Raw genomic sequence first — 109,688 nt, 5'->3', positions numbered from 1 at the left:
CACGCTCCCGCCATCTCATAGGCCTTATGTTCATTGCAGAGCGATGCCGGGACAACCGTAAATTCGACCCGCAATCCATGACTAAAACGAATGAATCCGCGAACCCTCACCCCCTCGATGTCGTTGCTGCTGGCGTTTGAAGCCGCCGCACGCCATGAAAGCTACACCCGCGCCGCCCACGAACTGTCGCTGACCCAGAGTGCGGTCAGCCGTCAGGTGCAGATTCTGGAAAAGATGCTCGGCATGCGCCTGTTCAGCCGTGAAGGCCGGCGGGTGATCCTTACCGACGTCGGGCGCATGTATCAGCGCGAACTGTCCGAAGCCCTCGGGCAGATCCGCAGCGCGACGTTGCAGGCCATGGCGTTTGGCTCGGGGATTCACAGCCTGCGCCTGGCGACCTTGCCGACTTTCGGCTCGAAATGGCTGCTGCCGCGCCTGAAGGATTTCTACACGGCGCACCCGGGCATGACCGTGCACCTGCACTCGCGGATCGAGGCCATCGACTTCGACACCAGCGAAATCGACGCGGCGATTTGTGTCGGCGGCGGTGACTGGCCGGGGCTGACCGCCCACCGCCTGCACACCGAAGAACTGGTGGTGATCGCCAGTGCGCAATTGTCCGACGCCGAACGTCTCGCGGCCAACAAGGATATCGCCGGGCAGCTTCTTCTCAATGTCAGCAGCAACGCTCAGGCGTGGTCCGAGTGGTTCAGCCATCACGCCCTGCCCCATCGCAGCATGCGCATCGGGCCGAGCTTCGAGATGACCTCGCACTTGATCCAGGCCGTGCGCGCCAATATCGGCATCGGGCTGGTGCCGAGGATTCTGGTGGAGGATGAATTGCACAACGGTGAGTTGCTGCAACTGGGCGAACCGATCAGCAGCCGGCGCAGCTATTACCTGGTGTACCCGGCGCGTAATGAGTCATTGGCGTCGTTGAAGGCGTTTCGAGATTGGCTGGTGCAGACGCTTTGAGATGATGCCGGCCCGTAATGGGCCGGCATTCAAAGCCTAGTGCATGCTGGAAAGAGGCTTGCGATCAACTGTCACCGCGCATTACGCATCCTGCAGAATCAGATCCGCGCCCTTCTCTGCCACCATCAGCACCGCTGCATGGGTGTTGCCCGATGTCACGTTGGGGAAGATCGACGCATCGACAATCCGCAACCCCTCGAGGCCGTGCACCTTGAGGCGCTTGTCGACCACCGAACTCTGCTCGTCCGCGCCCATCGCGCAGGAGCCACACAGGTGATAGATCGAGCCGCAGTTGTCGCGGAAGTACTGCAGCATCTGCTCGTCGGTTTCCACCGCCGGCCCCGGCAGGACTTCATCGACCGTGATGCCCCTCAATGACGGAGCGCCCATGATCTTGCGCATCAGGCGACTGCCCTGGATCACCTCGTCGATGTCCTTTTGCGTGCTCAGGTAGTTCGGGTCGATCAATGCCGCATCACGTGGATTCTTCGAGGCAATCGTGATGTGCCCGCGACTGGTCGGGCGACACGGGTTGAAGCACAGCAGGAAACCTGAATACGGCTCGGGCTTGAGGCTGGCCTTGTTGTTTTTCGGAATCTGGTACGACAGCGGGTTGAAATACAGCTGCAGGTTCGGATGGCTCTGTTCCGAGTTACCCCGGAAGAATCCGCCAGCCTGATTGACGCTCATCGCCAGCGCGCCCTTGCGGGTCAACAGGTACTTCACGCCGAGTTTGAACTGGCCGAACAGCGAGCTCAGCTCATCGTTCAGGGTCGGGATATTGGCCTTGTAGTAGTAGCTGACGCACAGGTGATCCTGCAGGTTCTGCCCTACCGCCGGCAGGTGTTTCACCACCGGAATCTGATGTTTGGCCAGCAAGGCGCGATCCGCCACGCCGGACAGTTGCAGGATCTTCGGCGTGTCGACCGCGCCGGCGCACAGGATCACTTCCTTGCGCGCCGTGAAGGTCCTCACCACGCCATGCTGGGTGATGGAAATGCCGGTGGCGCGCTGCTGGCTTTCATCGAACAGGACACGATCGACCAACGCGTAATGCTCGACCGTCAGGTTCGGCCGGCTCAGCGCCGGGTGCAAATGGGCGAAGCTGCTGGAGCTGCGCTGACCGTTGCGGGTGTTGACGTCGTAGATGCCCGCGCCTTCGAATTTCGGCCCGTTGAAATCGTCGCTGCGCGGGTAGCCGAGTTCATCGCAGCCCTTGAGGAATACATCGCAGATCGGGTGAGTCTGACCGGCCATCGGGGTGATGCTGATCGGGCCGCTGCCGCCGTGGTATTCGCTGTCGCCCAGCGGATGGTTTTCCAGTTTGCGGAAGTACGGCAGCACATCCTTGAAGCCCCAGCCATCGTTGCCGTTGGCTGCCCAGTCGTTGAAATCATGGGCCTGACCACGCACGTAGATCATCGCGTTGATCGAGCCCGAACCGCCCTGGACCTTGCCGCGCGGGGCGTAGATTTCGCGATTGCCCAACTGCTTCTGCGGCTGGCTGTAGTACATCCAGTTGAAGGTCGGGTTGTAATACATTTTGGCGAAGCCGACCGGAATCTTGAACCACAGGGAACTGTCCTTGCCGCCCGCCTCCAGCAGCAGCACCGTGTGTTGGCCCGAGGCCGAGAGCCGGTTGGCCAGCACGCAGCCAGCGGCGCCTGCGCCAGCGATGATGTAGTCGTATGTCATGCACGGTTACCGCGTAAGTCTTTTTATCGAACCCGCCCGTTGCCGGGCGGGGAAATCCCGTCAGCCCTTGGCCGGCGATGTGTCTTTGACGTCGGCCGGGGTCGGGGCCATTTGCAGGTGCAGGCGTTCGCCGGTGTACGGCGAATGCTTGCGCACCACGTCCATGTTCAGCTCCACGCCCAGGCCCGGCTCGGTGGACGGGATGATGTAACCGTCCTCCCACTGCAACGGCTTTTTCAGGACCTCGGCGTGGAAGCCGCCCCAGGTCTCGATGCTTTCCTGGATCAGGAAATTCGGCGTGCAGGCCGCGAGCTGGAAACTCGCCGCCGCGCCAATCGGCCCGTTGTACAGGTGCGGGGCGATTTGCGCGTAATAGGCCTCGGCCATGCTGGCGATCTTCTTGCCTTCCAGCAGACCGCCGCAGCGCGCCACGTTCATCTGCAGAATCGACGCACCGCCGGCCTGCAACAGCTTGAAGAACTCGTACTTGGTGGTCAGGCGCTCACCGGTGGCAATCGGAATGCTGGTCTTGGCCGCGACTTGCGCCATGGCCTCTTCCTGGCCCGGCGGCACTGGCTCTTCGAACCACAGCGGGTCGTACTTCTCCAGGCGCTTGGCCAGACGAATCGCCGAAGACGGCACCATTTGCCCGTGAGTGCCGAACAGCAAATCGCACTTGTTGCCCACCGCTTCGCGGATCTTGCGGCAGAAGGTTTCGCAGCGTTCCAGCACTTCCAGCGAAATCTGGTGCCCGGAGTACGCGGTGTACGGCCCGGCCGGGTCGAACTTCACAGCGGTGAAGCCCTTGTTCATGTTGTCGATGGCGCACTCTGCCGCCAGATCCGGGTCGTCGTAGTCGTACTCGCCACGGCTGTTGACCGGGTACAGGTAGGTGTAGGAACGCAGGCGTTCATGGACCTTGCCACCGAGCAGTTCATAGACCGGCTTGTTCGCGGCCTTGCCGATGATGTCCCAGCAAGCCATTTCCAGGCCGCTGACCACGCCCATCATGGTCAGGTCGGGACGCTGGGTGAAACCGCTCGAATAGGCCTGACGGAAGAAGCGTTCGATGTGGTGCGGATCCTGATTCAGCAGGTAGCGTTCGAACACGTCTTCGATGATCGGCAGCATGGCTTTGGGGCCGAAAGTTGCGGCGTAGATCTCGCCGACGCCTTCGATGCCGCAGTCAGTCTTGAGCTTGACGAACAGCCAGTACATGCCGCCGATGTGCGGTGGCGGTACGGCGACGATATGGGTTTCAAGGGCGACGATTTTCATCTCAGGCACCTGTCTTGTTCAAAGAGGTCTTGTTCAAGGATTTGCGATTGATCCGGGCACGCAGGGTCACGGCAGCCAGGGTGCCGATCAGACCGATAGCGGCGATGTAGCCGAAGTACAGCTTGTAGCCGAGGGCGCCGGGGAAATGCTCAGTGAGGTAGCCGTTGATCAACGGGATAAAGGCATCCGGCATGTAACCGACCACCGAGACGATGCCGATGGCCAGTCCGGTGATGCGCAGCGGAATGTTGCAGCTGTCGAGGATCGCCCAGTACAGACCGCGAATCGCGTAGGTCATCAGGCCGATGAAAATCACTGTCGCGATCAGCAACCCCATGCTGTTGAGCGCCGGGAACACGATCAGGCCGACAATCGCCAGACTCGCCAGCAACAGCGCAACGATCAGCACCGAGATGTTCGAAAACTTGTCTCCCAGCCAGCCGCCACCGATGCCGCCGATCGGGCGCATCCACAGTTTGATGGTGGTGATAGTGCCGGCCATCACGGCGGTCAGGCCGCTGCCTTGCAGGTAGTCCGAGAAGCTGTAGGTGGCCCAGAAGATGTGATAACCGCAGAACACGATCGCGGTGACCAGCCACAGTTCAGGGATCTTCACCAAAGTTGCCAGGTCAGTGAGCAGGTTGAACTTGCCCTTCTCCACTGGTGGCGTGTCCTCCATCGACTTCGGGTCCTTGATCAGCACCAGCACACAGCCGATGGCAATACAGGTGAAGGCGTAGAGGTAAACCACGTGCTTGAAACCTTCGGCGGTGGACTCGCCACGGGTTTCGGTGGCGTAGGCGAACAGCCCCAGCGCAACGGTTGCCAGCAATGCTTCGACCAGTCCGCGACCGCCATCGAGAATGCCGAAGAAACGACCCTGTTCGGTGTGATGGGCAATCATCTTCACGCGCTTGAGCACCGAGGCCCAGAACGTCAGGCCGGTGGTCAGACCCCAGCAACCGAAGATGATCATCAGCCCGGTCATCGACGGCGCCGTCGAGTACCACAGCCCCAGCACGCCGGTTGCCACTAGCGAGAAGAAGATCAGGAAACGCGGCGCGATACGGTCGGCCAGCCAGCCGCTCGGCAAGTAGCTGAGCAGGAAAATCGTGCCAAGCATCGAGTACAGATAACCCAGCTCGCTGTGGTTGATCTGGAACACCTCGAGCATGGTGGTCTGGTAGACCTGGCGCAGGTACAGAATCGGGTAGATCGCACCGGCGGCGAGCACCAGCAACATCAGTTGGAAATAGCGACTTCCCTTGTCGCTCTGGCTTTTCGAAGCCGAATTGGAACCCTGAACAGCGGCAGCAGAGGATGCATGCTTGGACATTGAAGTGACCTCGGGCAACCCGTGCTCCGGGCGCCCCTGATAATTGTTTTTATAGGTGTAGCGTGAGGCGTGATGCGGTGGATCAGTACTTCATGACCACGAGTCGGGTCTGGGTGAATTCGAGCATGCCGTGCTTGCCGTCATCGCCGCCCAGGCCCGAACGTTTCCAGCCGGCGTGGTAGCCCTGGTACGGATCGGCCGGGGTGCGGTTGACGTACAACTCGCCGGCTTCGATGGCGTTGGCGACTTTCTGCGCGGTGCGGTAGTTCTCGGTGTACAGCACCGACGACAGGCCGAACTGGTGGTCGTTGGCCATGGCCAGCGCTTCGTCGATGTCGCGGTACTTGAGCACGGGCAGCACCGGGCCGAAGATTTCTTCCTGGACGATTTCCATGTCCTGACGGCAGCCGCTGAGCAGCGTTGGCGGGTAGAAATGCCCCGGGCCTTCCGGCAGCACACCGCCGCTTTCGAGGACGGCGCCGTCGGCAATTGCGCGCTCGACCATGGCGTGGATGTTCTTCTGCGAACTGGCGTTGACCAGCGGGCCCATCAGGTTGGCGTCTGTGGCGCGGTCGCCGAACTTCACGGCAGCGATTTTCGCTTTGAGCAATGCGAGGAAACGCTCGTAGACGCTTTCCTGCACATAGACCCGCTCCACCGCCGTGCACAGCTGGCCGCAGTGAGTGGTTTTGGAGGCAATGATTGCGCTCGCGGCCGCTTCAAGATCGGCGTCGGCTTCGATGATTGCCGGGGTCTTGCCGCCCAGTTCCAGCGACGGTTTGGCGATGTTGGCCTTGCAGTAGTCGAGGACAATGCGCCCGGCGTTGACGCTGCCGGTCAGAGTGATCAGGCCCACGGCTTTATGCGTGCAAACGGCTGCAGCGGTGGCGTGATCCATGGTCAGGATGTTGATCACACCGGCCGGCATGCCCGATTGCTCCACGGCTTTGGCGATTTCGAATGCCGAGGTCGGGGTGTTGTTGCTCGGGCGCACCACCACAGTGTTGCCGGCAATCAGCGCCGGAGCGATTTTGCGCAACAGGGTGTAAACCGGGTAGTTGAACGGAATCAGGCACGCGACGACGCCAATCGGCTCGCGGTGCAGAAACAGGTTTTCGTCGGGGCTGTCGCTGGGAATGATCTCGCCTTCGATGCGGCGCGCCCACTCAGCGTGGTAACGGGTGATCTGCGCGGCATAACGGGCTTCGTTGCTGGCATCGCTCAGGCTTTTGCCGGATTCGGCGGCCAGAGCGGCGCCGATGGCTTCGGCGCGATCTTCAAGGGCAGCCGCAAACGCTCGCAGGTGCTCGGCGCGTTCGATGCTGGTGAGTTTGCCCCAGGTCTTTTGCGCCTTGGCGGCGGCATCGACTGCCGCCGTAGCTTCTTCGGCGGTGGCAGCCGAAACATGACCCACCAACGCTTCGGTGGCCGGGTTGTAGACCGCGATCAGCGCCGCGCTGGCCGGCTCGATGAAGTGGCCGTTAACAAAATTTCGCTCGACTCGCATGTGCATCGCCCATCGTTTGTTTTTATCGATGCCGCCAGTCTTGTCATCGACAGCGGGTTCAACAAACGATTTATCCGGCGATCAAACATTCGAAAAAGGCACGTTACTCAGAAAATTGCCTTCGAAGGCTCAAGCTGGCGCTGCGCCAGCCAGATCTCTTCCTGCAACCACTGACTGAACGCCTGCAATTGCGGCATCTGCGTCTGTTCCGGGCGGGTCACCAGCCAGTAGGACTGGTGGCCTTCCACATGCACGTTGTGCACCTGGGTCAACTGCCCGCTGGCCAGTTCCGAGGCGACCATGTGCCAGTCGGCAATGGTGATCCCCAGACCATCGACCGCCGCTTGAATCGCCAGGTCCAACAGGTCGAATTCATAACCGCCCTGGGTATCGACACCCGTGATGCGCGCCGCGTCAAGCCAGTGTTTCCAGGTCAGGTAACGCTGATCCTCGCGGGCCAGCACATGCAGCAGCGTCAGGCGATTGAGGTCGATGCCCTGATCGCCGCCCTCCCGCGCATACAGGGTCGGTGCGCACACCGCGATGTGCCGCTCCTGAATCAGCAGCGAACTGTCGAGCCCGTCCCACTCGCCGTCGCCAAAACGGATCGCGCAATCGAGGGTGCTGGTTTCCGCGAGACTGTCCTGCAAGCGGGTGGTGATGCTCAGCTCCAGCTCCGGATGCTGCTCGCGCAAACGCCCCAGGCGCGGCATCAACCAGCGGCTGGTGAAGGTGGGTGGCGCATTGATGTGCAAGCGGTTGGCGTGGGTTTTCTGCTGGATGCTGCGCACGGTCAGCTCGATCTTGTCGAACGACTGGTGCAACGCCCGCAGCAGAATCTTGCCGGCACCGGTCAGTTCGAGATGGTGATGACGGCGTTCCAGCAGACTCTCGCCGAGCTGCTCTTCCAGTTGCCGCACCTGACGGCTGACCGCGCTCTGGGTGACGTTGAGCAACTCGGCGGCGCGGGTGAAGCTGCCGGTGCTGCCGGCCACTTCGAATGCTTTGAGTGCATTCAGGCCGGGCATTTTGCGTTTCATACAAGGCACTCGAAAACCACTGACAAGGCGCAAAGCATCCCACGACATTGGCGAATTGTCCTACAGGATTTTCTGAGTAACATGCATTCGATGCAGGTTTCCCCACCGTTTTTATCGTTTGTTCAACATCCCGCAGATAGCAAAACTGCGCGGCATCTCTAATAAAAACAATCGAGAGCCGCTCCATGCCCTTCCCAGCCTCTTTGCGCCTGCGCACAACTTCCATCGCTCTGTTCTGCAGCTTTGCCGCCCCGGCCATGGCGGTACAAGTCACCGACAATCTCGACCTTGGCGGCGCCATTCGTGCCCGCTGGGACGTGGACCCGGATCGCGACATCCAGAAGTTCGGCCTCGACACGGTGTTCCTCAGCGCCAAGTACAACTCCGACACCTGGATCGGTGAAGCGCAATACCGCTTCTACGGCCGCTCCTACCCGTACCAGTACACCAAGAACTACGGCGATATCCGCTTCGCCAAGTTCGCGTGGGTCGGCTACAAGTTCAATCCCGACCAGCAAGTGCAAGTGGGCCTGAACACCGTGCCGTTCGGTTTGCAGCCTTACTTCGGCAGCACCTTCTACGAAACCCTGGGCAACGTCATCGGTCTGGAAGACGTGCAACAGATCGGCACCAAATACATCCAGCAAAGCGGCGACTGGAACCTCCAGGCCGGTTACTACCTGCGTCCGGCCTGGCAAGGCAAAGGCACCAGCAAAGGCGTGACGTATTCGAGCGTGGTGTCCGAAGCCGACAGCTACGTGGCCGACGGCAGCAACAACCAGGAACGCAACACCGTGGTGCTGCGAGTGGCCAGGTCGCTGGATCTGGGGCCGTGGAAATCCGAGGTCGGGATCTCCGGCCTGACCTCGAGCATCGAGAACAAGGACACCAACAATGACGGCCGACGCAACGCCGTGGCCGTGCACTACATGGGCAAGAACGGCCCGTGGGGCGTGCAGTTGCAGGCGGCGCGGCAGCAGATGTCGCCGCGCAACCCCGGCAGCGATGAAGTGGTGACCCTTGGTGGTTACGACGGCACTTACAACGTCGCCAGTCGCGGCAATCTGTACGTGGCCGACCTGAGTTACGACGTGGGCGGCAAATACCTGTTTGACCAGATCAGCGGGATCAAGCTCTACGCCAACTACAGCGCTTTCGACAAGTCCGCCAGCGGCTTCAAAACCTCCGAGCGGATGATCCTCGGCACCTCGTTCTCGGTCAGCAAGTTGTGGGTCGCGACCGAATGGCTGTTCGGCAAAAACGATCCGTACATAGGAGGCAGCAGCTACACCCAGAGCCTTGGCGCGGGCGGGCTGGATCAGTGGGAGAACCAGTTATATGTGAACGTCGGGTATTACTTCTGACGTTCGAAAAAATCGCAGCCAGGGCTGCGATTTTTTTTGCCTGCCCGTTGCGAATTCACCTTGCATCCGCGCCGCCCCGATAGTCAGATAGCCCTCACCCCAAAACAACAAAAACCGCCCGATCCGGAGTCCCGCCTCCATGCGTCAACTGCCCTCGCTCAACACCCTGCGCGTGTTCGAAGAAGTCGCCCGTCATCGCAGTTTCAGCCAGGCCGCTATCGGGCTGAACGTCACCCAGGGCGCGGTCAGTCGCCAGATCAAACAGCTTGAAGACTACCTCGGCGTGGCGCTGTTCGTGCGCACGCCTCAAGGGCTGTCGCTGACCGAAGCCGGCAGCAATCTTTCCCCGCATCTGGCCGAGGCCTTCGACCACATCGAACGCGCCTTGCAAGCGGTGCGTGTGCCGAATCTGCGCCAACGCTTGAAAGTGCTCGCACCGCCCACCTGGGCCACGCGCTGGCTGTCGCCACACCTGCGCGCGTTCTGTCAGCGCTACCCGGACATCAACCTCAGCGTGACCAACCAGATCGGCCACGACAGCCTCACGGAAGTCGATTGCCACATCCGCTTCGGCCTCGCGGCAGCGCCCCATTGCTCCAGCCAATTGCTGGTGATGGAACGGCACATCGCAGTGGCCAGCCCGGAACTGTTCAACGGCGATCAGCCGCCGGATCTGCGGGAATATCCATTGCTGCACATCCTGCACGACGGCAAGCGCTTGAAGGTCTGGGAGAACTGGCTGGCGGCCATGGGACGGGATGACATCGATGCCGGGCAAGGGCTGGAATTCAGCACCCTGGACCAGGTGATCCACACCGCGCTGGCCGGCGGTGGCCTGGCGGTGATCGACCGGCAGATGATCGAAAAGGAACTGGCCAACGGCAGCCTGCTGCCGATCACCCCGATTGAGGTGATCGGCCCTTATGGGTATTGGCTGGATGTGGCGAATGACAAGCAGGGGTTGTCGAAGGTGAAGCTGTTTACCGAATGGCTCGGAATTGTGTCTAACCCCTGAAGCCCCTCACCCTAGCCCTCTCCCGGAGGGAGAGGGAACTGACCGAGTTGTTTATGCGAAATACATCGACCTGAACTATCGAGCCGAACTCAGGACTCGAGAACCATGAAGATCTGCTCCCTTTCCCCCTCTCCCCTTTGGGGAGAGGGCTGGGGTGAGGGGTGGATCTCAAGCAAATCACAATAGTGGCTGCTCACCGTTATTAAAATCACACAGAAGCAGCTACTTTCCCAGCCACAACACCTCCCCCCTCCACCGGACTCTGCGCCTTGCAAGCCTGACTCAACGTCAACGACTTGGTCTCCGGCGCCCAAGCCCAGGACAGCAACGCACCAACCGCCAGAATCGCCGCAAGAATCCCCATGGTCGGGCTCAAACCGATCCCCGCCACACTCACCGGCAGCAGGAACGTACTGATCGCCGAACCCAAACGACTCACCGCCGTCGCCAGACCAATCCCGCTGGCCCGCACTTCCGTCGGGAAGCTCTCCGCCGGGAACACGCCCACCAGGTTGCTGACCGCCGACAACACCAGCGTGAACAAGCCGAACACCAGCACCATCAGCCACGCCGCGCTGCCCGGCAACACCGCCAGCAGAAACAACGCCACCGCCAGAATGATGAACGAGTTGATCAGGAACCCGCGTCGAGTGAATTTGATCGTGCACCAGATGCCGATCAAGGCACCAAGGATCAGCAGCATGTTGAGCATCAGCTCGGTACCAAAACCCTCGGCCAGGCCCATCTTCTGCAGGATCGACGGCAGGAAGGTGTAGATGGCGAAGTACGGCATGACGATGCAGACGAAGAACAGGCAGTTGAACGCCGTGCGCTTACGGTACTCAGGGCTGAACAGCACCGCGTAGCCCGAGCGGGTTTCCGTGGATTGGCTCTCGTCCAGCTCGACGTTGTCGCCCAGGTGTTTTTTGACGATCGCCCGCGCCTCGGCGATGCGCCCCTGATTGACCAGCCAGCGCGGTGATTCCGGCGTGCCGATCCGCGCGATCAGAATCAACGCGGCGGGAATCGCCGATGACGCCAGCATCCAGCGCCAAGCGTCATCACCGAGGCTGAGCATGGCCGTGCCAACGAAGGTCGCCGCGACGTAGCCGAAGGTCCAGATCACGCTGAACGAACCCAGCAACACACCGCGATGCTTCTTCGGCGCGAACTCGGCGAGCATTGCGTGGCCGACACTGAAATCGCCGCCCAGGCCGATGCCGATCAGCACCCGACACAGGAACAGGCTCATGGCGGTTTCGACGTAGAACTGCATCACCGAGGCAATGGTGATCAGCACGAAGCTGACCAGGAAGATTTTCTGCCGGCCGACCTTGTCCGAGATCCAGCCGAAAAACAGACTGCCGAGAAACAGCCCGATCAGCGCCGACGCACCGATCAGGCCCTGCCAGAACGCATCAAGGTGCATCTGCGGGCTGAGCAAGGTGAACGCGATGCCGATCAGGCCAAGGATGTAGCCGTCGGTGAAGTGCGCGCCGAAGGTCAGGCCGGCGATTTTTAGGTGGAAGCGCCCGATGGGCAGGTCATCGATCTTTACGGGTTGAGCGGACATGTTCGTCTCCAATTGTTGTTATTGACGGAGAAACGGAAAGCTCTGGGAGAAACCTGCGGGAGCGAACTCCCACAGGATTCAGGGAGGTCTAGAGACCGCCCATCAACAGGTATTTGATCTCCAGATAGTCATCCAGACCGTACTTCGAACCTTCACGCCCAAGGCCCGATTCCTTGATGCCACCGAACGGCGCCACCTCCGTGGAGATGATTCCTTCGTTGATGCCGACCATCCCGGCTTCCAGCCCTTCGGCCATGCGCCAGACACGGCCGATGTCGCGGCTGTAGAAATACGCCGACAGACCGAACGGTGTGTCGTTGGCCCGCGCCAGCACTTCGGCTTCGTCCTTGAAGCGGAAACATGCGGCCACCGGGCCGAAGGTCTCGTCCTGAGCGATGAGCATGTCGCCACTGGCTTCGGTGAGGATGGTCGGTTCGTAGAACGTGCCGCCGAGGGCATGACGACGACCGCCGCACAACAGCGTGGCGCCCTTCTCCAACGCATCACTGACGTGGGCTTCGACCTTGGCCAGCGCAGCGGCGTTGATCAGCGGGCCTTGCTCGGTGTCACCGTCCAGCGCACTGCCCACGCGCATCGCCGCCACGGCTTCGGCGAGTTTGCCGGTGAAGGCTTCGTAGACGCCGTCCTGAATGAAGAAGCGGTTGACGCACACGCAGGTCTGCCCGGTGTTGCGGAATTTCGAGGCCATCGCGCCTTTGACGGCCGCATCGATGTCGGCGTCGTCGAAGACAATGAACGGCGCGTTGCCGCCCAGTTCCAGCGAGACCTTTTTCAGAGTGTCGGCGGCCTGGCGCATCAGCAGTTTGCCGGTGCGGGTCGAGCCGGTGAACGACAGCTTGCGCACCACGCTGGAGGCTTGCAGCGCACCGCCGATGGCCACCGCATCGCCGGAAACGATGTTGAATACGCCCGCCGGAATCCCGGCCTGCTCGGCCAGTACCGCCAAAGCGAATGCCGACAGCGGGGTTTCTTCCGACGGTTTGAGAATCATCGTGCAACCCGCCGCCAGCGCCGGGCCGACCTTGCGGGTGACCATCGCCAGCGGGAAGTTCCACGGGGTGATTGCCGCGACCACACCGATGGCTTCCTTGGTGACGATGATCCGCGCATCGGCCTTGTGGCTCGGGATCACATCACCGTAGGCACGCTTGGCTTCCTCACCGAACCACTCGAGAAAACTGGCGGCGTAGACCACTTCGCCCTTGGCTTCGGCCAGCGGTTTGCCCTGCTCGCGGCTGAGCAAGGTCGCCAGTTCCTGCTGGTTGGCGAGCATCAGATCGCTCCAGCGTTTCAGGCGCTGACTGCGTTCCTTGGCAGTGAGTTTGCGCCACGCCGGCAGGGCACGATTGGCCGCCTCGATGGCGAGGTTGGTTTCCTCGGCACCGGCCTTCTGCACCTCGGTGATCAACTCGCCATTGGCCGGATTGCGCACCGGATAAGTGGCGCCGCCCGAACCCCACTGGCCGTCGATGAAGTTGCCGTGACGAATCAACCCGCTCATGCCACCGCCCCCTGCAACGTGAAGCGTTCATGCCCCGGACGCGCCGTGCGCAGGATGCGTTTGCCGGCGGTGTAGTCATTGATCACGTCGCACGGGGTGTAGTTGCGCTCCAGCTCGTGCAGTTCTTCGGCGTCGAGTTTGGTTTCCAGTGCGGCGAGTGCGCTGTCGAACTGTGCGGTGGTGTCGGCGCCGACCAGCATGCAGTCCACGCCCGGATGATTGGCGACCCAGGCCTGGGCGATCTGCGCGTTCGACACGCCACGGGCACGAGCCACGCGCTGCACCGAATGAGCGATCTCGAACGAGGCTTCGTCGCTGTACATCTGCTGGGTGAAGAAGTCGGTCTGGTTGCGGGTCGATTGCACATCACCGGTCAACAGGCCACGGGCCAGCGGACTGAACACCGACACACCGATGCCCTGATCGCGGCAGAACGGAATCATCTCGCGCTCTTCTTCTCGGTAGGCGCAGTTCAGCTGCAGCTGCATGTTGATCGGCTTGACCCAACCGTTGCGCTCGCAGGCCATGAGGATCTTCGCGAGTTGACCGGTGAGCATGGTCGAGACGCCGATGTAACGCGCCTTGCCGGAACGCACGATGTCGTTCAGTGCGCCCATGGTTTCCTCGACCGGGGTGTTCACATCGAAGTAATGCAGCATGAACACGTCGACGTAATCCATGTCCAGACGTTTCAGCGAGGCATCGATGCTGTCCATGATGTGCTTGCGCGAATGGCCACTGGCGTTGATCGCGTTGCGAGTGCCGTAGCCGACCTTGGTGGTGATCACCAGGTCTTCGCGACGGGCCAGACGCTTGACGATGCGCCCCACCACTTCCTCGCCGACACCAGCAGAATAGAAGTCTGCCAGGTCGATGAAGTTCACGCCGTTGTTCAGGGCGTGGGCGACGATCGGCTCGCTTTGTTTTTCATTGAAGATCCACGGTTTCCAGTCCGGAGTGCCCATGTTCATGGTGCCCAGGCACAGACGGGAGACTTGCAGGCCGGAGTTGCCCAAACGGATGTATTGCATGGCGCGGACCTCAGGCTTTTGGCGTGTAGAAAGGGTTGCTGATGTGGTTGACCACATCCTTGAGCTGCGTGGTTTCCGGCTTGCCGGTCAGGGCGGCGCGGATCGCGGTGCGGCAGGCGTTGTAGTTGTTCAGGTAGACCGCATCGAGGTCATCGCAGGCCGGGTTGACCCAGTTGGCGGTGACGATCGCCCATTCGTCTTCGGCTTCCGGCGGCAGCGTGCCGTCGAGCAGCGCTTCGAGCACAGCCTTGGCGATGCCGGCCTGGGAAGCGCCCCACGTCGCGTTGCCGTGCAGGTCGCTGCTGATGGCAGCCTTGTTGACGTACAACGTCATCGGTTTGACCGGAATGTTCGGCTGGGCGATCACCATGAACGGGCAATGACCCTGGCTCGGCGACGCCAGGCTGTTGGCAAACGCCTGCCCCGCCGGGCCGTTGCGCGGGCCGATCAGGATGTTGATGTGCGCGGCGTTCACGCCCGGGCCTTCGAAACCTTCACCGATGTACAGGTCGAGTTCTTTCATCTGTCATTACTCTTTGCGATGCAGAGGGATTTTTTGGGGTGATCGACAGCTCACGCGGACCGAAAGGCCAACGGGATCAATAACGGACGTGGGGAGACGCGAAGGAAGAATCGGGACATGGCTGCAAACGCTCTCTGGTTGTTATTGATGAGCTGTGTTTGCGATTTTTTAACACCGGGTATCGGGGCACCCGTAACCATTAAAAATCATGGGGCAATGACTTTTAGTCATAGCCTTTTGTGATGGCGAAAAAAATCCCGCTCGGGAGCGGGATTTTTCGGACTGTGCGGATTACGCGACGACAGGAATCATCGGATCCGCAGCGGCCAGCGCGATGGCGCGGTCAGCGGCCGGCGGGTAAATCCACTGGGTGTTGATCTGGGTCTTGAGCGACTTGCCCTCCTCCTTGACCAGTTTCACCTGACGATCCCAGCCCTCGGTGTACACCGCGCCCCAGGCGCCGAGGTCGAGGCAGGTCACGTATTTCGGCTGACTGTAAGGCGTTGGCTCGACACCCAGAATCTGCGCCGCGACGTTGTTGCCGGCATAGCGGCCGAGAGAAATCGCATGCTGGCAGGTCATCAAGGCGAAGTTGCCGATATCGTCGGTGGCCGCGTATGCCACGTCGCCGGTGGCGAAGATGTCGTCCTGGCCGATGACTTTCAGGTGCGCATCAACATGCAGGCGACCCTGACGATCACGCTCGGCTGGAATCTGCTCGGTCAGGGAGCTGGCGCGCACACCGGTGGTCCAGACCACGGTTTTTGCCTCGATGCGCTGGCCGTCCGACAGGGTTACGCCGTTTTCATCGACCGACAGCACCGACACACCCAGTCGCCATTCGACGCCTAGCTCTGTGCTCGCTTCGGCAATCGACACGCTGATGGCTTCGCCCATGGCCGCGCCGACTTTCTGCCCACGGTCGACGATGATCACTTGAACGTCTGCCTGCTCGCCCAACACTTCCCGCAGACGTGCCGGCATTTCGGTCGCGGTTTCGATCCCGGTGAAACCGCCGCCGGCGACCACTACGGTGTTGCGCGCCGGGCTGACAGGCTGATCGGCCAGGGACTTCAGATGGTTTTCCAGGCGAATCGCGGCTTCGATCTGGTCAACTTCGAACGCGTATTGCGCCACGCCCGGGGTGTCCGGCAAGGCCAGACCACTGCCGGAAGCCAGCACCAGTTTGTCGTAGTGAAAAACCTGAGCAGTGCCGTTGGCATCGGTGTAGCCCACGGTCTTGGCGTTCACGTCGATGGTGTTCGCGGCGCCCTTGATGAAGTTGACACCCACCGCATCGAACAGATCGCCCAGCGGCGCGGCCAGTGTGTGGGCATTCGGCTCGTAGAAACGCGGACGCACACGCAGTTCCGCCTGCGGCGCCAGTACGGTTACATCGATGTTGTCTCGATTGTGAATGTCCACCAGACGCGTGGCGCTCAATGCCGTCCACATGCCACCGAAACCTGCGCCGATGACCAGAATGTGCTGTTTCATTGTTGTCTCCAGGCCCGAAGCCAAGTCGTAGAAAGAGGTCAAGAATTCACGCTTATCGGGAGTCGGCACGCTTGTGGCTTCTGCAAGCGCCGAACGTTGCTCACCGGATAACGGCGACTGTATTGGTCGCCGTTATATCCAACAAGTCAGATTATCCGATCATTCGAATCGAAATTGTCGATAGCTAACAGGGCCTCTTCTGACGACACAAAAACCCTAAAAATCGCCAGACACAGAGAATCCAAGGGCTTTAAGGCAACGAGTCAGGCGCTCATCAGATTTGTCCGCCACGAATTACCCTGCTAACATCTGCGACAATTACAGTCGGAGATAGCTATGTCGCTTTACAGTGCGGGCGTCGAGTACGGCATCCATTGCCTGGCGTTTCTGGTGGGCAGCGGCGGTGACAGTCGCGAAGCGAGCGTGCGCGACCTGGCGGACTTGCAAGGGGTGCCGCTGGATTACCTGGCGAAGATCTTCACCAAACTGGCCAAGGGCAAACTGGTGGTGGCGACCGGCGGCGTACGCGGCGGCTTTACGCTGGCACGCCCGGCGGATGAAATCACCCTGCTCGATATCGTCAACGCCATCGACGGCCCGAAGAACATTTTCGAATGCCGCGACATCCGTGGGCGCTGCGCGCTGTTCGACGGCTCGCCCCCGGAATGGGCCTTGGACGGAACGTGCTCGATTCATGGGGCGATGATGGTTGCGCAAAAGCGCATGGAAGAGGCCCTCGCCCAGCAGACCATTCTCGACATCGCCAGAAAGGTCGGGCGCAAGGCACCGGCAGAGTTCACCAGCCAGGTGGAAAACTGGATGCAGGATCGTCGTGACAAGAAGACCGGCGGCTCGGGCATCCCGCTCACCGACATCACCGACTGAGCCATTCCGGCAGGCAGGCGAAAAAAAAGCAGAAACCGATCACACGGTTTCTGCTTTTTTCATTTCAGCCGTTCTGCCCTCAGAGGCAATCACGCACCGATTTGCGCAACGAGCCAGACTTGGCCCACGGTGGCCCCTGGTACAGCGACACGCGGCTGCCGTCCTTGTATTTGACGATATCGAGAATCTCGTCGGCGGTGACGATACTCGGCGCCTTGATCCGGTAACCGTTGGAAATCGCGACCTGCGAGGTCTTGGGAATGTCCTGCTGCCACAGCGGCAACACACATGCGGCGTAGTCCTTGGGAGCCTTGCCACTGACCTTGCTGAAGTTCGGTTCGCCCGGCACCAGTGATGCCGGCAGTGAACAACCGGCCAACGCTGCCATCAGCAGGCCCCCGATCAACATCCGCATATTGAATCCTTCATTTTAAAAAAGGCGAATTTACCTTTTAACTGTTCGAACATCCATCGTGGCGCAATGCTTTGACCCCGAAAACCGGGTTCTGCGGCGCCGCAGCAGTCAATTGCTCCGACCAACGGCAACTTGTTCACGCCCGTTCAGCTTACTGACCAGAACCACTTGCCCTGCTCCCGGAAAATGCGGCTACTATTTTCTACCGAGAATGTTCCGGAGGTGATCATGCGGCTCAATGAATACGAACACGAACTTCAACGTGACCTGCAAAGCGTGGCATCGGACCTGAGATGGTCGGCCGTCGACCTCAAGCGCATTGCCGAGCAGTTGCGCAAATCCGGCAACGAAGCGGATGCGCAAACCGTGCTCAGGTCCTGCGAGGTGCTGCAAAGCGATGAAGAACGTTTGCAACTCTATGCCAGGGAAGTGAAGGCCCGCGCCATCAGCCGAACGAAAGTCCACTGACACCCCACAACAAAAAGCCCCGGACAATCCGGGGCTTTTTCATTGCAGGCCTTCAGCCTGCCTTGCGGCCGTGCGTGCGACTCTTGTAACCCGGAAGTGCAGCGGCATACGCCAGTGCCTCCTCCCGGCTGGCGAAAGACGCCAGTCGATCACCCTGCGTGCAGACCCGCCACGGGCCGTTGTTCACACTGAGTACGTCGTAGCCGTTCATGTGCATTCTGTTCAGTATCGCCATGCTCATAGGCACCTCCTGTCGACTATCGATAGTCCAACTGCACGTTTTTACCTTACACCGGGTACAACGCCGTGTGCCGACCAGACGTCGCCCCATGTCGGCGTCAAGTGTCTGGCACTTTTGCGCCTTTCGACCACTCAGACATTACGAGCGCGTCTAAACCACGGCACGGCTTGAATATTGCATTTTCATGACCGATTTATGACAACCGGCAATCGGGTAACAAATGAAAGTACGTGCAACCATCATCTGCGAGCAGGATCGACACATTCTCCTGGTGCGCAAACCCCGATGCCGCTGGAATTTGCCGGGGGGCAAAGTCGAACCCGGGGAGACCAGGGCCGACGCCGCGACGCGTGAGCTTGAGGAAGAAACCGGCCTGCTCGCCGATGGCATGCTGTATCTGATGGAGCTCGAGGCTGGCAGCACGCGCCACCACGTCTACGAGGCGTCGGTGCTGAATATTGATGAAGTTCGGCCACAGAACGAGATCGTCGATTGCATCTGGCATCCGCTGGACGCGGTGCAGAACCTGAGTATCAGTGAGGCGACCCTGCAAATCGTCCGCGCCTTTCAGCGGCGGCTCTGAGTCAACCGGCGAACGCCCGGCGCCCGGCACTCATTTCAGTGCGCAACTCACCGATGAAGTTGGAGATGTCACGAATGGTGACCAGATGCTCCGGCGACACGCCGTTGAGCAGCAAATCGACACGCCCGCTGTCCGGTTCGTAAACCTTGATCTGCAACAAGCCCTGCCCCGTTTCCGTGCAGTCACAGTAAAGGGGCGAAAAGCCGGATTCGACGATGCGGCAAATGTCGGCAATGGCAAGCATGGGCGGACGCCTCGCAGGCGATGGATCGGTCGATCGATTGAGCATAGATGAGCTTTTTCGACCTTGCGCGAGCGTCCGGCCGCAGAAAATGCCAACCGCTTCACATCTTTGCGCGATGCCGATCAGTTGGCGTCGCGGCCCCAGATCCAGTTCCAGACCCCCGGCAGGCGCACCGGATCCGAGCTTTTCTGAACCGTTCGCGCCAGCGCTGCTTTCTCCAGTTGCGCGTGATCGTCGTAGAACGGTTTATCGGCCAGGCGCACGCCGGTGGCCGCTGCGCTGTCGAGCAGAATCTGCAGATACTCGCGGGCATGCCGCGCTGTGTAGCGGTTGAGGTCATGGAACGTCACCACCACCGGGATCACCCCGTCCACCGTCGGCAGCTCGCCGAGGGCAATCCGCTCACGCACTTCCGACAGCTGACGCAGCATGTTGGCGCGGCGTCTGGGGCTGCCATTGAAGCCCCAGATCTTGCCGTCGTTGGCGCTCAGATCCGTAAGCAATACATGCAGGCCGTGTAACTGATAGGCCGCAAACGTACGCTTGTCGTAATTCCAGAATGGCGGGCGCAACAGTACCGGTGGCGCGCCGGTGATCGCGGCGATGTCCGCCGTGCCGTTGGTCAGTGACGTTTCGAGTTCCTGTGGATCGAGCGATCGGTGGTTGGTGTGCCAGTGGGTGGCGGTGTGAAAACCCAGAATGTGCCCTTCATCGTGTTCGCGATGCATGATCCGCCGGCCGATCTCGCTGTTGCCGGCCCTCGGCGCACGGGTCTGGACGAAAAACACGGCTTTGATGTTGGGCTGCAACGGGTTGTCTTTCAGGCTGTCGAGCACGGTTTCGGTGGGGTTGTAGAAACTCGAAGCACTGGGGCCGTCATCAAAGGTCAGCAGAAACCTGACCGGTGCCTGCGCGTCCAGCCGTGATCGGGTTTGCGCGGTCATTTCGATGGGAGCAGCAATGCAACCGGCCAGCCCGGTGATGAGGGTCACAGCGCAGAAAAGCTTGAACCAGTGTTTCATGTTTTGCCTTGAGCCCGACCGTCGCGGTCACGTTGTCGATTGGCAAAACTCCCTCGCCGCTACTGCCTCCCTGCGGCCCACCGAAATGGGCCGAGGTTGGATAAAGATAACAGGGTTTGGTTCCGGCGCTCGCTCAGCGCGCCAGTGCCTGCTGGAACGAAGTATCGATGATGCCTGCCGTGGCCAGGGGAGCTGGCAGCGCCTTGACCTTGAACAGGAAATCCGCGGTGCCTTGCAGGTCTGCAGCGGCTTGCTGATCCACCGGACCGACGGTCATGTGCGCCTGGCGCAACCAGTGCCGCGACACTTCTTGATCGAGATTGGCCTTCTTCGCCCACAGGTCCGCGTATTCGTCGGTGTGGCTGTCGACCCAGGCCCGGGCCAGCTTCAGGCGTCCGAGAAAATCGGCGATCTCCTCGCGCTTGCTGTCGATGGATGGCGCGGAAGCCGCGATGGCGCTCAAGCCTGGCATCAGGTTTTTCGCGGTCAGAATCGGTCGCGCACCGGAAAACACGATCTGCTGGGAAATGTACGGTTCCCACACCGGAAAGGCATCGATGCTGCCCTGAGGCAACGCGGCGGCGGCATCGATCGGCATCAGTTTGACGAAGTCGACGTAGTTCTCCGGCAGGCCGCCCTGCTCCAGCGCTCGCAGGGTCAACTGCTGGCTCCAGGCACCCGGCCAGTAGGCGACTTTCTTGCCTTTCAGATCCTCGATGGATTTCACCGGCGAATCCTTGGGCACCAGCAGCGCGATGGTGTCCGGGTTCTGCCGCGACACGCCGATCAGTTTCACCGGCGCCTGTTTCGCGGCGAGGAACAGAAAACCCGAGTCGCCGAGAAAGCCCAGGTCCAGCGAGCCGGTCTGCAACGCTTCAGCCAGCGGGGCGGCAGCCTGGAAGTGTTTCCAGTCGACGGTGTAAGGCGCGTCCTTCAAGACGCCGGACGCTTCTACCGAGGCGCGGATGTTGTAGTAATTCTGGTCACCAACGTGCAGGACCACAGGTTCGGCCGCGTAGGCCAGAGGCGATGCAATCATGGCGCTGGTCAACGCAGCACGTAGGAAACGGGAGAGCTTCATGGCGAGTCCTGCAAAGGGGATTTTTATAGACCATAACGCTCTTACAAATCGGATTTGAAATTCGATTAGCGCATAAGCTCAGCACTGTCGATGAGCGCTGTTTGTCTGGCAACAGTGGCGCGGCACAGTGTTTTCCCTGCAACAGTTCAAAACACACAAACCCTCTCAGAATCCCATAAACACGGGGTTCAGGGCATATGGCACAGAGCCTGCAATATTCCATTCATGCAGGAAGCATTCGATAAAAATATCTTTTTTGACATAAGAATCTGTTGCCTTGCCGGAGCGTGCCCATGAAATCCCTATTACCGTTTTCCCGAGTCAAAACGCTGCTCGCGGCCTGCGCAGTAGCCCTGAGTCTGCAACCTCTCGTCCACGCCGCCGAAACGCCACCCGCTGAAGTGCATCTGGACTATGCCTATTACTCCCCTGTCAGCCTGGCGCTGAAACATTTGGGTTATCTGGAAAAAGCCCTGCCCCAGAGCAAAGTCAGTTGGGTGCTGAGCCAGGGCAGCAACCGTTCGCTGGAATACCTCAACAGCGGTGGCGTGGACTTCGCTTCGTCGGCCAGCCTCGCGGCGGTGCTGAGCCGTGCCAATGGCAGCCCGATCAAATCGGTGTACGTCTACAGCCGCGCGGAGTGGACCGCGCTGGTGGTGCGCAAGGATTCGCCGTACCAGACCGTCGCCGACCTCAAGGGCAAGAAAATCGCCGCCACCAAAGGCACCGATCCGTACCTGTTCACCCTGCGCAGCCTGCAACAGGCCGGTCTGAAAAAGGACGACGTCGAACTGGTGCACCTGCAACACCCGGACGGCCGAACCGCTTTGGAGAAAGGCGACGTCGACGCCTGGGCCGGCCTCGATCCGCACATGGCCGCCAGTCAGGTACAGGCCGGTTCACGCCTGCTGTACCGCAATCGCGACTTCAACAGCTACGGCGTGGTCAGCGTCACCGAGCAATACGCCAAGGAACACCCGCAAACCATCGAAACGGTGATCAAGGCCTACGAACAGGCTCGCGAGTGGTCGGTGAAAAACCCGGACGAACTGGCCCAACTGCTCGCCAGCGAATCCGGCCTGCCGCTGGATGTGGCCAAGCTGCAACTGTCGCGCACCGACCTGAGCAGCCCGCAACTCACCGCCAAGGACGTGCTCGCCTCGAAAGCTGCCGCGCCGATTCTGGTCTCCGAAGAACTGGTGCGCCGTGGGGTAAATGTCGATCAGGTGATCGATCAACTGATCGACACCGGTTTCCAGCAAGTCGCCGCCCAGTAACCAATCGGGCTCACAACAAGTCCGCGCCCGTCGCGGATTTGTCGTGAGCGGAGAACCGCCCATGAGCAATGACCTGCCCGCCCGCCTGGCCGCGCCGCTGCCGCGCCGACAAACCCTGCCGTTGAATCCGCTTTGGCGGCGGCGCCTCAAAGGGCTGGCCCTGCCGCTGCTGATCGTGATCGCCCTGGAGATCATCGTGCGCGTCGGCTGGCTGCCGTCCTATCAGATGCCTGCGCCGAGCGAAGTCGCCCTGACCCTCACCGATCTGGCCGAAGGCGCACTGTGGAAACACATCGGTGCCAGCCTGATCCGCGTGCTGATCGGGTTTACCATCGGCGCAAGTCTGGCGCTGGTGTTTGCCGCGTGGGTTGGTCTGAGCCGTGAGGCCGAGGCGTACCTTGAGCCGACCTTCGCCGCCTTGCGTTCAATTCCCAGTCTGGCCTGGGTCCCGCTGTTGCTGTTGTGGCTGGGTATCGACGAGACCTCGAAAATCGTCCTGATCGCCATCGGCGCGTTCTTCCGGGTGTATGTCAATGTGGTCGCGGCGATCCGCAATATCGACCGCAAACTGGTGGAAGTCGGCCATATCTATGGTTTCAGTCGCCTGCAACTGGTGCGCCGGATTCTGCTGCCCGCCGCCCTGCCCGGCCTGTTCACCGGACTGCGCAGTGGCATGAGCCTGGCGTGGATGTTTCTGGTGGCGGCCGAACTGATCGCAGCGACCAAGGGCCTCGGTTACCTGTTAAGCGACGGTCGTGAAACCTCGCGCCCGGACATCGTGCTGGCAGCGATCATTGTGTTAGCGCTGCTGGGCAAACTCAGCGATGGCTTGCTCGCCGCCCTCGAACGCCGCTGGCTGGCCTGGCGCGACACCTTCACCGGTCAGGGCAGCAAGGACTGATCCGCACAACTAAGCTGAACCTTCAGGCAGTGTTCGCCGGAGGCTCGGCCGATGTGCGGAAGACTTTCGCAATACCGCGGCATCCACGATTTCGTTGCGGTGCTGAGCATTCCCGATGCGCTGATCAATCACGTCGGCGATGCACCGCTGGCACACTACAACGCGGCGCCCACCACTGCGCTGGCCATTCTTCATCAACACGAACAACGCTTGTACGCCGATAACCTGCGCTGGGGCTGGCGCCCGCACTGGGCCAGGGATCGCGCTGCGCCGATCAATGCGCGGGTCGAAAAAGTCGTCCACGGCCCGTTCTTTCGTGCGATCTGGCGTCACCGCCTGATCGTGCCGGTCGACAACTGGTTCGAGTGGGTCGACGGGCCGGACAAGAGCCGTCAACCCTGGCTGATCCATCGGGTCGATCATCAACCGGTTTTCTGCGCCGCCATCGGCCAGTTTCCGACACCCGATGCGCAATCGAGGGAAGACGACGGTTTCGTGATCATCACCGCCGACAGCGAAGGCGGCCTGCTCGATCTGCATGATCGCCGGCCCATCGTGTTGTCTGCCGAGGGGGCGCGGGAATGGCTCGATCCCGCCACGCCCGTGGAGCGCGCCGAGCAAATGTTGCTGTTCGAAGGGTTGGGCAGCGAGGCCTTCGAATGGCACAAAGTCGGCAAAGCTGTCGGCAACTCACGCAATCAGGGCGCGGAACTGATTGAAGTGGCGGTCTAAATATTGTCCGGGGTGACACGTCTATCAAATAGTCGGAAGGTGCGAATCAGATTGATGCCACAGTGCAAGTGAAAACCGTTCGTTACAGTCAGTGTTTCAATCTCGAAACAATCATTGAATCAATCGTTTGATTAAAACCAACCGCCTGTCTGACATTTCAATCGTCATACATACATTTAGTAACACTACAGATAGCATGCGCGCCGCATTTCCTATTGGCATACCAGTTGACCAAAGAGTCAACAAACCGGGAATACCCTACAAACTTACAAGCCTTGCAGAGAACTAAGTTGCGCGACGATTTTGCAATCAAACAGGCCAACGGCCTGGAGTGTATTTATCTGTCCATGACAGAACGCTTTCAACTCGACTGTTTTATCGCCCACTACATAAAGACTCGAAACCTGCGTGACGTACCCGAGATCGACCGCATCCTGCGCACCACTCTCCAACACTATCCCTGCCACCCGCCGGTGATGGTCAACGAGCTGAATGCCTGGATCGACAAGACCTTGGGTTATCGGGCTTCACACCCCGACTTCACACAGCTGGACGATCTTTGATGAAACGAAAAAGCCCCGCAATCGCGGGGCTTTTTCGTAGTAGCGCTCAAGGTTTGAGCGGGCGTTCCTGGTCGCGATCGGACAACTCGCGGCTGTCGTCATGTTTCCAGGTCTGCTCCTTGTGTTTCTCCCGCTCGATCTCTTCTTCGCTCGGTTCTTCATCTTCTTCGGGACGTTTCTGCTCGGTTGCCATGTTCACCTCGCTGCCATAAGTCGTCAGTCATCCTTACAGCGTAGAACAAATTCAGACAGGCAACTTACAACCACCAGCGCAACAGAAAGAAGAACGCCATACTCAATAGCATGCTAAGCAACGTATTACGCGTGTAGATCACTAGTCCGATGGCGACTAAAGAACTCAGCAAATAGGGATTATCCCACTGCAGATTCAGCTGTTTATCCGGCATGAACACGATCGGCCCGCAAATCGCGGTCAACATCCCCGGTACGGCGAAACCCAGAAATTGCCGTGCGTTACTGCTCAAACGCACCGGCAAGCGCGGTTCGAGAAATACGTAGCGGTTGAGAAATACCAGAATCCCCATGCCGAAAATCACTGCCCAGACGATCATGTGCGCTCCCGATATAGCTTGTTGCAGATAAACCCTGCGGTCATTCCCGCCAGTCCCGACAGCACCAGCGCCGAGCCCCACTGCCAATAACTGAACAACACCGAGCAGAACAGCGACACCGCCACGCAAACCACGGTCGGCACGTTGCGCACCACCGGGGTGATCAGGGCGATGAAGGTCGCGGCAATCGAGAAGTCCAGCCCCAGGTGCTCAAGTCCCGGAATGCTGCTGCCGAGCACGATGCCGGCCAGGGTGAAGAGGTTCCAGGCGATATAGAACGTCAGGCCGACGCCGAGGGCATACCAGCGATTGAACTGCTGACGGTCGTGCTGACTGGTCAGGGCAAACAGTTCATCGGTGAGCAAAAAGCCCAGGCCAATGCGCCAGCGACCCGGCAACGGCGAAATCACATGGCGCATGCTCATGCCGTAAAGCAAATGCTGCGACGTCAGCAGCAGCGTGGTCAGCAATATCGAGAAAATCCCGGCACCGCCCTTGAGCATGCCGATCGCTACCAGTTGCGCAGCACCGGCAAACACGATGCTCGACAGGCCCTGCCCTTGCAGCGGCGTGAGGTTGGCTTCGATCGCCATGGAGCCGGCCAGCAGCCCCCACGGCGCGGTCGCCAGGGATAACGGCATGATCGCCGCGGCTCCGCGAAGAAAGGCACTGCGCGGAATTAATGAGTCAGACATAACGCTCTTCAACCGTGAGACAAGACCCCGGACTCTGCCAGTAAACGCCTTTTCATGGCTTGAACAATCTTGCGCAGTTGCCAGAAATCTCTCAGCCGCGCGCCGCCGACCGGCGTACCATTGCAGCCACTCACATCTTCGTCAGGGAGACGACATGCTGTATCGAATTGCCGCCGACGGGCTGGTGCTGTTTCACCTATCGTTCATTCTGTTCGTGCTGTTTGGCGGGCTATTGGTGCTCAAGTGGCACCGCGTGGCCTGGCTGCATCTGCCGGCCGCAACCTGGGGCGTGATGGTCGAGGTGTTGCACCTGACCTGCCCGCTGACTTACTGGGAAAACCTGATGCGCCACGCCGCCGGGCAAACCGAGTATGCCGGTGGTTTCATCGAGCATTACGTCTGGCCGATCATCTACCCGGCGGGGCTGACCCCGCAGATTCAACTAGCGCTGGGCAGCGTGGTGCTGGCGATCAACCTGCTGGTATACGGGCGTCTGATCCGTCAGTGGAAACTGCGTCGCGCCGCCCGCATTCCGTTTTAACGCGACTTCAAGGCTTCCAGCCAGGCCGGATCGAGGCGCGTCTGATCGGTGTCCAGACCGAGCGCCTCCATCCGAGCCTTGTGCGCCTCGACTTCCCGATGCAATTGCGCATGATCGCTGGAGTTGCCGTCCAATTCGTGCATTTGGGTCAGGCCAAGATGATAGAAACGCAGTACTTTCATCGCCGTCGGATTCCCCTTCTCGACCGCCGCCGTCACCTGATGCATGACGTTGGTCACGCTCATCAGGCTGCGCTTGAGCCGCCAGCCATATACCGCCGGGGCCATCCAGGTCTGATTCCAGAAACGCCCGCGCAACAACGCCGCCGTCAATAGAAATGCGCCGAACACCCCGCCGACATTGAACCGCAGATTATCCCCGCCCGGCTCGCCGAACAGCGCCACCGCCACGGTCGAAAACGCCATCGCCAGTAACAGGAACAGCAGCGCGATGATCAGCGTGCTGCGCCGGGTCTGCTGGCGATAAGTGATGGCATCGATCGGTTGAATCTCGAACATCGTGACAGGCTTCCATGGCTTGAAATAAAAAGAGGCCGGCGCATTATCGCCTCTGAGGCGGATTTAGCTATGCTGGAGCTCCTTTTCATCTTTTCAGCGTCCAACGGGGACATGGCGATACCACGCAGATCGTGCCATCTTCATTCATGGATACACACTATTCGGATGCCATTGGCCAGGCCGGCAATGACATCGTTTTAAGGATCACTGCATGACCCAACGACACGTAATCAATGCCTCGGTCAGCCCAAAAGGCAGCCTGGAAACCCTTTCCCAACGTGAAGTTCAGCAACTGAGCCAGGCCGGAACCGGCAGTACCTACACCCTCTTCCGCCAGTGCGCCCTGGCAATCCTCAATACTGGCGCCCATGTCGACAACGCAAAAACCATTCTGGAAGCCTACAAAGACTTCGAAATCCGCATCCACCAGCAGGATCGCGGCGTGCGCCTGGAACTGCTGAACGCCCCGGCCGACGCCTTCGTCGACGGCGAAATGATCGCCAGCACCCGGGAAATGCTGTTCAGTGCCCTGCGCGACATCGTCTACACCGAGAACGAACTCGATGCCCTGAGCATCGACCTGAGCACCTCACAGGGCATCAGCGACTACGTCTTCCACCTGCTGCGCAACGCGCGCACCCTGCGTCCGGGCGTCGAGCCGAAGATCGTCGTGTGCTGGGGCGGTCACTCGATCAACACCGAAGAATACAAATACACCAAGAAAGTCGGCCACGAACTGGGCCTGCGCAGCCTCGATATCTGCACCGGCTGCGGCCCCGGCGTGATGAAAGGCCCGATGAAAGGCGCGACCATCGCCCATGCCAAACAACGCATCCACGGTGGCCGCTATCTGGGCCTGACCGAACCGGGCATCATCGCCGCCGAGGCGCCGAACCCGATCGTCAATGAGCTGGTGATCCTGCCGGACATCGAAAAGCGCCTCGAAGCCTTCGTCCGCGTCGGCCACGGCATCATTATCTTCCCGGGCGGCGCCGGCACCGCCGAAGAGTTCCTGTACCTGCTGGGCATCCTGATGCACCCGGACAACGCCGGCCTGCCGTTCCCGGTGATCCTGACCGGGCCGAAACATGCCGCGCCGTACCTGGAGCAACTGGACGCTTTCGTCACCGCCACGCTCGGCGAAGCAGCGAAACAGCACTACGAAATCATCATCGACGACCCGGCCGAAGTGGCGCGCCAGATGACCGCGGGCCTCAAAGCCGTGAAGCAGTTCCGCCGCGAACGCAACGACGCGTTCCACTTCAACTGGCTGCTGAAGATCGACGAAGGCTTCCAGCGTCCGTTCGACCCGACCCACGAAAACATGGCCAACCTCAAGCTGCACCGCGACCAGCCGCCCCACGAACTGGCAGCCAACCTGCGCCGCGCGTTCTCCGGAATCGTCGCCGGCAACGTCAAGGACAAGGGCATTCGCCTGATCGAGGAACACGGGCCGTATCAGATCCGTGGCGACGCCGCGATCATGCAACCGCTGGACCTGCTGCTCAAAGCCTTCGTCGCCCAGCACCGGATGAAACTGCCGGGCGGCGCGGCGTACGTGCCGTGCTATCGCGTGGTTTCCTGACCGCAATCGATGCAGTTTGACCATGAGGGAGTGAGCTCGCTCCCTCATGGCTCATCGACACTACCGATCCGCCCTGCTCTCTGACACAAAAGCCCCGCTGATTCCCCACGACAGCCGTCATGTGGGCGTACTAAGCTGGGCGATTGATTTGTTCAGGGACGATCCATGAAACGTTTTGCCGCCTGCCTGCTGTCTTTTCTGGCCCTGACGGCCAATGCGGCAGATCTGCAACTGCTCACCGACAATCATCCTCCGCTGCATTTCCTTCAGGGCGATCAACTGGTGGGCTTCGGCGTGGATGTGGTGCAGGCCCTGGCCGCGCAGACCGGCGATCGCATTCACTTGCAGCAAGTGCCGCTGCTGCGCGCCCTGCGCATGGCCAGCGATACCCCGGACACCGGCGTATTTACTGTCCTGCGCACCGACGCACGCGACGACAGCTACCAATGGGTCGGGCCGTTGATCGAAGTCGAAACCGCGCTGTATGCCCACGACAATTTTCACCCACCGGTACGCAGCCTGCGTGAAGCCGATCACCTGGGCCGGATCACCGTGCCACGCAAATGGCTGGTCTACAGCTATTTGCAGGAACAGGACCTGACCAACCTTTACGGCGTGGAAACCCCGGAACAAATGATGCGTCTGTTCAGTCTCGGGCGGACCGACTTTGTGGTGTCCGACACCTTGTCCAGCGCCGCCCTCGCCCGCGAGCAAGGCATGGAACCGGGGCGTTTGCAGTACCAGTTGCCGTTGATGAAGCAGGACACCTACATCGCATTCTCCCGACAGACCGATCCCAAACAGGTCGCACGCTGGCAACAGGCACTGGATACGCTGCGCGCCGACGGCCGCCTGGAGAAAATGCGCCAGCGCTGGCTGAGCAATACCCTGCCGCGCTGATCACGCATCAACGCCTTTGATAACAACTATCTGAAAAGGTGTTTTTTCTTCTGGCGCCCGTGGCCATAAAGTGGCGGTCATCTTCTTCCCACTTTCTGGTGCACCCATGAAAGACTTCATTGCCCTCGGGTTCATCGTCGCGCTGATCGGCGCCACTTCAGCGATTGCCAACGCCCACGGCAACGGGCACGTCGTAGCCATGACCAGTGTCGGCCAGTCCGGCACATTGAACGTCGACACCGTCGGCCTTGGCAGCGAAGCCACGGGCAGCCTGGAGCAGACGCTCTACGTTGCGCAGAACGCCTCCGAGTACGGTTACGACTATTGAGCCACCAGCCGCGCCGCCAACGCCTTGGCCTGCGACGCGACATCGGTCACTGCGGTACTTTCCCACCACATCCCTCTGAGTGGCGGGCCCATCGCGAACAGTCTTTGTGACACCTTTCCCTGAGCATCCAGCACCGCGCCGTCCACCGCCGCCGCAATTCCCAATGCCAATGGCCCCGGTTGCACCAACCCACGGGCCAGCAACTGCTGCGGCAAGGGCCGGTCTACCCGGCGCCAGTCATACTCGATACCACTGGAGTTGATCAGCGCCGCGCCTTGCACCATGCGTGTCTCACTCTCACCCCGACGACGGACGCGAATGCCGACACCTCCGCCCGACACCGGCTCAAGACCTTTATAGGACGCGGCGTGAATACGCAGGCGCCCTTCGCGGTGCAGACGCTCGACCAGCTCCGCACTCAGCGGCGGCGAACGATGGTGATGGCTCTCCCACCACGGCCGCACATGCCGCACGAATTGCCGGCGCTGCGCATCGCTCGCCTGGCTCCACAGCCGACCGATGTGCGCGCGCACCGTATCCAGCGGCGCCTGCCAGTCGATGCCTTGGGCGATGGCGACCTGGCAATGCCGGCGCAATTCGCGCAGCAACTGGCGTGGCGTGCGGAGGCTGTGATCCTCGGCGAGAAAGTCCACCCATGCCGGCGGCTGTCGACGCACATGGGGCAGCAGTCCGTGCCGGGAAAACACTTCGATCGGCCCGCGATGCCCGGCCTGCTCCAGCGAGACCACGGCATCGACCATGGTCAGGCCGGAGCCGATGATCAACACCGTCGATTGCGGATCGAGCTGGCGCATGGCGCCCACATCCCACGGGTCGAGCGCGGCGGCATTGAGGCCGCTGGACTGCTTTTGCGGCGTACGGGCGGCGGGGAACATGCCGGTGGCGAGCACCGCAAAAGCGCCTTGCAGTCGCTGGTCGTCGCTCAAGGTGAGTTGCACCGAATCAACTGAAGCCTGTACATCAATCACCTCTGCGCGCACGTGCTCGACCGTCGAACCATGCTGCGCGCCCACCTGCTGCGCTTCGGCCAGACGCTGCTGCACATAGACGCCGAACAGGCCCCGGGGTGGAAACAGTTCGCTGACCGGTACATGTTGCTGATCGGATTCAGGCCAGCCGCCGCTGGCAATATGATTGGTCAGCCATTGGGTCAAGTCATCGGCATTGTCCGGGTCGACGCTCATCCGCGCGGCATTGCCGTTGAGCGTGTGGCCCAGCTCCACCGCACTGTACGCTTCGCCCCGACCCAGTTCGGCCCGGGGCTCGATCACCAGAATCCGTCGCCGCCCCGGCAGACGCAGCAATTGCACCGCCAGCATCGCGCCGCTGAGGCCACCGCCGACAATCAGGATGTCGGCCGTATCGGTTTGAGTCATGCCATTCTCGCTGCAGAGGGTTTGCTCAAGTCAGTGTCGTGCAGACGCTGCGAGCGAGTCTAGACAGACGCGACCTTTTTCTCCTGCCGATGCAGCTCGCCCAGGTTTCGATAGCCGCTGCCCGGATGGATCTGCGGCAATTTCGGTCCTTCGCCAAACAGCTTTTCGCGCAACGTGCCCGGCGTGTATTCGGTCTTGTAAACACCGCGTTTCTGCAACTCCGGCACCAGCAATTCCACGGCGTCGATGAAGGTTTCGTGGGTCAGCGCGTAGGCCAGATTGAAGCCGTCGACATCGGTTTCGTCGACCCATTCCTGCAACAGGTCCGCCACCGTTTCCGGGCTGCCGACGAACAACGGGCCGAAACCGCCGATGCCGACCCAGTCGGCCAGTTCGTTGGGGGTCCAGACCTTGTTCGGATCCGCCGTGGAAAACGCCTCGACCGCCGACTGAATCGCGTTGGTGTGCACATGCTTGAGCGGTTCGTCCGGTTTGAAGCGGCTGAAGTCGATGCCGGTCCAGCCCGAAATCAGCGCCATCGCGCCCTCGTAGCTGACCCAGGATTTGTACTCCTCGAACTTGGCTTTGGCCTTGGCATCGGTTTCGCCGAGGATCACCGTTTGCAGGTTGAAGATCAGGATCTTCGACGGATCGCGCCCTGCCTCCGCAGCGCGGCGGCGAATGTCGGCTACGGTTTTCTTCAGCAGCACTTTCGACGGCGCAGCGACGAAAACGCACTCGGCATGCTCGGCAGCAAACTGCTTGCCCCGGTTGGAAGCGCCCGCCTGATAGAGAACCGGCGTGCGCTGCGGCGACGGTTCGCAGAGGTGAATGCCCGGCACCTGGAAGTGTTTTCCGTGGTGGCGGATCTCGTGGATTTTGCTCGGGTCACTGAAAATCCGCCGTTCGCGATCCCGCAGAATCGCGCCCTCTTCCCAACTGCCTTCCCAGAGTTTGTAGCAGACCTCCAGGTATTCTTCGGCGAAGTCGTAGCGCGCGTCGTGTTCAGTCTGGGCTTGCTGACCGATGTTCTTCGCACCGCTCTCCAGATAGGACGTGACGATGTTCCAGCCGGCGCGGCCCTTGGTCAGGTGATCGAGGGTCGAGAGGCGTCGGGCGAACGTATACGGATGTTCGAAGGACAACGAAGCTGTCAGGCCGAACCCCAGGTGTTCGGTCACCAGCGCCATCGGCGGGATCAGTTGCAACGGATCGTTGACCGGCACCTGCGCCGCCTGCCGGATGGCCGCCTCGCCATTGCCGTTGTACACGTCGTAGATGCCCAGCACGTCGGCGATGAACAAGCCGTCGAATTTGCCGCGCTCAAGGATTTTCGCCAGATCGGTCCAGTACTCCAGATCCTTGTACTGCCAGGAACGATCCCGAGGGTGAGCCCACAGGCCCGGTGACTGATGGCCGACGCAGTTCATGTCGAAGGCGTTGAGGCGGATTTCACGGGGCATCAGACGGCACTCCCGATTTTCAGGAGGCATTTGGAGGTGTGATTTGAGGTGGTCATGTGAGGCGACTCCGTGGTTTCCGGATGAGGATCCAGAACCCTTAGCAGGAGTCGTGCCTGAATATATTTTCTTTATTTATCAATAGATTGATAGAACAACTTAAAGCAGTCTGCACGCAGAATAGAGCAAACTGTTTATCCGCTGTCGGCCCTGCAACAGTCAGATCACCACATTACGCACGAACCGCGCCGCGACGTCCCCGTCATTGCGATAGGTGTGCGGCTGGTTGCTGGCGAACATGAAAAACTCGCCGGCGGCGATGTGCTGCGGCTGGTCGCCGAGCATCAGGGTCAAGCAGCCTTCAAAGACGAAAATCTGCTCGCTCCAGCCCTCGGCGTCCGGTTGCGAGGGATAGACCTCACCCGGTTGCAGGCACCATTCCCACTGTTCCACCGCGCGGGTGGCGTTGGCCTTGGACAGTAAAACGGCTTTGCTGCCGGGAATGCTGCCGGCCCAGGCGAGTTCGTTGATACGGCCCGGATCGCGGTTGTCCGGGGCCTGGATCAGATCGCTGAACGCCACTTCGAGGGCTTCGGCGACACGATCGAGGGTGGTCAGGCTGACGTTTTTTTCGCCGGCCTCGATCGCGACCAGCATGCGCCGGCTGACCCCGGACTTTTCTGCGAGGGCCGTCTGGCTCATGTCGGCGGCGTGGCGCAGGCGTCGGACGTTCTGGCTGACGTGTTGCAGGACCGAAGCCCGCTGTACAGAATCTTTGTGCACTATATTGCTCACTGGCTGAGGTTGGGCAGTATACTGCGCAACATTTGGCGCATTGTGCGTCGCCTCTTCAAAAGTGCGCAAGGTCATGACGTCAGCCAACTCTCCTCAAACTCCCCTGCGGTTTTCCCGGTTCAGCAAAGCCGAGTGCGTGCTGGTGCTGATCACCATGCTTTGGGGGGGCACCTTTTTGCTGGTCCAGCACGCGATGACCGTCAGCGGGCCGATGTTTTTCGTTGGCCTGCGCTTTGCCGCAGCGGCGAGCATCGTCGCGCTGTTTTCGTGGAAACACCTGCGTGAGCTGACCTTGTTCGAACTCAAGGCCGGCGCGTTCATCGGCGTGGCGATCATGCTCGGCTATGGCTTGCAGACCGTTGGCTTGCAGACCATACCCAGCAGTCAATCGGCGTTCATCACCGCGTTGTACGTGCCGTTTGTGCCGCTGCTGCAATGGTTGGTACTCGGTCGTCGTCCCGGTTTGATGCCGAGCATCGGGATCATGCTGGCGTTTACCGGGTTGATGCTGCTGTCGGGGCCGTCCGGCGCTTCGTTGAATTTCAGTCCCGGTGAAATCGCCACACTGATCAGCGCCATCGCCATAGCGGCGGAGATCATCCTGATCAGCACTTATGCGGGCCAGGTCGATGTGCGCCGGGTAACGGTGGTGCAACTGGCGGTGACCTCGGCACTGGCGTTTTTGATGGTGGTGCCGACCGGTGAAGCGCTTCCGGACTTCTCGTGGTTACTGCTGAGCACCGCCCTGGGATTAGGTGCGATGAGCGCGGCGATTCAGGTGGCGATGAACTGGGCGCAGAAAAGCGTTTCGCCGACTCGTGCGACCTTGATCTACGCGGGTGAGCCGGTCTGGGCCGGGATCGCTGGTCGGATTGCCGGGGAGCGTCTGCCGGCGATTGCGTTGGTGGGCGCCGGGTTGATTGTGGCGGCGGTGATCGTCAGTGAGTTGAAGACCAAGGGCAAAACCACGTCGGACCTCGAAGAAGAGCTGAGCCGCGAAACCGAGCACTGATCGAGCCCACGCCAAAGCGTGGGTTCACGCATTTCCCCTCCCTGAAACAATGTGAACCAAACAATTTGCGGCTACTTTGTAGGATTCAGAGACATCCTCGCGTTTGGTGATCCGGGAGCTGGCACGTATGATGCTTCACAAACTTCCGCAGATTAGAAGCCTATGTCCCTGATAGTTCTACTGCTTCTGCCTTTTGTGGGCAGCTGTCTGGCAGCCGTGTTGCCGCACAACGCACGTAACGCCGAATCCCTGTTGGCAGGTCTGGTCGCTTTGATCGGTACTGTCCAGGTCGCCTTGCTGTTCCCGCAAATCGCCCATGGCGGCGTGATCCGTGAAGAGTTCATGTGGCTGCCCAGCCTGGGCCTGAACTTCGTCCTGCGCATGGACGGCTTCGCCTGGCTGTTCTCGATGCTGGTGCTGGGCATCGGCACCCTCGTTTCCTTGTATGCCCGTTATTACATGTCGCCGGATGACCCGGTGCCGCGTTTCTTCGCGTTCTTTCTGGCGTTCATGGGCGCCATGCTCGGGCTGGTGATCTCGGGCAACCTGATCCAGATCGTGTTTTTCTGGGAGCTGACCAGCCTCTTCTCGTTCCTGTTGATCGGCTACTGGCACCACCGCCACGACGCCCGGCGCGGCGCCTATATGGCGCTGATGGTTACCGGTGCCGGCGGATTGTGCCTGCTGGCGGGGGTCATGATCCTCGGCCATGTGGTCGGCAGCTATGACCTGGACAAGGTCCTGGCCGCCGGCGATCAGATTCGCGCACATGCCCTCTACCCCATCCTGCTTCCCCTCATTCTCATCGGCGCCCTCAGCAAAAGCGCCCAGTTCCCCTTCCACTTCTGGCTGCCCCACGCCATGGCGGCGCCGACACCGGTTTCGGCCTATCTGCACTCGGCGACCATGGTCAAGGCCGGGGTCTTCTTGCTCGCGCGGTTATGGCCGTCGCTGTCCGGCAGCGAAGAATGGTTCTACATCGTCAGCGGTGCCGGCGCCGCCACGCTGTTGCTCGGCGCGTACTGCGCGATGTTCCAGAACGACCTCAAGGGGCTGCTGGCCTACTCGACCATCAGCCATCTCGGCCTGATCACCTTACTGCTGGGCCTGAACAGTCCGCTGGCAGCGGTCGCGGCGGTGTTCCACATTCTCAACCACGCGACTTTCAAGGCTTCGCTGTTTATGGCCGCCGGGATCATCGACCACGAAAGTGGCACCCGCGACATCCGCAAGCTCAACGGCCTGTTCAAACTGATTCCGTTCACCGCCACTCTGGCGATGGTCGCCAGTGCGTCCATGGCCGGCGTGCCGTTGCTCAACGGTTTCCTGTCGAAAGAAATGTTCTTCGCCGAAACCGTGTTCATCAATGCCACAGCGTGGGTTGAAGCCGCGCTGCCCATCGTGGCGACCATCGCCGGAACGTTCAGCGTTGCGTACTCGCTGCGCTTTACCGTCGACGTGTTCTTCGGCCCGACCGCCACCGATCTGCCGCACACCCCGCACGAGCCGCCACGCTGGATGCGTGCACCGGTTGAGTTGCTGGTATTCACCTGTTTGCTGGTAGGGATTTTCCCGGCTCAAGTGGTCGGCCCGTTGCTGGCCGCCGCGGCGTTGCCGGTGGTCGGTGGCGTGCTGCCGGAATACAGTCTGGCGATCTGGCACGGTCTCAATGCACCGATGATCATGAGCCTGATCGCCATGTCCGGCGGCATCGTGGTCTACCTGTTGTTGCGTAATCAGCTCAAGCGTGGCCGCTTCAAGTTCCCGCCGCTGGTGGGCCGTTTCAACGGCAAGCGTCTGTTCGAGCGCAGCCTGGTGGCGATGATGCGCCTGGCCCGACGTCTGGAGCGGCGAATCGGCACCAAACGCCTGCAAACGCAGTTGTTCCTGATGGTATTGGCGGCAGTGCTCGCCGGGCTGATCCCGATGCTGCACAGCAGCCTGAGCTGGGGTGACCGGCCGAAGATCCCCGGCTCCATCGTGTTCGTGACCCTGTGGCTGCTGGCAATCGCCTGCGCCCTCGGCGCCGCGTGGCAGGCCAAGTATCACCGTCTCGCCGCCCTGACCATGGTCAGCGTCTGCGGCCTGATGACTTGCGTGACCTTCGTCTGGTTCTCGGCACCGGATCTGGCCCTGACACAACTGGTGGTCGAAGTGGTGACCACGGTGCTGATCCTGCTGGGCCTGCGCTGGCTGCCACGACGGATCGAAGAGGTTTCGCCGCTGCCGAGCAGCCTGCGCAAGGCCCGTGTGCGGCGTCTGCGCGACTTGCTGCTGTCGATTGCCGTCGGCGGCGGCATGGCGCTGCTGTCCTACGCGATGCTGACCCGGCAGACCCCGAACGACATTTCCTCGTTCTACCTGAGCCGCGCCCTGCCTGAAGGCGGCGGCAGCAACGTGGTCAACGTGATGCTGGTGGACTTCCGTGGTTTCGACACCCTCGGGGAAATCACCGTACTGGTGGCCGTGGCGCTGACCGTATTCGCCCTGCTGCGACGCTTCCGCCCACCGAAAGAAAGCCTGCAACTGCCAGCCCAGCAACGCCTGCTGGCGCCGGACGTGGTCACCGATCTGGTCAACCCGCGCTCGGCCAGCGACACCGCACTCGGCTTCATGATGGTGCCGGCGGTGCTGGTTCGCCTGTTGCTGCCGATTGCATTGGTGGTGTCGTTCTACCTGTTCCTGCGCGGCCACAACCAACCGGGCGGCGGGTTCGTCGCCGGCCTGGTGATGTCGGTGGCGTTCATCCTGCAATACATGGTCGCCGGCACCCAGTGGGTCGAGGCGCAAATGAGCCTGCGACCGCTGCGCTGGATGGGCACCGGGTTGCTGTTCGCCACGGTCACCGGTCTTGGCGCGATGCTGGCGGGTTATCCGTTCCTCACCACGCACACCTGGCATTTCAGCGTGCCGGTGCTGGGTGACATCCATATCGCCAGCGCCCTGTTCTTCGACATCGGCGTGTATGCGGTGGTGGTCGGTTCGACGTTGTTGATCCTTACCGCCCTCGCCCACCAATCGGTCCGGGGTCACAAAACCGCCGCCATCAAAGGAGCCGTCTGATGGAAGAAGTCATCGCAATCGCCATCGGAGTGCTCGCTGCCTCCGGCGTCTGGCTGATCCTGCGCCCGCGGACGTTCCAGGTGGTCATGGGCCTGTGCCTGCTGTCCTACGGCGTCAACCTGTTCATCTTCAGCATGGGTAGCCTGTTCATCGGCAAGGAACCCAACATCAAGGACGGCGTACCGCAGGATCTGCTCAATTACACCGATCCGCTGCCTCAGGCGCTGGTGTTGACGGCCATCGTCATCAGCTTCGCCATGACCGCGCTGTTTCTGGTGGTGCTGCTCGCTTCACGGGGCCTGACCGGCACCGACCATGTGGACGGTCGGGAGCCCAAGGAATGACGGCGATGACTCACCTGATCGCTGCGCCGATTCTGCTGCCGCTGCTGACCGCCGCCATCATGCTGATGCTCGGCGAGAAACACCGGCCGCTGAAGGCCAAGATCAACCTGTTCTCCAGCCTGCTGGGCCTGGGCATTTCCGTGCTGTTGCTGCAATGGACCCAGACCACCGGCGTACCCGGCTCCATCGGCGTCTACCTGCCGGGTAACTGGCAGGTGCCATTCGGCATCGTGCTGGTTGTGGATCGGCTGTCGGCCTTGATGCTGGTGCTGACCGGCATCATCGGCGTCAGCGCCCTGCTGTTCGCCATGGCGCGCTGGGACGGCGCAGGCTCAAGCTTCCACGCACTGTTCCAGATTCAGTTGATGGGCCTGTACGGCGCGTTCCTGACGGCTGACCTGTTCAACCTGTTCGTGTTCTTCGAAGTGCTGCTCGCGGCGTCCTACGGCTTGCTGCTCCACGGCTCGGGCCGGGCACGGGTGTCGTCGGGACTGCATTACATTTCGATCAACCTGCTGGCCTCGTCGCTGTTCCTGATTGGCGCGGCGCTGATCTACGGCGTCACCGGCACGCTGAACATGGCCGACCTCGCAATGAAGATTCCGCTGGTGCCGGAGGCCGATCGTGGCTTGCTGCATGCCGGCGCGGCGATTCTGGCGGTGGCGTTCCTGGCCAAGGCCGGGATGTGGCCGCTGAACTTCTGGCTGGTGCCGGCCTATTCTTCGGCCAGTGCGCCGGTGGCGGCGATGTTCGCGATCATGACCAAGGTCGGCGTCTACACCTTGCTGCGCCTGTGGACGCTGCTGTTCTCCGGGCAGGCCGGCGCCTCGGCCTACTTCGGCGGCGACTGGCTGATCTACGGCGGCATGGCGACCATGCTCTGCGCGGGCGTGGCGATCATCGCCGCGCAACGCCTGGAGCGCATGGCCAGCCTGAGCATTCTGGTATCGGCGGGGATTCTCCTGTCGGCGGTGGGTTTCGCCCAGCCGAACCTGATCGGCGCGGCGCTGTTCTATCTGGTCAGCTCGACTCTGGCACTCAGCGCACTGTTCCTGCTGGCGGAACTGATCGAACGTTCGCGCACCGCCATCGAAATACCGCTCGAAGACGAAAACGAGTTGCTGCCGCGTCCGCAGCAATGGCAACGACCGGTCAAGGGCATCAACCTCGACGACGATCAGCAAGCCGTCGTCGGCCAGGTGATTCCGTGGACCATGGCCTTCCTCGGCTTGAGTTTCATTGCGTGTGCGCTGCTGATCATCGGCATGCCGCCGCTGTCGGGGTTCATTGGCAAGCTGAGCCTGATCGGCGCCCTGCTCAACCCGCTGGGGCTCGGCACTGACGAACCGATCTCAACTGCTGCCTGGACGTTGCTGGCATTGCTGATCCTCACTGGCCTCGGCTCGTTGATGGCTTTCTCGCGATTGGGTATCCAGCGTTTCTGGTCGCCGGAAGAGCGCCCGTCGCCGGTGCTGCGCAAACTCGAATGCGTGCCGATTTTCCTGCTGCTCGGCCTGAGCATCGCCCTGACCTTCAAGGCTGAACCACTGCTGCGTTACACCCAGGCCGCCGCAGACGCCCTGAACAACCCGCAGCAATACGTGATGGCGGTGCTTGGTACGCGCGCCGTGCCAAGCCCGGAAGCCAAGGCTGCGCTGTTGGAGGTGCAACCATGAAGCGTCTGCTTCCTGCTCCGTGGCTGTCGCTTGCGCTGTGGCTGCTGTGGCTGGTGCTGAACCTGTCGATCAGCCCCGGCAACCTGCTGCTGGGGGCGGCGCTGGGTTTCTGCGCGCCGCTGATGATGCGCAAACTGCGCCCGCAACAGATCCACATCCGCCGGCCCGGTGCAATTCTGCGCCTGTTCCTGCTGGTCGGGCGTGACGTGATCATCTCCAATCTGGCGGTGGCCTGGGGCGTGCTCAACGCCGGTCGCCGCCCGCCTCGCTCACGCTTCATCAAGGTGCCACTGGATCTGCGCGATGCCAACGGTCTGGCGGCGCTGTCGATGATCTGTACGGTCGTGCCCGGCACGGTGTGGTCGGAACTGGCGCTGGATCGCAGCATTCTGTTGCTGCACGTCTGGGATCTGGATGACGAGGCGCAATTCATCCAGCACTTCAAGGTCACTTACGAGCGGCCGTTGATGGAGATTTTCGAATGAGCCCACTGCTGTCGAATGCGATTCTGCTGACGCTGTTCCTGTTCTCGCTGGCGATGGTACTGACGCTGATTCGCCTGTTCAAAGGGCCGTCAGCACAGGACCGGGTACTGGCGCTGGACTACCTGTACATCGTCGCCATGCTGATGATGCTGACGCTGGGAATTCGTTACTCCAGTGACACCTATTTCGAAGCGGCGCTGCTGATCGCGCTGTTCGGCTTCGTCGGCTCGTTTGCCCTGGCGAAATTCCTGCTGCGTGGCGAGGTGATCGAATGAACGCTGAATTGTCTCTGTGGGTGGAAATCCCGGTGGCGATCCTGCTGGTACTCAGCGGCGTGTTTGCCCTGATCGGTGCAGCCGGGCTGTTGCGGATGAAGGATTACTTCCAGCGCATGCACCCGCCGGCGCTGGCCTCGACCCTCGGCGCGTGGTGCGTGGCGCTGGCGTCGATCATCTGCTTTTCCGCGCTCAAGTCCGGGCCGGTGCTGCACGCGTGGCTGATCCCGATCTTGCTGTCGATCACCGTGCCGGTGACCACCCTGCTGCTGGCGCGTGCGGCGTTGTTCCGCAAACGTATGGCCGGGGACGATGTGCCGGCCGAGGTGAGCAGCCGACGCACCGAGAGCGGCAGCTAGATCCAGGCAACAGCCAACAGCCCGGCTCCCAGAATCAGACACAGCGGCGAGTAAACCCAAGTGTCGAGCCGGGCAAAGCGCGAACCTTTCACTTCCTTGAAAAAGCCCACCAGTTCCGAATCACCAATCGCCCTTGCAAACATCAGCAGCGCAATTGCGCTGATCACCCACTGCAACGCCCAGTGATGCACCGGCGAAAACCACCAGCCCACCCTCATGCACACCAGTGCGGCAATCAGTAGCAGGGCTGCCGCCACCGCCAACGTGATCCAGCCTGACGGCTTGAACGCCGGTCTGAGCGTCAGCCCGCCGTTATCCACCGGAACCTGCGGCACCACCGCCACAGCCGCCCACTCTCCACCCATCGCCCAATACACATGCATCAGGCTGATCGCCGCAAATATCGTCACCAGCCATTGAGCCAACACAAAGGTCATGGTCGAGAATCCTTTCAAGGGACTTGAACAAAACATCCTAGTCGGCATTTTTACATGTGCACGACCGGTCAGCGGTGCGGTAAAGTGCCGCCCCATGAAATTCACCCGTACCGATCGCTCACTGCTGGCCTGGATGCTCTATTGCTGCGTCCTGTTCAACGTGTTCGCCTGCAGCATCGGTCACGGACAAATGGTCGGGATGCAGCTCAACGGTATTGGTGGCCAGTTCTGCGCCGTCGACCCGAGCACCCAGGCGCCACTCGCGTCCAATCCTTCCGAAGAAAAACTGCCGACTCTGGCCAAAGCCTTTGGCTGTCCGCTGTGCTCCACCGGCGGCATGGGCCCGGCGTTCAACTCCAGCCTGACCCTGGCGATCCTGCCGGAACAACACAGCCCACCGCTGCCGGTCATCGTCAGCGCCGACCTCCCTGCCCGCTTCACCTGGCCTTCGGCCAACCCCCGCGCCCCGCCGCTCGCCTGAGTGTCTTTGCCTTTTTGATTTGTCAGCCCACTGCGCCAACGCGCGGCGTTCGCCTGTGCGCTGACTCCTAGACAAGCATTCAGGATTCAATCGATGAAACAACTTACCTTGCTGGCGAGCCTGTGCGGCTGCCTGTCCGTCAACGCCTGGGCACAATCCACCGTGGATCTGGCGCCGATCACCATTGACGGCGAGTCCGCCGCCGAACCGGGGCTGAGCCTCGACCAGTCCAGCGGCATGGCCTCGCGCCTCGGTTTGAGCGTACGCGACACCCCGGCCTCGGTAGCCATCGCCAACCGCAACGACATCGAGCGCCACGGTGCGCAGAACTTCCAGGACGCCGCCAACACCCTGCCCGGCGTCAACGCCAGTGCACCGCCGGGGTTTGGCGGATTCGTGTCCTATCGCGGTTTTACCAGCAGCCAGATCACCCAGATGTTCAACGGCGTCAATGTCTCTGGTGGTTTGGCGCGGCCGGTGGACTCGTGGATCTATGATCGGGTGGAGCTGGTCGGCGGCCCGTCGTCGCTGATCAACGGCGCCGGTTCGGTGGGCGGCTCGCTGAACTACGTGACCAAACTGGCCACTCGCGACGAGCAAGCCGCCGAAGGCCGGGTCAGCTATGGCACCTACGACACCACCGAAACCGCGTTCGGCCTCAACCACGCCCTCAGCCAGCCCGGCGCCGACGTGCAGCATTACGCCCGCCTCGACGTCAGCCACAACACCAGCAACGGCTACATCGACCGTCAGGAACGCGATGCCTGGAGCATGGCGTTCTCTCTGCTCAGCGACCTGACGCCAAACCTGTCGCACACCCTGGCCCTGGAATACCAAGACGAACACGAAGACAGCCCGTACTGGGGCACCCCGGTGCTCAACCCCAAGGCCGGCGAGTTGAAAATCGACCGCCACAATCGCTTCAACAACTACAACGTCGAGGACGGCCGCTACGAGCAACGGACGATCTGGGTGCGCTCGATCATCGATTACCGGATCAATGACAGCACCACCCTGCGCAACACGCTCTATCACCTCGACAGCCAGCGTGATTACCGCAACCTCGAAACCTACCAGTACAACGCCGACAACAGCGCCGTGAACCGCTCCACGGCGTATCAGGTGCGGCATCAGGGTGAGCAGGACGGCAATCAGTTCGAACTGCGCCACGACAACACGCTGTTCGGCCTCGACACCACCTGGTCCGGCGGCTTCGAGTACAAGGTCAACCAGACCACCAACTCGCCGCTCAACGTCAAAGGCGCGAGCACCGTGGACCCGAACAATTATCGCCCGGGGCACTTCTATGACATTCCGGGCACGAAGCCGGGTTTTGTCAGCGACAAGACCAACGAGGTCACCACCAAGGCGTTGTTCGCCGAAAACCGCGTGGCACTGACCGACAAACTCTCGTTGCTCACCGGCCTGCGCTATGACGACATCGACCTGGACGTGACCAACCATCGCACGGTGACGGCGAGCAACCCCCGCCACCTCAAGCGCAGTTGGGAACCGGTCACCGGGCGCGTCGGCCTGACCTACCAGTTCATTCCATCAGCCAACGTTTATGTGCAATACAGCACCGCCGCCGAGCAACCCGGTGGTACTCAGGACTTCGATGTTTCAACGGGCAAGCAATGGGAAATCGGCAGCAAGTTCGACTATCTGAACGGTCGCGGGTCGGCGACGGTGGCCGCCTACACCATTGAGCGCAAAGACTTCGCGGTGACGGACCCACTGGACCCGACCAACAGCATTCCGGTCGGTCAACAGACGTCCAAAGGCATCGAGATTGCCAGCTCACTGCGGATCACTGACAAGCTGCTGGCCGAGGGCAATTTTGCCTGGGTCGATGCGCAGTACGATGAGTTCAACGAGAAGAACGCCGCCGGCGTGGTGGTATCACGCAAGGGCAACACGCCGACCAATGTGCCGGATCGGGTCGGCAATCTGTGGCTGACCTATGACTTTTCGCCACAGTGGCAAGGCGGGGTTGATGCGCGGTATGTGGCCTCGGTGTATGCGGACAACGCCAACACCATGACCGTACCGTCGTACACGTTGTTCGGGAGTTTCCTCAGCTACAAGGTCGATACGCACACCACCGTCACCGGCCGCGTGCGTAACCTGACGAACGAGGTGTATGCCGAATTCGCCCATGTGTCGCCGGCTTACTACCTGGGCACACCGCGCACCGTTGAACTGGCGGTGCAGACCCGGTTCTGACTCAACCTGGCGAGGGAGCAAGCCCCCTCGCCACTTCACTACAAACCTGCCTGCACCTTCTCCGCCACATCCTTCGGCAACCATGCCTGCCACACGTCCGGATGGGCCTTCATGAACGCCTCCGCCGCTTCCCGTGGCGGGGTGTGTTTCTCGCTCATATCGGCCAGTGCCTTGTTCAAATCATCGATCGGAAAATCGACCTTGCTGAAAAACGCCGCGATCTGCGGATATTGCTTCTGAAACGGTGCAGACACCCCGATCGACAGTTTCGAGGCCAATGAACGGGTCGGTTTCGGGTTGGGATTGTCAGCGTCGGTCAGGGTCTTCCAGGCCTCAGCGTCGAACGGCGGCTCTTCCAGTTGCACCAGTTTGAACTTGCCGAGCAACGGCGTCGGCGACCAGTAATAGAACAGTACCGGTTTGCCCCGGCGGATCGACGAACTGATTTCGGCATCCAGCGCCGCACCGGAGCCGCTGCGGAAATTGGTGAAGTCATCCTGCAGCCCATAAGCCGTGAGCTTCTGCTTGTTCACCACTTCCGACGTCCAGCCGATCGGGCTGTTGAGGAACCGCCCCTTGCTCGGGGTTTCCGGGTCCTTGAACACGTCCTTGTACTTCTTCAGATCACTGACACTGCGCAGGTCCGGCGCCAGTGGTTTGATGCCTTTGGCGGTGTCGCCCTTGATCACGTACTCAGGCACCCACCAGCCTTCGGTGGCACCCTTGACCGTATCGCCAAGGCTGGCGACCTTGCCTTCGGCCTCGGCCTTGACCCACACCGGACTGCGCCCGGCCCACTCCTCGCCGATGACCTGAATGTCATTGTTGGCCAGCGCGGTTTCCAGGGTAATGGTGGTGCCTGGCAACGTATCCGTCGGCAGGCCATAACCCTTCTCGACGATGATCCGCAGGACATCGGTGATCAGGCTGCCGCTTTCCCAGTTCAGGTCGGCGAAGTGAATCGGGGTCTGCGCCGCACTGACCGCCGGCACCGCAGCCATCAAGCCGAATGTGGCCATGAAAGCGGCCAGCAACCGTCGAAATCCGTTCATGCTTTTGCACCTCGTGCTGTTCACAGCAATAGCAGGAAGGCCTGGGGCCTCTGAATACTCAGTCAACTGACTGTAGACGAGGTTCCTGCTTTTTCAGGGGCATGACACGGACGAGGCTACTTTTCAGACATTTCCTTCAAGCGTTGAAGCTCGCGTCTGACCATGCTGGCGTATTCAGCAGGCTGCAAAGCGTAGATCTGCGAGGCGACCCAACCGAGCCAGGCACCCTTCAATTCGGCCTTTGCATCGAACAGGCGCCGGGCTTCGTCGCGGGCGCTATCGAGGTTCTGCAGATGGAAATCGGCGCGACTCACGCCCGTCACTCGCTGGCCTTGAAGGTCACCAGCTCGCCCTTGCGCCACTTGGCAGCCTTGGCGGTGACAGCCTTGAGGGTCTTGGTCAGGCCTTCCTGCAGCTGCTCATTGGCGGCGAACACGGTGACCGCGCTATGGCCTTCCTTGAACACAATGGCATGGCCATCGGCCGTGGTGACGAAGGCATAGTCGCCCAGGCCGTACACGGTCATTTTGATCTCGCGAAAACGGATGTCCATCTTGCCGCCTTCACGGCTGGGCAATACCGAAGCGCTGAAATGGTCGCCGACCTTGAGCTTGAGGCCGGGCTTGTCGTCGACCACCAATGCGCTTTCGGTGTCGATTTCGGCAACGTAAATGCCTTCGGCGTTTTGCTCGGTGATGTAAACAAAACGCGATTGAAACTGCTTGACCAGCTTTGCCCGCAAATCACCCAGCACGAACAAAGCATGCATATCGAGGTTACTGACTGCCAAAGAAACATCCCCACACTTGAAAGAGTGCCGCACGCGAAAAACGCGCACGACAGTAAAAACGGCCAGGCCGATGGTGTTGCGCAATGACTCGAATAAAAGCCTGAACGAGCCAAGTGCTCATTCAACGCGAGGTTCACAAGACTACTGGAATGCCACTCGCGAAACCTGCAAAGACGTTCTCCAAATGTTGAAGGAAAACGCCTCACGGTCGGCCAGAGAAAACTGACTACGAACTTTAGGGAAAAAACTCACCAAGAAAAGCACTTTTCCGACATATCGCACGCAAAAAATTGCTTTAGATAACGTCATGCCGTCAACAGGTGTTGGCGATTCTAGAGCAGCGACGCTGCTCGCGACTACCCGCAACCGTCTGTAAATGCGGGTCAATCCATGAAAAGGACTTCATATGTGCACTTTGACCCACTTTGCCGTGGCCCACGAACCACCCTTTGTCTTGAATGGCCCAAGCCTGGGGACTGACTACGCACCGGAACGATGTGGCCGGGAGCCACTGTTTCAGGTGGTCCCGGCCGGCAACGCCTTTTTCCATATCAGGGAAAAGTCGACAGGTCGCGTCAGAGGTTTCCGTGAGGATCACAACGCAGCCTGTGCTCTCGCCCGCTCGCTGGAGTCACGGGCAGCACACGGCCATTAAGCGCAATCAGTGCAGGCTGTCAGCGGATTCGGCTCCCAACTGCGCAAGCCACGCAGCCCTGCACTCCTCCGCCTCGCCACGACTGGCGAACGCCGTGCCCCGGCGCTCGCCATTGAGCAGTACCACCCAGCAGACGCTTTGCCCCATCGCACGCAGCCCGGCCGGAACACCGCTGCCGATCATCACCGCGACATCGACTCTGCATTGCATGCTGACCTCCCGAATTCATTAGCAACCTAACTATGCAGGCATGTTAATGATTTCAATCAAGAGGAAAAAGCAACGCTCGTGCACAGCTTAATTGCAGTTCCGGCAACAATGCCTCACCGCGGGTTCTCTGGTTTGTACCCAAGTCGCAACCCGCCCCAGTGCCGCCCCTTGACCATGATCGGCACCGACAAGTCGTGCATCAGCTCGCCGGTATCGCGAGTGTATGTCTGCAACAGCACCGGTTGCTGATGGCTGCCACAGCGAATACCGGTGCGGTCGGCGAACTTGCGCTTGGTGCGGTTGTGCACGGTATCGGTCTGCACATCGCCGGTCAGCGGTTGGCTGAACGCCTGGTTGTGGGTCGGTACATAACCTTGCTGCGTGCAGGCGATGGCGAACACCAGACCTTCATGACGCGGCAACAGTGGCTCCTGAATCGCCGGCAGTACCTGATCGGTGTAGCGGTCGAAACGAGTCTGGAACTTGGCAGGCTGAGTGTTCGGGATCGGCTGGTACTGGCGGTCGAACAAGTCATCAAGGCTGATCCGACCCTGTTCGACATCGGCCTCGAAACGCGCGGCAATCTGCCCCGCACCTTCACGGGCCAGGTCGTAGATGCGCTGGTGATAGTCATCCAGACCGACTTCGGCCAGGCGCTCGCTGATGGTTTCCGCCTGCCCCTCCATCTGCACCGCCGCCTCGGCCAGGCGCCGGGTCTGCTGATCGCTGATCGCCAGGTCGCTGCGCATCTGCTCGATGGCGGTGAACAGGCTGTCGAGTTGCTCGCGATTGGTCTCGGCACCGCGGGCGATTTCGCCGACCTGAGTTTCCACCCCGGCAGCCAGTCGCGCGATGTTTTCCAGGTGCTGGCCGGTGTGTTCGACCTGCTCGACACCGGTGTGCAAATCGTCGGAGAGCTGGCGGATCTGCTCCACCACCTGCGCCGTGCGTTGCTGGATGTCGGCGACCATCTCGCCCACTTCACCGGTGGCCGTTGCGGTACGAGCCGCCAGACCGCGCACCTCATCCGCCACCACCGCAAAGCCCCGCCCATGCTCACCGGCCCGGGCCGCTTCGATGGCGGCGTTCAATGCCAGTAAGTTGGTCTGGCTGGCGATGGACTGAATAACCAGCGTCACACGCTGAATGTCGTCGCTGCGCTGACTCAAGGCTTCGATAAGTTCACGACTGGCATTGGCGCGCTGACTGAGTTGATGCATTCGCGAAATGGAATCGACCAGTTCGGTCCGCCCCGCTGCGCTGCTGTGGTGAGCTTCACTGGCGGCGCCCAATGCTTCGCGGCTGAGTTGGGAAGTGGCTTGTTCGGTGGCGATCATCACTTCGGCGTTGTTGACGATCTGCGCGGCGGCGTCGAGTTGCGATTGCAGCTTGCCGGCCAGTTCCTTGACGGAAAACGCCACGCCGGCGGCTGACAGCGCGTTATGACTGGTGGTGTAGGAAAGATCGCGAGTCAGCTCGGACATCGCATTGCTGCTATCGACCGGTTGCGCATCGGGGACCGCTCGGGAGCGCAGGCGCGGCAGCCAGACGATCAGTACCGCCAGCGGCATGCCCACGTATAACGGCCATTCGCCCAGAGTCATCCCGGCCAGCAACAGCATCAGGGCGATGCTTTGCAGGGTCGGCGTCAACCAGCGATTCTTCGGCAAAACAACTGGTGCAGGCAGAGCCGCAACCAGAGATCCATCTCTCGTCATTTCGTTACCCCACGCTTGTTCTCATTGTTGTGGCTGCATTAAACGCCACTACAAGGCCATTATCCATGGTCCGTTAGTCGTGGGTCTGTGGCAGGTCAATGGAACGGTGCGGGGATTTCCGGCAGACGAGAAAAAGCAAAGATCGCAGCCTTCTGCCGCTTTAAATAAAAGCTGCAGAAGGCTGCGATCTTTTCGCGACGACCCACACTGAAGGGGTCGCCTCAGGAATCAGGCCTGACGCTGGTGCTTGTCGATCTGCTCGTGACGCTCTTGAGCTTCGATGCAGTACTTGGTGGTCGGGCTGATCAGCAGGCGTTTCAGGCCAATCGGCTCGCCGCTGTCGTCGCACCAGCCAAAGCTGTCTTCCTTGATACGCTCAAGGGCTTGTTCCAGTTGCGGCAGCATGCGCTGGTCGCGATCGATCGCGTTTACCAGCCAGGTGCGCTCTTCTTCCACCGAGGCGGCGTCCGCCGGGTCAGCCGGGGTGTCCAGGCTCTCGATGGCAATACGGTTCTGCTCAATGCGCTCATGGGTTTCGACTTTCATGTTCTGCAACAGCTCGCTGAAGAAAGCGTGTTGCTCGGCATTCATGTAGTCATCTGCCGGCATGGCCAGCAACTTGTCCTTTGTCATTGATATCTCTATAAAAAAACGTGCATTAAGGCGAATTAGGGAGCGTTCCGGCGAACCGCCTGCGGTCATCGGAAAGGCATCGTTTATTGCAAACGCCACCCGGCACTCAATTTACGAAGGGGCGGCAGTCTAAGGCCCGTTTGAGGCCTCAGCAACTGTAAATACAGGGAATTTGTCCGACAAAGCCCGGAAAGTGCTCTGACACAGGCTTCACGGCGGTCATCGGAGTGCGTTTATAGCAAGAAATTCAGTCGAGCGGATGTATATAGAAGACAAACGGCGGATGGCCGCGGCGGTTTGTCGCATTTTTCAGCCTTGAAGCGCTGTGCGGAGCATCGCTCACGCCGCAAGGTCAAGATTAAAGACTCAGGAGACTCACGAACAAACGGGATTCGAAAACTGAGCCTGTCGATTGGTCTTGTACTTGGCGACAGGCTTCGCGAATGGTTGAAAATCAACGTTGATCTTGAGTCGTCGAGAGCGACTGCGAAGACTGTTCAGACGATTGCTGCTTGCCCTTCTTCCGAGTGTCAACGACCGCTGAAGTCGGAACGATTTCCACCGATCTCAGCATGAGGGCGGGGCTCTTAAGGGCACCCAACGACTCAATGCTGTAGTTGATTCCGCGGTATCCAATCGCTACCGGCTGGGCAAACGACTGACGAAAAGTCACGCCCATCGCGGAGGATTTGACCACGGCGCCAGTCACTCCGGGCAAGTCCGGTGCAACTTGAGTAACCTGCTGACGCAACTGCGTGTTCACCTGCGCCAGCTGGGCTTCCACTTTATCGACTTCGGCTTGTTCGGGCGCGCTCACCGCGGCGGTATTACCTTCCGTTTTCGGCTGATCGGCCTTTTTCCCAGCGCTTGCTCGAAGTTGGGTCAGTTGCGCTTCCAGACTCTTTTTCCGATCACTCAGGTCGGACATGGCCAGGGTCAAGGCGGAAAACGTTGCGCCCTTCCCCTCCCCCGAGGAAACGGTCACATCAATGGATCTCGCAAGATAAACATCGGTCACGAGCACCAGAGCCGCGGGCAGATCGTCGGTGCTTTTGTTGCCGGCCTGTAACGACTCGGCGGCCTCTCGCATCATCTTGCGATCGGCATCGCTGTAGCGTTTCGGTGCCTCCACATCGAACTTGCGCCTGGCCTCCAGATAAGTGACGCCGTAGGTCTCCGCCGCTGGAACCGAGTAAGACACGCTGTATTGCGAGCGGCGCCCGCCGCCGAACAATGCCGCAAAAGCACTACCGGTGGCGTTAGCGCCCACCTCGTTTTCAGCCAATGAGGCAAAGGTAAAACCGGGAAACGCCACCTGGCTGTTGATCACCCTGTCACGAATCTTCAATGGCAACACTTTGGCGGTCTTGACCTTGTCAGTGCCCGAGCCACTTTCTTCATTGTCGGAGGATTGGAACATGATCGTCGGCGCCGACCGGTATAACTCCTCGCTCAGATCAATGTGATCGATACGTACCGACCCCAACACATAATCGGCTGGATCAAACTTCTGTCCTTTGGCGACGGCGCGGGCAATGAAGACATCGCCCACCTCAAACTGAGAGCGAGGCGGATAAATCGCGCGAATCCCTAACTGCTCAGTGTTCGCCGTCCAGTTTTGCGCCACTACACCTGGCGCGGGCTTCGAACTGCCACAACCGGTCAATGCCACCCCTACCAGGCAAACAATCCAATGTCTGGAACGCTTCATGCGATACCACTCCTGCAGTTTCAAAAAGCCTGACCCGGCGCATCGCTTGCGCACGGGTCTGCACCTCAACGATTTCGGGAACATGGATTAGAGAGAAGCCAGAGAGACGAGTGCGGAATCAGAAGACCTGAACTCGTTCGAACTTTCCATCCATGGTCGATGCTGGCACTTTGCACTATTCCTGCGCCAAAACCACGCGCAAGATCGATATTTCCCGACGCAGCACCTCTGTTTGAATTCTGTGTCGCTCACCTCATGCAAAAATGAGATACAGGCAAGTAGTCAGTCCACAGGCTTTGCCGCTAAATTCGTCATCCATCGATACAACATGTTGTCTATCCCAGGGAGCTGCACATGAAACTGATCGGAATGCTCGACTCACCCTACGTGCGCCGCGTGGCGATTTCCGCCAAGTGCCTGGGGATCGAACTAGAACACGACCCGGTGTCGGTGTTCCGCCATTTCGAGCGTTTCCAGCAGATCAACCCGGTGGTCAAGGCGCCGACCCTGGTCCTCGACGACGGTGAAGTGCTGATCGACTCGACGCTGATCCTCGATTACCTCGAAGCCCTGTCCGGCAAAACCCTGCTGCCCGAAGACCTCACCCAACGGGTAAAAGCCCTGCGCCTGATCGGTCTAGGCCTCGCCGCCTGCGAAAAAGCCGTGCAGCTCTACTACGAACGCAACCTGCGCCCGGCCGACATTCAATACCAGCCGTGGGTCGAACGCGTCGAAGGCCAACTCGCCGCCGCTTTCACAGCACTGGAACACGAACTCGGAAAACACCCACTGCCCACCGATGGCAACATCCAACAGGACGGCATCACCCTCGCCGTCGCCTGGAGCTTCACCGGTCTCGTCGTCCCCGACCAGATCGACGCCCAACGCTTCCCGCGCATCGCCCAATACACCGCGTACGCCGAAGGCCTCCAAGCGTTCATCAGCACTCCGATGACCTGATCATGAGCACAACCGAAACCGCCGCCCCGGCCCTGAAAGAAATCTTCAACGCCGAACGCCTGCAACACATCGCCACAGAAATGAGCGCCGTGTACCCGGCGTTCAAGGCCAAGGCGTTTCTGAAGCACGCCAACGACGGGCTCGCCGACCTCTCGGTCATGCAACGCATGGCCCGCGTCAGCGAATGCCTGCACGCCGTGCTGCCACTGGACTACGAAGATTCCCTCGCCGTACTACGTGAACTCGCCCCGCGCCTGAACAGCGGCTTCGTCAGCATGAGCCTGCCGCACTACGTCGCAAGCTACGGCGCGCACGCGTTCGACACCTCGATGGAGGCCCTGAAGTACTTCACCACCTTCGGCTCCTCCGAATTCGCCATCCGCCACTTCCTGCGCAGCGACCTGGAACGCTCGCTGGAACTGATGCACGACTGGGCAAGAGACGAAAATCACCACGTCCGCCGCCTCGCCAGCGAAGGCAGCCGCCCTCGCCTGCCATGGTCGTTTCGCCTGGAACCGGTGCAGGCAAATCCTCAATTGGCCGCCGGAATTCTTGATCGGTTGAAGGCGGATGAGAGTTTGTACGTTCGCAAATCCGTGGCGAATCACTTGAATGACGTGACCAAGGAACATCCGGAGTGGGTGCTGGATACGATTGAGGGGTGGTCACTGGAGAACAAGCACACCGCGTGGATTGCGAAGCATGCGTTGCGGAGTTTGATCAAACAGGGGGATTTACGGGCACTCACCGTTATTGGTGCAGGGGCCAAGGCTGAGGTTGAGTTGCTGGATGTGAAGGTTGAACCGGCGGTTGTGCGGCTTGGGGAAACGATTACGTTGTCGTTTACCGTCCGGTCGTTGGTGCCGGTGGAACAGCGGTTGGTGATTGATTATGCGATTGACTATGTGAAGGCGAATGGCGGGACCTCAGCCAAGGTTTTCAAGTTGAAGACGTTGGTGTTGGCGGGGTTTGGGAGTGAGGTTGTGACCCGCAGGCAAGTGATTAAGGATTTCACTACGCGCAAGCATTATGCGGGGGAGCATGCGGTGCATGTGATGGTTAATGGGGAGCGCTTGGCGAGTACTGCCGTTAATATCCTCACTTCATAAGCGCCAAAAACAGTTTGGCCATCAGGTAAAAAACCGGCGCAGCACATACATCGAGCAGTCCTCTTTCGGCCAGAAGCAGTCGTTCAATTTTGCTAAAACGCCTGCTCCATCAACCAAGGGCTACGATAGAGGCTTAACTCATGCCCGCACCATGCAATCTACTTGTCCAGACAGCAGCCAAATCCGTCCTGGCGCAGCTCGTAGACCATATCAAGCCAGGCTCGACTGAATCTTCAATCGCGAGAATTGCAGCTGATTTGCTGAGGCAGTCAGGGTATCCCGATACCTGGTATTACGATTGTCCGGCATTCGTACTACTCGGGTCGCGCAGTTTGATTTCTGTGTCAGGTCGAGACTATCAGCCGAGCAACGAAATGGTGGGTCTGGATAATCTTGTGACCATCGATCTCAGTCCCCGATCAGGGAGTGATTGGGGCGATTGCGCACGGTCATTCTATGTCGAGGACGGTGTTTGTCGGTTGATGCCACTCGGTGATGAATTCGCTCGAGGGTATGAAGCAGAGCATAGTCTGCATGCCCTCATGCGACGAACTGTCAGCCCTGAAACCACTTTCAATGAACTGTACGAGTTGGCAAGAAAATGGGGACTGATTTATTTTCTGAAAACTCACCAGCCCCCCTTTCATCTGAAAACACACGTTGACCATGACTTCAAAGCCACCTCGATGCAGTTACTCGACAAACACCCCATCGCGAGTGCTGTTCTACTGCCACTGATAAGCTGCAGCAACTCCAACTACTAAATGCCCAGGTGGAGAAAGTAACGGGCCCGCTTGACCAGGCCCAAAAATGCACGTTAGAGCCAGGCAAAGCTCCGATTTTTTTAACTTCTGCTCCCTCCCCCTTGCCTGCAATGGTGGCGTCGAGCCCCGAATGATAAGGTTCAGCTTCAAAATCACGGACGACACCTCGTGCACAAACGATCTCTTGCTGCAGCCGCGATAATCTTCACCATCAGCCTTTCCGCTCTTGCCTCCTCCGTTCCGCAGGAAGAGCTCGAAGAGTGCCAACGAATGGAAAACTCGGCCAAACAGGTCATGAAAAGCAGGCAGCAAGGCGTGCCCATGGCTTCGGTGTGGGAACTCGCCGAAGCGGCAGGCAAGCAGAGCGAGTATGTGGGTGAGTTATTCAAGACGCTGATTCGCGAGGCGTACGCGATTCCTCAGTACTCAAGCGAGAGCTTGCAGCAGAAAGCGATCAGCGATTTCCATTCCAATTTCTACAAGGCTTGCATCGTGACGGCGGAAAAGAGAGCAGACGCCAACGGTTGAGCTCATCGAACAAAAAAAGGGAGCAGATTCAGGTAATGAATCTGCTCCCTTTTTACTTAAGGGCAGCCTCTACGCTTTCAGCTCTACTTTATCCAGCGCCTGATTCACGGCCAGCCCCGCTACCATGACCACCTGTGCGATGCCCAGAGCAGTCTTGCGATGCGCAGGCTCAAGGATGGCGGCGAAGTTGCTGAGCATTTCGCTGGCGGAATCGAGGGATTCGCTGGCGTTGGCCAGCAGGGATTCGCTGTTGTAGGCGGGGTTGGCCAGGAACATGGGGTCGTGTGTGGTGTGGCTGCCCATGATGCGTTGTTGCGGGGTCAGGTAATGGTCGAGGGCGCGTTCGGCGGCTTCGTTGAGGGTTCGGGAGTCGGGGAATTTGTAGGGTGAGACTGGATCGGTTTCTGGCGGATTCGGTGTTGGTTTGATCATGGTGAAACTCCTGATTTTGATTAGGAGCTACCAGCATCACTTGCAGATGATGGGTGGCAGCCAAGTGCGGGTCTGCAAGACCGGGAAACCAGGCACCCGGCAGACCCGAGGGTCTCCCGCACAAAGCCGCCATTGAGCGGACACAAACGAGCGTCCTTTTGGCAGGGCTGTGCGACTGGTTTTTCCGGCGGGCTTGCAGACCCGATCACTGATGGGCAGTGACGGGAATCAAGTTACGGAGGGAGCCCCAGACGCACAAGCCGGCGGATTCTGTCTTAGGTGTAGGGAGTGGCGCAAGGCGTTGTGGGCATCGGGATGTGACGAGAGGCATTTCATAAACAGGCCACGTGTTTCGTGTTTAATTTCTGACAAAAGAGACTGTTTCGCAGTCCGACGGGAATACGTAAATCAGGCCGTCCGCTTTCACCCAAACACCGCCAGCCCCCTGTGTCTAAAAAGCCAGCCACCCTGCATAATCCGCGCAAATTCCTTCATCAATCCAAGTCCGACCGTCATGCCTGAAGAGTTCGAAGTCCCCAGTCCTCACGAGCAACACGTTGAACACACCACCCATCATGCCCATGCAAAAGGCGATAGTTTTGCCAGCAAGATTGCGGTCATGACGGCGATCATGGCGACGGTCGGCGCCCTGATGAGCTATCAAGCCGGCTCGACGGAGAGTGAGGCCGCCATGGACAAAAACAACGCGGCCATCCAGAAGACCGAAGCAGCCAACGAGTGGAACTACTACCAGGCCAAGTCCAGTCGGCAGAACCTGTCGGAGCTGGCCAGCCATCTTCCTGGGCTGGATTCCGCTCATTATGTTGCCGAGGCTCGGCGCTACGCGGAGCAGAAAGAAGACGCCCGCAAAAAGGCGGAAACTCTCGAGCAACAGGCAAGAGAGTGGGACGAGAAGTCTGAGCAGGTGCTACATCAGCATCACCGCTGGGCCCAGGCCATGACAGCGATTCAAATCGCCATTTCACTAGCGGCCATCACCCTGCTGACGCGCAAGGAATGGCTCAGACGCGTCTCGTTTGGCGCGGCGGGTTTGGGTGTCATGCTGGGCTCGCTGGCCTGGCTGCATATTTGAGTACGGCAGTGAGACGTCTGCCGGTTGAATCCACAGCCAGAAGCCGTCATTGCATGACAATGGTAACGTCCACTCCTTATCAAAATTCCTGAGAGATTATGAATAGAATCAAATCTTTTGTGAGTCCTACACTTTGCTCTCGTTGATGGATGTCTACATGCCCAACACATCGCAGAACGCGAGATTAAATAAGTTGCTGGCCGTGAGCGAAGCCCGTCTGGACAGGGCTGAATCCAAGGACGACCTATTGGAAGTGATCCAGGAGTTCGTCTCGTACAATGGCCCGCTCAAGTTCAATTACACACGCGCATGGTGGTTTTTTGGCACTGGCATGTTATTGATTGCGAGCACTGTGGCCCTTTATGGGTATCTGGATTCCCGTAACGTCGCTTCTTTTTTTTACCGGCTGCAAATTGATCCCGTCTTGTTCGGCATGGGCTCTGGCTTGCTTGGCATCGTGTCTGCCATTTGGAGTCTGCTATGGATGAAATCCAAATCTGATCGCTTGCCTGCACTCAGTAGCAAAATTGCTCGACTGTCATCCTACTTCCACAACGGATTGACTCACCTGCAAGAAGACTCGAGCTTGACCCTCAAAAAGCTGGATGCGCAGTTTAGTGATTACTGGCGGGGCAACTACAGCCGCGAGTTGATCGATTCGATGCAGGGTGTATTTACCGGCACGCTCCGCAACCTCCCTTACGAGTACCACCGGCTGCACTACATCAACAAACGAACGGAGAAAACCACTGTTACCGACGACCAGGGAAAAACAAAAACGGAGACTCGAGTGATTTATGACCATTACGACAGGTACAGTCTGGTCATCGACTTTCCATGGGTCACCGGGGTATCGGTCAGATCTGATGATCAGTCAGAGAACGACTATCCGTGCCGCATGGACACCGCTTCTCCGGATTTTAATAAAGCGTTCCGTTTGACGGGTGGCAGCGAGATGCTCTGTGCGAAATTCATCAAGCCTTCGACGGTGCTCCACTTGCTGAAGCTGTTCAACATTCTCCATCGTCCGAACCTGGAGTTCGCCGACAGTGGAAAGCTCTGCCTGAGCTTCGCGGATAGCGACCTGCTCGCGTTCGGTACTCAATATTCGCTGTCTTCACCCAACGAGTTTTACGCAGAAATTTCTGCTGGTGTCGATCTGCCACGCCTGATGTCTGCGCTCCAATGGAGCCATGCACTCAGTGAGCTGCACGACGACAACTTTACCTCCTCTCTCCCAAAAAACCGCCAAGAGAAGTAAGACATGGACATCCCACTCGCCCTCTCCGCCATTATCGCTGCAGTCATAATCGTGACGGGCTTCGTCATCTACAACGGCATTATCGGGGGGCACAATCGAGTACAACGTGCCTGGGCGGACGTCCTCGTTTACGAACGCCAGAAGACGAAGATTCTCGATCAACTGCAAAAGGTGCTCGCAGACTTCATGGTCTTTGAGGCCAGCCTCCTCGAAAAAATAGCCGGCCTTCGCAGCGCGGTCAAAAGCCTTCCTGCCGGAGCTGACGGCAACGCCCTCGCGACCGTTGAAACCGCCACGAAGGCGCTGATGGGTGGCTTGCACATCGCGTTTGAGGCTTACCCTGATCTGAAAGCATCGGAAGCGGCGAACAACATGATGCGTGAAATTGCCGAACAGCAAGAGAATGTCGGCGCGGCCATCACCATTTACAACCGGAACGTCGAGCTGTTCAACAACTCCATCGAAATGTTCCCTGGCTCGGTCATCAATGGCCTGTTCAACAAGAAAACTCCGGTTACGCCGTTCTCCGATAGCGAAGCTTCGCAAGGTTTCTCTTACACCCCGAATCTCTGATCCGCGTGATGCTCTGATCGTCCATAAGGGTGATGGACGATCAGAGCGGCTCCCCCTAAAAATGGGACTAAAAATGGGACTAAAAATGGGGACTGATTTATTTTCTCCGCCTGCCTGCTGTAGCCGTTGCACCGTCGGCGCTGGAAAATCCGCTGGTATTTTGCGCTCCACGCCGTATCGCAAGATGAATCTTTACGGCACCGTGCAGCAGAACAATCTGGAATGAATTGGGACTAGCCATCAAGCCATCATTCAAGAATCAACTCGGAGCGGAAAATGTCCCCGATTTGCAGCGTCGCGGTTTTGTCGTCATCGTCAATAATGTTTGTTCCCATCATATCGATCCAATGATTACGGGATGGGTCGACCAATGTCTCGATGGTAGGTTGCTCTCGGAGCAGATCGAGTGCATCCAGATTGATACCTTGTCTTACGGTAACTTTTGAAATCGCAGCGCCTTGAATATAGATGGGTCTCGGCAATTGAAAAGCAACCTCTCGACCTCGATAGCGATCATCGAAAAGGTGATGCCTTGAGGTACTTTCCAGCAGCTCTTCTCGTGCGCGCCGGTCTCGATCCATCAGGTACTCGACGCGTTTCTTATCTGCTTTTCCTTTCGAGGGAGGCATGGCCTGTGGTTTGCCGAACGGTGCCGCTAGCGCCTCTGCGGCAACCTCGAAGCCTGTCGACCGAAGCAATTTGGCCATTACGCCACGGGTTGCGGCATCCTTGGCAAACTCCATTTCACTTTCGGCAATTGTTACAGGATCGTCTGGGACTGGATCAATGATCATCAGGTGACTCGGATTGCCATCTTCAATTCCGATGCTGAGACCTGAGACCAACCGTTGGCCTGTGTGCCCGGGCGGGAATATGATCGAGAGTTTCTGGGATATGCCCGAATTGATTTGACGATCCCTGAAAGCCTCGCCCGATTGAGTACCCTTGCATTCCATGATGTGCCAGTTGCCATCGCGGTCTCGTGCCACAAAATCAGGTGTCTTGTTCGGCCCTCGCTTTGCGGTGCGATGTTGGTGTGCGCCATGACTCGCACCATAGCGCTGCAAAAAATAACGACCATCAACAATCTCTGCCAATGGCAAATGCCTCATAAGCCAGACCATCGGCACTCCCATTCCGAAGTCATCGCTCAGGATGGTTTTCTGGTGCGCATCAAGATCTGCATAGCTTCTTGTCAAACGCAGGTCTGCATCATGGGGGGTGATCGCTGCCAGATACCTTACCCACGCCCAGAATTCTGCGAGTGAAACGCCAGTGACAGAAGTCGGTGTTGTCAGGTAGCCGATCGTCAATAACATCGAGTTGATGTTCAGATTGAAACTGCTGGCGCCGGCAGTGAACGCAGACGGAAAATCTGGAATCTTGCCGGCACCAGGCCAACTGGCCTCATCGACATGAACGTTGATCGTACGGTACATCGCGGGTGATCGTCCTTGAAAAAATGGACGCCGATCTTAGCCGTGGTCGACGAAAACTGTCGACCGGTACTGATCAGCTTCGTGTTGGCATCAATATCAGTCGGGGACATCAACGATGAATACTCAGCGAGCGTCCCCTGACGGCCAAAAAGAGAAAGTAGACATTCCCTACCCCAAGACGCTAGCGTCAGTCCCTTCATTTCGAGGGCTACACCATGGATGCTATTGCCGAATACTCAGATGAGCACCATCGCCGCGGTGTCGTGGAACTCTGGGAAACCGTTTTCGGTTACGAAACCGCGCATAACACTCCCGGCCTTGCTATCGACAAGAAACTGGCTGTTGAGGACGGTCTCTTTTTTGTAGCGTTGGCAGGACATGACGTTATCGGTACCGTTCTCGCGGGATACGACGGTCATCGTGGCTGGCTCTACTCGGTTGCGGTGCACCCGGCACATCGTAGAAATGGCCTGGGAGCGAGACTTGTGCACCACGCCGAGGTCGCCTTGACCGTGCGTGGCTGCATGAAAATCAACCTGCAAATCGTCAGCACAAATGAAGGCGTCAAAAACTTTTACGAATCTCTGGGGTACTCGACCGAACCGCGCATCAGCATGGGGAAAAAGATCGAGTCGAATATAGTGATGCCTGAAGAGAAGCGCTGCTGAGTGCCCTCTGATCTGATGAGCAAGGGACAGCTGCTCACAATCCTGCCTGCCGATACCCAAGGCATCGGCAGACAGGGCTCCACCACTCAACAACCTCAGTAAGGATTACACCGCTGAGCCACCGCCGTCGCCTGATCCACATAGGGCCGCGCAGGCTCAAGATTCCACTCAGGCTTGTTCCTCACAGGCTTGCCATCGAACGATGCGGCCAGATGACAGACCAGTTGCCGGCGCAATGACCCGCCATTGACGCTGTACATCCGCCATTGCTCGTCGTCTTTGTGTTTGTTGTACAGCTCGGCAAACATCCGGTCGGTCTGGTCATCCTTGATCGCGCGTCCGCAAGCGGTCGGCACGACTTGCAGTGACCAGGTCTTCGGCCCGAGTTTCGGGTCGTCGCGTTGGGCCCAGGTGCTGGATTCGATGTACTTGTCGCAGAACTGTTGGGCCGGTGGCGCCGCGGTCTGGATGCACGAGAACGTGGCCTTGCTGGTCGGCGTTTTTGGGAAGTCTATCTTGACGATGTTGCGGTCCTTGCCGGTTTTGGCTTTGTAGTCGCGCTGGTTGGCCAGGGCGTCGTTCAGACCCCGTGAATCGCTGTAGAAAAAGGCCAGGATCGGCAACTCATCAGTCTTCGGGTTGCCCAGGCGCAGTTCTGTCTGGGTCTGGAATTCACGGGTGTTGATGACGCGTCGGGCGCCCATGAAGTTCTGGAACGCGTTGACCCGATCCTGGCTGCTCATCGGGTTGCGCATGTTGAAGCCGCATTGCAACTGGTCCTGCTTGCGGTCGTTGTTGAACTTGGTGAAGTGCGAGACCCAGGCGTTGACGTTGGTGATTGGCGGGGCCATGGACTGGCAGACTGCCTCGGTCTGACTGGTGTTCTTGTTGTTGCCGCAGCCACGGTCGTCGCGAAAATCGGTCCAGGCATCGTTGGGGAATGCGCAGTAAACGTGCACCGGATTTTCCGGGTCACGCACCATGTCGACCGGGGTGATGATGTAGCCGTTCTGGGTGCTCATGCCGGGGTCTTCGTAGCTGATGCCATCGGCCCGCATGTAGGACGCGGCAAACGTGCCCAGCTCGACCGCTTTGGGGCTTGGGTTCCAGACATCCCACTTCTGCCCTTTTGCCGGATCGGCACGGTGAGTGCCGCGAATCAGCAAACCCGAACAGTCCGACGCCGGGTCTTTGCCGCAACTGGCGGTGGTGTTGTTGTACAAGCTTTCAACGCGCTTCAGCGTGTCTTCGCAGGACTCGGCATTGGCCGACGTCGCGTGCAGAAACAACGGAACCGCAAGTAGTGGGACGATCCTGCTCCAGCGTTCTTTCATGACGTGTTTCTCCCTGATTGTTCTTCTCGTCTTCCCTGTTCAATGACGTCCGGTACCCGGCGGGGCTTAGCGCGTAACCGGATTGCACCCCGCCGCCCGGGTCTCGGCGTCCGAAAGCGCAGGCCGGAAGGGTTCAAGATTCCACGGTGTCTTGGCGCGGTAATTCACCAGAACGCAATTCAATTGCTGACGCATGCTGCCGACGGATTTCTCGTTGTCGCGCCAGTTGCCATCGGCACCTCTGAGGGCGAACAACTGCTGGTACAGGGCATCGATCTGCTCATTGGGCAAGGCGCGCCCGGCGGCTGTCGGCACGACGCTCAAGGTCCATTCGTCCTGACGGGTGCCCGGGTCGTAGCGTTTGACCCAGTCGGCGGAAGCGATGTACTGCGGTGCCTTGACCGGCAGCGGGTTGCAACCGGCCTTGGCGGCTTCCTGAGGGGTGACGACGGGGCGGAACGGCTCCAGATTCCACTCGGTCTTGCCCGGGTAGTTCTGCACCAGACAACTGAGTTGCTGACGCATGCTGCCGGGGGATTTTTCGTTGTCGCGCCATTGGCTGTCGGCACCGCGCAGCGCGAACAACTCCTTGTACAACGCCTCCTGGTCGCTGGCCTGAATCGCCTTGCCCTGAGCGGTGGGCGTGACGTTGAGCGTCCATTCGTTCTTGCCAGTGCCGGGGTCGTGGCGCTCGACCCAATTGGCCGAGGCAATATAGCGAGAGGTAACAGGTGCAGGCTGACCGTTGCCGGCCGTTGTCAGATCAATCGCCTGATCCGCCGCGACATAGCTGAAGCGCTGCTCCGGCGGCTTGGTGAAATCCAGCCGCAGGATCGGCACGCTGTAACCCTGGGCCTGAAGTTTCTTCTGGAAATTGCGCGCACTGTTCAGGCCGTCTTCCGGTTTGGGTGGCGCCTGATCGCCGCGAGTGGCGAAGTTCTGGGTGCTGTTGACGTTGTAGATGAAGGCGTCGATGTACTTCATGTTTTCGCTGCCATCGTTGGTAGCCGAGGCATTCTTCAACATGAATTCGTTGACCTGTGCGCTGAAGGCGAACGGGTCTTTGTTGGTGGTGTTCACCCGCGATTCGTGGACGCGGATCATCGCATTCCAGTCGCTGGGTTTTTCCGCGTTCCAGGAACACTGGCCGTACTGGATCGGCCCTTTCATCAGCCCGGTGTATTTGTTGGTCCACTGCTCGGCAGTGTTCACTCCGGCCTCCGCGCAGGTGCCATAAGCCAGCGCAGCGTTCTTGTTGTTCATGGTTCCCTGTGCGGCGCGCGGCGGTTCGCGGCTGTCGAAGAAGCCACAGCCATACCACTTGCGCTCGGGCCCGGTGCCGCCATCGAACGCGTAGATGCAGGTGAAGCCTTGCTCCTTGACCGGCAGTTGCAGCGCAGCTGCATCGGTGGGATTGCGCAGGATGAAACCCGCCGGGTGAATGAGGATGCGCGTGCTCAGATCCTTGCGAATCCACGAGTAGGACGTCGCACCGATCTTGATCGCGTAAGGGCTGTAGTCCCAAGGGTTGAACGGCCCGTCGTTGACCATGCGCAACGTCACGCCACTGCAGTAGTAATGCCCGCGAGCGGCGCCGGTGTCGGGCTCCTGGCATGCATCCTTGAGGGTGTTGTAGTTGCGGTTGATGCGGTTCAGGGTTTCCAGCGGATCCAGGGGTGGCTGGGCAGCCACGGCGCTGAATGCCAGGGGCAAAAACAGACTCAGGATAAAAGGCGAACGAACGGCTGCGCGCATAACCGACACTCCTTGTCGTGCGAGATGACACTTCCATGAAAAGCAGCGTAGTTAGCACAACCCTGACGGTCAAACCGATAGTGGATCAAGCCGCACTTCTGCTGCGCCTCATATGAATCAACGCCGTCCGCCCACCTCCCGGCGAAGCGCGTTCCTCGATATCAAACGGCACAAACCCGAGCGTCGGATACAGCAGCAATCCCGCCGTGTTTTCGTTGAAACAGGACAACTGCACCTCTTTGGCCTCCCAGCGCTCGAAGGCCAGTTCAGTCATGGTCTCGACGATAAACCGGGCCACGCCTTTGCCCCGGGCACTCGGTGCCACGATCACATTGCCGATGCAGCAAATACCCTGGCGCTCGGCGCGATAGAAGTTGGCGAACCCGACCACCACGTCATCCACCTCGAAAACCGTAGAGTCGAAGCGCTGACTGATCGCGGCGTTCATCTGCGCTTCCGTCAACGGAAATTCCGCCTTCGGGAACATGAAATACAGCTCCTGAACGCCTTGCGGAAAACCGCAAATGGTTTTGACGTCGTCAGCCTTCACCGGCCTGTGGTTCAAGTTCATGGCTGCCCTGCCCTCACTTTTTGCCGCTTGCCAGATGATGGGCGACCAGCGCGTTCGCATGCCCGTGGCCCATGCCGTGCTCGGTTTTGAGCCAGGTGACCAGTTCCATGTGTTTTTTGTCGGTGATACTGGCGAGAAGCTTCAGCCAGTGATCGATGGGCTGGCCGTACTTCTTTTCGATTGAAGGAAAGTAGGATGCCGGGCCTTTCACTTTTGCGTCTTCGCTCATGCTGCAAGCTCCCTGAGATCACGACGGAGTGTCGGATAACGCTCCTTGTCGTCGAGCGATAGATTGGACGCCAAACGCTGGCCCGGCAAGTGCACCCGTTTGTCTCAGTTCAAACCTGCCCTGACGGAAAGTTTTGATGACCAGGACTCTTGTCCAGCCTTCATTATCGGCTCGGCGGGGAAGCGGTAATTGCCAAAGGCCTCGAGCACGGCTTGATCGACAGCGGTGTTTCCCGAACTCTCGACCAATATGATTTCGGGCACCAGCGAACCGGGTTTACCTTTGATTTCCAGCGTGACGGGTTTACTGGCGGAACCAGGTTTGATCTGTTTCTTAAGGGCAAACTCCATGTCGCCCACCGTTCCGGAGAGGCTGTTGCCGGTACTCTCATACCAGATTGTGTTGTAGCGCTCGACCTGCTCGGCCGTCATGGCCATACCTTGAGCACGAACTCGCTGAACGCCTTCCCATGAGGTGTCGCCGACATATCGGCTGGCACTCAGGTAGTGCGTCATTGCACCGGACAGATCCTGTGGGCCACCTCTGCCCTCTTCCATCAAGCGCGCCAGCCGGGCATCACTGTACGCACTGCCAGGTTGCACTCGCTGATACAACCGTCGCGCTTCACTAGCGTCTGCCACTTGACCGCTGCCCTCTTCCGCCATGCGCGCGAGCTGCTCGTAACCAGCGGCATCGTCGGCAGCAACGGACTCATAAAGGGCTTTGGCCTTGCCCATGTCTTGCGGCAGCCCACGGCCAAACTCATACAGAACGCCGAGTGCGATCCGGCATTGAAGATTGCCGTCGTCGCTGGCCTCGCGGATGTATTCGACCCAGTCTCTGGAGATGTCTTTTGTCGTGGCGAATATCCGGCATCGCATGCCGGCCAAGCTCTGTTCCTGGGGTGTTGGCGAGGTGGTTTTACAACCTGCGACGAGGGTCACCAGAGCCAATAAAGCAACAGCCTTGTTCATGGAGTCTGTCCGTTGAAAGTATGCGAACTCCATCGGCCGTTTTTTTGAGAAATTGAACCCGGATCAAAGATCAAGGCACGACAGCACCCGGGTGCCCGATTAACTCAACACCAGACCGCGGTACCGTCTCCGGCACTGCCACCCAAAACAGCACCAGCGCTGCCATCGCCACCCCTGCCAACGTCAGGAACGCTGCGCTGTACCCCGCCTCCTGAACCACAACCCCCGCCAGGCTGTTGCTCAACGCCGCGCCCAGACCGAACACCGTCGAAATCGCCCCGAGGCCGACATTGAAATGCCCTGTTCCCTGCGTCAGGTCTTTCACCACCACCGGAAACAGCGCGCCGAAAATCCCGGCGCCGATGCCATCGAGCAATTGCACCGACACCAGCCACCATGGATCGTTGGACAGCACATACAACACGCCACGCAAGGGCAGGATCAGGAACCCCGCCAACAGCAACGGCTTGCGCCCCCACAGATCAGCCTTTGCGCCCACCAGCAACGCGACCGGCACCATCACCATTTGCGCCGCCACGATGCAGGCCGAGGTGAGCGGCGTGGCCATCTGCAGATTGGCTTGCGCCAGTTTCTGACTCACCAGCGGCAACATCGCCGCGTTCGCCAGATGAAACAGCGCACAGCAAATCGCGAACATCAGCAGCGGTCTGTTGGTGAGCAACACGGAAAGCCCCGAAGGCTGCTTGCCCTGCCCCGTTTCGCTGGGTGAAAGGCCTCGGGCGAGATCGTGATCAATGGCATCGGCCGATACGAACGAGACGGCAATCACGCTGGCCAGCGCCATGACCGCCATCAGATAAAATACGGCAACCGGGCCGAACAGGTACGCAGACAAACCGGCCAGCAGCGCGGCGCAGGCGTTGCCGGCGTGGTTGAAGGTTTCGTTGCGCCCGATTCTTCGCGTGAAGGCGCGAGGTCCAGTAATGCCGAGGGTGATCGCGCAGATGGCGGGGGCGAAGATTGAAGCGGCAACGGCACTGATGGCTTGCGTCAGCGCCACCAGACTGAATGACGTCACGAACGGCAGCAGCAGACAGCTTCCGGTCACCACCAGCGCGGCAATCGCGATCAGCGCTCGTTTGAAGCGTGTGCTGTCGACCAGCGCACCTGCCGGGGTTTGGGTGATGAGCGCAGCGATTCCGGCAATCGTCATGACCAGACCAATGCTCGCTGGCTCCCAGTGGTGAACCGCCAACAGATAAATCGCGAGATAAGGACCGAGCCCGTCACGCACGTCGGCGAGGAAGAAATTCAGGCTGTCGAGGGACAGGTTATTGCGGCGATCGAGGTGATTGGCCACGGGTAACGTCTTCGTTGTCGAGGTTCTGCGAGATGACTCAACCTCCGCAATTGAAATGACCTTTTGCGGGGGATTTAAGTTGCATGGAACGGCGGGGCGATCTTGCCCCAAAGGCAGCGCATTGCAGAAGAATTGACGAGAACCTGGTGACACTATCGCCAAGTGCTCTAAAGGACTGTCAGTTCTGTCAGGTTACTTGCCGTCTGGCCAGGTTTACGCTGGCCTCAACGACAGTAAATCGAGGCGTTCAACATGTTCCGGATTCGTCATTATGTGCCACAGGGCATTCTCTTGTTGGCGATGCTGAGTTTGATCAGTCACGCACAAAGCGCCGTTACGTTTACCTATTTTCTTCCTGTGGACTTTCAGTGCAACAACGGTGTGACAACGCCGGGCTACAGCGTCTACGTCGTCGGCAACCTACCGGAAATCGGCAATTGGGATGTGACCAAGGCAGTGAAACTGACCCCCTCTGCCTACCCGACATGGACCGGTCAGACCAAGTTCACCCTTTTAACTGAAAAGACCTCCGTGGAATGGAAATGCATCATCCGCAGTGAGACGAATCCATCGGACGTGAAACAGTGGCAGACCGGCGCCAATAACCAGGTGACCACCGCGTGGAGCCCTACACCCAAAAGCATTGGCACGTTCTGACGAATCGTTTCTCGATCTCAGGGGTTGAGCAACAACCCCTGCTCCGCCTCACACAACCCCACGACATAATCCCAGACCACCCGCAACCGCACTGACTTGTGCAACTCGCGCCGCGTACTGATCCAGTAACTGCGCTCGATGCTCTCATCCGGCAACAGCGCCACCAGATCCGGATCGGCCGCGGCCATATAACAAGGCAGCACCGCAATCCCCAGCCCCGAACGTGCCGCCTGCTGCTGGGCGATCACGCTGGTGCTGTGAAACACCACCCGTGGATTGCGGCAGAAGCTGTTGAGGAACATCAGCTCCTGACTGAACAGCAGATCATCTACGTAACCGATCCACGCATGCCGGCCAAGATCCTCGCGGGTACGCAGCGGCGGCGCATTGTCGAGGTAAGCGCGGCTGGCATAGAGGGCGAGCCGGTAATCGGTGAGTTTGCGGGTGACCAGCATGTCCGCCGCCGGCCGTTCCAGGTGAATGCTGATTTCCGCCTCGCGGTTGAGGATGCTGACGAAGCGCGGCACCGCCACCAATTCCACTTCCAGCCCCGGATATCGCTCGAACAACCCGATCATGCGACTGGCGAGAAACATGATGCCCAAGCCTTCGGTGACACCGACGCGGATCTTGCCCAGCGGTGCGGTGGACTGAGTGATTTCCTCCTGCGCCAGCAGCGCGACGTTCTCCATGGCTTCGGCATGTTTGAGCAGCGCCTCCCCCGCCGGAGTCATTTCGTAGCCTTGGGCGTGCTGGACGAACAGCGCGGTGCCGAGGCTTTTTTCGATGGCCTCGATATGCCGGGCGACGGTGGCGTGCGTGGTGTTCAAGCGGCGGGCGGCCGTGAGCAAGCGGCCGCTGCGTTGCAACTCGAGAAAGAACCGCAGGTCGTTCCAGTCGAACATGGCTTGTCCTTGTCAGCTATCGTCAGAAAGCGCTGTTTGAAAACGCACAGCGGCTGCGCAAAAACTAACATTCTTTTGACGAAAGCTAACAACTAGGATGACTGACAACAAAAACAATAAGCGAGGTCAGGGAATGCAGACTTCCCTCGATGAATTCGATTACATCGTGGTCGGCGCCGGGCCGGCCGGGTGTTTGCTGGCCAATCGGCTGTCGGCGGACCCACAGCAGCGGGTGCTGTTGCTGGAGGCAGGCGGGCGCGACAACTATCCGTGGATTCACATCCCCGTGGGTTACCTGTTCTGCATCGGCAACCCGCGCACCGACTGGTGCTTCAAGACCGAAGAACAACCGGGCCTCAACGGCCGCGCACTGAGTTATCCGCGTGGCAAAGTGCTGGGCGGCTGCTCGTCAATCAACGGCATGATCTACATGCGCGGCCAGGCCAACGACTACGACGGCTGGGCCGCCGAGGGCAATCCGGGCTGGTCCTGGAATGACGTGCTGCCGCTGTTCAAACAGAGCGAAAACCACTTTGCCGGCGCGGCGGACTTTCATGGTGACCAAGGTGAATGGCGAGTCGAACGCCAGCGCTTGTCATGGCCGATTCTCGATGCGTTTCGCAGCGCTGCCGAACAGAGCGGCATCGCCAGCATCGATGACTTCAATCAGGGCGACAACGAGGGTTGCGGCTACTTTCAGGTAAACCAGAAGGCCGGGGTGCGCTGGAATGCGGCGAAGGCGTTTCTGAAGCCGATTCGCGATCGGGCCAATCTCACGGTGTTGACCGACGTCGAGGTGGATCGGGTGTTGTTCGAGGATGGTCGCGCCTCAAGGGTCAGCGCACGTTGGCAAGGTCAGGAAAAGCGCTTCAAGGCGCGCAAGGAGATCGTGTTGTGCGCAGGTTCCGTGGGCTCGCCGAGCATTCTGCAACGCTCCGGGATCGGGCCGCGTCCGCTGCTGGAAAAGCTCGGGATCGGCGTGGTGCATGAACTGCCGGGCGTCGGCGGTAATCTGCAGGATCACCTGCAACTGCGGCTGATCTACAAACTGGAAAATGCCCGCACCCTCAACCAGATCGCCGGCAGTGTGTGGGGCAAGATGGGCATGGGCCTGCGCTATCTGTATGACCGCAGCGGGCCGTTGTCGATGGCGCCGAGTCAGTTGGGCGCGTTTGCCCGCTCGGGGCCGGAACAGACCTCGGCCAATCTCGAATACCACGTGCAGCCGCTGTCGCTGGAGCGTTTTGGCGAGCCGTTGCACAGCTTCCCCGCGTTCACCGCGTCGGTGTGTGATTTACGGCCACAGAGCCGTGGCCGGATCGAGATCCGTTCCGCCGATCCTCAGGAAGCGCCGCTGATCCAGCCCAATTACCTGAGCCATCCCGAAGACCTGCGCGTGGCCGCCGATGCGATTCGCCTGACCCGGCGCATCGTCAGCGCCCCGGCCCTGCAAGCCTTCAACCCGGTGGAATACCTGCCTGGCGCCAACCTGCAAACCGAAGAACAACTGCACGAAGCGGCGGCGAAGATCGGTACGACGATTTTCCACCCGGTCGGCACCTGTCGCATGGGCAATGACGCGAACGCGGTGGTCGATGCGCAATTGCGCGTGCACGGTGTGCCCGGTCTGCGGATTGCCGATGCGTCGATCATGCCGCGCATTACCTCGGGCAACACCTGTTCGCCTACGCTGATGATTGCCGAAAAAGCGGCACAGCTGATCCTCAACCCAACCGCCCGGAGTTTTCCCGCCGAAGAAAAAGCATTGCCCGCACTCTCTTGACCAAAGGAATAGCGGCGCCAGCCCACGAGGTCGGCGCCGACAGTGGAACAACAAAAACAATCACTGTGAGGGATACCGATATGTCAGAACACGTTCAGTCTCTGGACGCCGTGCGCAGCGCGGACGCCAGCCCCGATACCCGAAAGGTCATCTTCGCCTCGTCCCTGGGGACGGTGTTCGAGTGGTATGACTTCTTTCTCTACGGCGCCCTGGCGGCGGTGATCAGCAAGCAGTTCTTTGCCGGGGTCAACGACACCACGGCATTCATCTTCGCGTTGATGGCGTTTGCCGCAGGCTTCATCGTGCGGCCGTTCGGGGCGCTGGTGTTCGGTCGGTTGGGGGACATGATCGGGCGCAAATACACGTTCCTTGCGACCATCATTCTGATGGGCGTGGCGACGTTCGCCGTGGGCCTGCTGCCGACCTACGCCAGCATCGGTATCGCCGCGCCGATCATTCTCGTGGGGCTGCGCATGCTTCAGGGCCTGGCCCTCGGCGGCGAGTACGGCGGCGCCGCGACTTACGTGGCAGAACACGCGCCCATCGGCAAACGCGGTTTCCACACCAGCTGGATTCAATCCACCGCGACCCTCGGCTTGCTGTTGTCACTGCTGGTGGTGCTCGGTTGCCGCTACTTCACCGGCGATCAGTTCGAAGTCTGGGGCTGGCGCATTCCGTTTCTGCTGTCGATCGTGCTGCTGGGCATTTCCACCTGGATTCGCCTGAGCCTGCACGAGTCGCCGGCCTATCTGAAGATGAAAGAGGAAGGCAAGGCCAGCAAGGCGCCGATCCGCGAATCCTTCGGTAAATGGGAAAACCTCAAAGTCGTGCTGATCGCCCTGTTCAGCATCAACGCCGGGCAAGCGGTAACCTTCTACGCCGCACAGTTCTACGTGCTGTTTTTCCTCACCCAGTTCCTGAAAATGGACCCGGCAGTGGCCAACAGTCTGCTGATCATCAGCGTGGTGATCGGCGCGCCGTTCTTCATCATTTTCGGCTGGCTGTCGGACAAGGTCGGACGCAAACCGGTGCTGATGCTCGGCCTGCTGCTGGCGACGGCGCTGTACTTCCCGATCTTCAAATCCCTGGCCCACTACGCCAACCCGGCCATCGACCATGCCAGCCAACAGGCGCCGATCACCGTTGTGGCGGATCCGGCCACCTGCACCTTCCAGTTCGACCCGGTGGGCAAGGCCAAATTCGACAGCCCGTGCGACAAGGTCAAGACCTTCCTGGTCAAGCAAGGCTTGCCCTACTCCAGCATCGCCGCCCCGGCGGGCAGCGCGGTGCAAGTGAGCGTCGGCGATGTGAAACTCGATGGCTTCGACGAAGCGTCCCTGCGCGGCGCGATCACCCTCGCCGGCTACCCGCAACAGGCTGACCTGCAACAGATCAACAAGCCGATGATCGTGGCCCTGATCGTCGCCCTGATCATCATCTCCGCCATGTGCTACGGCCCGCTCGCAGCACTGATGGTTGAACTGTTCCCGACCCGCATCCGCTACACCTCGATGTCCTTGCCGTACCACATCGGCAACGGCTGGTTCGGCGGTTTCCTGCCGACCGTGTCGTTTGCGCTGGTGGTGTACACCGGGGATATTTTCTACGGGCTGTGGTACCCGGTGCTGATTACCGGGGTGAGCCTGGTGGTGGGAATGATTTGTCTGCGTGAGACGAAGAATATCGACCTCGACAAGAACTGATCCTTGATCAGGGTGGCGAGGGGTTCACACCCTCGCCACCGCACTGAATTTCAGACCTCCGCCTCCAGCAATTCAAACTTCACCTGATCGGGATAGAACGCAACGTAATCCTTGATCTGGCTGACCGAAATTTTCGGATGTTCGTACGTCCACACCGCGTTCGCCCCCTCATGCCCGGGCACTTGCAGACTGAAATAATTGGCGTCGCCCTTGTACGGGCAATAACTCGTGTGGTCGGTGCGGGCGAAGTACTTTTCGTCGATGTCTTCGCGGGGGATGTAGTAGACCGGCGGATAATTCGCCTCGAGCAGCACCAATGCTCGGGCGGAGGCGGCGACTTGTATGCCATGGAACTTCACCAGCAGGCAGCCTGGCTGCTCGGCGATGGTGATGACGGGACTGGGACCGGAGGTTTTCATCGGTTTCTCCTGACAGCAGCGAAGAGAGCGCTTCAGGTATAACCCATGCGGCCGGATCTCGTCGGGTTCGCAGCCGAACGGTTTTTTTCCGCTCATAAAAAAACCGCAGCCGGCGAAGGCTGCGGTTTTCCGGTTTCAGATCAGGCGACGATATCGGTCGCCACGGCCTGGCCCACTACACCCACTGCGAAGTCCACCGAGCCCTGGCCCGTCAGGTCGATCATCAGGCTGGTCTGGTTGGTCTGTTCGAAGTAAGTGAGGATCGCGTCGCCCGCGTGCCCGGTGAAGCCGCTGACGAAGTTCAGCGTGGCCGCGCCCGAGGCGAAGCCAGCGATGCCCGACAGGTCGATCTTGTCCAGGCCACTGGTGAAATCCATGATCCAGTCCGGTGCGGTCATGGTCGAATCGCTGGCAGCGCCGAACACGAAGGTGTCTGCGCCTTCACCGCCCCACAGCGAATCACCACCGCCACCGCCGTAGATGATGTCGTTGCCAGCACCGCCAATCAGGTCGTTGGCCGCTGCGTTGCCGATCAACAGGTCATTGCCCGAGCCGCCCACTGCGTTTTCAACGGTCACGCCATACGCGATGGAGACGTTGCCCACCAGGCCGCCGACGTCGGAGAACGAACCTTCGTTGAGGTTGATCTTCTGGTTCTGGCTGAAGCCGGAGAAGTCCAGGGTGTCGTTGCCGCCGCCGTCCCACACCGAGAACACCACTTTGGAGGTGTCCGAAGTAGCGCTGTAGTAGTCGCGGTCGGCGTTGGAGTTGAAGCCGTACACGGTGTCGTCGGCACGGGTTTCCAGGTTGGCACCGTAGAGTTTCTGCACGGCGACGATGTCGTCCAGCAACGGTGCGGAGGCGTAGGCGCCGCTGCCGTCCTTGCTGAAGTTCTGGTCGGTGTTGGCTTCGCTCCAGTAGCTCATCAGGCTGTAGCCACGGGTGTCTTCGGCGTACTTGGCGTCGCCGTAGGTCGGGTTGCCATTGCCGGCGTTGTAGGCGCCCGGGTGCGACAGGCCGAGGGTGTGGCCGATTTCGTGGGTCAGGGTCTGGCGCCCGTAGTTGTTGGTGTCCGGGGTCTTGTTGACCTGGTACTTATCGTTGATCAGATACCACGACTGGCCGTCATAGCTGCTGCCCTGCGGCAGGTAGGCAAACGCCGCGCCGCCGGTGCTGACGTCGTAGTTGCCGAAGGTCATGTGACCGTCGCCGCCCTTGCCCTCGGTGAAGGTGACTTTGGCCACGTCCGACCACGATTGCATCGACAGGATGGCCTGGTCTTTCTGCTGAGCGCTGAACTCGCTGAAGTTGCCGAGTTTCGGGTTGTAGTTCGACGGTTTGTCGGTCAGGAACGTGTAGGTCAGATCAATCTTGCCGTCAGCGTTCTTGTCTTGCCACGACATGCCCTTGCGCAGGATTTCGTCGGCGGCCTGGTCGGCGGTGAACGACGGCTTGCCGTTGACGGTCCCGGTGCCACGGTCATACAGGTGGCTGAAAGTGTCGACCGCGGTGAAGGCGCTGGTGGCCTGAGAGGAAGGTTGAGACATGGTGTACGTCCTTGTTTCTAAATGGTCAGTGTCAGACAGAAAAACGGCGATCTTCTGGCGAGATCGTCCTGTCACTCGCCCTGTTGAGGCAAATTGAACCTGCCACAGCCGCCAAGGGGGGCGCTAATCAATTTCTCGATAGCGTCCCCGATTGCCCCGGCGACGGCTGTCATGACCGGCAATCCTTTTATCTGTATATCCATACAGATAAAAGTTGCCCCTTCGCCCGAGTCAGGCCATTCTGTGCGCCTCTTCGGGCAATGATCGACGACGGTGGTTATGCGGCTGTACCTCTGTGAAAAACCTTCCCAGGCCAAGGATATTGCGGCCGTGCTGGGCGCCAGGCGCCGAGGCGACGGCTGCTGGCTGGGAACGGACGTCACGGTGACCTGGTGCATCGGCCACTTGCTGGAAACCGCCCCGCCGGACGCCTACGACGCACGCTACAAGCGCTGGGTGCTGGCGGACCTGCCCATCATCCCGGACAAATGGAAAATGACCGTCAAGCCGCGCACTGCCAGCCAGTACAAGGCAGTCAAACGCCTGCTCGGCGAGGCCAGCGAACTGATCATCGCCACCGACGCCGACCGCGAAGGCGAGATGATCGCCCGGGAACTGGTGGAACATTGCCGCTATCGCGGGCCGATCCGCCGCTTGTGGCTGTCGGCACTGGACGAAGCATCGATCCGCAAGGCTTTGGCGGCTCTGAAGCCGGGAGCAGAAACCTTCAGCCTCTATCACTCGGCATTGGGGCGTTCACGAGCAGACTGGCTGATCGGAATGAACATGAGTCGCCTGTTCACCCTGCTTGGCCGGCAATCCGGCTATCAAGGCGTGTTGCCGGTGGGCCGGGTGCAGACGCCGACCCTGCGGCTGGTGGTGGATCGCGACCGTAGCATCGCCGATTTCGTGCCTGTCGCGTATTGGGCCATCGATGTGCAACTGCTGCAGGACGGCACGGCGTTCACAGCGCAATGGCGTGCGCCGAACGATGCCTGTGACGATCAGGATCGCTGCCTCAATCAGGCTCTCGCCCAGCAAGCGGCTGCGGCAATAAGCAGTGCCGCCAGTGCCCGGGTGGTCAAGCTGCGCACCGAGCGCATGCGCGAAGTGGCGCCCCTGCCCTTCGATCTCGGCACCTTGCAGGAAGTCTGCTCGAAGAAGCTCGGCCTCGGCGCCCAGGAAACCCTCGACATTGCCCAGGCCCTCTACGAAACCTACAAAGTCATCACCTACCCGCGCAGCGATTGCGGCTACCTGCCCGTGAGCCAGCACAGCGAGGCGCCGGGGATTCTCGCGGCGCTGCGCCAAGCCGACCCGAGCCTCGACGCCTTGCGCGAACATCTGGAGCCACAGCGCCGCTCCCGCGCCTGGAACGACGCCAAGGTCAGTGCCCACCACGGCATCATCCCCACCGCCGCCGCTAAGAATCTGGAGCGTCTGACCGGCAAGCACCGGGCGGTCTACACGCTGATTCGAGCGCGGTATCTGGCGCAATTCCTGCCCAATCATGAATACGACCGCACCCAGGCCGACTTCGATTGCGCCGGTGAAGCCTTGCGTGCCGTCGGCAAGCAGATCATCGAGCCCGGCTGGAAACGCGCGTTGCCGGAAGCACTGGCCCCGGCAAAGGGTCGTGAAGCCCCTGCCCCGCAAACCCTGCCGACGCTGACCCAGGGCGCCGAGTGCGCTATCGCTGACGTGAAGCTCAAGGACCTGTGGACGCAGCCACCCAAGCCCTACACCGAAGGCGATCTGATCAAGGCGATGAAAAACGTCGCCAAACTGGTGGAAGACCCGCTGCTCAAGCAGAAACTCAAGGACACCACCGGCATCGGCACCGAAGCCACCCGCGCCTCGATCATCCAGGGCCTGCTGGATCGCGGTTATCTGGTGAAGAACGGCAAGGCCCTCGCCGCCACGCCCGCCGCGTTCAGCCTGATCGACGCGGTGCCGCGAGCGATTGCCGACCCCGGCACCACGGCGATCTGGGAACAGGCGCTGGACATGGTGCAGAGCGGCGAGATGAGTCTGGAAGAGTTCGTCACCAAACAGGCCGCGTGGATGAGCAAGCAAGTGAGCCGTTGTGCCGGCCTGAGCCTGACCATCAGCGGCCCGCCCCCTGCCGGCAAAGCCGCTGCACCGTGGAAGAACAAGCGCAAGACCACTCGGCGCAAAACCACCGGCACCAGCAAACGTACGACGAAACCGGCAGCCAAATAGCCCTCTGCGCGCTACTGTTTCTGCAGTGATTGTCAGGAGCCAGTGACATGTCTGTCATCGAACTGCGCGTCGCCCGGCGCGACGAACTGGACACCCTCGAAAACCTGATGCAGTTCTACACCTACGACTTCAGCGAATGGCTGCCACTGAAGCTGGGCGGGCATGGTTTCTTCCCGATCCAGTTGAAGGACGATTACTGGCGCCAACCGGCAACCCGTCCGTTCCTGATTCACGTCGACGGCGAACTGGCGGGGTTCGTGACCGTCGATGACCACCTCCTCATTGAAGGCGCCGACTACAACATCGGCTATTTCTTCGTCAGCCGACACTGGCGTGGCCAAGGCGTCGCGCAGTTTGTCGCCTCTGCCCTCTTGAGCCACTTGCCCGGTCAATGGCAGATTTTCCATGTCGACGCCAACCTGCCTGCGCAGCGGTTCTGGGCCAGGGTCATCCCCGAGGTGAGCGGCGGCGACTTCACTCGCCAGCAGAAAACCGTAGACGGTTACCCCTGCACGTTCTACTGCCTGCGCAGCCCTTCCCACGTTGCCTGAACGGCCCTTTTCTCATTCCAGAATGACTTTGTCCGACAATATGTAGTGACCAAAAATAATCACTACAAAACCGTTGACGGCGTCGTTTTGCTTTTGCATGATGCAGACGTCTCCCCGATCGGGAGCACTGGCAACACGCTTGAGCAAGCTCGTCTGACCGCCGAGCTGTTTTTTCCGGATACACGCTGCCCACAAGGCAGATTGAAGAAGCTGACCTGGCCTGAACGTCCAGTACAAGGACGAGAAGCGCTGGCGAAAATTCTCAAGACGCTTGTGGTCGACCCTGAAAACGTCGTCAAGGAGCCTCCCGGTTTTCGCTGCTTCTCCTCGTTGTGACGCTATTGCGTAGCAGTTATTCAACACGACTACATGCAACAGATGCATGACCCCGTACTTCACACGGGCGACCGCTGACGTCCTGGTTTCGGTGCCAGGGATCAACTAACCGATGGGCTACCTGTATTAGCGAATCAACTTTGAAAGATCACCAGACTGGTCAAGGGGCAAAATCATGAATCTGAACAATCAACCAACTATCGAAGAACTGGCTCGTATGTTCGCTGCGCAAAAAGACAGCCACGACAGCCATATTCTGTGGATCAGCAAGTCGGGTCAGGTGCATATCGACTGCCTGTCGCCCCATGCTGGTGAAGACGAGTTCGACCGGAACAACCAGAATCTGCTGGCCCGCCTGAAGATGTACCGCCGCGGCCACGGCTATGTCGGCAAGAAAGCCGCGGCCGACAAGGACTTCATCGGTAATGTTCTGCAAACGCTGAAACAGGCGTGGGACTCGATGCAGAACAAGAACGAAGTTCGGGTGATTGATCGGTTCTACTGAGTTCTAACTTCAATAAACAAAAGGGCCTGCTTCCGATAAGGAGCAGGCCCTTTTTTATTGATCACCCGCAATGTTCATGAACGGTTTTCCAACACCATCTCCATGAACGCCACCGCCGCCGCACTGTGATAATTGTTCTTGCGCCGCAACAACGCCGCCCCCCGCTGCGGCGCCTCACTCTCGACCCGCAACCGGCGCAACGCCCGATCCTCGGTCGCAATGGCCTCCGGCAACATGGTCGCAATCGGCGCATGCCGGATTACTTCCAGCAATGTACTTACCGAGTTCACCTCGATCTGCACCTTGGGCGTGATGCCGTGCTGACGGAAATACTCGTCAATCGACAGCCGCGTGATGAAGTCCGGCGCCAACAGAGCGAAATCCAGTTGCGCAATATCATCCGGCGTCAGCACTGCAGCACTGTCATACAACGGATGTTCACGCCCGACCATCACGCCCAGCGTCTCGACAAACGCCGGAATGCATTCAATGTCCGGATTGCGCACTGGTGTGAAAGCAATCGCGATATCCAGCGAGTCATCCGCCAGCCCGGCCTCGATGTCATCCATCGACAACTCGAAAATCTCCAGGTGAATCCCCGGATACCGCGCCACGTAATCGCGCACCAACGGCCCCACCAGATACGCCATGAAGGTCGGGGTCATGGCCAGACGCAGTGAGCCTCGGGACAGATCCTTCACGTCATGCAACGCGCGCTTGCCCGCCTCCAGCTCCACCAGCACCCGTCGTGCGCATTCGATGTAGGCCTGGCCGGCGTCAGTGGGTTTGACCGAACGCGAGGTGCGGTCGAACAGATCCACACCGAGGCTTTCCTCCAACTGGCGGATCTGCTGCGACAGGGTCGGCTGCGACACGTGCAGCGCCTCGGCCGCCCGGGTGAAACCGCCGTGATCGGCCACGGCCAGCAGGTAACGCAAATGTCGCAGCAGCATGGGGCTCTCCATCTATAGGCAGTGCTTATGCTTTGCATTGTATATCGGTCTTGGACGCTATGGATCAATCGGCAGAAGATGAACCCCACACAGCAAGCCAACCCCGAAAGGAGAAACACCATGCAATCTCAAGCCTACAACGACAGCCGCATCGCCCTGACCACTCGCGCCCTGGATGCCAAGGCACAGAAAAACCTGTCGTGGCAGGACCTGGCCGACGGCACCGGCCTGAGTCTGGCCTACGTCACCGCCGCCCTCCTCGGCCAACACCCGCTGCCAAAAGCCGCCGCGGAAGTCGTTGGCGACAAGCTTGAGCTGAGCACCGAAGACGTCGCCGCCCTGCAAATCATCCCGCTGCGCGGCAGCCTCGATGGTGTGCCGACCGACCCGACCATCTACCGCTTCCACGAAATGATCCAGATCTACGGCACCACCCTGAAGGCACTGGTTCACGAACAATTCGGCGACGGCATCATCAGCGCAATCAACTTCAAGCTCGACATCAAGAAAGTCGAAGACCCTGAAGGCGGTTCCCGCGCCGTGGTCACCCTCGACGGCAAGTTCCTCCCGCTGCGTCCGTTCTGATCCATCCCGAGCCCGCACCCCGCGTGCGGGCCCGCCCAAACCTGAATTGCCAAGTCGTCACCACATCCGTCTGGAGGCTGCCCCATGCAAAAAATTCTGTTGTCCCTGGCCCTGCTCGCCGGCCTTTGCGCTCAAGCCCAGGCCAGTGAAGAAGCTGTCGCCTACCGCTACGGCATGCAACTGGACATCGCGCAGGTCGTGAGCATCACCCCGGTCGCCGACGTCTGCGGCGTGGTACCGGTCGAAATGACTTACCTCGACAGCAATGGCGCAAAACACATTCTTCAATACAGCGAGTTCGGCACTGGCTGCTCCAACTGAGAGGACACACCATGAAAAACCTGATCGAAGGATTCCTGAAGTTCCAGAGCGAAGCCTTTCCGCAACGCACTGAACTGTTCAAATACCTGGCGACTACCCAAACCCCGGGCACCTTGTTCATCACTTGCTCCGACAGCCGTGTAATTCCGGAACTGCTGACCCAACAGGAACCCGGCGAACTGTTCGTGATCCGCAACGCCGGCAATATCGTGCCGTCCTACAGCCCGCATCCGGGTGGGGTTTCGGCGACGGTGGAATACGCGGTGGCCGTGCTTGGCGTGACCGACATCGTGATCTGCGGCCACTCCGATTGCGGCGCCATGACCGCCATCGCCCAGTGCAAATGCATGGATCACCTGCCCGCTGTCAGCGGCTGGCTGCAACATGCCGAGTCGGCGAAGGTGGTCAACGAATCGCGGCCACACGCCAATGACGCGGCCAAGCTGAGTTCGATGGTGCGCGAGAACGTGATCGCCCAACTGGCGAACATTCAGACCCACCCGAGCGTGCGTCTGGCCCAGGAGAAAGGCCTGCTGAACCTGCACGGCTGGGTCTATGACATCGAGACCGGCTCCATCGATGCCTTGAGCGCCGACCGCCGCACCTTCGTCTCGCTGGCTGAGCAACCATCGACGTGCGCGGTGTATGGCCAAACGGTCGATGCCGCATGAACCGAACGCCCAGCACCTGCCGGGGCGTTTGCTTTGTATCAGCGTGTAGCCAGCGCCCTGCCAGACACAGTTCCATGCACCCGCACCGGAAGGCGGACACATCAGCGATACAGCGGACGCCTTGAATAGGCCCTGACGCTGCATCCCTCCTCCCGACACAAGGAACATTCGATGAACAAGCTGTTTGCAGGACTGGCCCTCGCCGCCGCCATGGCCGGCGCCACCTCGGCGATGGCCGCCGAGAAACCCACCGTGGTGCTGGTGCACGGTGCCTTCGCCGACTCCAGCAGCTGGAACGGTGTGGTGAAGATTCTGGAAAAGGACGGTTATCCGGTGATCGCGGCGGCCAACCCGCTGCGTACGCTCAAGGGCGATGCGCAATCAGTCGCCGATGTGCTGGCCGGAATCAAGTCGCCTGTGGTGCTGGTCGGCCACTCCTATGGCGGGCCGGTGATCAGTGAAGCCGCGTACGGCAACGCCAACGTCAAGGCGCTGGTGTATGTCGCGGCACTGGCGCCCGAAGCCGGTGAAACCGTGGCCGGACTGGCCGGCAAATTCCCCGGAAGCACCCTCGGCCCGACTCTCGCGCCGCCCGTTACCCTGAAGGATGGCGACAAGGATCTGTACATCCAGCAGGACAAGTTCCATGACCAGTTCGCCGCCGATGTTCCAAACGCCGACGCAAAACTGATGGCCGCCACCCAGCGTCCGGTCACCGAGGCCGCGCTGAACGAGGCAGCCAGCGAGCCAGCCTGGAAAACGATTCCGTCGTGGTTCGTGTACGGCGACAAGGACAAGAACATCCCGCCACAAGCCATGGCGTTCATGGCCGAACGGGCGCACGCCCAAAAGACCGTGGTGGTCAAAGGCGCGTCCCATGTGGTGATGGTGTCGAATCCGAAAACCGTGGCCAGCCTGATCGAATCCGCCGCCACCGCCAAGTGAAACAACAACGCCGCGCCTGTCATTGCGACAGGCGCGGCGTTTTGGTTTTAGCGTTTTACGCCCAGATCGACCTGGGTCATGCGGCTGCGCACGGTGAACACACCGTCTCCGGAAAGAATCGCGCTGCGGGCGAACAACCGTCCGCTCTCCCAGTTCGAAAGCCCCAGTTCCGGCTTGTTCAGCGCGTACTGGCCGTCGACCCAACGGGTAATCCCGTTGCCCACGAACGGCGCGTTGACCGCGCTGTAGAAACGCTCCTGAACCGCCGCGTCTTCGCTGATCAGCGACACCGTGAACTGCGGGCTGTAGCGGTTGAACAGTGCGATGGCCTGATCCAGATCGTCGACGATCATCAGGCTGGTTTCCGGGGTTTCTTCCCATTCCCACTCGCGGCCCAGTTGCGCTTCCGGCAATGGCTCGGCCAGGGCTTCGGTCTGGTAACCCTCGGCGCGATAGACCTCGACCGTCGCGTTCTGCCAGTCGCTCGGCAGGTAGCTTTCGCTGCCTTCGACGATGTGCAATTTGCAGCCCTGACCGCGCGCGGTGCCGGCCTGCTGCAACGCGTCGAGGAACAACGGCACCAGTTCAGCGGCACGCTCGCGCTGGATCAGGCAGACGTTGAGGGTGTTGCAGACCTTGCGATCCAGCGAGTTGCGCACCACAGCGGCGAAGCGTTTGGCGTCGGCATCGCGATCGGCGATCAGCCACGCGCCACCGGTGCCGTGCAGGCTGACGGCGGTGCCGGCCTGCTGGGCGATGCTGCCCAACTGGCTGACCGCACGGCCCGAACCACGGGCCACCGCCAGCGACAGACGCCGGTCGGCGAACATCGCCCAACCGGCGGCGTGGTTGACGCTCTCGACCAGCGACACCGCACCCGCCGGCAGACCGGCATCGGCCAGCGCCGGGTTCAGGGCGTGAGTGACGATGGCTTGCGCGGTGCCCAATGCATCGCTGCCAATGCGCAGCACGGCGGTGTTGCCGGTGCGCAGTACGCCAGCGGCGTCGGCGAAAACATTCGGCCGGCCTTCGAACACAAACGCGACGATGCCCAGCGGCGACACCACTTGCTCGACCTTCCAGCCGTCGTGTTCGACGCTGCTGATAACCTTGCCGCGCGTGGCCGGCGCATCACGCCAGGCGCGCAGGCCGGCGATCATGTCGCGGCGCATGCGCTCGTCGGCGAGCAAACGGGTGGTCGAACGACCGCGCGCCTTGGCCCGTTCGATGTCAGCGAGGTTGGCGGTTTCGATCAGCGCCCAGGCGTCCGGGTTTTCCAGGCGTTGGGCAAACAGATCGAAGAAACGGCTGATGGCTTCATCCGACACAGCAGACAACGCAGTAAACGCCGCTGCTGCAAGCTCGATCGCCACCGAAGCCGCCTGCTGATCCACCACCGGAATCAGCAACAACTCGCCACTCACCTGCTCCACCAACAGGTGGTCGCCGGGTCGGAAACGCTCGGCCAGTTCGGGGCTGACCACGGTGACGCGGTTACCGGCGAAAGGGATGGGCGTGCCAGCGACGAGACGTTCGAGCGCGAGAGACATGGAGCGGATTCACCATATTGAGGGCGGCCGGAAAATGTATAGCTTGCCCACCCTCAAAGCAACACAGGCTCAGAACACCGACCAGCCGATCCGCGAACTGAGCATTTCCAGCGCCGCCATGCCCGCCAGCGAGTTGCCCGCTGCGTTGAGTTCAGGCGACCACACGCACACCGTGAATTGCCCCGGCACTACGGCAACGATGCCGCCACCGACACCGCTCTTGCCCGGCAAACCGACACGGTAGGCGAAGTTGCCGGCCTCGTCGTACAGGCCGCTGGTGGCCATGATCGAGTTGACTTGCTGGGTCTGGCGGCGAGTGAGGATCTGTTCGCCGCTGTGCTTGCAATAGCCGTCGTTGGCCAGGAAGCAGAACGCCCGGGCCAGGTCGATGCAGCTCATGCGCAACGCGCAGTGGCTGAAGTAGCTGCGCAGCACCGCTTCGACGTCGTTGTGGAAGTTGCCGAAGGATTGCATCAGGTAGGCCATCGCCGCGTTGCGTGCGCGGTGCTGGTATTCAGACTCGGCCACTTTGCCGTCGACCATCACCTGCGGATTGCCCGACAACCGACGCACGAAATCGCGCATCGACAAGGCCGGTGCGGCAAAACGCGACTGGTTGATATCGCAGATCACCAGTGCCCCGGCGTTGATGAACGGATTGCGCGGACGGCCGCGTTCGAATTCCAGCTGCACCAGCGAGTTGAACGGCTGGCCGGACGGCTCGTGGCCCAGTCGCTCCCAGATCGCCTCGCCGGAGTGTTCGATGGCCTGCACCAGGCTGAACACCTTGGAAATACTCTGCACCGAGAACAGTGTCTCGGCATCGCCGGCGCAATACATCTCGCCGTCGTTGCCGTACACCGCGATGCCCAGTTGATCGGGCGGCACGGTGCCGAGGGCGGGAATGTAGTCAGCCACCTTGCCCTGCCCGATCAGGGGCCGGACAGCGTCAAGGATCTCGTTCAACAGCGCTTGCATGCCGGGTCTCGAAGTCTCGCCCCATGGGATTGCGGGGACACCGTGGCTAGACGCTGCGCCCGCCAGCCGAATCACACCGCGTTTGTGTATCGCACTGTATACGACGCGGCGACGGACACACCACGAGCACAAATCCCCCCGTTCGCGACACATCACCGATACAGCCCGACGTTCAAATGAACCTGTCGATCGGCAACACCGATCAAGCCTTTGAACTCACATTTCGTATCGGAGATTCACCATGACCAAACTCTCGAAAACCTCCCTGACGCTCGGCCTGCTGCTTGCCGGTGGCCTGGCCCTGTCCAACGCTGCTTCGGCCTCCGAGGCGTTCAGCGTCAAGCAACTGGATCACGGCTACAGCCAGACCCAGGCCCAGGCCGACACCCCGGAAAAAACCTCGGAAGGCAAATGCGGCGAAGGCAAGTGCGGTGCCGGCGAATAACCCTCTTCACGGGGCACGCCGGTGTCCCGTTTTCCCTTGATTGAACGGAGCCATCCCATGACCACTGCTCTCTCGACGGCCGTCAAAGGCCTGCACCTGAACCTCGACCGCGCAGGCCAATGGCTGGCGCCGCTGACCCTGCGCCTGTTCATCGCCTGGGAGTTTTTCGAATCGGGCCTGGAGAAATTCAACGGCCAGAACTGGTTCGAAGACATTCAAGACCGTTTCCCGTTTCCCTTCGATCACTTGCCGGCGACGCTGAACTGGGAGCTGTCGATGTGGGCCGAGCTGATCTGCGCGCTGGCGATCCTGATCGGACTCGGCACGCGGATCTCGGCCATTTCGCTGATCGTCGTGACGGTCGTCGCCACCGCCGCCGTGCACTGGCCGGCAGACTGGTCGTCGTTGAGCGAACTGGCGCAGGGTTACGCGATCACCAACAAGGGCTTCGGCAACTTCAAGCTGCCGGCGATTTACCTGGCTGCGCTGGTGCCGCTGGTGTTCGCCGGGGCCGGCAAATTGAGCGTGGATACGTGGCTGGCGCGTTTTTTCTGGAAACGCGCCAGCCGCTGAGGATCAATGCGCCCGGTCAAGGCCCGCCAGCAACGCGCTGTCACGGCTGTAGATGTCCGGCGCGTAGAGCACGCGGCCCTTCCCGTCGACCTGTGCCGTCCAGTAAGTCATCAGGATCGGCACCGGGTTGCTCAGGCGGAATTCATGGGTAGCGCCGGTGGCGAGCAACGTGTCGGTACGGGCCCTTTCCGCCGGGCTGAGCAGGAAGTCGCGCAGTTTCATCGGATGCTCGACCCGCACACAACCGGAACTGAACGCCCGTGGGCCCTTGTCGAACAGCGCCTTGCTCGGCGTGTCGTGCAGGTACACCGAGAACGGGTTGGGGAAGCGGATGACCATCTGCCCCAGCGGATTGCGCGGCCCGGCGTCCTGGCGCAGAAGGATGTTGCCGGGGTTGTCCCAGTCGATGTCGGCGGCGGCCAGCGGCTGGCCGTTGGCGTCGAGCACTTGCAGGTTCTGACGGCTGAGGAAGGTCTGATCCTTGCGGATTGCCGGCAGTTTGTCTTCTTTCCAGATGGTCGGCGGCACGGTCCAGGTCGGGTTCAGCGTCAGGCGCGTAACCCGGGATTTGAGCAGCGGCGTCTGGCGCTCGGCGCGACCGACCTGGGTGCGGGTCTGCCACACCGGCTCGCCGCCCTGGTACAGGGTCAGTTCGGCAGCGGCGACGTTGACCAGCAAACCATCGGGCTCCATGTCCTGGGCCAGCCAGCGGAACCGCTCAAGGTTGACCCGCAACTGTTCGCGGCGTGTCAGCGGGCTGATGTTCATCTCGGCAATCGTTCCTGGCCCGACCACACCGTCGGCCTGCAACGAATGGTTGGCCTGGAAGCTTTTCACGGCTTCCACCAAGACACCGTGATAGGCGTTGTCCGGCGTGCCGACCACGCTGCTCAGATAACCTTCGCTGTACAGCCGCTTGGCCAGTTCCGGTACGCGTTTGTCTTCCATGTCCGGACGCAGCAGCGGCCCGTTGCCCACTGATTGCCAGTGCGGCAAGGCTTGCAGGCGTTGCGCGGCATAGAGGTGACGCAGGTTCTGATATTGCGCCAGGTTCGGCCGCGCCAGATCGAAGGCCGCCGCCATGTCATGCATGCCCGGCACGGCGATGGCGAGCAGTTCGGCCTGACGGTCACGCGGCGTTTCGTCGGCGTGCCACAGCGGTTCGAAGTGCGATTGCAGCAGACGACCGTAATGCAGGTCCTGCAAGGCTTGCAGGTAGTTGCGACTGATGTCGATGTCGGCGCACAGATCGCCGTCCTGCGGAACTGTTTCTGCTACCGGATAGCGTTTCGGATTGAGGCCATCGTCGGCCAGCAGCTGCAATTGCGCGTGCAATTGCGGCAATTGCCCGGCCGCCGCCCACACCGGCAGCCAGTCCTGCTGCTGATAGAACGCCTGCAACTGTTCGAGCGCCGGGCCGCCGAGACGGGCGGCAATCGCCGGACAGGCCTGAGGCAGGCTGATCAACGCGGCCTGCAGCGGGCTTTGCGGCTCGACAGGCATTTCTGCCGGCAGCGTCGGGAGGGCCGGCAGAGGCTCATCGGCACAAACGACAAACGGCGCAGCGAGCAAACAAATGCTCAAGTAGCATGCGTACTTTTTGAACAACTGCTTTACTCCAATCCATGGCCGTCTTGATTGACGGTCAACCTTACATCAGGTGCGGTGATACAGTCAGGTCCGATTCGCGGGCCTGCCGGGGACGACTGGACGTCAGGAGCCAAAGTGCCAAACATGTAACCAGTGAGGACTCACTTTAAATGTTGACGTTTTTGCGCCGACTTCTGCTGACTGCCACTGCCATCGGGCTGGTGACCAGTCAGGTTTTTGCCGCCGGCACCTCGCAGCCGGTTCTCTACAACAGCCTCGCCCACGCCGCTCCGGAACTCAATCCCCAGGCGCTGAAAGGTGCCTTGAACGCCATGCAATGCGCAATCAACAACGGCGCGAAGCAGTCCCGTCACCTGGCGATCATCGATTATTCGCAACCGTCCACCGAGCGACGCCTGTGGATCTTCGACCTGACCAAGAAAAAACTGATCCTGCGCGACCTGGTCGCCCACGGATCGATGTCCGGTGATAACTTCGCCACCCGGTTCTCCAACCGCGAAGGCAGTTTCCAGTCCAGCCTTGGACTGTTCCGCACCCAGGAAAGTTACGAAGGCACCCACGGTTATTCGTTGCGCATGGACGGTCTGGAACCGGGCGTCAACGACATGGCCCGTGACCGCGCCATTGTGATCCACGCCGCCGACTACGTGAATCTGTTCTGGAGCAAACGTACAGGCCGGCTGGGCCGCAGCCAGGGTTGCCCGGCCGTACGGCCGCAAGTTGCCAGACGCGTGATCGACAGTCTGAAGGACGGCCAGTACATGTTTTCCTGGTACCCGGACCAGCACTGGCTGAAGTCCTCGCCGTATCTCAACTGCCAGCCGCAACAGATCGCCAGCATTCTCAGCACCCACGGCAGCTGAAAATATTCGCTGTAAAAAACATCCCCTGTTCTCACAGGGGATTTGTGTTTTCAGGGTTTCATTACAGCTTTGTCATTGAGTTGTCGGTTTGCCGAGCGGATCGCTCGGTAGCCTGAAGTTGTTCCGGCACCACTGCCGATCCACTTCACCGACACGAGTGACTCATCATGAAAACCCTGATCCTTGCCTTCACCGCCCTCCTCGCCACTGGCACTGTGTTCGCCGCCGAAATGCCGGACAACACGGTCATTCACGACACCAACGGCTTCTACGTGCACCTGGATGTCGACAAAGTCCTCTCCAGCACCGATATTTCCCAAGCCTGCGGCGTCATTCCCGCACGACTCAACTACCTCGACCACCAGGGCCGCGAACATGTGCTGGACTATCAAGTGCAAGGCAGCGGTTGCACCAACTGACCAGTGAGGCGCAGTGCCCATGAATATCCTTGTCGTCGAAGACGAACCCAAGGCTGGCAATTACCTGCTCAACGGCTTGCAGGAACTGGGTTACAACGTAAGCCTGGCCCGTGACGGCGCCGACGGTCTGCACCTGGCGCTGGAACACGACTTCGACGTGATCGTGCTGGATGTGATGATGCCGAAAATGGATGGCTGGGAAGTTCTGCGCCGGCTGCGCAAGGAAGCCGACACGCCGGTGCTGTTCCTCACCGCCCGCGACGACATCGCGGATCGGGTCAAGGGCCTGGAACTGGGCGCCGACGACTACCTGATCAAGCCGTTTTCCTTCGCTGAACTGGTGGCGCGCCTGCGCACGTTGACCCGGCGCGGGCCGATCCATGAAGAAGAGCAATTGCAGGTGGCCGACTTGCAGATCGACGTGCTCAAACGCCGGGTCACCCGCGCCGGCAGCCGGATCACCCTGACCAACAAGGAATTCGCCTTGCTGCAACTGTTCGCCACCCACACCGGCCAGGTGCTGTCGCGTTCGCTGATTGCCTCGCGGGTGTGGGACATGAACTTCGACAGCGACACCAATGTGGTCGATGTCGCCGTACGCCGCCTGCGGGCGAAGATAGACGACCCGTTCCCGCTCAAGCTGATCCACAGCGTGCGCGGCATCGGCTACCGCTTCGACACCCAGCCATGAAAGTCACCGGCACTTACTCCCTGACCTTGCGTCTGGCGCTGGTGTTCGCGGTGCTCGCCTTTGCTGCACTGGCAGGCCTGGGCGCGGCGCTTTACAACCAGCTGGAAGAACAACTGACCCGCCGCGACGACATCCAGTTGGTCAGCCGCATCGATCAGTTGCGCACCATCCTCAACGACAGCAACACCCTGGAGTTGATCAAGAACAAACCGGCGCTGTTTCAGAACATGCTGGGCAACCGCGAAGCGCTGTTGACCATCGGCGCGCCGGGGCAACCGCCCTTGTTCGTGGTCAACCCCAGCGACCTGGCACTGCCGAGTGTGCCCGCCGTGCCGGTCGACCATGTAATGGCCCTCAACGACGTGCAGCATTTGCCGAGCATCAACGGCGTGCCGTTCTCGGCAGTGGCGGCCAGTATCGACTCCGGCGACCAGGGCAATCTGCAAGTGCTGATCGGCAAGGTGATGAGCGAACGCACGGCGATGCTCGCCAACTACCGACTCAGCGTGTACGGCCTGGCGTCATTGGCGGCGATTGTCCTGGCGCTGGTGGGCTGCCTGCTGGTGTATCGCGGCCTGCTGCCGTTGCGGCGGATTGCCCGGCATGCCCACGGGATCGGCATCGCCAACCTCGGCGAACGCCTCGACCGCCACGACACGCCTCGGGAATTGCAGCCGATGATCGAAGCCTTCAATGCGATGCTGGACCGGCTCGACCGAGGTGTTGCGCAACTGAGCCAGGTCTCCACCGACATGGCCCACGAACTGCGCACGCCGATCAACAACCTGCTCGGCGAAACCCAGGTCGCCCTGCAACAGCACCGAAGCGTCGACGCCTATCAACAGCTGCTCGCCTCTAACGTCGAAGAACTCGAACGGCTGGCGCGGATGCTCGACAACATGCTGTTTCTCGCCCGCACCGACCCGGCCAGTGCCTTGAGCCAGCGTCAGGAGCTGGACGCCTGCGATGAGATGCAGCGCATCGCCGATTACTTCGAAGGATTGGCGGCGGATGTCGGCATCAGCATCGAGGCCCGAGGCAGCGGCGTGATCTGGGCCGAACCGATGTTGCTGCGTCGGGCCCTGGCCAATCTGTGCGCCAACGCGATCAAGTACGGCGCAGCGGATTCGACGATGCAGGTTGAGGCCATTGCCGAAGCGGACGGCAGCTATCTGCGGGTGCGCAATCAGGGCGCGACGATTCCTGCCGAACACCTGTTGCGGCTGTTCGAACGCTTCTATCGCGCCGACCCGTCCCGCGAGCGTTCGGCCCAATCCAACGGTCTGGGTCTGTCGATCGTCGCGACCATCATGCAATTGCATCAGGGCCGCTACAGCGTCAGCAGCGCTGATGGTGTCACCTGCTTTGAGCTGTTTTTTCCAGCCCGGGAGACGCGAGACGCAGGTGTGTGAGGGCTCCGAGCGCAAGCGCCGCGACCATCAACGCCGTGGCAACGCCGAAGGTCATGTGCAAACCGCTCGCGATGACCGCAGCCGTCGCCCGGGTCGGATCGTCCGTGGCCAGGGCAAACACCGCACCCATGACCGCCGCCCCGGTGATCAACCCCAGATTGCGTGACAACCCGAGCATGGCCGAGACCACCCCGCGCTGATCCTGAGCGATGCCGGACATCAACCCGGTGTTGTTGGCGGCCTGGAACAGCGCATAACTCAAGGCCACCAGCGTTATCGGCAACACATACGCAAACACCCCGAAACTCATCGGCAACAACGCCAACAGTCCGCAACCGCAGGCCAGTCCGAGCAGCGCACCCGGCACCATCCGCCGCGCACCGAAACGATCCACCAAACGCCCCGCCGGTACACCGCTGAACGCCGCCAACAGTGGCCCGATCGACAACACCAGGCCGACCTGAGTGCTGGAAAGGCTCAGTCCTCGGCTCAGGTAAAACGGCCCGACCACCAGCGTGGTCATCATGACCGTCGTCACCAGTAACGTCAGCGCCAGACTGCTGCTGATTCGTGTGTCGGTGAACAATGACAGGTGAATCAGCGGCGCCTTGCTCTTCATCTCGACAAGGACGAACAACCCCACGCCCAACAGACTGAGCAACAGCAACGACCGGGTGAACCCTTCAATCGTCATCGCCAGTGCATAGGCCGCCAGCGTCAACATCAGCACGGCGGTGCCCGGATAATCAAACGCAACAGGCGAGCGTACGGTTCGATCCTTCGGCAGATAGCGATACACCAGCCATGCATTGAGCAACCCCAACGGCACGTTGATCACAAAGATCGACTGCCAGCCGACATGCGCCATCAACAGCCCACCGAGCGACGGCCCGAGGGTGGTGCCAGTGGCCGACATCGTGGCCAGCAACCCCATCGCACTGCCGGCCCGGGATTTGGGCACCGCATCGGCCACCAGTGCCACCGTCAAAGCGAACATGATCGCCGCGCCCAAGCCTTGCAACGCTCGCGCACCGATCAGCCAGGCCAGGCTCGGCGCCAGTGCGCAAGCCAGTGAAGCGGCGGTAAAGATGCCGATGCCGATCAACAGCAAACGCCGCCGACCAAAGCCGTCACCCAGCCGCCCGACACTGACAATCAACGTGGTGATCGCCAGCAGATAGGCCAGCACGATCCATTGCACTTGTTGAAACGTCGCATCGAACGCCGCCGCCAGGGTAGGTAGCCCGGCGTTGGCGATGCTGGTGTCCAGCGATGGCATCAGCATCGACAGCGCCAGACTGGTCAACGCCCAGCGGGCTGAAGGGCTCAGGGGTTCTCGGTGCATGGGGGGCTCACAGGGCAAAGGTCATGGGACATAGCCTGAGCCTCGACAATACAAGGCGCAAGACGCATGCTTTGCACTTGATACCTGCATGGAACGCCATGTCATGACTGCGCCGGACCTGAACCTGTTGATCACCCTCGACGTATTGCTGAGCGAAGGCAGCGTGGCCCGCGCCGCCGAGCGTCTGCGCCTGAGCCCGTCAGCCATGAGCCGGGCGCTGGCCCGTCTGCGGGAAACCACCGGGGATCCGCTGCTGGTACGCGCCGGTCGCGGACTGGTGCCAACCCCGCGTGCGCTGGAGTTGCGCGACCGGGTCAGCTATCTGGTGCAGGAAGCCGAAGCGGTTTTGCGCCCTACAGAAGTGCTCGATCCCGGCCAACTGCGGCGCACCTTCACCCTGCGCAACACCGACGGTTTTGTCGAAACCTTCGCCGCCGCCCTGCTCGCCCGCATCGCCGAAGAGGCGCCCGGCGTACGCCTGCGTTTTGTGCAAAAGGCTGACAAGGACAGCACACTGCTGCGCGAAGGCCGGGTGGATCTGGAAACCGGTGTGGTCGATGACAGCACCGACCCGACACTGCACAGTCGCATCCTGTTCCGGGACCAGTGGATCGGTGTGGTGCGTGAGGGGCATCCGTTGAGCAGCGGCAAGGTCAGCGCCAAACGTTTCGCTGCGGGCCAGCACATTCTGGTGTCACGCCGCGGGCGCAGCAGCGGCCCGGTGGACGAGGCATTGCTCGCCTTCGGCCTGACGCGGGACATCGTCACCTCGTTCGGCGGCTTTTCTGCCGCGCTGACGCTGGTCCGTGAATCAGACCTGATCGCCACTGTCCCGGAACGTCACACCAGCAAACTGCGCACAGGCCTGCACAGCTTCGCCCTGCCATTACGGATGCCGGACATCAGCGTGTCCATGCTCTGGCATCCACGCATGGACGCCGATCCGGCGCATCGCTGGTTGCGCAATTGTGTGCGAGAGGTTTGCGCCTAGCGCGCCTCCCCGTCCTTGGGTTTGTAAAACAGGAATTTCCCGGTCTCGGCGGTCTTGGTGTACTTCTTGGCCCAACTCGGGTCGACGTTGTGGTCATGAAAGTACAGCGCGCCATGGGTGCGATCCGTGAGCTGGCGGTTCAGCGCCTTACCGGCGATCTCCTTGGCCAGCGCGTATTCGGCGTCTTCCTTGACCTGATCGGACTTGCCATCGCACCACCAGGAAAACTGGCAACTCTTGGTTTCCGAGCCCTGCTTGACCACCTCGCACACGGTGCCCGGAAAACCGTCGTGGCCGAGACGATTCATCACCACGTTGGCCACGGCTTCCATTTCCGCCGTGTCCTTGCCCTTGGCTTCCCAATAGATACTGCGCGCCAGACATGTGATCGGGTCGTCGAGCGGCGCGGTGCCGGCCGGGTCGACGGCTTGCACCTCTTTGGGGGTGATGGCTTCGGACTTCGGCGCCGGAGGCGCATCGGGTTTGTCGGCAGCCTTCTCTTCCAGTACCTCGGCTTTCGCTTCGGCCTTTTCCTTGATGGGCGCCTGATCGGTGGCCATTGCCGCGCCGCTCAGCAGGGTCAACACAAGACAACAGATCAGCCCGTGCAATTTCATGATCGATTCTTCCGGCAGCGCCCCTTGCGGGCAAAGTGTTACGTGGCTGAGACGCCCGGATTCCGGGGCCCTCGCAGAGGGTAGACGGTAGAGTCGGCGGCATCGTTCCGCAGAAAAAACCGCTCGGTGAAGAAAAAGACATTGCGCGAACCCGGGGCCTTTCGCGCATCATGGGCGCACTCAGCCCAAGGGAGATTTCCATGCGCTTCATGCCATCCGTTCTGCGACTCGCCGTGTTGTCCACGGGACTGGCGTTGGCCACCTCGGCCATGGCTACCGACGAGTCGCAACTGGTCGAGTCGATCAACAGCTACCGCAGCCAGCCGCAGCGTTGCGGCACGCAGGCGTCCAGTGAGCTGCCGCCGCTGTCGGCCGACCCGCGCCTGATTCTGCCGGCCAGTGGCGTCGTCGATCTGCAACAGGCGATGGCCAGCGCCAGCTACCCGATGGTCAATGTGCAGGCGATCACCCTCAACGGTCCTCGGGATGCGGCGTCGGCGATGAAGGCGATTCAGGAGAGTTTCTGCCAGGTGGTGCTGGATCCGCAGTTCGTCGATATCGGCGTCAGCCGCGCCGACCGTGACTGGCGCATCACGCTGGCCCGACCGCTGCTGTCGGCGCGCCTGGGCGATGGGCAAGCCGAAGGCCAGAAATTGCTGACACAACTCAACGCCGCCCGCAGCCAGCCACGCCAGTGCGGCGGCCAGGCCTTCTCGGCCGCCGCGCCGCTGGCGTGGAACGCCGTGCTCGGCGGTGTGGCGCAGGATCACAGCCGTCAGATGGCCAACAACAATTATTTCGACCACAAGGACCGCGACGGCCGCACCCCCGGCGACCGCGCCGAACTGGCCGGGTACAGCGGTCAGCAGGTCGGCGAGAACATCGCCGCCGGGCAGGATACCGTGCAGAAAGTCGTTGCCGGCTGGCTCGCCAGCCCCGGTCATTGCGCCAACCTGATGAATCCGCAGTACCGGGAGCTGGGCGCGGCCTATGCAGTCGATCCGAAGAGCAGCGCCGGCATTTACTGGACGGCGATGTTTGGCGGGGAATAAACCTTAAGGCACCCTCTCCATCAGGGGAGGATGCAAAATACAGGCAATAAAAAACCGGAGCCAGGCTCCGGTTTTTTTTGGTCAGTGGGTTCGCATCCCCGCTGCGTACATCGCCAGCTTCAGCAGACTCGCCACCACCGCCAGCGAGACCACACTGCCGGACCAGATCAGCAGCAACCAGCCCAGTCGTTTGTACCAGCGGCTTTTCACTTCACGCATTTCAATGGTAGCCATCGCCAATCCTCACTTTGCCGCGGAACACGTAGTAGTTCCAGAAGGTGTACATCAGGATCACCGGCAGGATGAACAGTGCGCCGATCAGGGCGAACAACTGGCTGGTGGCCGGTGATGCCGCCGCCCACAGGCTGACCGAGGGCGGGATGATGTTCGGCCAGATGCTCAGCGCCAGCCCGATGTAACCGAGGAACATCAGCACCAGAGTGAACACGAATGGCCAGTGGGTGTGCCGCTGACGCAGCGAACGCAACAGCCCGAACAGCGACAATGCCGCCAGCACCACCAGCCCGGCGAACACGGTCAGGTGCGCATGGTTGAACCAGCGAGTGGCCAGTTCCGGGTGCAGTTGCAGCGTCCACGCGCCGATCACCACCACCATCGCCAGCAACAGCCAGGCGAGCGGACGGCTGTAGTGACGCATCCGCGACTCGAGCATGCCTTCGGTCTTCACCAGCAGCCAGGTGCTGCCGAGCAACGCGTAAGCGACCACCAGACCGACGCCGCAGACCAGCGGGAACGGTGCCAGCCAGTCGAGACCGCCACCGGCAAACTGCCGATCCACCACCGGAATCCCGGCCACATACGCGCCGATCACCACGCCCTGGGAGAACGTCGCCAGCAGCGAACCGCCGATGAACGCCCAGTCCCACAGATAGCGTTTTTCCGCTGGCGCCTTGAAGCGAAACTCGAACGCCACACCGCGGAAAATCAAACCCGCCAGCATGAAGATCAGCGGCAGATACAGCGCCTCCAGAATCACCCCGTAAGCCAGCGGAAACGCGCCGTACAGCGCCGCACCGCCGAGCACCAGCCAAGTTTCGTTGCCGTCCCAAACGGGTGCGACGGTGTTCATCATCACGTCGCGTTCCTGCTCGTCGCTGATCAGCGGAAACAGGATCCCGAGGCCCAGATCGAAGCCGTCCATGATCACGTACATCATCACCCCGAAGGCGATGATCACGCCCCAGATCAACGAGAGATCGATACCTTGAATACCCATGACTCAACGCTCCTTTATCAGTGGATCCGGGTCGCGGATTCGAGGTTGTCGGTGACCGCCGAGAGAGGCCGGCGCGGGGTCTGTATCTGGGTGCCTTCAGGCGGGTGTTCGTGGTGCGGCTGCGGGCCCTTGCTCACCAGTTTCATCATGTAGCCGATGCCCACGGTGAACACCGAGCAGTAGATCACCACGAACAGCGCCAGCGAGGTGCTCATCTGCGCCACCGAGTGATGGGATGCGGCGTCATGGGTACGCATCAGGCCATACACCACCCACGGCTGACGCCCGACTTCAGTGGTGATCCAGCCGGCCAGCAGTGCGATCAGACCGCTCGGCCCCATCAGCAGCACCAGACGCTGGAAGCCGCGATGACGGTAGACCTTGCCATTGCGCCGCAACGCCAGGCCCAGCACACCGACGAGGATCATCAACATGCCGAGTCCAGCCATTACACGGAAGCTCCAGAAGATCACGGTCGAGTTCGGCCGGTCTTCTTTCGGGAAGCTCTTGAGCGCCGGTATCTGCTTGTCGAGACTGTGGGTGAGGATCAGGCTGCCGAGGTACGGAATCTCGATCGCGTATTTGGTCTTCTCCGCCTGCATGTCCGGGATGCCGAACAGCACCAGCGGGGTCGGTCCGTTGTCAGCGTTTTCCCAGTGACCTTCGATGGCGGCAATTTTCGCCGGTTGATGTTCCAGGGTGTTCAAGCCATGGGCGTCACCGACCACTGCTTGAATCGGCGCCACGATCAGCGCCATCCACAGCGCCATGGAAAACATCTTGCGCACCGGCTTGGTGTCGTTGCCACGCAGCAAATGCCAGGCCGCCGAAGCGCCGACAAAAAACGCCGTGGCAACGAATGCGGCAATCGCCATGTGCGCCAGACGGAACGGGAACGACGGGTTGAACACGATGGCCAGCCAGTCCAGCGGCATTACCCGACCGTCGACGATTTCGAAGCCTTGCGGAGTCTGCATCCAGCTGTTGGACGCGAGAATCCAGAAGGTCGATATCAGCGTGCCGATGGCGACCATCACCGTGGCAAAGAAGTGCAAGCCACGGCCCACGCGGTTCCAGCCGAACAGCATCACCCCGAGGAACCCGGCCTCGAGGAAGAACGCGGTCAGCACTTCATAGGTCAGCAACGGCCCCGTGACGCTGCCGGCGAAGTCGGAAAACCCGCTCCAGTTGGTGCCGAACTGGTACGCCATGACCAGACCCGACACCACGCCCATGCCGAAGTTGACGGCGAAGATCTTCGACCAGAAGTGGTAGAGATCGCGGTAAGTGTCGTTACCGGTTTTCAGCCACAGGCCTTCGAGCACCGCCAGGAAACTCGCCAGGCCAATGGTGATCGCCGGGAAAATGATGTGGAACGAAACCGTGAACGCGAATTGAATTCGCGCCAGGTCCAGTGCCTCCAGGTTGAACATGATGATGTCCTCATCAAGGCTGAAAAGCGGCAGCACACGGCCGGGCCACCGCCAGGCGCGAACGCCTGCAGCCAGTCAAATTGCAAAAGGGTTGGATCGCGTGGGTCGGTCAGGCCACCGACGACGGGATCAGGTTGCTCGCCTCGGCCGCTTCGAGGCGGATCGCCACGAATTTGGAGGTTGGCGTGTAGGTGCGGTCGCCGTAGCTTTCCAGCGGCACCAGCGGATTGGTTTCCGGGTAGTACGCAGCGGCTTGCCCCGCTGGAATGTCGTAGGCGATCAGGGTGAAACCGCTGACCCGACGCTCGCGCTCGTCGCCCCACAGCGCCACCAGATCGACCTTCTGCCCCGGTTCGAAACCGAGCCGGCGGATATCCTGCTCGTTGGCGAACACCACGTCGCGCATGCCGTAAACCCCGCGATAACGGTCGTCGAGGCCGTACAGCGTGGTGTTGTACTGATCGTGAGAACGCATGGTTTGCAGGATCAGATGCGGTTTGACCGGCAGGTTGCGCACGCCTTCGCTGATCAGATGCTCCGGCAGCACGCACGGGGTGAACTGGGCTTTACCGGATTCAGTGTTCCAGACACGGTCGGAGGCGTCGTTGCCGAGGTGGAACCCACCCGGGATCAGCAGCTTCTCGTTGAAATTCTCGAAGCCCGGAATCACGTCGGCGATCAGGTTGCGGATGCGCCCGTAATCGCCCACCGCCCATTCCCAGTCGATCGGGTGTTTGCCCAGGGTCGCGGCGGCGATCCCGGCAATGATCGCCGGCTCGGATTTCAGATGCGCCGACTTCGGCTTCAACTGACCGAACGACAAGTGCACCATGCTGAAGGTGTCTTCCACGGTCACGCCTTGCGGACCTTCGGCCTGCACGTCGATGTCGGTACGGCCCAGGCACGGCAGGATCAGCGCGTCACGCCCGGTCACCAGATGGCTGCGGTTGAGCTTGGTCGAGATGTGCACGGTCAGGTCGAGTTTGCGCATCGCCTCATGGGTGCGCGGGGTGTCCGGCGTGGCCTGGGCGAAGTTGCCGCCCAGACCGATAAACACCTTGGCTTCGCCACGCTCCATGGCACCAATCGCCATGACCGTGTTGTGGCCGTGCATGCGCGGCACCTTGAAGTTGAAGCGCTTTTCCAGGGCGTCCATCAGCTCTTTCGGCGCCAGTTCGTTGATGCCCATCGTGCGGTCGCCCTGCACGTTGCTGTGGCCACGCACCGGTGACAGCCCGGCACCCGGACGGCCAACGTTGCCGCGCAGCAGTTGCAGATTGATGACTTCCTGCAGGGTCGGCACCGAGTGCACGTGCTGGGTCAGGCCCATGGCCCAGCACATGATCACGCTCTTGGCGCGGGCATACATGCGCGCTGCCAGTTCGATGTCATGCAGCGGCACGCCGGACTGTTCGACGATGTGCTCCCAGCTCGTGGCATCGACTTCGGCCAGATAGCTGTCGAGACCCGACGTGTGCTCGGCAATGAACGCGTGATCGAACACCGGCTCGCCGCCAGTGGCCTGGGCTTCACGTTCCCATTGCAGCAGGAACTTGACCATGCCGCGGATCATCGCCATGTCGCCGCCCAAGGCTGGACGGAAGTACGCGGTGTTGGTCGCTTCCCAGCCGTTGCTGAGCATTTCGATCGGGTTTTGCGGGTTCTGGAAACGCTCCAGCCCACGCTCCTTGAGCGGGTTGATGCACACCACCTGCGCGCCGCGCTTCACCGCTTCCCGCAGCGGTTCGAGCATGCGCGGGTGGTTGGTGCCGGGGTTCTGGCCGATGACGAAAATCGCGTCGGCGTGGTGCAGGTCTTCATAGACCACGGTGCCTTTACCGACACCCAGGGTCTCGCCCATGCTCACCGCACTGGCTTCGTGGCACATGTTCGAGCAGTCCGGGAAGTTGTTGGTGCCGTAGGCGCGGACGAACAACTGATAGAGAAACGCCGCTTCGTTGCTGGCACGACCCGAGGTGTAGAACTCGGCCTCGTGAGGCGATTTCAGGCCTTTGAGGTGCTTGGCGATCAGCGCGAACGCTTCGTCCCAGGTGGTTTCGACATAGCGGTCGACCCGGGCGTCGTAACGCATCGGATGGGTGATCCGGCCCTGATATTCGAGCCAGTAATCGCTTTGCTCGGCCAGCGTCGATACCGTGTACTTGTTGAAGAACGCCGGATCGACCAGGCGGCCAGTGGCTTCCCAGTTCACCGCTTTGGCGCCGTTCTCGCAGAACTTCAGCATGCTCGCGCCGGGTGCTTCACCCCAGGCGCAACCGGGGCAGTCGAAGCCGCCGTTCTGGTTGGTCTTGAGCATGGCGCGGATGTTTTTCAGGGCGTTTTCACTGCCCAGCCAGTTCTTGGTGAGGCTGATCACAGCGCCCCAACCCGCAGCGGCGCCCTTGTAGGGTTTGTAACGGTCGACTTGTGACATGGGACTTCTCCATGACGATGCACACAGGCAAAAACCTGATCGGATTTAAACAGCGACGACTGACTTTCAAGTTAAAAAGCGGTCGTTTCGTTTGACGGAGCCAAGGATATGAACCACCGCAAAAACTTGTCTAATCGCTATTAATGACTGCGTTATCGAAATCATCTATCACGGCGTTAAACCCTTTAAATACGGGCACTTGCAAAACTAAGAAGCGCAAAAACCGGAATAATTATTTCATCATCGACAGCATCAATCGGCCGGTCATTAAGAGTGATTGGACGCAGTTCGAAGTTGCTCATAACCTGCGCCGACCCAATCCCTTCAATAGCGGATTTCACCCAAGCGAGGCTGTCATGTCAGAGCGCGTCTTGATCGATGGTTACAACCGCCGCGTCGACTACCTGCGTATGTCGGTCACCGACCGCTGCGACTTTCGCTGCGTGTATTGCATGGCTGAAGACATGCAGTTTCTGCCACGCCAACGGGTACTGACGCTGGAGGAGATCTATCAACTGGCGCAGAGCTTCGTTGCGCTGGGCACCCGCAAGATCCGCCTGACCGGGGGCGAGCCGTTGATTCGTCCCGGTGTCGTCGGGTTGTGCAAGCAGATTGCTGCCCTGCCCGGCCTGCGCGAGTTGTGCCTGACCACCAACGGCTCGCAGCTCGGCAAACTCGCCAGCCCGTTGTTCGATGCTGGGGTCAAGCGCCTCAACGTCAGCCTCGACAGCCTTGACCCTGTGCTTTTCAAACAAATGACCCGCACCGGCGACCTGGCACAAGTGATCAACGGCATCGATGCCGCCCGCGAGGCCGGATTTACCCGCACTAAACTCAACTGCGTGGTGATGCAGGGCCGCAATGATCACGAGATCAACGACCTGGTGCAGTTCGCCATCGAGCGGGATCTGGACATTTCCTTTATCGAGGAAATGCCGCTGGGCATCATCAGCGAACACAGTCGCGCCGAGTCGTTCTTTTCCAGCACCCAGGTGCGCGAAAAGATCGCCGAACGCTACACCCTGATCGATTCCGCCGAGTCGACCCAGGGCCCGTCGCGCTACTGGCGGCTGGCAGAAGCGCCGCACATTCGGCTGGGGTTCATTTCGCCCCACAGCCACAACTTCTGCGGCACCTGCAACCGGGTGCGGCTGACGGTCGAGGGGCGTTTGCTACTGTGTCTGGGGAACGAGCATTCGGTGGATTTGAAAGCGGTGCTGCGCGCCCATCCGGGTCAGCCGGAGCGGCTGGAGAAAGCGATCATCGAAGCGATGAAGCTCAAGCCTTACCGGCACAACTTTGAAGTGAACGACGACGTGCAAGTGGTGCGTTTCATGAACATGACCGGCGGCTGAACCGCCACGTTTTCAAGGCAAAAAAAGCATGATCATCCGGCCCAAGATCAATCAGTTCGCCGTCCTGTTTACCCTCAAGGGGTCGATTGCCAAGCGCATCGCCCTGCGCACCCTGATGGTCACGCTGCTGGCGTCGGCCATCGTGCTGGTGGAAATGCTCCATCCGAGCAACTTCACCAAGGTCAACGCCACGCCGTTCACCTTGCTCGGTCTGTCACTGTCGATCTTCATGAATTTTCGCAACAACGCCTGCTACGACCGCTGGTACGAAGCGCGCAAGGCCTGGGGCGAAGTGATCGTGCATGTGCGTTCGGTGATCCGCGAAACCCACGTCATCCGCGAGTCGGCGCAGCGTCGGCTGTTGCTGCTCAACCTCTGCGGCTTTGCCCATGCCCTGAACGCGCGGTTGCGCCGGGAAAACGAAGCCGCCGCCAGCGCCGAATGGATCACGCCACAACACGATGCACTGGTGCCGGACTACAGCGGGCGCATTTTGCAAACCGTCGGCCAGCAATGTTCCGATCTGCATGAGGCAGGCGATCTCAGTGAATGGCGCTACATGCTGCTGGCCAATCACCTGACCAGCCTGACCCAGGCGCAAGCCGTGTGCGAGCGGATCAAGAACACGCCGCTGCCCTTCCCTTACACCTTGCTGCTGCACCGCACGATTTACCTGTTCTGCATCCTGCTGCCGTTCGCCATGGCCGAACCGCTGGGCTGGCTGACGCCGCTGTTCACGGCGATTGTCAGCTACACCTTTTTCGGTCTGGATGCGATTGCCGATGAACTGGAAGACCCGTTCGGCCGGGATGAAAACGACCTGCCAACCGATGCGCTGGTGCGGGGTATCGAGCGGGATATTCTGTCGGAGCTGGGTACCGAGCCTTTGCCACCGGCGCTGAAGCCCGTGGACTACGTGCTGAGTTGATCCGACGCCTCCCCCTTCGCGGGAGGAAATTCAATCAATCCAGATGCGCCCAGGTCATGCGAAATGACGCCCCGCCCCACGGTGAATCGCCAACCTCGACCCGACCGCCATGGGACTGCGACACCCGTCGCACCAATGCCAGCCCGAGGCCAAAACCGCCCGTGCGGCGGTCGCGGCTGGCGTCCAGGCGCGAGAACGGTTCGAAAATCTTCTCCCGACCTGCCAGCGGTACACCCGGCCCGTCGTCATTGACCTGCACTTCGTATTGATCGCCGATGCGCACCAGCGACACCTCGACCCGCTGCTCGGCATAACGAATGGCATTGCGCAGCAGATTGATCACCGCCCGCGCCATGAAACGCGGCTCGATCCGCACTTCTTCGACCCGGCATTCGCCGATCAGCAATTGCACCCCGGCGGCCTCGGCTTCCAGGGCGACGCTGCCCACCACACTGTCGAGCCAGTTGGCGGCCTGAATGTTTTCGCGGGTGATGACCGTCGCGCCGCGTTCGAGGCTGGCGTAGGTCAGCAGTTCGGAGACCATTTCTTCCAGTTCGCCAAGGTCGGCGTACATGTCGGCGATCAGTTCGCGGTTCTGGCTGGCGTCCGGTTGTTGCTTGAGCTGGTCGAGTTCGAACGACAGCCGGGCAATCGGCGTGCGCAGTTCATGGGACACGGCATTGGTCAGTTCGCGCTGATTGGCGATCAGACCTTCGATGCGCGCCGCCATCAGGTTGAAGTGTTCGGCCAGATCGCGAATGTTCGAGCGTTTGGAGAGCTGGATGCGCGACGAGAGGTCGTTGTCGCCAAAACGCTCGGCGGCCAGCCGCAGCTTTTCGAGATCACGCCAGTGCGGGCGCACCCAGAAGTACAGGACGATGCCGAGCAGCACCGCCAGCATCAGATAGGCCGCTGCGATGTAGAACGGCATCAGGCTCGGCTCGGGCGGCAATTTGATGCTGAGCACCTGCGAACCGCCGTCGATGTTGCTGATGAACTGGGTGTAGTTGTCGCGAATCACCAACAGGTTCTGCGCCAGTTCAGCCTTTTCCTCGGGCGTCAGGGCCAGTTGATCGGACTCGATCAGGTTCAACGTCAACCCGTAATGCGGACGCAACGCCTCCAGTTGCGCCTCGCGCGCCGCACCTTGCTGGTCGCGCATGTGCTCGATCAGCGACCAGGCCTGGCCCCGCACCGCCTCGCGGTTGTAGGCCTGCATCTGGTTGTCGAGCAACGCGTTGAAGGTGTGTTCGACGGTTTGCAGCGCCGCCACCAGCCCGACTGTCATCACCAGAAACAGTCCCAGAAATAACCGCAGCATCTACAGCTCCCACGCGAACGGATTGAACAGATAGCCCTTGCCCCACACGGTCTTGATGCACACCGGTTCGCGGGGATTGTCCTTGAGTTTGTTGCGCAGCTTGCTGATGTACACATCGACGCTGCGATTGAGGCCATCGAAAGCGATGCCTCGCATGCGATTGAGAATGTCATCGCGCGACAGGATATTGCCGGCGGCACTGGCCAGCAGCCACAGCAGTTCGAATTCCATGGTGGTCAGCTCGATCAACTCGCCCGCCAGACGCACTTCGCGGCAACTGCGATCGATGATCAGATTGCCGAACTCCAGCGAGCTGACCACGCCGCTGTCCGGCACTTGCCGACGTTGTAGGGCACGCAGGCGTGCCAGCAGGACCGGCGGCTTGATCGGTTTGATCACGTAGTCGTCGGCCCCGGACTCCAGGCCCAGAATGTGGTCGAGGTCATCTTCCTTGGCGGTCAGGATGACAATCGGCGTGTCCGACACGCTGCGGATTTCCCGGCACACGTGCAGGCCACTCTGCCCCGGCAGCATCAGGTCGAGCACCACCACTTTGGGCTTGAATTCGAGAAACGCGGCCACGGCCAGATCGCCGCGATGCACCGTCCGCACCTCATAACCGTGTTGTTCGAGAAAGTGAGCGATCAACGCAGCCAGGCGCTCATCGTCTTCCACCAGCAGGACTCTGCCAAAACCCAGGTTATCCATAACAACCGTCGCCAACCCTCAGTGAAGTGGGCGCCATTATGGAGGCATTCGCGGGCGAGACGTTTATCGCAGGCAGCAAAAACCGGCCACTTGGGCCGGTTTTCGTTGATGTTTCATACTCTTAAGAGTTTTTAACAATTCATGCCGCGACGGGCACACCGCTGTGGAAACGGAATTCCTCGTCCGGCGATTCGATCAGGTCCTGCTCGGCGGCGCGGACTTTCTCGATCACCTGGGCAATGTCCTTGGCGTCACCGTACTGGTAGGCCAGTTTCAGATAACCCTGGAAATGCCGAGCCTCGCTTTTCAGCAGGCCGAAGTAGAACTTGCCGAGTTCTTCGTCCAGATGCGGCACCAGTGCTTCGAACCGCTCGCAACTGCGCGCTTCGATGAAGGCGCCGACCACCAGGGTGTCGACCAGTTTCACCGGCTCGTGGCTGCGCACCACTTTGCGCAGGCTCGAAGCATAACGGCCGGCGTGCAGCTGGCGCAGTTCGATCTTGCGCCGTTTCATGATGCGCATGACCTGTTCGTGGTGAACCAGTTCTTCCCGGGCCAGACGCGACATCATGTTGATCAGATCGACGTGGGAATGGTACTTGGCAATCAGGCTCAACGCGGTGCTGGCGGCCTTGAACTCGCAGTTCTTGTGGTCGATCAGCAGGGTTTCCTGATCGGCCAGCGCGGCCTGGACCCAAGCGTCAGGCGTGCGGCAACCAAGGAATTCGTGGATTTCGGGAAGGATCATGGGGCTCACGGTCAAAAGGTGTTCGAGCGAAGGGCGCCGATTATACCGGCCTGCCCGCAGACCACCAGCCGCCCGCGTTGATATGCATCAAGTCGCAGACGGATGAGCAGCAACTATAGTTGTGCAACGCCGTGCCTTTTCATTGCTGGAGACTCACTCATGCAAGCCATTCGCAGCATTCTGGTGGTCATCGAATCCGAACACGCGGAAAGCCTGGCGCTCAAGCGCGCCAAGCTGATCGCCGGGGTGACCCAGGCCCATCTGCACCTGCTGGTCTGCGACAAGAAGCACGATCACGCCGGCATGCTCAGCGTGCTCAAGGCCGCGCTGCTGGCGGACGGTTATAGCGTCACCACCGAACAGGCGTGGAACGAGAGCCTGCACGAAACCATCATCGATGTGCAGCAAGCCGAAGGCTGCGGGTTGGTGATCAAACAGCATTTCCCCGACAGCTCGCTGAAAAAGGCCCTGCTGACCCCGGCGGACTGGAAACTGCTGCGCCACTGCCCGACCCCGGTGCTGCTGGTGAAGACCTCGGCCTCCTGGAAAGACCGAGTGATTCTGGTGGCGGTCGATGTGGGCAATGCCGATGGCGAGCACCGCCACCTGCACACCACCCTCATCGATCACGGCTATGACATCGCGAGCCTGGCCAAGGGGCATCTGCACGTCATTACCGCCCATCCGTCACCGATGCTGTCGGCGGCGGACCCGACTTTCCAGCTCAAGGAAACCATCGAGGCGCGCTATCGCGAGCAATGCCGGGCGTTCCAGGCTGAATTCGATGTCGACGACGAGCATTTGCATGTCGAGGAAGGCCCGGCGGATGTGCTGATTCCGTTCATGGCGCACAAGCTGCAGGCGGCCGTGACCGTGATTGGCACCGTGGCGCGTACCGGATTGTCAGGGGCGCTGATCGGCAATACCGCCGAAGTGGTGCTGGATGCGCTGGAAAGTGATGTGCTGGTGCTCAAGCCGCAGGAGGTTGAAGACCATCTGGTGGAGTTGGCGGTGAAACACTAAGCATTGTTGTCATCCTGTGGCGAGCGTGTTCGCCACAGGTAATGCTCACTCGCCCAGCGCATCCTTCAGAAAACCGGGCGCGATGTAGCGCTGATAGTGCGCTTCCGACAGCAGGAAAAATTCCCGATCAATGGCATCGCGCAGTTCCGGCAGGTTCCAGTCGCGAAACTCCGGCAGCAGCACCATCCCGTAGGCTTCCAGATTAATGATCACCCGCGCGCCCCGGGCGATCAGCTGATAGGCCCAGCAATATTCCGATTGGTGCGGCACGAAGCGGATCTTGCGCTGTTCCAGTTGCAGGCGCAGCCGCGCCGGGTCGAAGACCTCGACCTTGCTGGCCATCACTTGTGACAGCAATTGCTCAAGACGCAGCCACACCGCGCGTTTTTCTTCCTCGTTGTAACCGTTCCAGTGAATCACTTCGTGGTGGAAACGCTTGCAGCCACGGCACACCAGATCACCGTAAACAGTGGAGCAGAGGCCGACGCAGGGGGTCTTGATGGTCTGATTGGGCATAGAATGGGCAAAACACTTGAAACGCGGAACAGGTCGGCATGTTAGCCCTTTGTCCGGCATTCATCACCCCTCAAACGTCAGGGACAAGTGCTGGATCAAGGTTTGCCCCACCCGCGCACAACGCAACCAAAGTCCAATAGAGCGCGACTTACCTTTAAATTTTTTTTGCCGTAGAATCAGCCAGCCTTTTTAGGCGCCAATGTCCGTTAGAAGCTGTTTTCAAAGCGTCACGAGCACAGTCGTTCCTTCAGAGCGGTGTTGGCGTAAGGTTTTTCCAGCGGGGAAAAGCCATACGCCAACCCTCATCAGCTCCCCGTTCTGCAGGCGTAAAACTTTGAAAGCAGCTTCTGTAAGGAATTGCCGGTAATTCTGGCCGAACGACCCACAACGTCGTGAGGAGCATGAGTACGGCAATTTCGGGATGAGCGTCCCGGACACCCATTTGGGACCACTGATGAGGGTAATAACTGTGCTTGAAGCCTACCGCAAACATATCGAAGAGCGTGCAGCCCTGGGTATCGTTCCCCAGCCGCTTAACGCCGAACAAACTGCAGGCCTGGTCGAGCTGCTGAAGAATCCTCCGGCTGGCGAAGAAGCTTTCCTCGTTGACCTGATCACCAATCGCGTTCCACCAGGAGTGGACGAAGCCGCCTACGTCAAGGCCGGTTTCCTCTCCGCACTGGCCAAGGGCGAAGTCTCCTCCCCTCTGCTGGACAAGAAGCGCGCTGTAGAACTGCTCGGCACCATGCAGGGCGGCTACAACATCGTGACCCTGGTAGACCTGCTGGACAACGCCGAGCTGGCGCCAGTGGCTGCCGAAGAACTCAAGCACACCCTGCTGATGTTCGATGCCTTCCACGACGTGGCTGAAAAAGCCAAGAACGGCAACGTTCACGCCAAGGCCGTGCTGCAATCCTGGGCTGACGGCGAGTGGTTCAAGAAGCGCCCTGTGCTGGCCGACAAGATCAGCCTGCGCGTCTTCAAGGTCACCGGCGAAACCAACACCGACGACCTGTCCCCTGCTCCAGACGCCTGGTCGCGTCCAGACATCCCGCTGCACGCCCTGGCCATGCTGAAAATGGCCCGTGACGGCATCGTTCCGGACGAGCAAGGCAAGACCGGCCCGATGAAGCAGATCGAAACCATGCGCGGCGAAGGCTTCCCGATCGCCTACGTCGGTGACGTGGTCGGTACCGGTTCCTCGCGTAAATCCGCGACCAACTCGGTCCTGTGGTTCTTCGGCGACGACATCCCTTACGTGCCGAACAAGCGCGGCGGCGGTTTCTGCTTCGGCAGCAAAATCGCTCCGATCTTCTACAACACCATGGAAGATGCCGGCGCACTGCCAATCGAGTTCGACGTATCGAACATGAACATGGGCGACGTAATCGACCTGTACCCGCACGCTGGCAAAGTCTGCAAGCATGGTACCGACGAAGTCATCACCACCTTCGAAATGAAGACCCCGGTTCTGCTGGACGAAGTCCGCGCCGGCGGCCGTATCCCGCTGATCATCGGCCGTGGCCTGACCGAGAAGGCTCGCGCTGAACTGGGTCTGCCTGCGTTCGACCTGTTCAAGAAGCCGGAAGCTCCTGCTGAAAGCACCAAGGGCTTCACCCTGGCGCAGAAAATGGTCGGCAAGGCTTGCGGTCTGGCAGAAGGCAAAGGCGTTCGTCCTGGCACCTACTGCGAACCGAAGATGACCACCGTAGGTTCTCAGGACACCACCGGTCCAATGACCCGTGACGAACTGAAAGACCTGGCGTGCCTGGGCTTCTCCGCTGATCTGGTGATGCAGTCCTTCTGCCACACCGCGGCTTATCCAAAGCCAATCGACGTGACCACCCACCACACCCTGCCTGACTTCATCATGACCCGCGGCGGCGTTTCCCTGCGTCCGGGCGACGGCATCATCCACTCGTGGCTGAACCGTATGCTGCTGCCAGACACCGTGGGTACCGGTGGTGACTCGCACACCCGTTTCCCGATGGGCATCTCGTTCCCGGCCGGTTCCGGTCTGGTCGCGTTCGCCGCTGCCACCGGCGTCATGCCGCTGGACATGCCGGAATCGATCCTGGTGCGCTTCAAAGGCAAAATGAAACCTGGCATCACCCTGCGTGACCTGGTTCATGCCATTCCTTACTTCGCTATCCAGAACGGCCTGCTGACCGTCGAGAAGAAAGGCAAGAAAAACGCCTTCTCCGGCCGCATCCTGGAAATCGAAGGCCTGGAAGGTCTGACCCTGGAACAGGCTTTCGAACTGTCCGACGCCTCGGCCGAACGTTCGGCTGCCGGTTGCACCATCAAGCTGTCGAAAGAGTCGATCACCGAGTACCTGAACTCCAACATCACCCTGCTGCGCTGGATGATCGGCGAAGGCTACGGCGATGCGCGTACTCTGGAACGTCGTGCTCAAGCGATGGAAGCCTGGGTTGCCAACCCTGAGCTGATGGAAGCCGATGCCGACGCCGAATACGCCGAAATCATCGAAATCGATCTGGCCGACATCAGCGAGCCTGTACTGTGCGCGCCGAACGACCCGGACGACGCCCGTCTGCTGTCCAGCGTTGCTGGCGAGAAGATCGACGAAGTGTTCATCGGTTCGTGCATGACCAACATCGGTCACTTCCGCGCTGCCGGTAAACTGCTGGATCAGGTCAAGGGTCAGCTGCCAACCCGTCTGTGGCTGTCGCCGCCGACCAAGATGGACGCTCACCAACTGACCGAAGAAGGCTACTACGGCATCTACGGCAAGGCCGGCGCACGCATGGAAATGCCAGGCTGCTCGCTGTGCATGGGTAACCAGGCACGCGTTGAGCCGAACAGCACCGTGGTGTCGACGTCGACCCGTAACTTCCCGAACCGTCTGGGCGACGGCGCGAACGTCTACCTGGCTTCGGCTGAGCTGGCGTCCGTTGCTTCGATCCTGGGTCGCCTGCCGACCGTCGAGGAGTACATGGAATACGCTGGCAAGATCGACAGCATGGCGGCCGACGTTTACCGCTACCTGTCCTTCGACCAGATTGCCGAGTTCCGTGAAGCTGCTGCGAACGCCAACATTCCGGTCGTTCAAGCCTAACGCTGCAACGCAATGAAAAACGCCGCCCATCGCAAGATGTGCGGCGTTTTTTTATACCTCCGGAAACTCATGCATTGAGCTTGAGTGCCTGCTGTACCGCCTCGTCCACACTCAAACCGCTCAGCAACACCTGCTCGCGTTCCAGTTCTGGCAATTGCGCCAGCACGGTCTGCGCCTCATGCTTGAGGCGCGCCAGAATCAACAGCTTGTCTTCGGCCCGCACCTGCAGGAAAAACGCTTCCAGCGCTTCGATGCTGGTGCCGTCCAGGTCCGGCGATTCTTCCAGACTCAGGATGATCGTGTGCACCGCTGCCGGCGCATGACGGGCCAAGCGCAGCGCGCCGCCGAGAATGCGCTCCACATTGGCGAAAAACAGCGCCTCACTTGGCCGCACAATCAGCACGCCGGGGATTTCCCGGGCATCCGGATGGCGCTGCACGTCGACATAGTCGTGACCACCGCCCATTTGCCCCAGCACCTGGATATCCGCCGATGACATCTGTTTCAGCATCAGCACCACGCTGATCGCCACCGCCAATAGCAAACCGTCGAGCACGCCCAGTACCAACACCGCCGCCACCGCGCAGATCACCAACAAGCGATCGCGGCGCCAGATGAAGTAGCGGCCCAGCGGTTGCAGGCTCAACGCCCGTCCCAAGGCATGAATCACGATGGCGGCCAGCACCGGTTCCGGGGTCAGGGCGATGTACGGTAGCACCGTCAGCACGATCAGCAGCACCACTGCCGCCGCGACAATACCGGCCAATCGCGACGTGGCGCCTGCCGCTTCATTGGCCGATGTTGCCGAATACCCCGCTCCGGCCGGCATGCCATGAAACAGCCCCGACAACAGATTGGACGCGCCTAGAGCCAACAGATCGCGGTTCGAAGAGACCTTGTCGCCGTGCTTCAGGGCAAACGAGCTGATCGAGCCATAGGACTCGGCATACAGAATCATCACCATGGCAAACGCCAGTTCCCCGAGACGCAGCCAGTCGGCAAACGGCATGTTCGGCAGGCGTGGCACCTCCAGCGCCAGGTCGATGACCCCGATCAGTTTCACCCCGTGGGCCGGCAGGTTCAGCCATTGACTGGCGGCAATGCCCAACGCCACCACGATCAAACCGCCCGGCACCCGGCGAAAACGCGCACAGACCATCAATAACAGCAACGCCACCAGCGCAACCCCGGCACCCGCCAGGTTCCATTGCGGCCACTGCTCCAACAACTGCGGCAGGAAGCGAATCAGGTTGCCGTCCGTCAGGTGAACATCGACGACGCTCGCCACCTGTTTGAGGATGATCGTTACCGCCAGCCCCAGGGCGAACCCGCGCAACACCGGTTTGGCGATGAAAGAAGTCACGCTGCCGAGCTTGAACAGTCCCGCCAGCAGAAACAGCACGCCGGTCATCAACACCAGACCGACCGCCAGGCTCAGGCGCAATGCCGGGTCGCCGCCGGCCAGCGAAGCCGTCGCCGCTGCCAGCACCGCTGCCGAGGATGAAGTGGCCGAAACCACGGCAAACCGACTGGTGCCCATCAGCGCGTAACACAACAACCCGGCAAACAACGCGATCACCCCGGCCTGGGGTGGCAGCGCGGCAATGCTGGAGTAGGCCACCGCCTCGGGCAGCAACAGGCCGGCAATCGACAACCCGGCCAGCAGATCCTGACTGCGACTTTGTACTTCGGGTCGGGAAGCAGCGCTCAGGGGTTCAGTTGACAATCGGACCCACCCACCCCGGCAGATACCGAGCCTCCTGGCTGCGCGCCAGGTTCATGGCCTTGGTCTGTAATTTCGGACTCAGATCGTTGATCTGGTCGCTGGCGATGCGGCTGCGAAAGAAGTCCGCCCAGAGGAATTCGCTGTAGGGCGTGGCGTCCTTGGCGTAGCCACCGGCCCGGCGCAAGCGTCCGGCAAGGCTGCGATAAGGATCGTCCTGCAGATCGACTATGGATTTGGGAATCGCTTCGAAGGAGCGCCTGGCACCGCGACCATCATAGGGATGCGCCCACTGGTTGAAGTTCATCACGCTCCAGAACGTCACCGGGTCGACAAAGGAAAGGTCCTTGAGCACCAGCAATGAAGCCTTCTTGACCTCTTCCTCAATCAGCGCAAGACCGAAGTGGTGGTGATCGACGATGTAATAGACGCCTTCAGGCCCAAGCACACTGGGAAACCAGTGATTATCCAGCGCTGCCGCCCGCTCCTTGCGTTTGAGTTTCTTCCATTCCTGACGCTTGTCGGCGACTTCGGCGAGGCCGACCGTGAGCTGGGTGGGATGGAGTTTTTCCAGTTTGGCGCTGATCAGTTGCGGTCGGGCACGGGGCATGAGGCATCTCCGGGAAAAGTGCCTTTCAAGCGTAGCCGTTTATGCCGTGGGATGTGTGCCCTGGATCAGGCACCGGAAGGTCTTGCAAAAACGGGGGCGAATCGCTCGCCCCCGCTTAGTGCTGCTGGTCTGGAATCAGGCCGTCAGCGAGTAGATCAACGCCGAAATCGCCACCAGGCCGACGGCGGTGACAAACACGTTCGACGCCTGGCCACGATAGCGGGC

Annotated in this window: 113 protein-coding genes (1 of these 113 only partly in view); 55 read left to right on the top strand and 58 right to left on the bottom strand. The window is 60.4% G+C overall.

The window, feature by feature from the left end:
* Positions 1-90 precede the first annotated feature (90 nt).
* Positions 91-975, top strand: coding sequence for a LysR substrate-binding domain-containing protein (locus AC1RR7_RS03110; protein ID WP_096820109.1), 885 nt, complete (start codon positions 91-93; stop codon positions 973-975).
* Positions 976-1,056: 81 nt separating this feature from the next.
* Here the strand turns inward: AC1RR7_RS03110 and AC1RR7_RS03105 are convergent, their stop codons facing one another.
* The 5 genes from AC1RR7_RS03105 to AC1RR7_RS03085 all read right to left on the bottom strand — a co-directional run bounded on the left by AC1RR7_RS03105 (position 1,057) and on the right by AC1RR7_RS03085 (position 7,831).
* Positions 1,057-2,670: a GMC family oxidoreductase gene (locus AC1RR7_RS03105; protein ID WP_192558253.1), complete on the bottom strand. Its 1,614-nt coding sequence runs from the start codon at positions 2,668-2,670 to the stop codon at positions 1,057-1,059.
* A 60-nt stretch (positions 2,671-2,730) separates the two neighbouring features.
* Positions 2,731-3,948: a mandelate racemase/muconate lactonizing enzyme family protein gene (locus tag AC1RR7_RS03100; protein ID WP_085731929.1), complete on the bottom strand. Its 1,218-nt coding sequence runs from the start codon at positions 3,946-3,948 to the stop codon at positions 2,731-2,733.
* Between the two features lies 1 nt (position 3,949).
* The gene (locus AC1RR7_RS03095; protein WP_493065020.1) at positions 3,950-5,284 is read right to left on the bottom strand and encodes an MFS transporter; all 1,335 of its coding nucleotides are present in this window, start codon (positions 5,282-5,284) and stop codon (positions 3,950-3,952) included.
* Between the two features lie 82 nt (positions 5,285-5,366).
* Positions 5,367-6,791, bottom strand: coding sequence for an aldehyde dehydrogenase (gene aldA, locus AC1RR7_RS03090; RefSeq protein ID WP_493156957.1), 1,425 nt, complete (start codon positions 6,789-6,791; stop codon positions 5,367-5,369).
* A gap of 107 nt (positions 6,792-6,898) precedes the next feature.
* Positions 6,899-7,831: a LysR substrate-binding domain-containing protein gene (locus AC1RR7_RS03085; protein ID WP_096820112.1), complete on the bottom strand. Its 933-nt coding sequence runs from the start codon at positions 7,829-7,831 to the stop codon at positions 6,899-6,901.
* Positions 7,832-8,016: 185 nt separating this feature from the next.
* Here AC1RR7_RS03085 and AC1RR7_RS03080 point away from each other — a divergent pair, with 185 nt between their 5' ends.
* Entirely contained in the window at positions 8,017-9,195 is a 1,179-nt protein-coding gene (locus tag AC1RR7_RS03080) for a hypothetical protein (protein ID WP_096820113.1), read from the top strand.
* A gap of 139 nt (positions 9,196-9,334) precedes the next feature.
* Entirely contained in the window at positions 9,335-10,210 is an 876-nt protein-coding gene (locus AC1RR7_RS03075) for a LysR substrate-binding domain-containing protein (protein WP_493156055.1), read from the top strand.
* Between the two features lie 208 nt (positions 10,211-10,418).
* Here the strand turns inward: AC1RR7_RS03075 and AC1RR7_RS03070 are convergent, their stop codons facing one another.
* The 5 genes from AC1RR7_RS03070 to AC1RR7_RS03050 form a co-directional block, all read right to left on the bottom strand.
* Positions 10,419-11,783, bottom strand: coding sequence for an MFS transporter (locus tag AC1RR7_RS03070; RefSeq protein ID WP_493156053.1), 1,365 nt, complete (start codon positions 11,781-11,783; stop codon positions 10,419-10,421).
* A gap of 88 nt (positions 11,784-11,871) precedes the next feature.
* Positions 11,872-13,305 (bottom strand): NAD-dependent succinate-semialdehyde dehydrogenase, encoded by a 1,434-nt coding sequence (locus AC1RR7_RS03065; protein ID WP_102620919.1) that lies wholly within the window; start codon positions 13,303-13,305, stop codon positions 11,872-11,874.
* Positions 13,302-14,336, bottom strand: a complete 1,035-nt coding sequence (locus tag AC1RR7_RS03060; RefSeq protein WP_085731936.1) for an aldo/keto reductase — start codon at positions 14,334-14,336, stop codon at positions 13,302-13,304. Before AC1RR7_RS03060 ends, AC1RR7_RS03065 begins: the two co-directional genes overlap by 4 nt.
* 10 nt (positions 14,337-14,346) lie before the next feature.
* Positions 14,347-14,859, bottom strand: a complete 513-nt coding sequence (fae, locus tag AC1RR7_RS03055) for a formaldehyde-activating enzyme (protein WP_493156050.1) — start codon at positions 14,857-14,859, stop codon at positions 14,347-14,349.
* Between the two features lie 291 nt (positions 14,860-15,150).
* A complete protein-coding gene (locus tag AC1RR7_RS03050) occupies positions 15,151-16,356 on the bottom strand; it encodes an NAD(P)/FAD-dependent oxidoreductase (protein WP_493156048.1) in 1,206 nt (401 codons plus the stop codon).
* 336 nt (positions 16,357-16,692) lie between these two features.
* Here AC1RR7_RS03050 and AC1RR7_RS03045 point away from each other — a divergent pair, with 336 nt between their 5' ends.
* Positions 16,693-17,241: an RrF2 family transcriptional regulator gene (locus AC1RR7_RS03045; RefSeq protein WP_493156046.1), complete on the top strand. Its 549-nt coding sequence runs from the start codon at positions 16,693-16,695 to the stop codon at positions 17,239-17,241.
* 79 nt (positions 17,242-17,320) lie between these two features.
* On the opposite strand, the gene AC1RR7_RS03040 is transcribed toward AC1RR7_RS03045, so the two are convergent.
* Complete coding sequence (locus AC1RR7_RS03040; protein WP_096820120.1) at positions 17,321-17,656, bottom strand: hypothetical protein; 336 nt, start codon at positions 17,654-17,656, stop codon at positions 17,321-17,323.
* Positions 17,657-17,884: 228 nt separating this feature from the next.
* On the opposite strand from AC1RR7_RS03040, the gene AC1RR7_RS03035 reads away from it, so the two are divergent.
* A complete protein-coding gene (locus AC1RR7_RS03035) occupies positions 17,885-18,124 on the top strand; it encodes a hypothetical protein (RefSeq protein WP_065259780.1) in 240 nt (79 codons plus the stop codon).
* Between the two features lie 52 nt (positions 18,125-18,176).
* On the opposite strand, the gene AC1RR7_RS03030 is transcribed toward AC1RR7_RS03035, so the two are convergent.
* Positions 18,177-18,365, bottom strand: coding sequence for a DUF2188 domain-containing protein (locus AC1RR7_RS03030; protein ID WP_273539001.1), 189 nt, complete (start codon positions 18,363-18,365; stop codon positions 18,177-18,179).
* Positions 18,366-18,585: 220 nt separating this feature from the next.
* On the opposite strand from AC1RR7_RS03030, the gene AC1RR7_RS03025 reads away from it, so the two are divergent.
* Positions 18,586-18,948: an NUDIX hydrolase gene (locus AC1RR7_RS03025; protein ID WP_273539002.1), complete on the top strand. Its 363-nt coding sequence runs from the start codon at positions 18,586-18,588 to the stop codon at positions 18,946-18,948.
* Position 18,949: 1 nt separating this feature from the next.
* Here the strand turns inward: AC1RR7_RS03025 and AC1RR7_RS03020 are convergent, their stop codons facing one another.
* From AC1RR7_RS03020 to AC1RR7_RS03010, 3 genes are all read right to left on the bottom strand, one after another.
* On the bottom strand, positions 18,950-19,192 hold the full coding sequence (locus AC1RR7_RS03020) for a DUF1652 domain-containing protein (RefSeq protein WP_096820123.1): 243 nt from the start codon (positions 19,190-19,192) through the stop codon (positions 18,950-18,952).
* A gap of 122 nt (positions 19,193-19,314) precedes the next feature.
* Positions 19,315-20,214 carry a polysaccharide deacetylase family protein gene (locus AC1RR7_RS03015; protein WP_096820124.1) on the bottom strand — a complete coding sequence of 300 codons (900 nt, stop codon included), beginning with the start codon at positions 20,212-20,214 and terminating at the stop codon, positions 19,315-19,317.
* A 133-nt stretch (positions 20,215-20,347) separates the two neighbouring features.
* Positions 20,348-21,295: an ABC transporter substrate-binding protein gene (locus tag AC1RR7_RS03010; RefSeq protein WP_493156044.1), complete on the bottom strand. Its 948-nt coding sequence runs from the start codon at positions 21,293-21,295 to the stop codon at positions 20,348-20,350.
* Positions 21,296-21,588: 293 nt separating this feature from the next.
* On the opposite strand from AC1RR7_RS03010, the gene AC1RR7_RS03005 reads away from it, so the two are divergent.
* The 4 genes from AC1RR7_RS03005 to AC1RR7_RS02990 all read left to right on the top strand — a co-directional run bounded on the left by AC1RR7_RS03005 (position 21,589) and on the right by AC1RR7_RS02990 (position 24,768).
* Entirely contained in the window at positions 21,589-22,572 is a 984-nt protein-coding gene (locus AC1RR7_RS03005) for an aliphatic sulfonate ABC transporter substrate-binding protein (protein WP_493156042.1), read from the top strand.
* 61 nt (positions 22,573-22,633) lie between these two features.
* Complete coding sequence (locus AC1RR7_RS03000; protein WP_493156040.1) at positions 22,634-23,473, top strand: ABC transporter permease; 840 nt, start codon at positions 22,634-22,636, stop codon at positions 23,471-23,473.
* Positions 23,474-23,524: 51 nt separating this feature from the next.
* Complete coding sequence (locus AC1RR7_RS02995; RefSeq protein WP_493156038.1) at positions 23,525-24,205, top strand: SOS response-associated peptidase family protein; 681 nt, start codon at positions 23,525-23,527, stop codon at positions 24,203-24,205.
* 290 nt (positions 24,206-24,495) lie between these two features.
* Positions 24,496-24,768 carry a hypothetical protein gene (locus AC1RR7_RS02990; protein WP_096820129.1) on the top strand — a complete coding sequence of 91 codons (273 nt, stop codon included), beginning with the start codon at positions 24,496-24,498 and terminating at the stop codon, positions 24,766-24,768.
* Between the two features lie 46 nt (positions 24,769-24,814).
* Here AC1RR7_RS02990 and AC1RR7_RS02985 read toward each other — a convergent pair whose 3' ends face one another.
* The 3 genes from AC1RR7_RS02985 to AC1RR7_RS02975 form a co-directional block, all read right to left on the bottom strand.
* The gene (locus AC1RR7_RS02985; RefSeq protein WP_169430743.1) at positions 24,815-24,961 is read right to left on the bottom strand and encodes a hypothetical protein; all 147 of its coding nucleotides are present in this window, start codon (positions 24,959-24,961) and stop codon (positions 24,815-24,817) included.
* Between the two features lie 64 nt (positions 24,962-25,025).
* Positions 25,026-25,337 (bottom strand): AzlD domain-containing protein, encoded by a 312-nt coding sequence (locus tag AC1RR7_RS02980; protein ID WP_164872179.1) that lies wholly within the window; start codon positions 25,335-25,337, stop codon positions 25,026-25,028.
* Positions 25,337-26,035, bottom strand: a complete 699-nt coding sequence (locus tag AC1RR7_RS02975; RefSeq protein WP_493156035.1) for an AzlC family ABC transporter permease — start codon at positions 26,033-26,035, stop codon at positions 25,337-25,339. The genes AC1RR7_RS02980 and AC1RR7_RS02975 overlap by 1 nt, the downstream gene beginning before the upstream one ends.
* Before the next feature lie 154 nt (positions 26,036-26,189).
* Here AC1RR7_RS02975 and AC1RR7_RS02970 point away from each other — a divergent pair, with 154 nt between their 5' ends.
* Positions 26,190-26,576: a DUF2784 domain-containing protein gene (locus AC1RR7_RS02970; RefSeq protein ID WP_096820132.1), complete on the top strand. Its 387-nt coding sequence runs from the start codon at positions 26,190-26,192 to the stop codon at positions 26,574-26,576.
* Here the strand turns inward: AC1RR7_RS02970 and AC1RR7_RS02965 are convergent.
* Positions 26,573-27,094: a DUF3087 family protein gene (locus AC1RR7_RS02965; protein ID WP_493156033.1), complete on the bottom strand. Its 522-nt coding sequence runs from the start codon at positions 27,092-27,094 to the stop codon at positions 26,573-26,575. The genes AC1RR7_RS02970 and AC1RR7_RS02965 overlap by 4 nt on opposite strands.
* Before the next feature lie 211 nt (positions 27,095-27,305).
* Here AC1RR7_RS02965 and ppnN point away from each other — a divergent pair, with 211 nt between their 5' ends.
* The 3 genes from ppnN (at position 27,306) to AC1RR7_RS02950 (ending at position 29,907) form a co-directional block, all read left to right on the top strand.
* On the top strand, positions 27,306-28,679 hold the full coding sequence (ppnN, locus tag AC1RR7_RS02960; protein ID WP_064597381.1) for a nucleotide 5'-monophosphate nucleosidase PpnN: 1,374 nt from the start codon (positions 27,306-27,308) through the stop codon (positions 28,677-28,679).
* Between the two features lie 165 nt (positions 28,680-28,844).
* Positions 28,845-29,579 (top strand): substrate-binding periplasmic protein, encoded by a 735-nt coding sequence (locus AC1RR7_RS02955; protein WP_096820137.1) that lies wholly within the window; start codon positions 28,845-28,847, stop codon positions 29,577-29,579.
* Between the two features lie 106 nt (positions 29,580-29,685).
* Positions 29,686-29,907, top strand: a complete 222-nt coding sequence (locus AC1RR7_RS02950) for a hypothetical protein (RefSeq protein ID WP_096820138.1) — start codon at positions 29,686-29,688, stop codon at positions 29,905-29,907.
* Here the strand turns inward: AC1RR7_RS02950 and AC1RR7_RS02945 are convergent.
* From AC1RR7_RS02945 to AC1RR7_RS02935, 3 genes are all read right to left on the bottom strand, one after another.
* Positions 29,901-31,304: an FAD/NAD(P)-binding protein gene (locus AC1RR7_RS02945; RefSeq protein WP_493156031.1), complete on the bottom strand. Its 1,404-nt coding sequence runs from the start codon at positions 31,302-31,304 to the stop codon at positions 29,901-29,903. The genes AC1RR7_RS02950 and AC1RR7_RS02945 overlap by 7 nt on opposite strands.
* A 59-nt stretch (positions 31,305-31,363) precedes the next feature.
* The gene (locus AC1RR7_RS02940) at positions 31,364-32,767 is read right to left on the bottom strand and encodes an LLM class flavin-dependent oxidoreductase (RefSeq protein ID WP_493156029.1); all 1,404 of its coding nucleotides are present in this window, start codon (positions 32,765-32,767) and stop codon (positions 31,364-31,366) included.
* Positions 32,768-32,983: 216 nt separating this feature from the next.
* A complete protein-coding gene (locus AC1RR7_RS02935; RefSeq protein WP_493156027.1) occupies positions 32,984-33,547 on the bottom strand; it encodes a helix-turn-helix domain-containing protein in 564 nt (187 codons plus the stop codon).
* 85 nt (positions 33,548-33,632) lie between these two features.
* On the opposite strand from AC1RR7_RS02935, the gene AC1RR7_RS02930 reads away from it, so the two are divergent.
* The 7 genes from AC1RR7_RS02930 to AC1RR7_RS02900 all read left to right on the top strand — a co-directional run bounded on the left by AC1RR7_RS02930 (position 33,633) and on the right by AC1RR7_RS02900 (position 40,773).
* Positions 33,633-34,571, top strand: coding sequence for a DMT family transporter (locus AC1RR7_RS02930; protein WP_102620905.1), 939 nt, complete (start codon positions 33,633-33,635; stop codon positions 34,569-34,571).
* A gap of 162 nt (positions 34,572-34,733) precedes the next feature.
* Positions 34,734-37,634 carry a monovalent cation/H+ antiporter subunit A gene (locus AC1RR7_RS02925; protein ID WP_102620904.1) on the top strand — a complete coding sequence of 967 codons (2,901 nt, stop codon included), beginning with the start codon at positions 34,734-34,736 and terminating at the stop codon, positions 37,632-37,634.
* A complete protein-coding gene (locus AC1RR7_RS02920) occupies positions 37,634-37,978 on the top strand; it encodes a Na+/H+ antiporter subunit C (protein ID WP_096820144.1) in 345 nt (114 codons plus the stop codon). Before AC1RR7_RS02925 ends, AC1RR7_RS02920 begins: the two co-directional genes overlap by 1 nt.
* A complete protein-coding gene (locus AC1RR7_RS02915; RefSeq protein WP_493156025.1) occupies positions 37,975-39,654 on the top strand; it encodes a monovalent cation/H+ antiporter subunit D in 1,680 nt (559 codons plus the stop codon). The genes AC1RR7_RS02920 and AC1RR7_RS02915 overlap by 4 nt, the downstream gene beginning before the upstream one ends.
* Complete coding sequence (locus AC1RR7_RS02910) at positions 39,651-40,139, top strand: Na+/H+ antiporter subunit E (RefSeq protein ID WP_493156023.1); 489 nt, start codon at positions 39,651-39,653, stop codon at positions 40,137-40,139. Before AC1RR7_RS02915 ends, AC1RR7_RS02910 begins: the two co-directional genes overlap by 4 nt.
* Positions 40,136-40,414 carry a K+/H+ antiporter subunit F gene (locus tag AC1RR7_RS02905; RefSeq protein WP_003225959.1) on the top strand — a complete coding sequence of 93 codons (279 nt, stop codon included), beginning with the start codon at positions 40,136-40,138 and terminating at the stop codon, positions 40,412-40,414. The genes AC1RR7_RS02910 and AC1RR7_RS02905 overlap by 4 nt, the downstream gene beginning before the upstream one ends.
* Complete coding sequence (locus AC1RR7_RS02900; protein WP_096820147.1) at positions 40,411-40,773, top strand: Na+/H+ antiporter subunit G; 363 nt, start codon at positions 40,411-40,413, stop codon at positions 40,771-40,773. The genes AC1RR7_RS02905 and AC1RR7_RS02900 overlap by 4 nt, the downstream gene beginning before the upstream one ends.
* Here AC1RR7_RS02900 and AC1RR7_RS02895 read toward each other — a convergent pair.
* Positions 40,770-41,210 (bottom strand): DUF3995 domain-containing protein, encoded by a 441-nt coding sequence (locus AC1RR7_RS02895; protein ID WP_493156021.1) that lies wholly within the window; start codon positions 41,208-41,210, stop codon positions 40,770-40,772. The genes AC1RR7_RS02900 and AC1RR7_RS02895 overlap by 4 nt on opposite strands.
* A 94-nt stretch (positions 41,211-41,304) precedes the next feature.
* On the opposite strand from AC1RR7_RS02895, the gene AC1RR7_RS02890 reads away from it, so the two are divergent.
* Both AC1RR7_RS02890 and AC1RR7_RS02885 read left to right on the top strand, forming a co-directional pair.
* Complete coding sequence (locus AC1RR7_RS02890) at positions 41,305-41,691, top strand: DUF2946 domain-containing protein (protein ID WP_273539971.1); 387 nt, start codon at positions 41,305-41,307, stop codon at positions 41,689-41,691.
* Positions 41,692-41,784: 93 nt separating this feature from the next.
* A complete protein-coding gene (locus AC1RR7_RS02885; RefSeq protein ID WP_493156019.1) occupies positions 41,785-43,917 on the top strand; it encodes a TonB-dependent receptor in 2,133 nt (710 codons plus the stop codon).
* A gap of 38 nt (positions 43,918-43,955) precedes the next feature.
* Here AC1RR7_RS02885 and AC1RR7_RS02880 read toward each other — a convergent pair whose 3' ends face one another.
* The 3 genes from AC1RR7_RS02880 to AC1RR7_RS02870 form a co-directional block, all read right to left on the bottom strand.
* Complete coding sequence (locus AC1RR7_RS02880; protein WP_493065035.1) at positions 43,956-44,969, bottom strand: ABC transporter substrate-binding protein; 1,014 nt, start codon at positions 44,967-44,969, stop codon at positions 43,956-43,958.
* Between the two features lie 116 nt (positions 44,970-45,085).
* A complete protein-coding gene (locus tag AC1RR7_RS02875; RefSeq protein WP_085731966.1) occupies positions 45,086-45,283 on the bottom strand; it encodes a hypothetical protein in 198 nt (65 codons plus the stop codon).
* Between the two features lie 5 nt (positions 45,284-45,288).
* Entirely contained in the window at positions 45,289-45,759 is a 471-nt protein-coding gene (locus tag AC1RR7_RS02870) for a hypothetical protein (protein ID WP_007950541.1), read from the bottom strand.
* A 406-nt stretch (positions 45,760-46,165) separates the two neighbouring features.
* Between AC1RR7_RS02870 and AC1RR7_RS02865 the strand changes: the two genes are divergently transcribed.
* Positions 46,166-46,414 carry a hypothetical protein gene (locus AC1RR7_RS02865; protein ID WP_102620897.1) on the top strand — a complete coding sequence of 83 codons (249 nt, stop codon included), beginning with the start codon at positions 46,166-46,168 and terminating at the stop codon, positions 46,412-46,414.
* A gap of 6 nt (positions 46,415-46,420) precedes the next feature.
* On the opposite strand, the gene AC1RR7_RS02860 is transcribed toward AC1RR7_RS02865, so the two are convergent.
* From AC1RR7_RS02860 to AC1RR7_RS02845, 4 genes are all read right to left on the bottom strand, one after another.
* Positions 46,421-46,624, bottom strand: a complete 204-nt coding sequence (locus AC1RR7_RS02860; RefSeq protein ID WP_096820153.1) for a hypothetical protein — start codon at positions 46,622-46,624, stop codon at positions 46,421-46,423.
* Positions 46,625-46,737: 113 nt separating this feature from the next.
* Positions 46,738-47,961, bottom strand: a complete 1,224-nt coding sequence (locus AC1RR7_RS02855) for a methyl-accepting chemotaxis protein (protein ID WP_493156955.1) — start codon at positions 47,959-47,961, stop codon at positions 46,738-46,740.
* 609 nt (positions 47,962-48,570) lie between these two features.
* Positions 48,571-48,975, bottom strand: coding sequence for a TraR/DksA family transcriptional regulator (locus AC1RR7_RS02850; RefSeq protein ID WP_007935965.1), 405 nt, complete (start codon positions 48,973-48,975; stop codon positions 48,571-48,573).
* A 454-nt stretch (positions 48,976-49,429) separates the two neighbouring features.
* Complete coding sequence (locus AC1RR7_RS02845) at positions 49,430-50,686, bottom strand: hypothetical protein (RefSeq protein WP_493156017.1); 1,257 nt, start codon at positions 50,684-50,686, stop codon at positions 49,430-49,432.
* A 354-nt stretch (positions 50,687-51,040) separates the two neighbouring features.
* Between AC1RR7_RS02845 and AC1RR7_RS02840 the strand changes: the two genes are divergently transcribed.
* The 4 genes from AC1RR7_RS02840 (at position 51,041) to AC1RR7_RS02825 (ending at position 54,047) form a co-directional block, all read left to right on the top strand.
* Positions 51,041-51,646: a glutathione S-transferase gene (locus tag AC1RR7_RS02840; protein ID WP_493065039.1), complete on the top strand. Its 606-nt coding sequence runs from the start codon at positions 51,041-51,043 to the stop codon at positions 51,644-51,646.
* A 2-nt stretch (positions 51,647-51,648) separates the two neighbouring features.
* Entirely contained in the window at positions 51,649-52,755 is a 1,107-nt protein-coding gene (locus AC1RR7_RS02835; protein ID WP_493156015.1) for a DNA alkylation repair protein, read from the top strand.
* A 140-nt stretch (positions 52,756-52,895) separates the two neighbouring features.
* Positions 52,896-53,519, top strand: coding sequence for a M24 family metallopeptidase (locus AC1RR7_RS02830; protein ID WP_493156013.1), 624 nt, complete (start codon positions 52,896-52,898; stop codon positions 53,517-53,519).
* Positions 53,520-53,687: 168 nt separating this feature from the next.
* Positions 53,688-54,047, top strand: coding sequence for a hypothetical protein (locus AC1RR7_RS02825; protein WP_493156011.1), 360 nt, complete (start codon positions 53,688-53,690; stop codon positions 54,045-54,047).
* A gap of 69 nt (positions 54,048-54,116) precedes the next feature.
* Here AC1RR7_RS02825 and AC1RR7_RS02820 read toward each other — a convergent pair whose 3' ends face one another.
* On the bottom strand, positions 54,117-54,479 hold the full coding sequence (locus tag AC1RR7_RS02820) for a DUF6124 family protein (RefSeq protein WP_248740862.1): 363 nt from the start codon (positions 54,477-54,479) through the stop codon (positions 54,117-54,119).
* Between the two features lie 514 nt (positions 54,480-54,993).
* On the opposite strand from AC1RR7_RS02820, the gene AC1RR7_RS02815 reads away from it, so the two are divergent.
* The 3 genes from AC1RR7_RS02815 (at position 54,994) to AC1RR7_RS02805 (ending at position 57,406) form a co-directional block, all read left to right on the top strand.
* The gene (locus AC1RR7_RS02815; RefSeq protein WP_493156009.1) at positions 54,994-55,572 is read left to right on the top strand and encodes a DUF4337 domain-containing protein; all 579 of its coding nucleotides are present in this window, start codon (positions 54,994-54,996) and stop codon (positions 55,570-55,572) included.
* A gap of 157 nt (positions 55,573-55,729) precedes the next feature.
* A complete protein-coding gene (locus AC1RR7_RS02810) occupies positions 55,730-56,833 on the top strand; it encodes a hypothetical protein (RefSeq protein WP_493156007.1) in 1,104 nt (367 codons plus the stop codon).
* 3 nt (positions 56,834-56,836) lie between these two features.
* Positions 56,837-57,406, top strand: a complete 570-nt coding sequence (locus tag AC1RR7_RS02805) for a LemA family protein (RefSeq protein WP_493156005.1) — start codon at positions 56,837-56,839, stop codon at positions 57,404-57,406.
* A 248-nt stretch (positions 57,407-57,654) separates the two neighbouring features.
* On the opposite strand, the gene AC1RR7_RS02800 is transcribed toward AC1RR7_RS02805, so the two are convergent.
* Positions 57,655-58,725, bottom strand: a complete 1,071-nt coding sequence (locus tag AC1RR7_RS02800; protein ID WP_102622093.1) for a hypothetical protein — start codon at positions 58,723-58,725, stop codon at positions 57,655-57,657.
* Between the two features lie 335 nt (positions 58,726-59,060).
* Between AC1RR7_RS02800 and AC1RR7_RS02795 the strand changes: the two genes are divergently transcribed.
* Entirely contained in the window at positions 59,061-59,513 is a 453-nt protein-coding gene (locus tag AC1RR7_RS02795) for a GNAT family acetyltransferase (protein WP_102622050.1), read from the top strand.
* A gap of 95 nt (positions 59,514-59,608) precedes the next feature.
* Here the strand turns inward: AC1RR7_RS02795 and AC1RR7_RS02790 are convergent, their stop codons facing one another.
* The 6 genes from AC1RR7_RS02790 to AC1RR7_RS02765 all read right to left on the bottom strand — a co-directional run bounded on the left by AC1RR7_RS02790 (position 59,609) and on the right by AC1RR7_RS02765 (position 65,697).
* Entirely contained in the window at positions 59,609-60,847 is a 1,239-nt protein-coding gene (locus tag AC1RR7_RS02790) for a DUF2599 domain-containing protein (RefSeq protein WP_273536606.1), read from the bottom strand.
* Between the two features lie 66 nt (positions 60,848-60,913).
* Positions 60,914-62,602, bottom strand: a complete 1,689-nt coding sequence (locus tag AC1RR7_RS02785; protein ID WP_273536605.1) for a DUF2599 domain-containing protein — start codon at positions 62,600-62,602, stop codon at positions 60,914-60,916.
* A gap of 85 nt (positions 62,603-62,687) precedes the next feature.
* Positions 62,688-63,173 carry a GNAT family N-acetyltransferase gene (locus tag AC1RR7_RS02780; protein ID WP_493065045.1) on the bottom strand — a complete coding sequence of 162 codons (486 nt, stop codon included), beginning with the start codon at positions 63,171-63,173 and terminating at the stop codon, positions 62,688-62,690.
* Positions 63,174-63,186: 13 nt separating this feature from the next.
* Complete coding sequence (locus AC1RR7_RS02775) at positions 63,187-63,402, bottom strand: DUF4287 domain-containing protein (protein ID WP_102622053.1); 216 nt, start codon at positions 63,400-63,402, stop codon at positions 63,187-63,189.
* A 104-nt stretch (positions 63,403-63,506) separates the two neighbouring features.
* On the bottom strand, positions 63,507-64,376 hold the full coding sequence (locus AC1RR7_RS02770; RefSeq protein WP_273536601.1) for an SEL1-like repeat protein: 870 nt from the start codon (positions 64,374-64,376) through the stop codon (positions 63,507-63,509).
* Positions 64,377-64,446: 70 nt separating this feature from the next.
* Entirely contained in the window at positions 64,447-65,697 is a 1,251-nt protein-coding gene (locus AC1RR7_RS02765) for an MFS transporter (RefSeq protein ID WP_493156002.1), read from the bottom strand.
* A 252-nt stretch (positions 65,698-65,949) separates the two neighbouring features.
* Here AC1RR7_RS02765 and AC1RR7_RS02760 point away from each other — a divergent pair, with 252 nt between their 5' ends.
* On the top strand, positions 65,950-66,354 hold the full coding sequence (locus AC1RR7_RS02760) for a carbohydrate-binding module family 20 domain-containing protein (protein ID WP_102622056.1): 405 nt from the start codon (positions 65,950-65,952) through the stop codon (positions 66,352-66,354).
* A gap of 17 nt (positions 66,355-66,371) precedes the next feature.
* On the opposite strand, the gene AC1RR7_RS02755 is transcribed toward AC1RR7_RS02760, so the two are convergent.
* On the bottom strand, positions 66,372-67,259 hold the full coding sequence (locus AC1RR7_RS02755) for a LysR family transcriptional regulator (RefSeq protein ID WP_102622057.1): 888 nt from the start codon (positions 67,257-67,259) through the stop codon (positions 66,372-66,374).
* Positions 67,260-67,392: 133 nt separating this feature from the next.
* Here AC1RR7_RS02755 and AC1RR7_RS02750 point away from each other — a divergent pair, with 133 nt between their 5' ends.
* Together AC1RR7_RS02750 and AC1RR7_RS02745 are read left to right on the top strand one after the other, a co-directional pair.
* Positions 67,393-69,042, top strand: coding sequence for a GMC family oxidoreductase (locus AC1RR7_RS02750; protein WP_102622058.1), 1,650 nt, complete (start codon positions 67,393-67,395; stop codon positions 69,040-69,042).
* Between the two features lie 80 nt (positions 69,043-69,122).
* Positions 69,123-70,745 (top strand): MFS transporter, encoded by a 1,623-nt coding sequence (locus AC1RR7_RS02745; protein ID WP_493156000.1) that lies wholly within the window; start codon positions 69,123-69,125, stop codon positions 70,743-70,745.
* A 50-nt stretch (positions 70,746-70,795) separates the two neighbouring features.
* Here AC1RR7_RS02745 and AC1RR7_RS02740 read toward each other — a convergent pair whose 3' ends face one another.
* Positions 70,796-71,164 carry a DUF427 domain-containing protein gene (locus AC1RR7_RS02740; protein WP_096820174.1) on the bottom strand — a complete coding sequence of 123 codons (369 nt, stop codon included), beginning with the start codon at positions 71,162-71,164 and terminating at the stop codon, positions 70,796-70,798.
* A gap of 140 nt (positions 71,165-71,304) precedes the next feature.
* Positions 71,305-72,711, bottom strand: a complete 1,407-nt coding sequence (locus AC1RR7_RS02735; RefSeq protein ID WP_273538980.1) for a serralysin family metalloprotease — start codon at positions 72,709-72,711, stop codon at positions 71,305-71,307.
* A gap of 279 nt (positions 72,712-72,990) precedes the next feature.
* Here AC1RR7_RS02735 and AC1RR7_RS02730 point away from each other — a divergent pair, with 279 nt between their 5' ends.
* The 4 genes from AC1RR7_RS02730 to AC1RR7_RS02715 all read left to right on the top strand — a co-directional run bounded on the left by AC1RR7_RS02730 (position 72,991) and on the right by AC1RR7_RS02715 (position 76,326).
* Positions 72,991-74,934 (top strand): DNA topoisomerase III, encoded by a 1,944-nt coding sequence (locus AC1RR7_RS02730; protein ID WP_493155999.1) that lies wholly within the window; start codon positions 72,991-72,993, stop codon positions 74,932-74,934.
* Between the two features lie 47 nt (positions 74,935-74,981).
* Positions 74,982-75,485, top strand: a complete 504-nt coding sequence (locus AC1RR7_RS02725) for a GNAT family N-acetyltransferase (RefSeq protein ID WP_273538977.1) — start codon at positions 74,982-74,984, stop codon at positions 75,483-75,485.
* 45 nt (positions 75,486-75,530) lie between these two features.
* A complete protein-coding gene (locus AC1RR7_RS02720) occupies positions 75,531-75,821 on the top strand; it encodes a hypothetical protein (protein WP_176504837.1) in 291 nt (96 codons plus the stop codon).
* A 175-nt stretch (positions 75,822-75,996) separates the two neighbouring features.
* Entirely contained in the window at positions 75,997-76,326 is a 330-nt protein-coding gene (locus tag AC1RR7_RS02715) for a hypothetical protein (protein WP_102622063.1), read from the top strand.
* Between the two features lie 74 nt (positions 76,327-76,400).
* Here the strand turns inward: AC1RR7_RS02715 and cynR are convergent, their stop codons facing one another.
* Positions 76,401-77,279 (bottom strand): transcriptional regulator CynR, encoded by an 879-nt coding sequence (cynR, locus tag AC1RR7_RS02710; RefSeq protein ID WP_273538974.1) that lies wholly within the window; start codon positions 77,277-77,279, stop codon positions 76,401-76,403.
* A 120-nt stretch (positions 77,280-77,399) separates the two neighbouring features.
* Between cynR and cynS the strand changes: the two genes are divergently transcribed.
* The 4 genes from cynS to AC1RR7_RS02690 all read left to right on the top strand — a co-directional run bounded on the left by cynS (position 77,400) and on the right by AC1RR7_RS02690 (position 79,801).
* Entirely contained in the window at positions 77,400-77,864 is a 465-nt protein-coding gene (gene cynS, locus AC1RR7_RS02705; protein WP_248740851.1) for a cyanase, read from the top strand.
* 84 nt (positions 77,865-77,948) lie between these two features.
* Positions 77,949-78,185, top strand: a complete 237-nt coding sequence (locus AC1RR7_RS02700; protein WP_273538972.1) for a DUF2790 domain-containing protein — start codon at positions 77,949-77,951, stop codon at positions 78,183-78,185.
* A gap of 11 nt (positions 78,186-78,196) precedes the next feature.
* Positions 78,197-78,856, top strand: coding sequence for a carbonic anhydrase (locus AC1RR7_RS02695; protein WP_096820182.1), 660 nt, complete (start codon positions 78,197-78,199; stop codon positions 78,854-78,856).
* Between the two features lie 171 nt (positions 78,857-79,027).
* The gene (locus tag AC1RR7_RS02690; RefSeq protein ID WP_493155997.1) at positions 79,028-79,801 is read left to right on the top strand and encodes an alpha/beta fold hydrolase; all 774 of its coding nucleotides are present in this window, start codon (positions 79,028-79,030) and stop codon (positions 79,799-79,801) included.
* Positions 79,802-79,848: 47 nt separating this feature from the next.
* Here AC1RR7_RS02690 and AC1RR7_RS02685 read toward each other — a convergent pair whose 3' ends face one another.
* The gene (locus AC1RR7_RS02685; protein WP_493155995.1) at positions 79,849-81,351 is read right to left on the bottom strand and encodes an aldehyde dehydrogenase family protein; all 1,503 of its coding nucleotides are present in this window, start codon (positions 81,349-81,351) and stop codon (positions 79,849-79,851) included.
* Between the two features lie 69 nt (positions 81,352-81,420).
* On the bottom strand, positions 81,421-82,329 hold the full coding sequence (glsB, locus tag AC1RR7_RS02680; RefSeq protein WP_096820185.1) for a glutaminase B: 909 nt from the start codon (positions 82,327-82,329) through the stop codon (positions 81,421-81,423).
* A 241-nt stretch (positions 82,330-82,570) separates the two neighbouring features.
* Between glsB and AC1RR7_RS02675 the strand changes: the two genes are divergently transcribed.
* A complete protein-coding gene (locus tag AC1RR7_RS02675; protein WP_085711459.1) occupies positions 82,571-82,774 on the top strand; it encodes an HvfA family oxazolone/thioamide-modified RiPP metallophore in 204 nt (67 codons plus the stop codon).
* 57 nt (positions 82,775-82,831) lie between these two features.
* A complete protein-coding gene (locus AC1RR7_RS02670; RefSeq protein WP_273535324.1) occupies positions 82,832-83,347 on the top strand; it encodes an HvfX family Cu-binding RiPP maturation protein in 516 nt (171 codons plus the stop codon).
* Positions 83,348-83,350: 3 nt separating this feature from the next.
* On the opposite strand, the gene AC1RR7_RS02665 is transcribed toward AC1RR7_RS02670, so the two are convergent.
* Complete coding sequence (locus AC1RR7_RS02665) at positions 83,351-84,955, bottom strand: L,D-transpeptidase family protein (RefSeq protein WP_102622068.1); 1,605 nt, start codon at positions 84,953-84,955, stop codon at positions 83,351-83,353.
* Between the two features lie 152 nt (positions 84,956-85,107).
* On the opposite strand from AC1RR7_RS02665, the gene AC1RR7_RS02660 reads away from it, so the two are divergent.
* The 4 genes from AC1RR7_RS02660 (at position 85,108) to AC1RR7_RS02645 (ending at position 88,343) form a co-directional block, all read left to right on the top strand.
* Positions 85,108-85,821, top strand: coding sequence for a murein L,D-transpeptidase catalytic domain family protein (locus AC1RR7_RS02660; protein ID WP_096820189.1), 714 nt, complete (start codon positions 85,108-85,110; stop codon positions 85,819-85,821).
* 167 nt (positions 85,822-85,988) lie between these two features.
* The gene (locus tag AC1RR7_RS02655; protein ID WP_085711463.1) at positions 85,989-86,240 is read left to right on the top strand and encodes a DUF2790 domain-containing protein; all 252 of its coding nucleotides are present in this window, start codon (positions 85,989-85,991) and stop codon (positions 86,238-86,240) included.
* Positions 86,241-86,259: 19 nt separating this feature from the next.
* On the top strand, positions 86,260-86,931 hold the full coding sequence (locus AC1RR7_RS02650) for a heavy metal response regulator transcription factor (RefSeq protein ID WP_085732003.1): 672 nt from the start codon (positions 86,260-86,262) through the stop codon (positions 86,929-86,931).
* Positions 86,928-88,343, top strand: a complete 1,416-nt coding sequence (locus tag AC1RR7_RS02645; protein WP_493155992.1) for a heavy metal sensor histidine kinase — start codon at positions 86,928-86,930, stop codon at positions 88,341-88,343. The genes AC1RR7_RS02650 and AC1RR7_RS02645 overlap by 4 nt, the downstream gene beginning before the upstream one ends.
* Here AC1RR7_RS02645 and AC1RR7_RS02640 read toward each other — a convergent pair.
* Positions 88,288-89,688 carry an MFS transporter gene (locus tag AC1RR7_RS02640; protein WP_493155990.1) on the bottom strand — a complete coding sequence of 467 codons (1,401 nt, stop codon included), beginning with the start codon at positions 89,686-89,688 and terminating at the stop codon, positions 88,288-88,290. The two genes, AC1RR7_RS02645 and AC1RR7_RS02640, sit on opposite strands and share 56 nt — an antisense overlap.
* Positions 89,689-89,791: 103 nt before the next feature.
* On the opposite strand from AC1RR7_RS02640, the gene AC1RR7_RS02635 reads away from it, so the two are divergent.
* A complete protein-coding gene (locus AC1RR7_RS02635) occupies positions 89,792-90,679 on the top strand; it encodes a LysR family transcriptional regulator (RefSeq protein ID WP_493155988.1) in 888 nt (295 codons plus the stop codon).
* Here the strand turns inward: AC1RR7_RS02635 and AC1RR7_RS02630 are convergent.
* Positions 90,676-91,296: a cell wall hydrolase gene (locus AC1RR7_RS02630; RefSeq protein ID WP_096820193.1), complete on the bottom strand. Its 621-nt coding sequence runs from the start codon at positions 91,294-91,296 to the stop codon at positions 90,676-90,678. The two genes, AC1RR7_RS02635 and AC1RR7_RS02630, sit on opposite strands and share 4 nt — an antisense overlap.
* Positions 91,297-91,496: 200 nt before the next feature.
* Between AC1RR7_RS02630 and AC1RR7_RS02625 the strand changes: the two genes are divergently transcribed.
* Positions 91,497-92,348, top strand: coding sequence for a CAP domain-containing protein (locus tag AC1RR7_RS02625; protein ID WP_273535340.1), 852 nt, complete (start codon positions 91,497-91,499; stop codon positions 92,346-92,348).
* An 81-nt stretch (positions 92,349-92,429) separates the two neighbouring features.
* Here AC1RR7_RS02625 and AC1RR7_RS02620 read toward each other — a convergent pair whose 3' ends face one another.
* The 4 genes from AC1RR7_RS02620 to AC1RR7_RS02605 all read right to left on the bottom strand — a co-directional run bounded on the left by AC1RR7_RS02620 (position 92,430) and on the right by AC1RR7_RS02605 (position 97,452).
* A complete protein-coding gene (locus tag AC1RR7_RS02620) occupies positions 92,430-92,582 on the bottom strand; it encodes a DUF2474 domain-containing protein (protein ID WP_074688757.1) in 153 nt (50 codons plus the stop codon).
* Positions 92,569-93,585, bottom strand: coding sequence for a cytochrome d ubiquinol oxidase subunit II (gene cydB, locus AC1RR7_RS02615; RefSeq protein ID WP_096820195.1), 1,017 nt, complete (start codon positions 93,583-93,585; stop codon positions 92,569-92,571). Before cydB ends, AC1RR7_RS02620 begins: the two co-directional genes overlap by 14 nt.
* Positions 93,586-93,602: 17 nt before the next feature.
* Positions 93,603-95,018 (bottom strand): cytochrome ubiquinol oxidase subunit I, encoded by a 1,416-nt coding sequence (locus tag AC1RR7_RS02610; RefSeq protein ID WP_096820234.1) that lies wholly within the window; start codon positions 95,016-95,018, stop codon positions 93,603-93,605.
* Positions 95,019-95,127: 109 nt separating this feature from the next.
* Entirely contained in the window at positions 95,128-97,452 is a 2,325-nt protein-coding gene (locus AC1RR7_RS02605; RefSeq protein ID WP_096820196.1) for an FdhF/YdeP family oxidoreductase, read from the bottom strand.
* 356 nt (positions 97,453-97,808) lie between these two features.
* Between AC1RR7_RS02605 and moaA the strand changes: the two genes are divergently transcribed.
* On the top strand, positions 97,809-98,807 hold the full coding sequence (moaA, locus tag AC1RR7_RS02600) for a GTP 3',8-cyclase MoaA (protein WP_096820197.1): 999 nt from the start codon (positions 97,809-97,811) through the stop codon (positions 98,805-98,807).
* Between the two features lie 28 nt (positions 98,808-98,835).
* Positions 98,836-99,735 (top strand): bestrophin family protein, encoded by a 900-nt coding sequence (locus AC1RR7_RS02595; RefSeq protein ID WP_102622076.1) that lies wholly within the window; start codon positions 98,836-98,838, stop codon positions 99,733-99,735.
* Between the two features lie 34 nt (positions 99,736-99,769).
* Here the strand turns inward: AC1RR7_RS02595 and AC1RR7_RS02590 are convergent, their stop codons facing one another.
* From AC1RR7_RS02590 to AC1RR7_RS02580, 3 genes are all read right to left on the bottom strand, one after another.
* Positions 99,770-101,056 (bottom strand): ATP-binding protein, encoded by a 1,287-nt coding sequence (locus AC1RR7_RS02590; RefSeq protein WP_096820199.1) that lies wholly within the window; start codon positions 101,054-101,056, stop codon positions 99,770-99,772.
* Positions 101,057-101,764: a response regulator gene (locus AC1RR7_RS02585; protein WP_096820200.1), complete on the bottom strand. Its 708-nt coding sequence runs from the start codon at positions 101,762-101,764 to the stop codon at positions 101,057-101,059. It abuts the gene before it with no gap.
* Positions 101,765-101,903: 139 nt separating this feature from the next.
* Positions 101,904-102,512: a MiaE family protein gene (locus AC1RR7_RS02580; RefSeq protein ID WP_085610660.1), complete on the bottom strand. Its 609-nt coding sequence runs from the start codon at positions 102,510-102,512 to the stop codon at positions 101,904-101,906.
* Between the two features lie 159 nt (positions 102,513-102,671).
* On the opposite strand from AC1RR7_RS02580, the gene AC1RR7_RS02575 reads away from it, so the two are divergent.
* Positions 102,672-103,535, top strand: a complete 864-nt coding sequence (locus tag AC1RR7_RS02575) for a universal stress protein (RefSeq protein WP_493155985.1) — start codon at positions 102,672-102,674, stop codon at positions 103,533-103,535.
* Between the two features lie 45 nt (positions 103,536-103,580).
* Here AC1RR7_RS02575 and AC1RR7_RS02570 read toward each other — a convergent pair whose 3' ends face one another.
* On the bottom strand, positions 103,581-104,051 hold the full coding sequence (locus tag AC1RR7_RS02570) for a DUF1289 domain-containing protein (RefSeq protein ID WP_192558304.1): 471 nt from the start codon (positions 104,049-104,051) through the stop codon (positions 103,581-103,583).
* 469 nt (positions 104,052-104,520) lie between these two features.
* On the opposite strand from AC1RR7_RS02570, the gene acnB reads away from it, so the two are divergent.
* Positions 104,521-107,130, top strand: a complete 2,610-nt coding sequence (gene acnB / locus AC1RR7_RS02565; RefSeq protein ID WP_096820202.1) for a bifunctional aconitate hydratase 2/2-methylisocitrate dehydratase — start codon at positions 104,521-104,523, stop codon at positions 107,128-107,130.
* A gap of 67 nt (positions 107,131-107,197) precedes the next feature.
* Here the strand turns inward: acnB and AC1RR7_RS02560 are convergent, their stop codons facing one another.
* From AC1RR7_RS02560 to AC1RR7_RS02550, 3 genes are all read right to left on the bottom strand, one after another.
* Positions 107,198-108,856: a SulP family inorganic anion transporter gene (locus AC1RR7_RS02560; RefSeq protein WP_493155983.1), complete on the bottom strand. Its 1,659-nt coding sequence runs from the start codon at positions 108,854-108,856 to the stop codon at positions 107,198-107,200.
* Positions 108,846-109,463: a ParB-like protein gene (locus AC1RR7_RS02555; protein ID WP_192558305.1), complete on the bottom strand. Its 618-nt coding sequence runs from the start codon at positions 109,461-109,463 to the stop codon at positions 108,846-108,848. Before AC1RR7_RS02555 ends, AC1RR7_RS02560 begins: the two co-directional genes overlap by 11 nt.
* 135 nt (positions 109,464-109,598) lie before the next feature.
* Positions 109,599-109,688, bottom strand: partial view of an HAAAP family serine/threonine permease gene (locus tag AC1RR7_RS02550; RefSeq protein WP_096820204.1) — the end only. Its footprint extends 1,191 nt past the window's final position; the window shows 90 of its 1,281 coding nt (coding positions 1,192-1,281); its start codon lies beyond the right edge, outside the window — the gene reads right to left on this strand; the stop codon is at positions 109,599-109,601.

Source organism: Pseudomonas sp. GW821-FHT11G12, from assembly GCF_058808055.1.
The sequence above is the reverse complement of the archived record's forward strand: the minus strand, read 5'-3'. Positions and strand labels throughout refer to the sequence as shown.

Excerpts from the sequence above, each read along its gene's own strand:
- AC1RR7_RS03110 (WP_096820109.1), top strand. The coding sequence starts at position 91 with ATGAATCCGCGAACCCTCACCCCCTCGATGTCGTTGCTGCTGGCGTTT.
- AC1RR7_RS03105 (WP_192558253.1), bottom strand. The coding sequence starts at position 2,670 with ATGACATACGACTACATCATCGCTGGCGCAGGCGCCGCTGGCTGCGTG.
- AC1RR7_RS03100 (WP_085731929.1), bottom strand. The coding sequence starts at position 3,948 with ATGAAAATCGTCGCCCTTGAAACCCATATCGTCGCCGTACCGCCACCG.
- AC1RR7_RS03095 (WP_493065020.1), bottom strand. The coding sequence starts at position 5,284 with ATGTCCAAGCATGCATCCTCTGCTGCCGCTGTTCAGGGTTCCAATTCG.
- aldA (WP_493156957.1), bottom strand. The coding sequence starts at position 6,791 with ATGCGAGTCGAGCGAAATTTTGTTAACGGCCACTTCATCGAGCCGGCC.
- AC1RR7_RS03085 (WP_096820112.1), bottom strand. The coding sequence starts at position 7,831 with ATGAAACGCAAAATGCCCGGCCTGAATGCACTCAAAGCATTCGAAGTG.
- AC1RR7_RS03080 (WP_096820113.1), top strand. The coding sequence starts at position 8,017 with ATGCCCTTCCCAGCCTCTTTGCGCCTGCGCACAACTTCCATCGCTCTG.
- AC1RR7_RS03075 (WP_493156055.1), top strand. The coding sequence starts at position 9,335 with ATGCGTCAACTGCCCTCGCTCAACACCCTGCGCGTGTTCGAAGAAGTC.
- AC1RR7_RS03070 (WP_493156053.1), bottom strand. The coding sequence starts at position 11,783 with ATGTCCGCTCAACCCGTAAAGATCGATGACCTGCCCATCGGGCGCTTC.
- AC1RR7_RS03065 (WP_102620919.1), bottom strand. The coding sequence starts at position 13,305 with ATGAGCGGGTTGATTCGTCACGGCAACTTCATCGACGGCCAGTGGGGT.
- AC1RR7_RS03060 (WP_085731936.1), bottom strand. The coding sequence starts at position 14,336 with ATGCAATACATCCGTTTGGGCAACTCCGGCCTGCAAGTCTCCCGTCTG.
- fae (WP_493156050.1), bottom strand. The coding sequence starts at position 14,859 with ATGAAAGAACTCGACCTGTACATCGGTGAAGGTTTCGAAGGCCCGGGC.
- AC1RR7_RS03050 (WP_493156048.1), bottom strand. The coding sequence starts at position 16,356 with ATGAAACAGCACATTCTGGTCATCGGCGCAGGTTTCGGTGGCATGTGG.
- AC1RR7_RS03045 (WP_493156046.1), top strand. The coding sequence starts at position 16,693 with ATGTCGCTTTACAGTGCGGGCGTCGAGTACGGCATCCATTGCCTGGCG.
- AC1RR7_RS03040 (WP_096820120.1), bottom strand. The coding sequence starts at position 17,656 with ATGCGGATGTTGATCGGGGGCCTGCTGATGGCAGCGTTGGCCGGTTGT.
- AC1RR7_RS03035 (WP_065259780.1), top strand. The coding sequence starts at position 17,885 with ATGCGGCTCAATGAATACGAACACGAACTTCAACGTGACCTGCAAAGC.
- AC1RR7_RS03030 (WP_273539001.1), bottom strand. The coding sequence starts at position 18,365 with ATGAGCATGGCGATACTGAACAGAATGCACATGAACGGCTACGACGTA.
- AC1RR7_RS03025 (WP_273539002.1), top strand. The coding sequence starts at position 18,586 with ATGAAAGTACGTGCAACCATCATCTGCGAGCAGGATCGACACATTCTC.
- AC1RR7_RS03020 (WP_096820123.1), bottom strand. The coding sequence starts at position 19,192 with ATGCTTGCCATTGCCGACATTTGCCGCATCGTCGAATCCGGCTTTTCG.
- AC1RR7_RS03015 (WP_096820124.1), bottom strand. The coding sequence starts at position 20,214 with ATGAAACACTGGTTCAAGCTTTTCTGCGCTGTGACCCTCATCACCGGG.
- AC1RR7_RS03010 (WP_493156044.1), bottom strand. The coding sequence starts at position 21,295 with ATGAAGCTCTCCCGTTTCCTACGTGCTGCGTTGACCAGCGCCATGATT.
- AC1RR7_RS03005 (WP_493156042.1), top strand. The coding sequence starts at position 21,589 with ATGAAATCCCTATTACCGTTTTCCCGAGTCAAAACGCTGCTCGCGGCC.
- AC1RR7_RS03000 (WP_493156040.1), top strand. The coding sequence starts at position 22,634 with ATGAGCAATGACCTGCCCGCCCGCCTGGCCGCGCCGCTGCCGCGCCGA.
- AC1RR7_RS02995 (WP_493156038.1), top strand. The coding sequence starts at position 23,525 with ATGTGCGGAAGACTTTCGCAATACCGCGGCATCCACGATTTCGTTGCG.
- AC1RR7_RS02985 (WP_169430743.1), bottom strand. The coding sequence starts at position 24,961 with ATGGCAACCGAGCAGAAACGTCCCGAAGAAGATGAAGAACCGAGCGAA.
- AC1RR7_RS02975 (WP_493156035.1), bottom strand. The coding sequence starts at position 26,035 with ATGTCTGACTCATTAATTCCGCGCAGTGCCTTTCTTCGCGGAGCCGCG.
- AC1RR7_RS02970 (WP_096820132.1), top strand. The coding sequence starts at position 26,190 with ATGCTGTATCGAATTGCCGCCGACGGGCTGGTGCTGTTTCACCTATCG.
- AC1RR7_RS02965 (WP_493156033.1), bottom strand. The coding sequence starts at position 27,094 with ATGTTCGAGATTCAACCGATCGATGCCATCACTTATCGCCAGCAGACC.
- ppnN (WP_064597381.1), top strand. The coding sequence starts at position 27,306 with ATGACCCAACGACACGTAATCAATGCCTCGGTCAGCCCAAAAGGCAGC.
- AC1RR7_RS02955 (WP_096820137.1), top strand. The coding sequence starts at position 28,845 with ATGAAACGTTTTGCCGCCTGCCTGCTGTCTTTTCTGGCCCTGACGGCC.
- AC1RR7_RS02950 (WP_096820138.1), top strand. The coding sequence starts at position 29,686 with ATGAAAGACTTCATTGCCCTCGGGTTCATCGTCGCGCTGATCGGCGCC.
- AC1RR7_RS02945 (WP_493156031.1), bottom strand. The coding sequence starts at position 31,304 with ATGACTCAAACCGATACGGCCGACATCCTGATTGTCGGCGGTGGCCTC.
- AC1RR7_RS02940 (WP_493156029.1), bottom strand. The coding sequence starts at position 32,767 with ATGCCCCGTGAAATCCGCCTCAACGCCTTCGACATGAACTGCGTCGGC.
- AC1RR7_RS02930 (WP_102620905.1), top strand. The coding sequence starts at position 33,633 with ATGACGTCAGCCAACTCTCCTCAAACTCCCCTGCGGTTTTCCCGGTTC.
- AC1RR7_RS02925 (WP_102620904.1), top strand. The coding sequence starts at position 34,734 with ATGTCCCTGATAGTTCTACTGCTTCTGCCTTTTGTGGGCAGCTGTCTG.
- AC1RR7_RS02920 (WP_096820144.1), top strand. The coding sequence starts at position 37,634 with ATGGAAGAAGTCATCGCAATCGCCATCGGAGTGCTCGCTGCCTCCGGC.
- AC1RR7_RS02915 (WP_493156025.1), top strand. The coding sequence starts at position 37,975 with ATGACGGCGATGACTCACCTGATCGCTGCGCCGATTCTGCTGCCGCTG.
- AC1RR7_RS02910 (WP_493156023.1), top strand. The coding sequence starts at position 39,651 with ATGAAGCGTCTGCTTCCTGCTCCGTGGCTGTCGCTTGCGCTGTGGCTG.
- AC1RR7_RS02905 (WP_003225959.1), top strand. The coding sequence starts at position 40,136 with ATGAGCCCACTGCTGTCGAATGCGATTCTGCTGACGCTGTTCCTGTTC.
- AC1RR7_RS02900 (WP_096820147.1), top strand. The coding sequence starts at position 40,411 with ATGAACGCTGAATTGTCTCTGTGGGTGGAAATCCCGGTGGCGATCCTG.
- AC1RR7_RS02895 (WP_493156021.1), bottom strand. The coding sequence starts at position 41,210 with ATGACCTTTGTGTTGGCTCAATGGCTGGTGACGATATTTGCGGCGATC.
- AC1RR7_RS02890 (WP_273539971.1), top strand. The coding sequence starts at position 41,305 with ATGAAATTCACCCGTACCGATCGCTCACTGCTGGCCTGGATGCTCTAT.
- AC1RR7_RS02885 (WP_493156019.1), top strand. The coding sequence starts at position 41,785 with ATGAAACAACTTACCTTGCTGGCGAGCCTGTGCGGCTGCCTGTCCGTC.
- AC1RR7_RS02880 (WP_493065035.1), bottom strand. The coding sequence starts at position 44,969 with ATGAACGGATTTCGACGGTTGCTGGCCGCTTTCATGGCCACATTCGGC.
- AC1RR7_RS02865 (WP_102620897.1), top strand. The coding sequence starts at position 46,166 with ATGTGCACTTTGACCCACTTTGCCGTGGCCCACGAACCACCCTTTGTC.
- AC1RR7_RS02860 (WP_096820153.1), bottom strand. The coding sequence starts at position 46,624 with ATGCAATGCAGAGTCGATGTCGCGGTGATGATCGGCAGCGGTGTTCCG.
- AC1RR7_RS02855 (WP_493156955.1), bottom strand. The coding sequence starts at position 47,961 with ATGATCGCCACCGAACAAGCCACTTCCCAACTCAGCCGCGAAGCATTG.
- AC1RR7_RS02850 (WP_007935965.1), bottom strand. The coding sequence starts at position 48,975 with ATGACAAAGGACAAGTTGCTGGCCATGCCGGCAGATGACTACATGAAT.
- AC1RR7_RS02845 (WP_493156017.1), bottom strand. The coding sequence starts at position 50,686 with ATGAAGCGTTCCAGACATTGGATTGTTTGCCTGGTAGGGGTGGCATTG.
- AC1RR7_RS02840 (WP_493065039.1), top strand. The coding sequence starts at position 51,041 with ATGAAACTGATCGGAATGCTCGACTCACCCTACGTGCGCCGCGTGGCG.
- AC1RR7_RS02835 (WP_493156015.1), top strand. The coding sequence starts at position 51,649 with ATGAGCACAACCGAAACCGCCGCCCCGGCCCTGAAAGAAATCTTCAAC.
- AC1RR7_RS02830 (WP_493156013.1), top strand. The coding sequence starts at position 52,896 with ATGCCCGCACCATGCAATCTACTTGTCCAGACAGCAGCCAAATCCGTC.
- AC1RR7_RS02820 (WP_248740862.1), bottom strand. The coding sequence starts at position 54,479 with ATGATCAAACCAACACCGAATCCGCCAGAAACCGATCCAGTCTCACCC.
- AC1RR7_RS02815 (WP_493156009.1), top strand. The coding sequence starts at position 54,994 with ATGCCTGAAGAGTTCGAAGTCCCCAGTCCTCACGAGCAACACGTTGAA.
- AC1RR7_RS02810 (WP_493156007.1), top strand. The coding sequence starts at position 55,730 with ATGCCCAACACATCGCAGAACGCGAGATTAAATAAGTTGCTGGCCGTG.
- AC1RR7_RS02805 (WP_493156005.1), top strand. The coding sequence starts at position 56,837 with ATGGACATCCCACTCGCCCTCTCCGCCATTATCGCTGCAGTCATAATC.
- AC1RR7_RS02800 (WP_102622093.1), bottom strand. The coding sequence starts at position 58,725 with ATGTTATTGACGATCGGCTACCTGACAACACCGACTTCTGTCACTGGC.
- AC1RR7_RS02795 (WP_102622050.1), top strand. The coding sequence starts at position 59,061 with ATGGATGCTATTGCCGAATACTCAGATGAGCACCATCGCCGCGGTGTC.
- AC1RR7_RS02790 (WP_273536606.1), bottom strand. The coding sequence starts at position 60,847 with ATGAAAGAACGCTGGAGCAGGATCGTCCCACTACTTGCGGTTCCGTTG.
- AC1RR7_RS02785 (WP_273536605.1), bottom strand. The coding sequence starts at position 62,602 with ATGCGCGCAGCCGTTCGTTCGCCTTTTATCCTGAGTCTGTTTTTGCCC.
- AC1RR7_RS02780 (WP_493065045.1), bottom strand. The coding sequence starts at position 63,173 with ATGAACTTGAACCACAGGCCGGTGAAGGCTGACGACGTCAAAACCATT.
- AC1RR7_RS02775 (WP_102622053.1), bottom strand. The coding sequence starts at position 63,402 with ATGAGCGAAGACGCAAAAGTGAAAGGCCCGGCATCCTACTTTCCTTCA.
- AC1RR7_RS02770 (WP_273536601.1), bottom strand. The coding sequence starts at position 64,376 with ATGAACAAGGCTGTTGCTTTATTGGCTCTGGTGACCCTCGTCGCAGGT.
- AC1RR7_RS02760 (WP_102622056.1), top strand. The coding sequence starts at position 65,950 with ATGTTCCGGATTCGTCATTATGTGCCACAGGGCATTCTCTTGTTGGCG.
- AC1RR7_RS02755 (WP_102622057.1), bottom strand. The coding sequence starts at position 67,259 with ATGTTCGACTGGAACGACCTGCGGTTCTTTCTCGAGTTGCAACGCAGC.
- AC1RR7_RS02750 (WP_102622058.1), top strand. The coding sequence starts at position 67,393 with ATGCAGACTTCCCTCGATGAATTCGATTACATCGTGGTCGGCGCCGGG.
- AC1RR7_RS02745 (WP_493156000.1), top strand. The coding sequence starts at position 69,123 with ATGTCAGAACACGTTCAGTCTCTGGACGCCGTGCGCAGCGCGGACGCC.
- AC1RR7_RS02740 (WP_096820174.1), bottom strand. The coding sequence starts at position 71,164 with ATGAAAACCTCCGGTCCCAGTCCCGTCATCACCATCGCCGAGCAGCCA.
- AC1RR7_RS02735 (WP_273538980.1), bottom strand. The coding sequence starts at position 72,711 with ATGTCTCAACCTTCCTCTCAGGCCACCAGCGCCTTCACCGCGGTCGAC.
- AC1RR7_RS02730 (WP_493155999.1), top strand. The coding sequence starts at position 72,991 with ATGCGGCTGTACCTCTGTGAAAAACCTTCCCAGGCCAAGGATATTGCG.
- AC1RR7_RS02725 (WP_273538977.1), top strand. The coding sequence starts at position 74,982 with ATGTCTGTCATCGAACTGCGCGTCGCCCGGCGCGACGAACTGGACACC.
- AC1RR7_RS02715 (WP_102622063.1), top strand. The coding sequence starts at position 75,997 with ATGAATCTGAACAATCAACCAACTATCGAAGAACTGGCTCGTATGTTC.
- cynR (WP_273538974.1), bottom strand. The coding sequence starts at position 77,279 with ATGCTGCTGCGACATTTGCGTTACCTGCTGGCCGTGGCCGATCACGGC.
- cynS (WP_248740851.1), top strand. The coding sequence starts at position 77,400 with ATGCAATCTCAAGCCTACAACGACAGCCGCATCGCCCTGACCACTCGC.
- AC1RR7_RS02700 (WP_273538972.1), top strand. The coding sequence starts at position 77,949 with ATGCAAAAAATTCTGTTGTCCCTGGCCCTGCTCGCCGGCCTTTGCGCT.
- AC1RR7_RS02695 (WP_096820182.1), top strand. The coding sequence starts at position 78,197 with ATGAAAAACCTGATCGAAGGATTCCTGAAGTTCCAGAGCGAAGCCTTT.
- AC1RR7_RS02690 (WP_493155997.1), top strand. The coding sequence starts at position 79,028 with ATGAACAAGCTGTTTGCAGGACTGGCCCTCGCCGCCGCCATGGCCGGC.
- AC1RR7_RS02685 (WP_493155995.1), bottom strand. The coding sequence starts at position 81,351 with ATGTCTCTCGCGCTCGAACGTCTCGTCGCTGGCACGCCCATCCCTTTC.
- glsB (WP_096820185.1), bottom strand. The coding sequence starts at position 82,329 with ATGCAAGCGCTGTTGAACGAGATCCTTGACGCTGTCCGGCCCCTGATC.
- AC1RR7_RS02675 (WP_085711459.1), top strand. The coding sequence starts at position 82,571 with ATGACCAAACTCTCGAAAACCTCCCTGACGCTCGGCCTGCTGCTTGCC.
- AC1RR7_RS02670 (WP_273535324.1), top strand. The coding sequence starts at position 82,832 with ATGACCACTGCTCTCTCGACGGCCGTCAAAGGCCTGCACCTGAACCTC.
- AC1RR7_RS02660 (WP_096820189.1), top strand. The coding sequence starts at position 85,108 with ATGTTGACGTTTTTGCGCCGACTTCTGCTGACTGCCACTGCCATCGGG.
- AC1RR7_RS02655 (WP_085711463.1), top strand. The coding sequence starts at position 85,989 with ATGAAAACCCTGATCCTTGCCTTCACCGCCCTCCTCGCCACTGGCACT.
- AC1RR7_RS02650 (WP_085732003.1), top strand. The coding sequence starts at position 86,260 with ATGAATATCCTTGTCGTCGAAGACGAACCCAAGGCTGGCAATTACCTG.
- AC1RR7_RS02645 (WP_493155992.1), top strand. The coding sequence starts at position 86,928 with ATGAAAGTCACCGGCACTTACTCCCTGACCTTGCGTCTGGCGCTGGTG.
- AC1RR7_RS02640 (WP_493155990.1), bottom strand. The coding sequence starts at position 89,688 with ATGCACCGAGAACCCCTGAGCCCTTCAGCCCGCTGGGCGTTGACCAGT.
- AC1RR7_RS02635 (WP_493155988.1), top strand. The coding sequence starts at position 89,792 with ATGACTGCGCCGGACCTGAACCTGTTGATCACCCTCGACGTATTGCTG.
- AC1RR7_RS02630 (WP_096820193.1), bottom strand. The coding sequence starts at position 91,296 with ATGAAATTGCACGGGCTGATCTGTTGTCTTGTGTTGACCCTGCTGAGC.
- AC1RR7_RS02625 (WP_273535340.1), top strand. The coding sequence starts at position 91,497 with ATGCGCTTCATGCCATCCGTTCTGCGACTCGCCGTGTTGTCCACGGGA.
- AC1RR7_RS02620 (WP_074688757.1), bottom strand. The coding sequence starts at position 92,582 with ATGGCTACCATTGAAATGCGTGAAGTGAAAAGCCGCTGGTACAAACGA.
- cydB (WP_096820195.1), bottom strand. The coding sequence starts at position 93,585 with ATGGGTATTCAAGGTATCGATCTCTCGTTGATCTGGGGCGTGATCATC.
- AC1RR7_RS02610 (WP_096820234.1), bottom strand. The coding sequence starts at position 95,018 with ATGTTCAACCTGGAGGCACTGGACCTGGCGCGAATTCAATTCGCGTTC.
- AC1RR7_RS02605 (WP_096820196.1), bottom strand. The coding sequence starts at position 97,452 with ATGTCACAAGTCGACCGTTACAAACCCTACAAGGGCGCCGCTGCGGGT.
- moaA (WP_096820197.1), top strand. The coding sequence starts at position 97,809 with ATGTCAGAGCGCGTCTTGATCGATGGTTACAACCGCCGCGTCGACTAC.
- AC1RR7_RS02595 (WP_102622076.1), top strand. The coding sequence starts at position 98,836 with ATGATCATCCGGCCCAAGATCAATCAGTTCGCCGTCCTGTTTACCCTC.
- AC1RR7_RS02590 (WP_096820199.1), bottom strand. The coding sequence starts at position 101,056 with ATGCTGCGGTTATTTCTGGGACTGTTTCTGGTGATGACAGTCGGGCTG.
- AC1RR7_RS02585 (WP_096820200.1), bottom strand. The coding sequence starts at position 101,764 with ATGGATAACCTGGGTTTTGGCAGAGTCCTGCTGGTGGAAGACGATGAG.
- AC1RR7_RS02580 (WP_085610660.1), bottom strand. The coding sequence starts at position 102,512 with ATGATCCTTCCCGAAATCCACGAATTCCTTGGTTGCCGCACGCCTGAC.
- AC1RR7_RS02575 (WP_493155985.1), top strand. The coding sequence starts at position 102,672 with ATGCAAGCCATTCGCAGCATTCTGGTGGTCATCGAATCCGAACACGCG.
- AC1RR7_RS02570 (WP_192558304.1), bottom strand. The coding sequence starts at position 104,051 with ATGCCCAATCAGACCATCAAGACCCCCTGCGTCGGCCTCTGCTCCACT.
- AC1RR7_RS02555 (WP_192558305.1), bottom strand. The coding sequence starts at position 109,463 with ATGCCCCGTGCCCGACCGCAACTGATCAGCGCCAAACTGGAAAAACTC.